Here is a 114958-nt window from a genome sequence, read left to right as displayed (position 1 = left end):
GTGCTGCCGATCAGGCTCGTGCGCAGGGCCCGGCCGACCACGGCGCCCGCCGCGAAGTTCCCCGCCAGGCCGGCCGCACCGAAGACCAGCAGCAGCGCGCCGATGAGGGACGGCCGGACGCCGGTCACCTCCTGCAGGTACGGGGCGACGTAGGTGAAGGCGAGGAAGTGACCGCTCATGACCAGCGCGGTGACGCCGACCGCGACGCGCAGCGCCCGGTGCCGCAGCACGTGCACCAGCGCGGTCAGGCTGCCGCTGCCCCGGGCGGGCAGGGCGGGCATGAACAGCAGGCTCGCCGCCAGGACGAGGAAGCCGAGGAGCCCGACGCAGACGAAGGCCACGTGCCAGCCGGCGGACTGGCCGATGGCGGTGCCCAGCGGGGTGCCCGCGACGGAGGCGAGGGAGATGCCGCCGAGGACGACGGAGGTCGCGCGGACGGCGTGCCGCTCCGGGACCAGCCGTACGGCGACCGCGACGGCGATGGACCAGAACACGCCGTGCGCCAGGGCCACGATGAGGCGCGCGGTGAGGAGCAGCGCGTAGCTGGAGACGACGGCCGCCATGAGGTTGCCGGCGATGTAGAAGGCCATCAGGGAGACGAGCAGCCACTTCCGGTCCAGGCGGCCGGTCAGCGCGGTCAGGGGCGCGGCGGTCACCGCTGCCAGCGCCGCGAAACCGGTGACCAGGAAGCCCGCGGTGCCCAAGGACACCGACGTACCGCCGGCGATGGACGGGAGTAACCCGATGGGCAGGGTCTCCGTGGTGACGAAGGAGAAGACCCCGAGGGCCAGTCCGACCACGGCCAGCCAGCCGCGCAGGGACGAGCCCGGTGGGGCGGGGGCGGTGGCGCCGTCCGGTACGGCTGCGCGGGTGGCCTCCGGGGTGGCCGCGGGGGTGGTCTCGGAGAGGGTCGAGCTGTGGGACATCGATGCTCCCGGGTTGATTGTCCGGCGGTGAAGGGTGGTGGGCTGTTCGCGGGCCGGGGACCTGCCGCCCGGAGGCGCGGAGAAACGTGCGGCGCATGAGCCGGATCGCTCGCTGAGGTCGCGAGGCTCGAAAAAGACGCTCGGAAAAGGTCCGCCGACGCATTCTCACCGGTTCTCGGCAGGCGGAGGAAGTGCTTCCCGCTCCTGGTGGTGGGACCACCAGTTACGCGACCGGGGCCGGGCAACCGGCACGTACGGGTTGCGCCCGTGGTGGTGCCCACAGCAACAGGATGAGTTGGCCCAGGCAATGCGGCTTCCCGCCGGGTAGCGTGCCATCAACGCATTCCTGCCGGGCGGTCATCCGCCCTACACGGCAGAGGAATTCCGGGCCCGCAGAAAACGCCGCCGGCCCGCCACTCGACTCACTCGACTCATTCGGCGCACTCGGCGCACTCGGCGCACTCGGCGCACTCAGCGCACTCAGCGCACTGCACACCAGCGCTCACCTCGTAATCCCCCCATCTCCCGAAGGAGCAGAAACGTGTCGACGGACAGCATGCGTGTGACGGAGCACGAAGCGGTGGGCGTGGTGCCGCGGCCGGCCGGCACGGCGGTGCAGGGCACGCCGGGTACGCCGGGTACGCCGGGTACGCCGGGTACGCCGGAAGCGGCTGGGGCGAGGGACGTGGCGGGGGTGACGGGGACGGCGGAGCTGACGGGGGCGGCGCGGCGTACCCGGGTGAACCGCCTCGACACGCTGACCGGACTGCGCTTCCCCGCCGCCTTCGTGGTGTTCCTGTACCACGCGTCGCTCCTGGCCTTCCTGGGTGTTCCCTGGCTCAGCAGCAGCTCGGCCGTGACCGCCTACTACGACGCCGTCGCCCATGCCGGCGCCCTCGGCGTCACCTTCTTCTTCGTGCTCAGCGGCTTCGTGCTGACCTGGTCGGCCCGGGACACCGACACCGCTCCGCGCTTCTGGCGGCGCCGCTTCCTCAAGATCGTCCCCAACTACGTCCTGGTGTGGGGGCTGGCCATGGTGGTGTTCGCCGCCCCCATCACGGACATGACGGTCGGACTGCTCAACCTCTTCATGATCCAGGTCTGGTACCCGGACTTCGCCATCAACTTCGGGGTGAACCCGGCCGGTTGGTCCCTGGGGGTCGAGGCGGTCTTCTACCTGCTCTTCCCGGTCCTGCTCCACTGGATCAAGAAGATCCCGGCGCACCGGCTGAACTTCTGGGTCGCGGGCGTGGCCGCCGGGATCATCGCGACGCCGCTGCTCTCGGAGCTGCTGGTCCCGGCCGGTACGGCGATGATGGACACGGAACCCGGCACCTCGGTCAACCAGTACTTCTTCTCCTACATCCTGCCGCTGCCCCGGGTGCTGGACTTCGCCCTCGGCATCCTGGTGGCCCGCTCGGTGATGGCGGGGCGCTGGCGCAACATCGGCATGGTGTGGTCCGGCGTGCTGCTCGTCGCCGGTTATGCGGTGGGCTACTTCACGCCGCCCATCTACTCGACGCGGGCGATCTGCGTCGTACCCGCCGCCCTGCTCATCGCCGCCGGCGCCATCGCGGACGACGAGGGCAGGTTCACGCTCTTCCGGAACCGTGTGATGGTCTGGCTCGGCGACATCTCGTTCGCCTTCTACCTGGTGCACTACACCGTGATGGTCGGGGTGTGGAAGCTGCTCGGCGGCATGTCGTACTCGGTTCTTGGGGCCGTCGGCCTGATGGTCCTGTGCATGGCCGCCGGGATCCTGGCCTCGTGGGCGCTGTACGCCCTGATCGAGAGGCCGGTCACCCGGCGCTGGTCGCACCCGAAGAAGAAGCGGGCGGCCGAGCGGCCCGCGACGGCCGGGGCCCTGCCGCTCGCCACCCGGGGCGCGGTCGACGGGTGAGCGGTGGCTGAACGCGCCGGGGCGCCGCCGGATCACATCCGGCGGCGCCCCGGCGCGTTCCGTACCGGAAACGATCGGCACGAAACGAAGGGGCCGCCTGCCCCCACCGGCTCCGGCCGGGTGGGGCGGGCGGCCCCCTGCACGGGGTAGCCGCCTTCTCGGGCGGCCCCCCCTTCACGGGAGGGCTCAGGCGGCGAGCCCGGCCGCGGCGCGCAGGCCCGCCGCGGTGGAGACGTAACCGAAGAGCGCGCCGCCGGGGTCCACGGCGGCCGACTCCGCGAGGCCGCCCAGGTGGACCGGGACGAACCCGGCGTCGTGGACGAGGGCCTCCGTCACCCGGCGGGCGTCGGAGTCGTCGGACGCGATGCCCATGCCCCAGAAGTGCCGTTGCCGCGTGCCGCGCGACCACAGCAGTTCGTCCGGGAAGTGCGTGAACGCGCGGGCGACGGGACTGCCCGGCAGCCGCCCGGCGGTCCAGCTGCCCTGTGTGAGGCCCGGGCGGTGCTGCGAGACGAAGAGGCCGTCCTCCGAGACGCCGATCGGGCTGGTGGCGTCGATCACGGTCTTTCCGGTCAGCAGGCCCTTCAGCCGGTCCAGCAGGTCGTCGAGGGCCGGGTGCGGGACGGACAGCAGCACGACGTCGCTCGCCTCGACCGCCTCGGCGTACGTGGCGGCCCGGGCCCGGTCTCCCAGCGGTTCGACGAAGGAGGAGAGCCGGCCCGGTTCCCGGGAGCCGAACGTCACGCTGTGCCCGGCCGCCACCCAGTGACGGCCGAGAGGGCGGCCGATGTTTCCCGCCCCGAGGATGCCGATGGTCAAGGGGAGCGTGTGCGCGGTCATGTGAACTCCTTGCGTGTGCCGGTGCGTTCGGGACATGGGCGTCGGCCGCCGGTCACTGCTGACCGACGGCCGACGGGGGGCGCTGTGGGCGCGGGCTCAGTGCACGGCGATGTCGGGCCAGACCAGAGCGGTCGAGCCCCAGGTGACCCCGCCGCCGAAGGCGCTCATCAGCACACGGTCGCCCGGTGTGATCAGGCCGCCGGAGACGGCGTCCGTGAGGGCCAGCGGGATGGAGGCGGCCGAGGTGTTGCCCACGCGGTCGAGGTTGACGACCGTCCGGTCCCTGGCCATCCCGAGCTGATCGGCCACGGCGTGCAGAATCCGTACGTTCGCCTGGTGTCCCACGAACCAGTCCACCGTTTCCGGGGCCCACCCGGAGCGGTCGAGCATGGCCCGGGAGGAAGCCGCCATCCGGGTGACGGCGTGCCGGAACACCTGCTTGCCCTGCATGCTGAAGTACGTGTCCGCGGGGCGCGCTCCGGGCGCGTCGCCGGCCTGGGTGGTCCGCTGCCGTGAACCGCCGCCCGGCACGATGATGAGGTCCTTCAGCGAGCCGTCGCTGCCGAGGTCGTACCCCAGCAGCGCACCCTGCTCGGTCGGGTCGCCGGCCCGCAGCACCACGGCTCCGGCACCGTCGCCGAAGATGACCGACGTGGTGCGGTCCTCCGGGTCGAGGATGGTCGAGTACGTCTCCGCCCCGATGACCAGCACGCGTTCGGCGGTGCCCGCGGCGATGGCGCCCGCGGCGGACGCCAGCGCGTAGACGAACCCGCTGCACACGGCGGCGATGTCGTAGGCCGCCACGTTGCCGACGCCCAGCCGGGAGGCGACTTCGGGCGCCGTCGCCGGGCACGGGTGGTCCGGGGTGGTCGTGGCGAGGACCACCAGGTCGACGTCGGCGGAGCCGGCCGACTTCAACGCCCGTTCGCCCGCGGCCACGGCGAGGTCGCCGGTGGCGGTCCCGGGGTCGGCCCAGTGGCGCCGGGTGATCCCGGTCCTCGTGCGGATCCACTCGTCCGTGGTGTCCAGGGTCCGCGAAAGCTCCTCGTTGGTCACGACGCGGGGCGGGACGAACGAGCCGAGGCCGGTGAGGACCGCTGCCCGTCCGGCACGCTGCGCGGAGGGGACCGGTCCGTGGGACAACGCGTAAGTCATGGGGCCTCCCTGATCGCCGGTGCGGGACGCCGCTACCGGGCATGGTGAGACGGGCCGCACTCCGCTGAGAGACAGGCGACGGACGCGGAACGGCGTCGCCGACGGGCGCCGCGGTACGCGGCCGCCGGGCGCGGCCCGGTACGGACGGCGCGGGCACCCGCGCCGTCTCGAAGACGTACGACGATTCTCCGGCGGTGGACGCGTCCCATCCAGAGCGCGCCGACGCTGTGGTTGCCGTCGGTGGTGGTGGAACCACCAGCCTGCCGGCCTTGCGGACGGCGACGGCGGCTGGTCGGCTTGGCCCGCTCCGTTCGGGCCCGCTTCATTCGGGCTCGCTTCATTCGGGCTCGCTCCGTTCGGCCGTCGCTACCGCCGGGCCGACGGGGGGCCCGCGACGCCCGGCGGCACGTACACCAGGAGGCGGTTGCTGGCGGCGTCGTCCAGGTCCATGGTGAACAGCACGAAGGAGCGCGGCCCGTCGTGGGGGCCGTCCAGTTCGACGGTCGTCGGCACGAAGTCCTCGACCTCGTGGCGGTCCCACAGCTCGGCGAACTCGGGGTCGCTCCGCGTCAGTTCGTCCGCGATCTGTTCGTACCTGGGGTCGTCGGCGCCGTACGAGGCCTGGAAGCGGAAGCGGGCGGCCATCTGGCGGGCCACCTGCGGCCGGTTCAGGTAGTGCCTGCCGTGGGATCCGGTGAACAGGCTGGTCAGGAAGTTGTGGTTGCCGTCTCGGGTCAGGTCCAGCAGGTCGACCGCCGGCTGGTTGGCCGCGAGGACGTCCCAGTAGCGGTCGATGACGCAGGAGGGGCCCAACGACTGTGTCTCGACCATGCGTTGGAACACGTCGGGGTCCGGGGGGCCGGGAGCGGTGAGCGGCAGCGGGGGGTTGGCGTCCGCGAGCCGGTACAGGTGCACCCGTTCGAGCTCGCTGAGCCGCAGGGCGGAGCTGATCGCGTCCAGGATCCCGTCCGAGACCCGGATCGGACGGCCCTGCTCCAGCCACGCGTACCAGGACGCGCTCACCCCGGCGAGGACCGCGACCTCCTCCCGGCGCAGCCCGACCCTGGCACGCCTGCCGGTTGTCGCCAGCCCCACGTCCTCGGGGGAGAGCCCCGCGCGGCGGCTACGCAGGAAGTGCGCTAACTGGGTGCGCCGCTTCTTCTTACTGTCGGGCCCGGTGGGCATGGCGTCCATACCGACCGAAGGTAGGTCACGCCGATACGCACTGTCAGCGGCGGGGGTCACACCACTGCGGCAGCGCGCGGCTCCGTACGCGGCTCAGTACGCGGCCTCGCCGAGCAGGCGCTCCAGCTCGGCGAAGAACAGCTCCTTGTGCTCCCGGTTGAAGAAGTGTCCCCCGGGGAGGGAGCGGAACGAGAAGCGTGCGCTCGTGTGCACGCGCCACGCCGCGGCGTCCTCGGCGGGGACCAACGGATCACCGCTGCCCAGCAGGACGTGGACCGGGCACGGCAGCGGCCGGTGCCCCTCGGCCGGATGCCGGTAGGTCCCGCACACCCGGAGGTCCTCGCGGAGCCGGTCGGCCACGGCTTTCATGCGCGCGGGGTTCTCGCGCAGCAGGCGACCCGCTCCACCGAGACCCAACAACAGCTCAAGGGACGCACTATCCGACAGTCCTACGGTGAGGCCGGGTGCAGCCCGTAGGTGCGGCGCACGGTGCGCCGCGGCCACGAAACAGGCGGGCGGGCGTCGCCCTGCGGCGATGTGCCGCTGCGCCACGCCGTAGGCGACCAGCGATCCCATGCTGTGGCCGTAGAAGGCGTAGGGCTCGTCGAGGGAAGGAGTCAGCTGCCGTGTCACCTCACGTACGAGGGCGTCCATCGTGCTGACGGCACCGGGGAGGCCGGCCGCGGGCGACGCTCTCGGGGGCATGGACACCGGGACCACCTCCACACCGCGACCGAGGCGTTGCCCCCAGCCGGAGAAGGTCCACGGGCTGCCACCCGCGTGGTGGAAGCAGAACAGGCGCAGGCGCGCCACCCGGGTCCTCGCCCGGGTGCCGACCGCTCCGCCCGGCGCCGTACCCGACGTCGTACCCGTCGTCGCACCCGGCGCCGTGCCGCCTGTCGTCGTGCTTCCCGTCGTCGTGCTTCCCGTCGTCGTGCCCGCCGCCGCGCGTGCGGGGATGTTCGCCGCTGTGTGGAACATGCCCGCCAGTGTGACGCCGAGTTCCGGCGCGAGGGAGTGTCTGTCGAACCGGGTGGTGCCACTACCACCGGTACGCCTCTCCCCCCTCTCAGCGAAATCTTCTGCGGAAGGAAAGAAGTCGATTCATGCAGACAACCGCATCTCCCCCGGTGTCCGGCCTTTTACGGCGAACGAGGCTGCGGCATTTCCTGCGCGCCCGCCGGGAGCAGATAACGCCGGAAGAAGTCGGCCTGGTGAACGTGGAACGCAGGCGCACGCCCGGACTGCGGCGCGAGGAGGTGGCGGCCCTGGCCGGGGTCGGGGTGTCCTGGTACACGTGGCTCGAGCAGGGGCGGGACATCAACGTCTCCGAGGGGATCGTGAACGCGGTCAGCAACGCCCTCCGGCTCGACGACTGCGAGCGCCAGTATTTCCACCGACTGGCCGGCCACAATCCACCGCAGCGCATGGAGGGTTACGGGTGGGACAGCGCGTACGGCCGCATGCACGCGCTCGTCGAGGGGTGGTCGCGCAATCCTGCCTACATCACCGACAGGTACGGGCGTATCGAACTCGCCAGCCGTACCGCGCGCTCCCTGTTCCACATCGACGAGCGCGACCACAACTGCGTGGTGAAGTTCTTCACCGAAACGTCCACGCGCGAGAAGTACCCGGACGCGGACGAGGTGGGGCGTGGACTGGTCGCCCAGTTCCGGGCCCAGTCGGCCTGCTTCCCGGAGGACCGGGAGTTCGGCCGGATGGCGGAGCGGCTGTGCGAGGCCAGCCCGCGGTTCGCCGCGCTGTGGGACTCCCATGAGGTCGTCGGCCCGCACCAGGGCCTGCGCAGGATCGCGCTTCCTCAGACCGGGGTGAAGGTCTTCGACCGGGTGGTGATGCGTGTGCCAGACCATCCGGAATCGCTCCTGACCCTGTACATCCCCCAGCCCCGGAAGGAACTCACCGAGCGGCCGGGCGAACTGGTCGGCGCGCACGCCGGCGCCGTCGCCGGCTGAGCCGTATCCCCGTAACCCTGTAAGCCGTACCCCGGTATCCCGGTACCCCGGTACCCCGGTATCCCGGTATCCCCGTGAGCCGTATCCCGTTCGCCGTGCCGGTGGTGTTCTCACCACCACGATCAGGAGACACTTCCTCCGCCCGTTCCCGGATTCCATGATGAATCCATGGAACGCGGAGGACTTCAAGCCTCCTGACCAATCGTTCCATTCTTTCCCGCAACGGCAGTCCGCCGTCTTTCAGGGTGCGGAAAACCCACCGAAAAGTCGGCGCCCATTGACCAACGGAGGAATGTGATGGACAGTTCGATCGCCGGCCGAGTGATCACGATCCTGGGTGAGCTGGAGGTGTCCACGGCGGATGTCACGCCGGACACCACGTTCGAGGCCATGGAAATCGACTCGCTGCTGCTCGAAGAGCTGGCACTGCGGCTGCAGATGTCCTTCGGTATCGAGATCGAGATGGGCGAGCTCGTCCCGGAGCAGACCGTCGCGGAAGCGGCCGCGGTCATCGCGTCCAAGGGTGTCGCCGTCGCCTGACGCATTCCGCACACGCCCCCACCCCCACCCCCTCCCCCCACGCAACCCGCACACCCCACACCCCAACACCCACCGTTTCCCTTATCGAAAGGAACACCGATGTCCTCCCCCCTGCTCGTCCTGAACGAAGTCGTCGTCGCCCCCGGCAAGGCGGACCAGGTCCTGGCCCACTGGAGCGAACTGAACAAGAAGGAGCCGGTGGTCGGCCGCGCGCTGTACCGCAGCACGGACGACGGCAACATCCTGGAGATCACCCCCATCGAGAACCTGTCGGAGCTGGGCGCCCTGAACGCCGTCTGGCAGAAGCTCTGGGAGGGCGTGTCGGACGACCTCGTCACGGACTTCCGGCGCCAGCTGCTGGAGTTCGTCGAGGCGCCCAAGGACAGCGCCGACCCGCTGCCGCAGACCCCGTACGTGCAGTTGCGCCACATCGAGGTCAAGCCCCGTGAGTACGCGGCGTACCGCGCGTGGCGGGAGAACACCATCTTCGACGTCGTCCGGCGCGCGGACCAGGTGGAGGCGTTCCTGGCGTACCACTCGCTGCTCAGCTCCGAGCCCGGCGTGATGTTCGTGTCCGGCTTCTCCTGCGAGCCGGCGGAGTACCAGTCGGTCTTCACGTCGCCGGAGTACCAGGAGATCGTCCAGCAGGCGGGCGACCGCTACATCGTGGGCGGCGAGAGCGGCCTCTACACGCGCGTCTACCAGCGCGTCGATGCCTGAGGCCCACGCGATGACCGACACCCGATCGATGCCCGGGGCGCGTACGGTGGCGCGCCCGGCCGGGCCCGCCACCCCGGGCCGCACGGAAGTCCACGAACTCGCCCTCACCACCCAGGGCCCGCTGTACCCGCCGAGCGAGGTCATGGACGGCGACGGCAACTTCGTGGTGGTGGGCATGATCAACCGGCCCACCCCTGCCGGAGGGGCCGTGCCGGAGTGGGGCGCGGCCGTGGTCTCGCCGGACAGCCCGGTTCCCGCGTTCGGCGGCCTCGCCCCCTACACGGTGCTGCGCGAACTGGACCCCGACCCCGACGGGCGGGACCGGGACGTCGTCCTCCACACGCTGCCGCTGCCCCTGCCGTGCAACAACTACCCGATGGTGTTCGCGCCGGAGCAGCGGCCCGACGCCGGCCGGGTCGAGCGGCCGAGCCACCCCTTCCACCAAGTGCCCATCCCGGACCTGCGCGCGGAGGACGGGCCCAAGGTCGTCGAGCCGGTGACCTTCGGCCGGTGGATGCGGGCGAGCGGGACCCTGGAGGTGGCCGTCACCCCCGACGGCCGCGCCGGGACCTTCGACTTCCGGTTCTCCTCGCTCGTGCCCGACAGCGTCTACACCGTGATGTCGCTGCGGGCGCGCGACCTGGATCCCGCGGGGCCGACCCGCCCGGGCCCGCTCGGTGTGCCGAACGTGTTCGTCACGGACGCGGACGGCTCGGCACGCTACTCCGCCACGCTGCCGGACCCGTTCCCGGACCCGGATCTTCCGGGGGCCAACCGCGTCATCAACGTGGTCGTGCTGTGGATGAGCTACCAGCGCAGCTACGGGGGCGCCATCGGCGAGTTCGGGCTCGGAGGGGACATCCACGCCCATCTGAAGCTGCGCGGCCCGTCCTTCCAGGACCTGCGGACCGTCGGGTCCCCCCAGCCCGAGAGCGCCTGAAAACCAGAGCGCCCGAGAGCGAACGAGAAAGACCGAGAAAGACCGAGAGAGACCGAGAGAGGCCCCCATGCCCATCATCTCCGTCACCACGTGGGACGGCCAGGACGACGCACAGTGCCGGGAACTCATGGAGGAGCTGACCCGGACCGTCAGGCGCGTCACGGGAGCGCCCCTGGACAAGATCACCGTCTACATCCAGGAAGTGCCCCGCAACCGCTGGGCGGAGGGCGGCGCCCTGGGCGACGACCCGAAGTTCCCGGAGCTGAGCCGGCGGACGACCGAGTGACGCATCGAGTGCCGCATCGGGTGACGCCCCGGGTGCCGCATCGGGTCACGCATCGGGTCACGCATCGAGTGCCGCGCCGAGCGACGCACTGAGCGCGCCCGGCGGACTCGTACGACGGTGGCCCCGTACGACGGCCGCCGAGGACACGCGCGTCAGGACATCCACACAGGAGTACGCGAAAGGTCGAGAGTCATGCCCCAAGAATCACCCCAGGACACCGGTCCCACGCCGGGGGCGCTGTTCCTCGTCGGCGACGTGTTCGCGGAGTTCGCCCACCACGACGGCGTGTTCACCGTCTCCCAGCTGGCCCGCCTGATCAGGAGCGGGACGTTCCCGGAAGGCCCCGACGAGGTCCGTGTGACCCTGGGCCAGGGCGTCTCCCTCTTCGACGTCCAGTTCATACGCGACACCCTCGCCCGACGCGGGGCCGCGGACCGGGTCGTCATCGACGACCGCGCGCTGCACACCCGCGCCGGGCGGGAGATCGCCCACAAGCACCGTCCGGAGAACGTGCTGATCTCCGAGCCGCGCCCGGTCGGCGCCGACTGGTACGAAGCCGACCTGCTGGTGGACGCCGCCAACGAGGTGATGTCCGACCACCTCACCGGGCAGCACATGCAGGGGATGCTGGCCACGGAGGCCGGGCGGCAGATGTTCATCGCGGTGGCCGAGCAGTTCTACCTGCCGGCCGAGGCGGTCGGCAGCAGGTACTTCGTCATCGACTCCTTCGCCACCCGCTACCGCAGCTTCCTCTTCCCGCTGCCCGCCGTGGTGCGGTGCCACGTCCTCGCCCACCGCGCCCCGCACCACACGCGTACGACGTTCCACTGCGAACTCTCCGTGAGCCAGGGCGCGTCGGAGACCGCCTGCATCGAGGTCCGGTTCACCGCCTTCGACACGCAGGTCTCCCACGCCAAGGAGACGCGGGCGGCGCAGCGCTCCCTGCAGGACGGCGTGGCACTGGCCACGGCGGCGGCCGCGGCCGCGAACCCGGCGCGGACGGAGGTCGGCGCGTCGTGACCGTGCCCCCGCCCTCCATCGTCTTCAGCGACGTCGACGAGACGCTCATCACGGTCAAGAGCATGTTCGACTTCCTCCACTACCAGCTGGTGCGCCGTCACGGCCTGACCGGCGAGCAGGAGTACGAGCGCGTCATGGAGGTGGTCCGCCGGCGGGCCGCCGAGGGAGTGCCGCGCGACGACATCAACCGCTTCTACTACCGTCAGTACGCGGACGAGTCCGTGGCGACGATCACGAGCCTGGCGGAGGACTGGTTCACCGAACGCGCGGTGTCCACGCGGGGCTTCTACATCGACACCACGCGGCGCGCCCTGCGCGACCACCGGGCCGCCGGCGCGACCCTCGTGCTGGTCTCCGGCTCGTTCCCGCCCCTCCTCGAACCCCTGGCACGGGAGGTGGGGGCCGACACGATCCTGTGCACGCGCCCGCTGACCGCGAACGGCCGGTACACCGGCGAGGTCGGCACCCCCGTCATCGGCGAGGGCAAACGCGCCGCGGTGCTGGACCACCTGGCCTCCCGCCCCGACGTCGACCCGCGGGACTGCTACGCGTACGGGGACCACGTGTCGGACCTGCCGATGCTGGAGCTGGTGGGGCACCCGGTGGTCGTCGGGGACGACGACGAGCTCCGCGCACGCCTGCCCCGGCGGTCCGGCTCCGAGATGACGCGTACCCGATGAACGAGCCCCGGTTCCACGTGCTGCTGGGGCCCGACGGCGCCGGCAAGTCGTCGGTCATGCGGCGTCTCGTGAGGACGCTGCCCGAGTGGCGGCTGGTGTCGACGGACAGCGCGTTCACCGCGCCCGAGCACACGCTGATCCCCCGGCTGCGGCGGGACGTGCAGGACCACCTGCTGCCGGGCCTCGGCACCGCGTACTCCGTGGACTTCCTCGCGAGCGTGCTGCAGACGGCCGTGGTCCACCTCAGGGACCAGGTGCGCGAGCGGGACCCGCGGGTGCCGGTGCTCATGGACTCGTACTACTACAAGATCCTGGCGAAGTGCCGGATGGCGGGCGTCCGGGACAGCCGGATGTACTCCTGGTGGCGTTCCTTCCCGCAGCCGAGCGGAGTCGTCTTCCTCGACGTCTCACCCCGGACGGCCTGGCACCGCCGGGGCGACGGGACGCGGCTCAACGCCCTGGAGTACGAGGGGGACTCCGGCGACTGGGCGGACTTCGAGCGCTACCAGCGGAACCTGCGCAAGCTGCTGCTGGAGGAGGTCCGCGACGTGCCGGTGACGATGCTGCGGGAGCAACCCGACGCCGGCCGGGCGGCCGAAGCCGTGCGGGAGGTGCTGACCGCGTGAACGTTCCCTCCGTCTGGCACACCCCGGGCCACACCGGCCGTTACCGCGAGCGGGTGTTCGCCGCGCGCGAGCGGCTGGCCGGTGAGCACGCCGACCTCCGCGGCGCGCAGCGGCGCGTCCTCGCGGATCTGCTGGACTTCAACGCCTCCACCGCGTTCGGCAGGGAGCACCGCTTCGGCCGCCTCCGGACGATCGACGACTTCCGGGCGGCCGTCGCGGTGCGCGACTACGCCGACCACGCGCCCCTGATCGAGCGGACGGCCGCCGGCGAGCGGAACCTGCTGTCGGCGGACGCCCCGGAGGTCTACTTCACCAGCAGCGGCAGCACCGGGGCGCGCAAGAAGGTCCCCGTCACCCCGCGCTTCATGAAGACGACGTTCATGCCGTTCTACTTCGCGGCGTGGGCACCCCTGATCGAGCACTTCCCCGAGGTGCTGGAGCGCCCCGACGCCGTCCTCAACCTCAAGCACGACCCGCTGAACGCCCCGCCCACCACCGCCGACGGCCGCCCCCATGTGGGCGCCAGCCAGGTGGACTTCGGCGCCCGGTTCGGCGAACCCCTCTCGGCCGAACCCGGCACGGGCGCCCCGTGGGCGGCGCTGCCCGTGCCCACCGAGCCCGGCGACCACCTGGAGCGGGCGTACCTGCGGCTCCGGCTGGCGGTGCAGAGCGATGTGCGCTGCCTGATCGGCATCAACCCGGCGATGATCGCCGCCGTCCCGTACCAGTTGAACCTGTGGTGGCCGCGGATCGTGAAGGAGGTGCGTGACGGCACGCTCGGCGGCGTGCCCCACGGTGTGCCGGACCCGGGCCGCGCCGCCGAACTCGAACGCCTCGCGGACTACTTCGGGACCGTGCGCCCCGCCCACGTGTGGCCCCGCCTGCGGGCGCTGTTCTGCTGGACGACCGGGGTGGCGTCCCTGTATCTCCCCGCGCTGCGCGAGGAGTTCGGCACGGCGGTCACGGTGCTGCCCGCGCCGGTGGCCGCCTCGGAGGGGCCGGTCGGCGTGGCGCTGGACCGGCACGCCTCCGCGGGCGGTCTCGTCGCGTCGGCCTCGGTGTACGAGTTCGTGCCCGCCGACCAGGACCTCGCCCCGGACTCCGCCACCCTGCTGCCGCACGAGCTGGAGGCCGGCCACGACTACCACGTGATCTTCAGCCATGTCGGCGGGCTGTACCGGTACGCGGTCGGTGACGTGGTCCGGGTCGTGGACCGGGTCGGCGGCGTACCGAGGGTCGAGTACGCGGGCCGGGGCGGCCGGTCCGACGCCGTGGGCGAGCGGCTGCGGGACGCCCAGGTGGTCAGGGCCCTGCACACGGCTCTGGGCTCCGGCGGCCTGGCGCTGCGCAACGTGGCATGCCGGGTCGAACCGGCGGCGGACGGCACCCCGCACGCCCCGCACTACGTCTTCGCGATCGCGCCCCGCTCCCCCTGGAACGCGACCGAGGCCGAGCGCTTCACCGCCGCCCTGGACGCCTCCCTGGCGGCTGAGTCCGCCGGGTACGCGCGGACGAGGGCGGCCGGGCGGCTGAACGCGCCCGCGGTGCGGCTGCTCGACGCCGAGGCGTTCGTCCGCGACTGGCACGGCACGGTCGGCACCGGTGTCCGCCCGACCCAGGTCAAGGACCGCCTCTTCCGGCAGGACGACGGCGCCTGGGACCGCCTGACCGGCCCGCCGGCCGGCTGACGTCCACTGGCTGACGTCCACCGGCGGGCGTCAGCCCGCCGGCGAGCGTACCGGCGTCCGTCCGGGCGTACCCCGAAGCGTCGTCCGCCCCCGCTCCCCCACCCCACTTCCCCCCTCCGAGGAGCCTGTCATGCCCGTGCTCGACCCCGCACTCGACCCGGCGCTCGACCCCGTCGAGCGGACCGCCCTGCTCACCGCGGCGTTGCGGGCCGCCGAGACCCGCCGCGAGGACCGGCTGTACGAGGATCCGTACGCCGCCGGACTCGTCGGGGACGCGGGCCCGGAGTTACTCGCCGAGATCCGGGCCGCGACCTTCCCGCCCGACCGGCCGCGCACCCTGCCCAGCACTCCCGACTACAACGCCATCCGTACGCGGTTCTTCGACGACCTGCTGCAGCGGGCGGCCCGGGAACCGGAGACCACGCAGATCGTGCTGGCCCCGGCGGGCATGGACTCGCGTGCGTACCGGCTGTCGTGGCCCGAGCACCTCCGCTACTTCGAGGTGGACCGGCAGGCGGTGCTCGACCTCAAGGCCGCGCGGCTCCGGGGCGTCGAGCCGCGCGTCGACCACCGTACGGTCGCCGTCGACCTCACCGCCGCCGACTGGGAGGACCGGCTCGTCGCGGCCGGGTACGACCCCTCCGTCCCCTCGACGTGGCTGCTGGAAGGGCTGCTGTACTACATCCCCGAGGCCGACGCCCACCGGATGCTGGAGCGGGTCGCCGCGGTCTCCGCGCCCGGCAGCCGCATCGCCGCGGACATCGTCAACGCGGCCGCCCTGCACCTGCCGCACATGCGGGGGCTGCTGGACGTCTTCGCGGGCTGGGGCTGCCCGTGGGTGTTCGGCACCGACGAGCCGGAGGCCCTGTTCGAGCGGTACGGGTTCGACGTCCGGGCCGTCCAGCCGGGCGAGCCCGAAGCCGACTACGGGCGGTGGCCCGACCCGGTGCCGCCGCGCGAGGTGGCGGACGTACGGCGGGTGTTCTTCGTGCACGGCAGGCGTCGCTGACGATGGCGACCATCGCGATCGCGGGCGGCGGCATCGCCGGCCTCGCCATGGCCCTCGCGCTCGGCGGGCGCGGCCACCGGGTGCGGGTCCTGGAGAAGAGCGGCCCCCCGCCGGACGGACCCGTCGTCGAGAGCGCGGAGTCGTGGCGGAGGCCCGCGGTTCCCCAGGCCGCCCACGACCACATCCTGAACGCGCTGGGCGTACGGATGCTGCGCCGCTACGCACCGGCCGTGCTCGACGCGGCGCTGGCGGAAGGCGCGCGGCTCCTCGACCTCACCGCCGCGGCGCCCGGTGCGGGCGCCGACGACCGCCGGCCGGGAGACGACGACCGGGAGCCGGGAGACGATGACCGGGAGCCGGGCGACGACGAGCTCGTCACGCTGGTCGTCCGCCGTCCCGTCCTGGACCTGGTGCTGCTCCGGGCCGCTCGGGCCGTGCCCGGCGTGACCATCAGTCACCGCACCACGGTCACCGGACTGCTGCTCGACCCGCCCCGACGGGGAGGACACCGGGTGACGGGCGTCGTGACGGGCGACGGCCGGACCATTCCGGCCGACGTGGTGGTGGACGCCTCCGGCCGCAGGTCCGCCTCCCGGTCGTGGCTCGCCGCGGCCGGCGTCCCGGTGCCGGACGACCTGACCGGCCCGAGCCGGTTGCACGCCTTCGGCCGCTTCTACCGGCTGCGGGACCGCGACGCCCCGCCGCCCGGCCCGCTGAACCGGGGCAACGCGGCCGGCGGCGTCTGGGGCCACTACTCCGCCGTCCTGCACCCCGCGGACAACGACGTCTTCGCCATCACCCTCGGCACGCTGCCCGGCGACCGCGCGATGACGGCCCTGCGCACGCCGGGGGCCTTCACCGCCGCCTGCCGCCTCTCGCCGTTCCTGGGCGCCTGGGTCGACGAGCGGGTGGCGCGGCCGCTCGGCCCGGTACGGGCCATCGGCATGCCGCCGAACATCCTGCGCGGCACGGCGACCGACCGGCGGCGTCCGGTCGCCGGGCTCCTCCAGGCCGGGGACGCCGCCTGCGTCACCGACCCGATGTTCGGCCGGGGCATGTCCCTGGCTCTCGCGCACGCCTTCCTGCTGACGGACATGCTGGAGGACCTGCTGGAGGAACACCCCGCACCGGACGACCGGTTGGGCCCGGCCGCCGCGGACCTCGCCGAACGGCTGCTGCGGCCTTGGTACGACCAGGGCGTGCACGACTCCTGGGCGCGCGTCCAGCGATGGCGCACCGAGGCGGGAGCGCCCGCGGGCCCCGCACCCGGCCGGCCCGCCGCGCCCGTGCCCGGGCGGCTGTGGGCGGCCGCGACGGCGGCGGCGGCCACCGACGGCACCGTATGGCGGGGGATGACCCGTATCCAGACGAGCCTGCACACCCCCGCGGAGGTCTTCGCCGACGAGCGGTTCCTGGCCCGTGTCCGGGCAGCGGGCGCCGCCTCCCCGCCACCGGCGCCGTACGGCCCGGCGCCGTACAGCTCGACGCCGTACGGCCCGACGCCGTACAGCCCGACGCCGCCGAGCCGCGCGGAACTCCGGCACGCCATCGCCGCCCGGGAAGGAGCATGACGGTGCCGCCTCACAAGAACGTCCTGCTGGCACCGGTCACGGTCACCCCCACCAAGCCGCTGACCCCCAGCCACCTCAAGGGGCTGCTGTGGACCGACGTGATGTTCCGGGCCACCGCACCGCTCGCCGAGGTGACCTACCGCTACAGCCCCACCACGTACCACGTCACCGAGCAGACGGTCGGCTTCTGGGAGTACCTGGACCGCGCCCACGGTGAGACCGACTACAGCCGGCTCTCCGAGGAGGACATCGGCGACCTCTACGTCCGCTACCGCTCCGAGGCACCCCACCAGAGCGCCGACGTCCTGCGGCCGTACCGGGACGCCGTCGAGCACAGTGGCTGGGTGCACCCCGCGAGCGCACGGATGCTGCGGCTGTGGGCCGGGCACTACGAGCGGCTGGGGATGCACGACCCCGGGCTCCGGGAGCACCAGCCGCCGGGCCTCGGGCTCGAGGAGACGATCGAGCGGCTCGCCGCCGTGGGCCTCGTCCTCGACCAGCGGGACTGCGGGGGCCCGGTCCACCTGGACCTCACCCGGTTCGGCATGCCGCTGCGCCGGATCGTCACGGCCGACGGCCGCCCCAACTACCTCGCCTGCGCGCTGCGCGAACTGCTGCCGCTCGTCCCCGCGTACGACGAGGTCGTCCTGCTGTACGACCGCGAACTCGACGCGGACTACCGGCTGCTGCACCGCGTGCTGAGCGATCTGGGCCCGGCGGTACGCCGCGTGCCGATCGGCCGGGTGCCGATCGACGGCAGGATCGCCTCGGCCCGGCACGGCGGCTGGCACGGCCACACGGCCGGCGCGCTGCTGCGGGCCGCGGGCGACGCCCTCGAGGGCCGGGCCGGGGGCGACGACCTCGGCGCGCTCCGCCTCGGTTTGCGCCTGTACTTCATCGCGCACCTCGGCCCGGGGCAGTCCCAGTCCTTCCGCCACGACCTGCTGCGCCACTGCCTCACCGTGGCCTCCCGGCTCCTGAACCACTCGGAAGCGACGCGTTCCCCCGGGGTGCGTTCCCCCGGCACGCGCGCGACCGGTGGGGGCGCGACCGGTGGGGGCGTGACCGGCGCGGACGAGCTGCTCGACGCGCTCGGCCGGCACCGGCGCGGCCACACCTATGTCGACCCCTACCGGCTGGCCTGCTCGCTCCTGGGCAAGGGCCGCCCGGCACCCGATCCCGCACTCCTCTCGGCGGTGTTCCTGTGACCGGCCCCCTCCACCACCCTCTGACGTCCGCGACCCTGCTCAAGTCGGCCGTGGACCGCGTACGCTCCGCCCGCCCGGAGCTCGCGGACCGCCTCGACCTGTCCGGTCCCCGGGCCTTGCGCGTCCTCCGGGACGGATTCCACGGCGACCGCGCCGCCGTCGCGAGCGACGAGGTGCTGGCCGTGGTCGTCGTCGGCCGCCTCGACCTGCCCGGGTGGGTACGCGAGACCTGCGCCTTCGCCCTCGCCCTGACTCCCTCGGCGGGGGACGCGTGGCGACGCTCCTTCACCCGCACCGTCCACCTGGCCGGCAACCCGTCCAACCTCCGCGAGAGGTTCGCCTTCGACCACATCGCCGGCGACGACTCGGTGGCGTGGGCCGGACCCGCGCCCGGCGCGGCGACGTCCACGCTGCGCCGGCTGCTCAAGACCTTCGAGTCGACGCACGAGCTGGCCGCCCGGCCGCCGGTCACCGTGAGCGTGCCCGGCCACCCGGGGTCGCGTCCCGCGGTCCACCGCGACCTGTACGTCGCCACCGCCGGGGTGACCGTCACCGACGCGCTCGTACACGTCAACCACCTGCTCGCCGAGGCCGTCCTGGACGGGCTGATCGGTCCCGGCGACCGCCTGACGCTGCGGTTCGTGCCGCGCCTGACCGGCGTGGGCGAACGGCTCGCCGCGTTGCGCGTCGACACCGACGTCCACCGCCCGGACGAACTCCGGGCGTACGCCGGACTGACCACGGAGACCTGAGATGCCCTCACCCAGCCCAGCCGCCACCACCACGACCCGCCCCCTCCACCCCGATCACCCCGAGCACCCCGTCCACCCGATCCGCCCCACCCGCCCCATCCGCCTCGGCGTCCACGGCTCCGTCCATCTGGCGTCGCGCATCGTGGCCGCCGCGGGCCACGCGCAGGCGCCGGTGGAGTACGTCCCGTACGACGTCGCCGCGCCCTTCGAGCCGCTGCGGGCCGGACGCATGGACATCATGATCGTCAAGTACGACCCGCTGCAGCCCGACATCGCCGTCAGCGCACCCGTCGGCTTCGACGCGCGGGCCGTCCTCGTGGGCGCCCACCACCCCCTGGCCGGCCGGGACTCCGTGTCGGTCGAGGAGGCCGCGGCGTACGAAGGCTTCGCCTGTCCCGGCGACTTCCCGCCCCACGTGTGGGACCTGGTGGTGCCGCCGCGAACGCCCCAGGGCCGTACGATCCGCCGCGTCCACTCCATGACGACGCTCGGCGCGCTGGCGGACCTGCTGCGGAGCACCCGCGCGATCCATGTGTCGTTCCTGTCCCTGGAAGCGGTCGTCCCGCCGGACATCCGCGTCGTCCCGGTGCACGACCTGCCGCCTTCGCCCGTGGCGTTCGCCTGGCTGCGGGGCGACGGACCACCCGAGCACGTACGGCGGTTCGTCACCGACGCGGAACGGGCGGCGGAACCGGCGACGGAACGCGAGACGGAGCGGGCGGCACGGCAGGCGTCACGGCAGGCATCGCCGGGACCGGCGGTGGAGCGGTGAGCGCCGTGCGGCGCGGCGCCGCGCTCCCGGTCGTCCTGCTCCACGCCCTGCCCCTCGACTCGTCCATGTGGGACGAGACGGCCCGGGCGCTGCGCGCCCGCGGCCATCAGGTCCTCGCCCCCGACCAGCGCGGTTTCGGCGCCTCACCGCCGACGGACGGGCCGCCCTCGCTCGACCGCGTGGCCGACGACCTGGCCCGGGAACTGGACCGGCGGGGCATCGGCGCCGCCGCCCTCGTCGGCTGCTCCATGGGCGGTTACGTGGCGATGGCCTTCCTGCGCCGCCATCCGCACCGCGTCCGCGCCCTGGCCCTGCTGGCGGCCCGGGCCACGGCCGACACCCCGGAGGCCGCGGCACAGCGCCGGCGGTTCGCCGGCCTGGTCCTCGACGACTCCGCGCGCGGCGGGCTCCTCGCGGCGACCACGCCCGCCCTGCTGGGCGCCACCACGCGCGCCGAGCGGCCCGGGCTCCTGGCGCGGGTGACCGACGGGGTGCGGGCGGCCCGGCCGCAGGCCGTCGCCTGGGCCCAACGGGCCATCGCGGCCCGCACCGACTCCACGGCCACCCTGAACGCGGCCGACGTGCCCGCCGCGGTCGTCATCGGCGCCGAGGACGAGCTGGTCTCCGTCGACGAGGCACGCCGGACGGCCATGGCACTGCCGCAGGGGCGGCTCGTCACTCTCCCCGGGGTCGGCCACCTCGCTCCCCTGGAAGCGCCGGAGGCGACCCTGGAGATCCTCACGGACCTGCTCGCCCACGCGGAGACCGCCGAGACCGCCGAAAGCGCCGAAAGCGCGGAGGCCGCGCAAGCCGCGCTAGCCGCGCAGGCGGCAAGGGCGGCGGCATGCTGACGGCGGACCACGCGGCGTGGGGATACACGACGTCCACCGGACTGGCGTTCACCCACGAGGAGATCGTGGACCCGCACTTCGACGCCTGTGCCGCGTACTACCGGGACGCCCTGCACGGCGTCGGCATCCGGCCCGGCTGGCACGTGCTGGACGCGGGCTGCGGCAGCGGCGCGTTCCTGCCCCTGATCGCGGAACTCGTCGGCGCGGAGGGCAGGATCTCGGCCCTCGACCTCGCCCGGGAGAGCGCGGAACTCGCCGCCGCACGCATGCGGGACCACCCCGCTCACGAGCGGCTGGACGTGCGGCAGGGCAGCGTCCTCGACCTGCCGTACGCGGACGGCACGTTCGACGCCGTCTGGTGCGCGAACACGACGCAGTACCTCGACGACGGGGAACTGGCGCGCGCCCTGGCGGAGCTGCGCCGGGTGACCAGGCCCGGAGGGCTGGTCGCCGTCAAGGACGTGGACGGCTCCCTGAGCACCGTACGCCCGGCCGACCCCTTCCTGATCACCGACTTCTTCCGCGCGTCCGCCGCCTCCCCGGGGTACGCCCGCCAGCTGCTCCGGGGCCGCGACCTGTACCGCCGGCTGCGCGCTGCCGGGCTGACGTCGGTACGGCAGCGCACGATCCTCATGGAGCACCACGCGCCCCTGACCCCCTCCGCCCTCCGGTTCTACGCGAACGCGTGCGCGCGCTTCGCCCGGCAGGCGACGCGCGAGGGCATCCCGGGCGACTGGGCGCCTTTCCTCGACCCCGACGATCCGGCCGGGCCGTTGCGCGCCCCGGACGGCTACATCAGCGAGGGCAACGTCATCGCGGTCGGAACGGCGTGAGCGGGGCCTCGGCCCCACCCACGGACCAGAAAAACGGGCAACGACGGACGACGAACCACGACGGACAGCAGCGAACAACGATGGATGGAGACACCATGAACGCATCACACGGGCAGGCCGAGATGTCGCGTCGCGCCACCCTCACCGGCGGCGCTCTCGTCGGGATCGGCCTCGCCGAGGGCTTGTTCACCGCGACACCGGCCGCTGCCGCGACACCGGCCGCGGCCCCGGCCTCGGCCGCATCCGCGACCGCCGCGGGCTCCGCCGCCACGGCGGCGTCCGACCCGAACTCCCGCTACGCGCGGGGCCTGGCCGTCCTGCGGGAGACGTCGGGCGAGCGCGGAGCGGCCGTGGTCGAGTCGCTGAAGGACATCGCCCCCGACCTCGGCCGCTTCGTCGTCGAGTTCGCCTACGGCGACATCTACACCCGGCCGGGGCTCGACCTGCGCGAGCGGGAGCTCGTGACGATCGGAGCGCTGACCGCCCAGGGGGACACCGCCCCCCAGCTGAACTTCCACATCGACGCGGCGCTGCACGTCGGCGTACGCCCCGCGGAGGTCATCGAGGCCCTGATCCACATCGTCCCCTTCATGGGGTTCCCCCGGGCGCTCAACGCGATCGGCGTCGCCAGGACGGTCTTCGCCGACCGGGGCGTCACCTTCGAGCCGCCGGTGATGAACGACGCGCGCAACCGCTACCGGCGCGGCGCCGACAAGCTCGTCGAGATCGACGGCCGCCACGGCCTGGAGGTCGTCGAGTCCCTCAAGGACATCGCCCCGGACCTGGGCCGGTTCATCGTCGAGTTCACGTTCGGCGACGTCTACCACCGCCCGTGGCTGTCGGCGAGGCGGCGCCAGCTGGTCACCGTCGCCGCCCTGACGGCCTTCGGTGACACCGCCCCCCAGCTGCGCGTGCACATCGGCGCCGCGCTGAACGTCGGCCTGAGCCCGGCGCAGGTCGTGGAGGCGCTGACGCACGTGGTGCCGTACGCCGGATTCCCCCGCGTGCTGAACGCCATCACGGTGGCCCGGGAGGTCTTCGAGAAGCGCGGCCCGTCGGCGCGGTGAACAGGCGGGCGCCCCGCCGTCCTCCGTGAAACGACCACCACCACCGAAGGGAACGCGGTCACCATGGGAACGGGCCCCACGGAAACGGACGTCACGGGAACGGACGTCACGGGAACGGACGTCACGGGAACGGACGTCACGGAAACGGACATCACGGTGGACTTCGGGGCGCTCGGTGAGGATTTCCTGCGGAATCCCCACCCGGTCTACGCCGGACTCCGCGCCCGGGGCCCGGTGCACCGGGTCCGGGTGCCCGAGGGCGCGGAGGCCTGGCTCGTCGTCGGCTACGAGGCGTGCCGGGCCGCCCTCACCGACCCCACCCTGTCCAAGTCCTGGCAGGACGCCTCGCCCGAACTGCCGCTGGCCAGGCTCTCCGCGGGCGAGAACCTGCTGAGTTCGAACCCGCCGGACCACACCCGGCTGCGGCGGCTCGTGGCGAGGGAGTTCACGCCCCGCCGCGTCGCGGCGCTCGCCCCGAGGGTACGGGCCGTAACCGGTGAGCTCCTCGACGCGATGCTCGCCCGGCCCTCCGGGGAGGCCGACCTCGTCGAGGCGCTCGCGTTCCCCCTGGCCATGGGCGTCATCTGTGAGCTCCTGGGTGTGCCCTCCCTCGACCGCGCCGCCTTCCGCGACTGGGCCGAACAGGCGCTGAGCAGCCCGGACCGCGGCACCAGGACGGCCGCCACGGCCGCGATGACCGACTACCTGGTCGGCATGGTGGACGCCATGCGCAGCCACCCCGGCGACGACCTGATGAGCGCCCTGATCCGTACGACGGACGAGGACGGCGGCCGCCTCTCCCCCGACGAACTCATCGGCATGGCCTGGCTGCTGCTCGTCACCGGCTTCGAGACCACCGTCAATCTCGTCTCCACGGGCGTCCTCGCCCTGCTGCGCCACCCCGGCCAACTCGCCGCGCTCCGCGCGGATCCCTCCCTCATGGACAACGCCGTCGAGGAGATGCTGCGTTACGACGGGCCGGTCGAGACCACCACCTACCGCTTCACCACCGCACCCGTCGAGATCGGCGGCGTGACGGTACCGGGAGGCGGCGAGTTGGTGCTGGTCGCGCTGGCCGACGCCGACCGGGACCCCGCGCGCTTCCCCGCTCCGGAGCGCTTCGACATCCGGCGCCCGGCGGGCGGCCATCTCGCCTTCGGTCACGGCATCCACTACTGCCTGGGAGCCCCGCTGGCCCGGCTGCAAGCCCGTACGGCCATCGGCGCGCTGCTGGAGCGCTGCCCCGCGCTGTCCCTGAACGCCGAGCCCGCGTCGCTGCCCTGGCGTGCGGGTCTCCTCATCCGGGGCCCCCGGCGCCTGCCCGTCCGCTGGCTTCCCGACGCCGGCGGCCCATGTGAAATCTTCACCTCCGGCTGGTGATCGTGGCACTGTCAGCGATCCCCCGGAACCCCGCAGAATCGTCGGTGAACGGAACGGACCGAGCTCCGACCGACGACGACAGAGGGAACGCACACCGCCATGAACAGCATGTCCGCCAGTGCGCGTACCGGTTCCACCGCATCCACCACGGCCCCCGCCCGCTCCTCGCGGCCGGGGCTCGTGATCGAACACCTCGATGCCCTGCCCGACACCTCGTACGTGCTCTTCACGGTCTGCAGCGCGACGCGGGCCACGGCCTCGGCGACCCCGCTCGTCGAACGGCTGGAGGCGTGAGCACTGCCGAACGCGAGCGGCCGACGGTGCCGCCCACGGCCGCACCCACGGCCCCGTCCACGGCCGCGCCCGCGACGCCGGCCGCCGCTGACGGCCCGCTGGTGGGCTTCAAGGCCCACCTGCGCCCGACGGTCGTACCCGGTGACGCCGCCTACCTGGTGTCCCGGCGCGGGGTGACCGCCCTGAACGGGAGCGAGGCCGAGGTCCTCGTACCGCTGCTCGACGGCACCCGCACCGTCGGGGCGGTCCGGCGGGAGGCGTCACGGGTCCTGGGCGCCCGGGACACCGAGGCGGCCCTCCGTGCCCTGGCCGACGCCGGGTTGATCCGCTGCACCGACCCGGCGGCTGGAGCGGCCGCCCAGGCGTCGGCCCCCCGCGGCACCGAGGCGGAGGCGTACTGGGACCTGGCCGGGCTGGACGGTGGCCTGGCCGCCGCCGAGCTGTCCCGGGCGTCCGTCGCGATCGAGGCCCTCCCGGGCCTGGACCCGGCGCCGGTGGCCGATGCCTGCCGCGCGTCCGGTGTCGCGGTCACCGCGGACCCGCGCACCGCCGGCCTGGTCCTCGTCCTGTGCGACGACTACCTGGCGCCGGAGCTGGCTTCCGTGGACGCCCGCCACCGCGCCGCCGGCCGGCCGTGGCTGCCGGTCAGGCTGTGCGGGACGGACCCCTGGGTCGGCCCGTTCTTCCAGCCGGGCCGCGACGGCTCCGGCCCGTGCTGGCACTGCCTGGCCGAACGGCTGCGCGGCCACCGCCACTCCGAGGTGCCGGTCCGGCGCGCGCTCGGCCTGGACGGTCCCGTGCCCCGGCCGCCCGCCGGACTGGCGGCCGGGACGGCCCTCGCCGTGCACCTCGCCGTCCTGGAGGCCGCGAAGTGGCTGGCCGGGCTGCGCGAGCCCGCGCAGGGGCACGTCCACACCTTCGACACGCTGCGGCTCCGCATCACCGGCCACCCGGTGAGCCGGCTCCCGCAGTGCGCGGCCTGCGGCGATCCCGGCCTGGTGGCCCGCCGGACGGAGGCGCCCTTCGTCCCCGCGTCGCGCCCCAAGGCCGCCGCGACCGGGGGCGGGGACCGCGCCCTGACCCCGGCGCAGGTGCTGCGGGCGTACGGGCACCTCGTGGGCCCGGTGACCGGCGTCGTCAAGGAGATCCGGAAGGCGTCCGGCACCCCCGACGTCACCCACGCCTACACCTCCGGGCACAACCTGGCCATGGAGTCCGCGTCCTTCGCCGGCCTCAGCTCCGGACTGCGGGCGCTCAGCGGCGGGAAGGGCGGCACCGACGAGGAGGCGCGCGCCGGCGCGCTGTGCGAGGCGGTCGAGCGCTACAGCGGTACGCGGCACGGCGACGAACCGACGGTCCGGGACTCCCTGCGCGGCCTGGGCGCGTCCGCCGTACACCCCAACGCCGTGCAGCTCTACGGCCGCCGCCAGTACGCGGAGCGGGAGCGGTGGAACGCGCGGCACTCCCGCTTCCACTACGTCTCCGCGCCGTTCGACGAGACGCGTCCCGTCGACTGGACCCCGGTGTGGTCGCTCACCGGGAACGTCCGGCGCCTGCTCCCCACGTCCCTGCTGTACTTCGCCCGGGGCGAGGTCCGCGACGGCCTGTGGGCCGACTCCAACGGCAACGCGGCGGGCAGCAGCCCCGAGGACGCGCTGGTGCAGGGCTTCCTGGAGCTGGTGGAGCGGGACGCGGTGGCCCTGTGGTGGTACAACCGCACCCGTCAGCCCGGGGTGGACCTCGCGGCCTTCGACGAGGAGTGGACCGATCGGTTCCGACACGGGCTGCGCCGGGAGAACCGGGAGGTGTGGGCGCTCGACCTCACCTCGGACCTGGGCATCCCGGTGATCGCGGCGCTGTCCCGGCGTACCGACAAGCCGGGCGAGGACGTGGTCTTCGGTTTCGGCGCGCACTTCGACCCGCGGGTGGCGCTGCGCCGGGCGCTGTCGGAGATGGGGCAGCTGCTGCCCGCGGTCCGCGACGTACGGCCGGACGGCACGGGTTACCGGATCACCGACGCGGAGCCGCTGTCCTGGTGGCGGGAGGCGACGCTCGCCAACCAGCCATACCTGGTGGCGGATCCGGGGGTGGCGCCCCGGGGACCGGACCACTGGCCGTCGGTCCGCAACGAGGACCTGCTCGACGACGTCCACCTGATCACGGAGCTGGTCCGGCGCAAGGGGATGGAGCTGCTGGTCCTGGACCAGACCCGGCCGGACCTGGGGCTGCCGGTGGTGAAGGTCGTCGTGCCGGGACTGCGCCACTTCTGGCCGCGGTTCGCGCCCGGCCGGCTGTTCGACGTGCCCGTGGAGCTGGGCCGGCTGGCCGAGCCCACACCGTACGAACGGCTCAACCCCATCCCCCTGTTCGTGTGAGCCATCGAACCTGAGCACCCCCCACGTTCCTCGCCTATGCTCGAAGGCGGTCGCAACACAGACACGCCGAGGGGGAATTGACATGCCGGGCCGCCTCACGCCCCCGACCGCAGCGTCGGAGGCGGTCCGGGTCGAGGGGATCCTGCGACGGAGCCGGGACTTACCCGCGCCCCGGATGGCCCAGGTCATCGTGCTCGTCGCCATCCTCTGCTACGTCGGCATCACCACCCTGAACATCCTCAGCGCCGGAGTCGAGGGCCCCGCCCTGGCAGCCGCCATGACCTGCCTGGGCGCCGTCTTCACGCTCCAGCTCCTGCACTGCCGGCCCGGCTCGCGGCGCGCCCCCCTCCCCCGCAGGATGCTGACCCTGGGCGTCCAGGCGGCCTTCACCTACCTGCCGCTGATCGCGCTCAAGTCGCAGTGGGGCGCGATGGCGGGGTTCCTCGCAGGCTCCCTGCTGCTGCTCCTTCCCCCGCGCCCGGGCTGGATCCTGTACGGGTGCGTGGGCCTCAGCATGCTGGTGCCCCCGCTCCTGGAGGGGCGGCCGGCGCTCGACAGCGTCTACCTGGCCCAGACCACCCTGCTCACCGGGCTCGTCACCTACGGGCTGACCCGGCTGTCGGAGCTGGTCCGCGTGCTGCACGAGAGCCGGGCCGAGCTCACCCGTGCCGCGGTCACCCGCGAACGCCTCCGCTTCGCGCGCGACCTGCACGACCTCCTGGGGTACAGCCTGTCCGCGATCCAGCTGAAGGGCGAGCTCATCTGCCGCCTGCTGCCGGCCCATCCGGACAAGGCCAAGAAGGAGATCCACGACGTGCTGGGCATCTCCCGGCAGTCGCTGGCCGACGTACGGCGGGTGGCCAGCGGGTACTGGCACATGTCGCTGGAGGAGGAGATCCTCTCGGCGCGGTCGGTGCTGAGCGCCGCCAAGATCGAAGCGGTGACCGACATCCGCGTGGAGGAGGTCAGCCCTCCCGTGGCCACGGTGCTGGCCACGGTGCTGAGGGAGGCCGTCACCAACGTGCTGCGCCACAGCCAGGCGGCGCGCTGCGAGATCACCGCCGTCGAGGAGGACGGCCTGGTGACCCTGTCGGTCACCAACGACGGCGTCACCGAGGGGTACCGCGACGGCTCACCGCACAGCGGCAGCGGCCTGGGCAACCTCGGCCTGCGCCTTCGGGCGGTGGGCGGGGAGCTGCGGGTCGAGCAGGAGTCCGGCCGGGTGTTCCGGCTGGTCGCACGGGTCCCCGCCGACGGGGACGTCGACCCCGACCCCGACCTCGACCCCGACGAGCCGGCGGAGGACGGACGGACCCGGCTGCTCGCGTGAACTGACGGTCCGCCAGCCCGGCCCGGCTCCGGTCCGGACCGGGTTGGTATATTCGAGGGAACCAGATCGACCCGCGTGGACGGGGGGCACCACGGTGATCAGGATCCTGTTAGCCGAAGACATGAACATGGTGCGCGGTGCACTCGTCGCCCTCCTCGAGCTGGAGGACGACCTGGAGGTCGTCAGCGAGCTGGAACGCGGGGACGAGATCCTCGCCGCCGCCCTCGACGTCCGGCCGGACATCGCGGTCATCGACATAGACCTCCCCGGGCTCGACGGCCTGAGCGCCGCCGTCCAGATCCACGAGCACCTCCCGGAATGCCGGACGCTGATGCTCACCAGCCTCGGCCGCCCCGGCACCCTGCGCCGCGCCCTGGCGGCCCAGGTCTCGGGCTACCTCCTCAAGGACGACTCCCCCAAGGAACTGGCCAGCGCCATCCGCCGCGTGGTGGCCGGGCAGCGGGTCATCGACCCCAAGCTGGCCGTGGCCGCGTGGAACGGCCTCGAGAACCCCCTGACCGACCGCGAGACCGAGGTGCTGCGCATCGCCGCCCAGGGCTCGGAGGCCGCCGAGATCGCCGGACAGCTGCATCTGTCCACCGGGACCGTACGGAACTACCTGACGACCGTCGTGATGAAGCTGAAGGCGCGCAACCGGGTCGACGCCATCCGCATCGCCCGCGAGGCGGGCTGGCTGGTCTAGGGCCTGCCGCCGTACGGGCCCTGCTCAGCCCGCCGCGGCGAGGACCAGCGGAAGCACCCGCTCGCAGCCGGCCCGGCGCAGCAGGCGGGCGGCGACGGCGAGGGTCCAGCCGGAATCGGTGTAGTCGTCCACGAGCACGACCGGCCCCGGAGAGCGCTGCAGGGCCTCGGCGAGCTCCTCGGAGACGGCGAAGGCACCGGAGAGCGCCCGCAGGCGCTGTGCGGAGTTGCTGCGGCGCACCGTGTGCTCGCCGCCCGGTCCGGTGTACGTCAGGGTGCCGAGGTACGGGAGGCGGCCGATGGCCGCGATGCCCTCGGCGAGGGAGCCGACCAGCCGCGGGCGGGTGAGGGACGGTACGGCCACGATCCCCACCGGCCGGGCGGTGGCGTCCGGGACGTTCGGCGCCCAGCCGCCCGGCGAGCGCGCCCAGTCGGCGAGGACGGCCACGGCGGCCCGCAGGACGTCGTCAGGGACCGGGCCGTCGGGCGCGTTCTCGGCGAGCAGCGGGCGCAGCCGGTTGCCCCAGCCGATGTCCGAGAGCCGCCCCAGGGCGCGCCCGGGGGAGCACTGCTCACCGGCCGGGATGCGCCCCTTGAGGTCGATGCCCAGGGCGGGCATCCCCGTCGGCCACATCCGGCGCGGCTCGATCTCCACGCCCGGACGCTCCAGCTCCTTCGCCGCCCCCGTCAGCGCCTCCGCCGAGACGGCGGAGTCCAGCCAGGAGCCCGCGCAGTTGTCGCAGCGGCCGCAGGGAGCCGCGTCCTCGTCGTCCAGCTGACGGCGCAGGAACTCCATCCGGCACGCGGACGTGCTGACGTAGTCGCGCATGGCCTGCTGCTCGGCCGCCCGCTGCCGCGCCACCCACGCGTACCGCTCCGTGTCGTACACCCACGGCTGCCCGGTGGCCTCCCAGCCGCCCTTGACCCGCTTGACGGCCCCGTCCACGTCGAGGACCTTGAGCATCGTCTCCAGCCGGGTGCGCCGCAGGTCCACCACCGCCTCCAGGGCCGGCACGGACAGCGGCCGCCCCGCCTCGGCGAGCGCCGCCAGGGTCTGGCGTACCTGCGCCTCGGGCGGGAAGGCCGTGTCGGCGAAGTAGCGCCAGATCGCCTGGTCCTCCTTGCCCGGCAGCATCAGCACATCGGCGTGCTCCACGCCGCGTCCGGCCCGGCCGACCTGCTGGTAGTACGCGATCGGTGAGGACGGCGCTCCGAGGTGGACGACGAAGCCCAGGTCCGGCTTGTCGAAGCCCATGCCGAGGGCGGAGGTGGCGACGAGCGCCTTGACCCGGTTCTCCTGGAGGTCGGTCTCGGCCTGCAGCCGGTCGGCGTTCTCCGTACGCCCGGTGTAGGGGGCCACCCGGAAGCCGCGCTGCCGCAGGAAGGCGGTGGCCTCCTCGGCCGCGGCGACGGTCAGGGTGTAGATGATCCCGGAGCCCGGCAGAGCGTCCAGGTGCTCGGCGAGCCAGGCCAGGCGGTGCGCGGCGTCGGGCAGCTGGACGACACCCAGCCGCAGGCTCTCCCGCTCCAGCGAGCCGCGCAGCACCAGGGCCTCCCCGGCGCCGGTGCCCAGCTGGTCCGCCACGTCGGCCGTCACGCGCGCGTTCGCGGTGGCGGTGGTGGCGAGCACCGGCACCCCGGGGGCGAGGTCGGCGAGCATGGCCCGCAGCCTGCGGTAGTCGGGCCGGAAGTCGTGGCCCCAGTCGGAAATGCAGTGCGCCTCGTCGACCACGAGCAGACCGGTCGAGGCCGCGAGCTTGGGCAGCACCTGCTCGCGGAAGTCCACGGAGTTGAGGCGCTCCGGGCTGACGAGGAGGACGTCGGTCTCGCCGCGCTCGACCTCCTCGTAGATGGCGCCCCACTCCTCCGGATTGGCCGAGTTGATCGTCCGCGCCCGGATGCCGGCCCGCGCCGCCGACTCGACCTGGTTGCGCATCAGCGCCAGCAGCGGCGAGACGATCACCGTCGGGCCGGAGCCGCGCCGGCGCAGCAGGGCGGTGGCCACGAAGTACACCGCCGACTTCCCCCAGCCGGTGCGCTGCACCACCAGCGCGCGCCGGCGCTCCCGCACCAGGGCGGCCACGGCCTGCCACTGGTCCTCCCGGAGCCGTGCCGACCCCTCCGAGGCGCCGACCAGCTCGGCGAGGATGGCATCGGCTTCGGCGCGGAGCTCCTGGGTGTCCATGCCTCCATGCAACCCGATGGCGAGGCCCGGCGGCCACTTCACGCTGCGTGACGAGTGACGGACACCCGGACACCGGGAGGGCGACGGAGGGGGTGTTTCCGCTGGTCCTGGCTGTTCGGCGGTGAACTGACGCGTCATCGGGGGATCAACTGGGCAGGATATGAGTGTCATACCGGCCCATACCAGACGGTGGTCTCAATTGCTCGTTGCCGCTTGACCGTTGCGCCCGCAAGAATTGGAATCCGCCCCCCGCACGGCTCGTCGCGGTTCGGAGGGGTCGCAGGGCTGTGCCGCGGTGCGCCCTCACTCACCCTGCCCGCACTGTGGGCGCGTATGCGAAGGGAGGACCGTGACCTTCGGATTCGCTCCGTCCGCTGCCACCTCGCTCACCGCCCCGGCCGACTCCCCCAGCCGCCTCGCCCGCATGCTCGAACCCGCCGAGTGGGCCGCTGCGGGTATTCCGCTGCTGCGCAACCCGCGCGAGGTCGTCAGCGGCCTGCACGCCCGCCACCGGCCGGTGCCGGCGACCGCCGTGGTCGCCGTCCTCGATCACGAGGAACGGCTCACCGCCAGCGCCTCGTTCACCCGCCGCCCGGTTCCCGCGGACGGCTGGGAGTTCCGCAACGCCCTCCTCGCGCACCTGCGCCGGGTCATCCCGCACGACCTGCGGCGCCGCACCCCGGTGCGGACGGCCGTCCTGCTCTACTGCCGCGAGGGCGACGAGCGCTGGACGGAGGAGGACGGCGCCTGGATGTGGGGCCTGCGGGACGCGTGCACGCTGCACGGCCTGCGCTGCGGCGCGTACATCACGCTCACCAGGAGTGGCTGGCACGTGCTGGGCGAGGGCCGCGGGGGCAGGCGCCCGCACTCCCAGTCGGCCCCTGGTGACCTCGCCGACAGCTCGGCTGACGAGGAGCACCCGATGCCGCGCACGGCCGGCGGCGCGGCGGAACCCCTGCGCCGTACGGCAGCGCGCTAGCCGTACCGGCGCCGCGCGGGTGCCGACACCCCGCGCATACCGGCACGCGCAGGTGGCGGCGCCGTGCGAGTGCCGGCCCCGGGCCTGCCGCCACGGGCAGGCCCTCGGCCGTGGGCGCCGCGTCCGCGTCCGCCGGGGCGGGACCACGCGGGCGCGGGGCCGTGGGCGTACGCCGGGGCGTCAGACCGCCGCGCCCAGCACGGAGTTGACGCGCTGCGGGTCGCCGCAGACGATCAGCAGCGCACCCGCGCGCTTCCGCGCGGCGGGCAGCGCCCGGGCGACGAGCTCGTCGTCGTCGCCGTTGACCGCGACGACCACCACGGGCCGCTCGGCGGCGCGCTCCACGGCGGCCGCGTCCGCGAAGAACACGTCGTCGCGGGCGTCGTGCTGGGCCCAGTAGGCGGCGTCGCCGAAGGACAGCTCGTGCGTCGCCCACGGGTGCGGCTCACCGGTCGTGAGCACCAGGATGTCGCCTGGCGCCCGCCCGGTCTCCAGCAGCAGGTCCACGGCCTCCTCGGCGGCGTCGAGCGCGCCGGCCGCCGGGGCGGGGATCAGCTGGATCTGCGGCTGCGCCGACGACGCGGAACGATTCTCCTGCCCGCTCACGGAGGAGGGGGACGGCGACGACGCGGCGGACGAGGACGCGGAGGTCGGACGCGGCACCGGAGGCGTGGGCCGGGCCGGGGCGGGACCCGGACGACCGGGTCGCGGTGAGGCCGCGGTACGCGGACCGGGTACGGGTCGGGGGGTCGGCGCGGGGCGGCCGGCGGCCGGAGTGGCGCGGGGACCCTGGGCACTCTCGTGAATCTGAGGCTCCTCGGGGATGAGAGGCATGAATGGATGTCTATCAAACGCCGGTGCGAGTGACACCGGCGGGTGGCGTATACACGCGCCCGCGCTGTTCGGCGGGGCGCCGTGGACGGTCGGTCAGAAGTCGAAGCCCAGCTGGCCCCCGCTTTCCAGGGCGGCGGTCTCCGCCGGGACACGGACCTTCTTGAGGTGCCGCCACTGCGGCAGCGCGTCCAGGTACGCCCAGGTCATGCGGTGGTGGGGCGTGGGCCCCCACTCCCGCAGGGCCGCCTTGTGGACCGGCGACGGATACCCGGCGTTGGCGGCGAACTCGAACGCCGCGTACCGCCCGGAGTCGGCCTCCAGTTCGGCCATCATCGCGTCCCGCCGCACCTTGGCGATCACCGAGGCCGCCGCGACCGCGACACAGGACTGGTCCCCCTTGATCACCGTACGGACCCGCCAGGGCTGCCCGAGGTAGTCGTGCTTGCCGTCCAGGATCACCGCGTCGGGCCGCACGGGCAGCCCGTCCAGGGCGCGTACGGCGGCGAGCCGCAGCGCCGCGGTCATCCCGAGCTCGTCGATCTCCTCCGGGGAGGCGTGACCGAGCGCGTACGAGGTGACCCACTTCTCCAGCTCCGCGGCCAGTTCGCCGCGGCGCTTGGGGGTGATGAGCTTGGAGTCGGTGAGGCCGACGGGGGGTCGTCGCAGGCCGGTGACGGCCGCGCAGACGGTGACGGGCCCGGCCCACGCCCCGCGTCCGACCTCGTCGACTCCGGCAATGATCTTGGCGCCGGTTGTCGCCCGGATCGAGCGCTCGACGGTGTGGGTGGGTGGTTCGTACGGCATGGCGCCAGATAGGTTACGCCGCCCGCCCCCGCCCGCAACACCCGGATTGCGATCAGACGATCCGCGGCTTCGGCGTCGGCCTCCAGCCGTTCACTGGCGCACACCTGCGACCGCCGCACCACCGTGGCCGGAATTCCTCGATTCCGCGGTGCGAGAGCTGCTGGACGAGGCGAGCGGAGGGGTGGAATCACGCCAGGGGGCGTGACGTCATCGACGCCCTCCGCGACGATGCTGTCGCATTCGTGAACCACTCACCACGCCGGCGCCACTTCTGCTCAACCGCCATGTGGAACGTACGGATCCGCCCCTCCGTACCCGCCTTCGCCGCCGGACTCCTCCTGGAAGCCGTCGCGCCAGGGCGTACAGAGGTAGCCCTCCGTCGAGACGCCGCGCTCGGCGAGGATGTCCCGGGCCCGCCGCTCGCTCCAACTGGTCGCGTACCAGGGGGTCCCCGGCCCTTCCAGTTCCGCCTCGATGTCGGCGAGCGCACAGGAGCGCAGGGGTTCGGGCAACCGGTCGAGGGCGGGTACGGCGTCCGCGGACAGCCCGTCCAGGTAGCCGATGTCGATCTGCTGCGTGCGCTCGTAGCGCCGGACGTTCTGCTCCGCCACCAGCGCGTCCGGCGACATCAGCCCGAAGGCGAGCACCCCCACGGCGGCGCTGGCGGCGACGGCGCGGGGCAGCGGCAGGCGACGCGCGCCGAGGACGCCCGCGGCCATGATCAGTACGATGACGACGCCCAGCCACAGCTCCATGGCGGCCACCGAGATCCTCAGCCGCGTCAGCCCGTACGCGTCGACGTAGAGGTCCATGCGGCGCAGGGCGGACGCGACCACGACGAGGGTGAGCAGGCACAGGGTGCCCAGCACGCCCCGGACCAGGGTGCGGTCGCGGGCGCCGCCGCGCGGTGCCCAGCGCAGCGCGAGCCCGATCACCGCGAGCGTGAGCAGGGTGGCCCACAACAGTTGCCAGAAGCCCTGGCGCGCGTACTCGGCGCGGGACAGGCCAGTCTCGTCGAACACCCTCTCGTACCCGCCGAGGAGGACGGCGAGCTGAACGGCGTTGAAGGCGGCGAACAGCAGATTGAGCACGATCAGCGGAAGTGCCCATTCCAGGCGGCCGTGCGGCCGGCCGGGACGGCCCTTCAGACGGTCCCAGCGCAGCGGCGCGGCGGCCGTCCGCGCGGCGGCGAGCGCCCCCAGGAGGCCGACCGCGAAGGAGAGGACCCGCAGGGGCACGTCGGCCACCGAGTCCACGTCCGGCATCAGCGCGCCGAGCAGATCGGCGAAGGCCGCGTCGGCTCCGGCGAACAACGCCCCGAAGACGACCAGGAGTCCCACCGCCACCGCGGTCGTCCGCAGCACGACCGCCGCGCGCCCCCGCGAACCGTCCACCATCTCGCGCAGCCCTCGCCCGGCCCAGCCGATGCCCGAGCCGACGGAGTCGAACAGCCCGATCGGCCCGAAGAGGACGGCCCGCCAGGTGCGGCCGCCGTGCAGCGCGAGGGAGGCGAGGCCCACGGCGCCGACGACGGCCAGGAAGGTGGGCCAGCCCGCGTCGTGCAGGGCGGGGACGGTGAGCAGGGCCAGGCCGCCGAGCCCCCAGACCAGCGTCCAGGGGCGGGCCCGGCGGCCGGCCGCCCGGGCGGCGGCGTACGCGGCGAGGGTGGCGGGTATCGCCACGAGGATCAGGTTGACGCCGAGCCCGTCGCCGAACAGCAGGGCGCTGAGCAGGCCCGTGGCGAGGACGCACCAGAGCGTGGCCGTCGGCACGGGCCCCGGCGCCTTGGGACGTATGCGGGTGAGCCAGGTCTCCGGCCGCGCCGCCGGGGGCCGCCGCCAGGGCTCGCTCCACGCACCGGGCGCGAACTGCGGTGCCGGGGCCTCCGCCCGCGCCCGGGGCGGAGGAGGCGGCGGCGAGGGTGAGGGCGACGGCGACGATGGCGATGCGGATGGCGTGTCTGTCACGGGGCCCCTCCCGGCCGGTCCGGCGCCGTCATGATCGACGCGACGGCGCGGCCGAAAGAGTAGCCCTGGAGGCGGCGCCCGCCACGGGCCGGTCTCGTGCTGTGGCAGGACCGTGACATACGTACGTACGCGTACGGGGGGGTGCGGCTCAGCGGGCCGGGCCCGTGGGCACCCAGCCCGGCAGCTCCTCCGTGCGCTCCAGCCACTGCGCGGGCGGCGCCCCGCCCTCCGCGGCGGCCACCACTCCCCCGGCGATGGCGCAGGTCGTGTCGACGTCGCCGCCCACCTGCGCGGTCGTCCAGAAGGCCCGTTCGAAGTCGCCCAGGGCGCGGGCCGCCGACCACAGCGCGAACGGCACCGTGTCGTGCGCGCTCGTACGCCGTCCGCATCCGAGCACCGCCGCGACGGTCCCGGGGTCGCCGTAGTCGAGCATGTCCCGGGCCCGGCGCAGGCCCGCGCCCACGGCGCTGCGCGGCACCAGCGCGACGACGCCGTCGAGGAGGTCCTCGGGCTTGGGCGGCCCGTCCGGAGCGGCGGCGAGGGCGGCGGCGGCTGCGACCGCCATGCAGCCCACCACGGCCTCGCGGTGCTGGTGCGTGGTGTACGAGGAGATCTCGGCCTGGTGCGTGGCCTGCTCCGGGTCGTCGGCGTACCAGGCGCCGAGCGGGGCGATGCGCATGGCGGCGCCGTTGCCCCACGAGCCCTGGCCCTTGAAGAGCCCGGCGGCGAGTTCCCGCCAGTCGCCGCCCTCCCGGATCAGCCGGAGCATGCGGCTGACGGCCCGGCCGTAGCCGCGGTCGACGTCGTGGTGCTCGGCGAAGGAGCGGGCGAGGGCGTCCTGGTCGATGCGGCCGTGCCCGGCGAGCACGGCCAGCACGGAGCAGGCCATCTCGGTGTCGTCGGTCCACTGCCAGGGGGCCGGCGGCAGCTCGCGCCGCTTCAGCAGGGGGTAGTGGGCGGGGACGAAGAACTGGGAGCCCAGGGCGTCTCCCACGGCCAGTCCGCGCAGGCTGGCGAGGGCGCGTTCGAAGCGCCGGTCGAGAGAGGAGTCAGCGGTCATCGCCCTGCCACTCTATCCGGTACGCCGTCACGCCCCGGGCGCACGCGAGCGCCGCGTACCGGCGCCGTCCCCGTCACACGGTCCAGGCGGCCTCCAGGTCGACGACGTCCCCGGTCAGCGCCGCCACGTCCGCCTCGATCTGCGCGCGCAGCGCGAGCCGCTCCACCCGCTCCGTGCGGTACTTGCCGTGCTCGGCCGCCGACCGCCACATCGACAGGACGAGGAACTCGTGGCCGGGCGCCTCCCCGAACAGCCCCCGCAGCATTCCGGGGGATCCGGCCATCGCCGGGTTCCACACCTTCTCCTGCATCAGCGCGAAGTGCTCGACCCGCTCCGCGCGGACCCTGCTGTGCGCGACCCGGACGACGTCGGCGTCCGTGAACCGCGGCTCGAACCCCGTCTTCACGTCGAAGCGGTAGTCGAACAGCTTCACCTGCATGCCCTTGTACGTGCCCGACTGCGCGGCCGCCAGCCGGTCGTACGAGCGCGCCATGAAGGAGTCGTAGAACGCACGGCTCTCCCAGAAGGCGAAGACGTGCGCGACGCCGGGCCGTGTCCGGCTCCATCCGCCGCCCTGCCCCCGGAATCCCGGCTCACCCAGCTGCCCCGCCCACTTCCGCTGTCCCCGCTCGAACCCACGACGGTCCACCACGGTGCAGCGAATCCACTTGACCAGCACCGCGCCATCGTACGGCGGGGCGCGGTGGCGTGGGTCACGCTCGGCGGACCCGGCCGACCCCGTTCGCGCCCGCCCCGGGCGACCGCTGTCCGCCGTCCGCCGGGGCGACGCGCGTGACACCATGTCAGCATGCCGAAGGGCCCGGGCAGCACGGGGCTTGGTCCGGGTCCGTACGAGAGAGGGGATTCCGGTGAACAGTGCCAACAAGGGAATCGACAAAGCCGAGATCACGCTCAAATGGGACCCGAGCCCCGCAGGCGCCCCCGACCGGGATCTCGACGTCATCGCCGCGGTCTACGGGGCGGACGATCCCTATGGCGAGCCGGCCTATCTGGTGCACTTCGGAAGCCGTTCCCCGGACGGCACCATCACGCTCCAGCGGGAAAGCCGCAACGGCCAGGGGTTCGGGGCCGACGAGGTGATGGTGCTGGAGCTGTACCGCCTCGCCGCGGCGTACGCGCGCGTGGTGGTCGGTGTGGCCATACAGCAGGGTGGCGGGCGGTGTGTGTTCGGCGATGTGGCCGGCACCCGGGTGGCGGTGCGGCAGGGCTACCAGGAGCTGGAGAGCCACGACTTCCGGGACGTACGGGAGGCGACCGCCGCGGTCGTCGCCGAGTTCGTGCGCGAGGACTCGGGCGGCTGGGAGTACCGCCGTGCGCTGCGCGGTTTCGACGCCGATCCGGAGTCCTTCACCGGACTGATGGGCGCCCGGCCGTCCTGACCCGCCGTCCTGACCCGGCCGTCCTGACGAAGCGGGAGGGAGGGGCACCGGCCCACGGCCGGCGCCCCTCCCTCCCTCAGGTCATGCCCTGGTTCAGCTGCAGCCGCTGGTGGAGCCGCAGCCCTCGCAGATGTAGCAGGAGCCGGCCCGCTGCATCTTCGTACCGCAGGAGAAGCAGAGCGGGGCGTCCGCGCTGATGCCCAGCTGCATCTCGACGAGCTCCGCCGAGGTGTGCGCCTGCTTCGGAGCCGGGACCTCCGCCTTCGTGGCGGTGGCGGCCACCGTCTTCGGCGCCTCCTGCTGGCGCGGGGCGGACTGGGCGAGGCCCTCGACGTCCACCTCGTCGTCCGCCGGCTCGTACGAGCCGGTCTCCAGGTGGCGCTGGCGCTCCTCGGCCGAGTGGATGCCGAGCGCCGAGCGGGTCTCGAAGGGCAGGAAGTCCAGCGCCAGGCGGCGGAAGATGTAGTCGACGATCGACTGCGCCATCCGCACGTCCGGGTCGTCCGTCATGCCGGCCGGCTCGAAGCGCATGTTGGTGAACTTCGAGACGTACGTCTCCAGCGGAACGCCGTACTGCAGACCCACCGAGACGGCGATGGAGAAGGCGTCCATCATGCCCGCGAGCGTCGAACCCTGCTTGGACATCTTCAGGAAGACCTCACCGAGACCGTCGTCCGGGTAGGAGTTGGCGGTCATGTAGCCCTCGGCGCCGCCCACCGTGAAGGAGGTGGTGATGCCGGGACGGCCCTTGGGGAGGCGCTTGCGGACCGGGCGGTACTCGACCACCTTCTCGACCGCGGCGCGGATCGTCTCCTCGGCCTTCTCGGTGACCTCGGTCTTCTCCTGCTCCTTCTTCTTGGCGGAGAGGGGCTGGCCGACCTTGCAGTTGTCGCGGTAGATCGCGAGCGCCTTGACGCCCATCTTCCACGCCTCGAAGTAGACCTCCTCGACGTCCTCGACGGTCGCCGTCTCCGGCAGGTTGACCGTCTTGGACAGGGCGCCGGAGATCCAGGGCTGGATCGCGGCCATCATCCGGACGTGGCCCATCGCGGAGATGGAGCGCTCGCCCATGGCGCAGTCGAAGACCTCGTAGTGCTCCTGCTTGAGGCCGGGGGCGTCGATCACATTGCCGTGCTCGGCGATGTGGGCGACGATCGCCTCGATCTGCTCCTCCTGGTAGCCCAGGCGGCGCAGGGCCTGCGGGACGGTGCCGTTGACGATCTGCATCGAGCCGCCGCCGACCAGCTTCTTGAACTTGACCAGGGCGAGGTCGGGCTCGAGGCCGGTGGTGTCGCAGGACATCGCCAGGCCGATGGTGCCGGTCGGGGCGATGACGGACGCCTGGGAGTTGCGGAAACCGTTCTTCTCGCCGAGGCGGAGGACGTCCTGCCAGGCCTCGGTCGCCGCGGCCCAGATCGGCGTGTCCAGGTCGTCCATGCGGACGGCCGTGGCGTTGGCGTCGGAGTGCTGCTTCATGACGCGCTTGTGCGGCTCGGCGTTGAGCGCGTAGCCGTCGTACGGGCCGACGACCGCGGCCAGCTCGGCGGAGCGGCGGTAGGAGGTGGCCGTCATCAGCGAGGTGATGGCACCGGCCAGCGCGCGGCCGCCGTCGGAGTCGTACGCGTGGCCCGTCGCCATCAGCAGGGCGCCGAGGTTGGCGTACCCGATGCCCAGCTGGCGGAAGGCGCGGGTGTTCTCGCCGATCTTCTGGGTCGGGAAGTCGGCGAAGCAGATGGAGATGTCCATCGCGGTGATGACGAGCTCGACGACCTTGGCGAAGCGCTCGGACTCGAAGGACTGGTTGCCCTTGCCGTCGTCCTTGAGGAACTTCATCAGGTTCAGCGAGGCCAGGTTGCACGAGGTGTTGTCCAGGTGCATGTACTCGCTGCAGGGGTTCGAGCCGTTGATCCGGCCGGACTCCGGGCAGGTGTGCCAGCGGTTGATCGTGTCGTCGTACTGGATGCCCGGGTCGGCGCAGGCCCAGGCGGCCTCGGCCATCTTGCGGAAGAGCGCCTTGGCGTCGACCTCCTCGATGACCTCGCCGGTCATGCGGGCGCGCAGGCCGAACTTGTCGCCGGACTCCACGGCCTTCATGAACGCGTCGTTCACGCGGACGGAGTTGTTGGCGTTCTGGTACTGGACGGACGTGATGTCGTCGCCGCCCAGGTCCATGTCGAAGCCCGCGTCGCGCAGGGCGCGGATCTTCTCCTCTTCCTTCACCTTGGTCTCGATGAAGTCCTCGATGTCGGGGTGGTCGACGTCGAGGATGACCATCTTGGCGGCGCGGCGGGTGGCGCCACCGGACTTGATCGTGCCGGCGGAGGCGTCGGCGCCGCGCATGAAGGAGACGGGGCCGGAGGCGTTGCCGCCGGAGGAGAGGAGCTCCTTGGAGGAGCGGATACGGGAGAGGTTCAGGCCGGCGCCGGAGCCGCCCTTGAAGATCATGCCCTCTTCCTTGTACCAGTCGAGGATCGACTCCATGGAGTCGTCGACGGACAGGATGAAGCAGGCGGAGACCTGCTGGGGCTGCGGCGTGCCGACGTTGAACCACACCGGGGAGTTGAAGCTGAAGATCTGGTGCAGGAGGGCGTAGGCGAGCTCGTGCTCGAAGATCTCGGCGTCGGCGGGCGTGGCGAAGTAGTTGTAGTCCTCACCGGCCTTCCGGTACGTCTTCACGATGCGGTCGATCAGCTGCTTGAGGCCGGTCTCGCGCTGCGGGGTGCCGACGGCTCCGCGGAAGTACTTGCTGGTGACGATGTTGACCGCGTTCACCGACCAGAAGTCGGGGAACTCGACGCCACGCTGCTCGAAATTGACCGAGCCGTCGCGCCAGTTGGTCATGACGACGTCACGACGCTCCCAGACCACCTCGTCGTACGGGTGCACGCCGGGGGTCGTGTGGATGCGCTCGATACGCAGGCCCTTGTTCACCTTGGCTCCCTTGGCGCGGGCGCCTCGTGCCGGGCCGCTCGTCGTCTCTGTCATGCCGCCTCCCATATGTGGGCAAAAACGCCCTGAAGTGCCCAGATCTTCCCGAGGCACAGTTTGTGTCTGGTGTCCCGAACGCCACGCACAGCGCTCGCGACAGGTCTTTTACCGATCACTGCCGACCACCGACGATCACTGGGGATCGCCGGACGGCTTCGATCAGTCGGCGGCGGTCGCGGGCACCGGGACCTCTGGGGTCACACCGGGCCCGCGCCCTTCCGCGGGTGGCCGCCCATCACGGAGCTCCGTGATGGCCGCCTCGAAGTCTTCGAGCGAGTCGAACGCCCGGTACACGGACGCGAAGCGCAGGTACGCGACGAGGTCGAGCTCCTGCAGCGGGCCGAGTATGGCCAGTCCGACGTCGTGAGTGGTCAGTTCCGCACTGCCCGTGGCGCGCACCGCCTCCTCGACCCGCTGGCCGAGCTGGGCGAGGGCGTCCTCCGTGACGGGCCGCCCCTGGCATGCCTTCCGTACGCCGTTGATGACCTTGGTACGGCTGAAGGGCTCGGTGACCCCACTGCGCTTGATCACCATCAGCGAGCACGTCTCCACCGTGGTGAAACGGCGGGAGCAGTCGGGGCACTGGCGGCGGCGCCGGATGGAGGTCCCGTCGTCGGTGGTGCGACTGTCGACGACACGGCTGTCGGGGTGCCTGCAGAAGGGGCAGTGCATGGCTCCCAACCCTCCTTCACAGCACGACTGAATAGCCTCGTCAGGCCCGTCGGGCCCCTCGAAGCAGCCATAAGCATAGGCGATCGCCCCACCCCCGGAAGACCGGGGGACCACAACACTTGGGCGGCCGAGGACATACAACCACTAGATCTAGGGTCTGGGCGGCCAAGCACCGCCAGCCGCGTGTCGCGGTTCGGACACGTTCCGCAGTAGTGCGAGGCCAGCGCGCCGCCGGGGTCGCCGGACCTGTTCGCGGGCATGGCTCGGGAGCCCCACGGGGGCGAGGACGAACGCGAAACGCCGGCGCGGCGGCCGAGGACGGCACACCCCCGCGGCGCACGGGGCGGGGCGGGGAGCGCGACGGCGGGGACGAGCCTACGGGACGGGCGCGGCGCCTCCGAAGCGGGGGCGGCGGATGACAGACTGGCCTCCGGCCACCCCCCGCCCCACCGGGCGACAGCGGCGGAGGCTACCGTAATGACCCGAATTGCCACCGCGCCCGAGGACTCCCCGGAAGTCCGGAAAGCGTCGCACATACACCTAGTCAGACGCACACGTAAGCCATTCCGCGATTTTTCACTCGAACGTGTGTTTGGCGCAACCTTTCGAAAGCCACTACCGTTGTCCGGCTAGGGAGAACATTCGAGAGGGGCCGACGTGACCACCACCGCAGACAGCGCCACCATCACCGCCCAAGAGCGCTCCCAGAGCCGACTTGAGCCGGTACACGCCATGAATGAAGCGACGACGAACGCGGAGGGCGCCAAGCCCCCCACGCGTTCCCTCCCCGGGCGACCTCCCGGCATCCGGGCGGACAGCTCGGGACTCACGGACCGGCAGCGCCGCGTCATCGAGGTGATCCGGGACTCCGTGCAGCGGCGCGGCTACCCGCCGTCCATGCGCGAGATCGGCCAGGCCGTCGGGCTCTCCAGCACCTCCTCCGTCGCCCACCAGCTGATGGCGCTGGAGCGCAAGGGATTCCTGCGCCGTGACCCCCACCGGCCGAGGGCGTACGAGGTCCGCGGCTCCGACCAGCCCAGCACCCAGCCGACGGACACGACCGGCAAGCCCGCCGCGTCCTACGTCCCGCTGGTCGGCCGGATCGCGGCCGGTGGCCCCATCCTGGCGGAGGAGTCGGTCGAGGACGTCTTCCCCCTGCCCCGCCAGCTCGTCGGCGACGGAGAGCTCTTCGTCCTGAAGGTCGTCGGCGACTCGATGATCGAGGCCGCCATCTGCGACGGCGACTGGGTGACCGTGCGCCGCCAGCCCGTCGCGGAGAACGGCGACATCGTGGCCGCCATGCTGGACGGCGAGGCCACCGTGAAGCGTTTCAAGCGCGAGGACGGCCACGTCTGGCTGCTCCCGCACAATGCGGCATACCAGCCGATCCCGGGCGACGAGGCTACGATCCTCGGCAAGGTGGTAGCGGTGCTGCGGCGGGTCTGACCCCTTCCCCGCCGACCCCTGACCGACCCCGGGACCCACTGCGCCAGTCCCGGGGTCCTCTCATGTCACCCGCCCGCCGGATCTACGCTTCCCGGGCCTTCGCCGCGTCCTTCGCCGCCGCGTCGATCGCGGCGAGCGAGCGGCGCACCTGGTTGCGGTCCGTCGTGTACCAGAAGTCGGGCAGGGAAGCCCGCAGATAGCTGCCGTACCGGGCGGTGGCCAGGCGCGGATCCAGGACGGCGACGACACCCCGGTCCCCCGTGGCCCGGACCAGGCGCCCCGCGCCCTGCGCCATCAGCAGGGCCGCGTGCGTCGCCGCGACGGCCATGAAGCCATTGCCCCCGGCCTCCTCCACCGCCTTCTGGCGCGCGCTCATCAGCGGGTCGTCCGGACGCGGGAACGGAATGCGGTCCATCACCACCAGCTGGCAGTTCGGACCCGGCACGTCGACGCCCTGCCACAGCGACAGCGTGCCGAACAGACACGTCTCGGCGTCACCCGCGAAGTTCTTGATCAGCTCGCCCAGGGTGTCCTCGCCCTGGAGCAGGATCGGCTTGTCCAGCCTCCCCCGCAGCTCCTCGGCGGCGGCCTGGGCGGCGCGCATGGACGAGAACAGGCCGAGCGTACGGCCGCCGGCCGCCTCGACCAGCTCGGCGAGCTCGTCCATCATGTCCGTACGGCTGCCCTCACGGCCCGGAGTGGCCAGGTGCCGGGCGACGTAGAGGATGCCCTGCTTCGGATAGTCGAACGGCGAGCCGACGTCGATGCCCTTCCAGACCGGGACGTCGTCGCCCTGGGTGCCCTCCGGGGCCAGGCCCAGCGAGGCCCCCACCCCGTTGAAGTCCCCGCCCAGCTTGAGCGTGGCGGAGGTGAGGACCACGGACCGGTCGGCGAACAGCTTCTCGCGCAGCAGCCCGGACACCGAGAGCGGAGCGACGCGCAGGGACGCGCCGAACCGGTCATGGCGCTCGTACCAGACGACGTCGTACTCGGAGCCCTGGGTGATCCGCTCGGCCACGTCGTGCACGGTCTCGACGGAGGCGAGCGCCTGCCTGCGCACCGCGTCCTCGTCCTGCACCGACTTGTCGCGCGTGGAGCCCAGCGCCGAGATCACGGTCCTGGCGGCGTCGCGCAGCGCCATCAGCGCGTACCCGAGGTCCTCCGGGATCTCCTCCAGGCGTCCCGGCAGGGCCAGCTCCATCAGCCGCTCGAAGCCCTCCGCGGCGGTCTGGAGCTGATCGGCGGCCTTCTCGTCGACCAGCTTGGCGGCCCGCCGCACCGCGCGGTTGACCTGGCCCGGGGTGAGCTCGCCGGTGGCGACGCCGGTGACCCGGGAGACCAGCTCATGGGCCTCGTCGACGATCAGCACATCGTGCTCCGGGAGCACCGGCGCGCCCTCGATCGCGTCGATGGCGAGCAGCGCGTGGTTGGTGACCACGACATCCGCGAGTTTGGCGCGCTCGCGCGCGGCCTCGGCGAAGCACTCGGCGCCGTACGCGCACTTCGACGCGGACAGGCACTCGCGGGACGACACGGACACCTGGGCCCAGGCGCGGTCCGAGACGCCGGGCGTCAGGTCGTCCCGGTCGCCGGTCTCCGTCTCGTCCGACCAGTCGCGCAGCCGGAGCAGGTCCTTGCCGAGCTTGCTGCTGGGCGCCGCGGTCTCAAAGGCGTCGAAGAGACCCTCTTCGTCGTCCTGCGGGACGCCCTCGTGGAGGCGGTGCAGGCACAGGTAGTTCGAGCGGCCCTTGAGCATCGCGAAGTCCGGGCGGCGGCGCAGCTGCGGGTGCAGCGCGTCGACCGTCCGGGGCAGGTCGCGCTCGACCAGCTGCCGCTGGAGGGCCAGGGTGGCGGTGGCGACGACCACGCGGTCCCCGTGCGCCAGGGCGGGCACCAGGTAGCCGAGGGACTTACCGGTGCCGGTGCCGGCCTGGACGAGCAGGTGGGAGCCGTCGTCGATGGCCTGGGCGACGGCCTCGGCCATGGTGACCTGGCCTGGCCGTTCCACGCCGCCGACGGCGGTGACGGCGGCGTGGAGGAGGTCGGGGAGGGATGGCTTCGTCATAGCCCGTCCACCCTACGGTGCGGCACTGACAATCCGATCACGGCGATCATGCCAGCGGGTTGGGGACGGTGCCGTGAATCGCCGCGTGCGGGCGCTGCGGGCGGTCGCGGTAACCGTCCAGATGCAGCCGGTTGCGGTTGAGACAGAGCCGCTCGATGCGCGGGGTGAAGAGGTCGAAGAGCTCGAACCGGTCCTTCAGCTCCGGGAAGCGGGCCTGGTAACGCAGGATCTCCGCCCGTACGAGTGACCAGAAGTCGTTCTCCGCGACGCCGAGTTGTTCCTCGCAGAGCGGTGCCAGGAAGCGGAACACGCCGACGAAGAGACCGGAGTGGATGAACTGGGTGAGGAACCCCGGCTCCTCGGTGAGGAGGATGGCCCGTACGTCGTCGGGCATGGTGTCGTGCTCCGGCAGGGGCCGGGCGCTGACGTTGATGTCGTCGACGAAGTCCTTGATCGCGAGCCGTACGGGCACGTCGTGGTCGTCGAAGACGACGATGGCGTTCTCGCCGTGCGGGGAGAACACCGTCCCGTAGCGGTGGAGGAAGTGCAGCAGCGGCGGCAGCAGCGCGGCGAAGAGGCGCTGCAGCCAGATCCCGGGCGCGAGTCCCGAGCGGGCCACCAGCTCGGCGGTGAAGGCGCGGCCGCCGGGGTCGGTGTACAGCAGGGAGGCCAGGGTGCGGGCGCGTTCGCCGGGCGGCAGCCGCAGGGGTTCGCGCCAGATCGCGCCGAGGAGCTCCTTGTACTGGTACGGGACCTCGGGCAGGTGGTCGTAGAGGGGGTGCTCGACGGTGACGGACGCGACCTCGCCCTGCAGGATCACGCCGCACTCGTCGCGCAGGAACGGGTCGTTGTCGCGCAGCGAGTGGACCCAGGCGGTGACGGCCGGGGCGGCGAGCGTCCGCGCGGTCGGCAGGCCGCGCCAGACGAGGGTGTTGAGGACGGAGAGCGGCAGTTTGACGGTGTGCCGCTCGGGGCGGCTGGTGTTGAGGAAGGTGCGGATGGACTGCTGCGGCAGCCGCAGGTCGTTGTCGGTGCCGAGGGGCACGATGAGGTCACGGGCGATGGCGGGGGCGTAGAGCGGGAGCAGCACCTCGTCCCACTGCCAGGGGTGGACCGGAAGGAGGAGGTACACGGCGGGGTCGAGGCCGCGGGCGCGGAGCGCTGCGGTGAAGGAGGCGTGGACATCCGGGTCGAGCTCGCGGGCGTAGAGCTGCTCGGGGGTGCCGAGTCCGGCGACGCCCCGGTAGGCGGCGAGCTCGGTGGAGACGGCGATCCACGGGAGCCGGGCCGGTCTGCGGGCTTCGGGCGCCCAGTGGGCCGCGTCGTCCGCGGAGAAGCCGATGCGGCCCTTGTTGAGGACGATCCACGGGTGGCCGGTCTGGTGGCCTTCGAGCTCCGCGTAGCCGAGCTCGGCGAGCCGGTCGGCGCCGAGCGCGGTGTGGTCGAGCCGGGTGTCGGCGGCGAGGGTGGTGGTCAGTTCCCGGAGGAGGTGGCCGAGGGTGGCGCCGTCGATGGCGAGCAGGCCGCGGGCCCGGACGAGGAAGGCGAGCGGATCCGTGAAGGGCTGCCCGTCGCAGGCGAGGGAGTCGGGGGCGACCCGCCAGCTGCCGTACGCGGTGCGGCGTGCGGTGAAGGTGAGCTGGGCGCCGTCGTCGAGCCGGAGGGTGTACGGGGCGCCCGCCGGTGCCCCGGCGGTGACGGGTGGCCCGTCGGGCGCGGGCTCGATGATCTCCTCGTAGGCGAACTCGCCGATCATCTTGGCGAGGAGGCGGCGCGAGGCGTGGTCCCACGCCTGCGCGGTCAGCTCGGGCGGGGTGACGGGCGGGCGGCTGGTCGGCGGCTGGGTGTGCTGTGCCGGGGCGGATGAATCCGCGGAGTCGGGGACGGCAGGGGACTTCGGCACGTGGACTCCTCGGGATGGGACCGATGCGGGTCGAACGGTGGACGTAAGGCGGGGGCGCGGAGAGGGGGAGCGTTCACAGGAGGTGTCTCAGGGCGCGGTCGCGGATCATGAGGGCGGCTCTCTTGTCCGGGAGGTCGACTTCCGCGCAGAAACGGAAGCCGGCGTTCATGAAGGCGGAGACGGACGGGGTGTTGCGCAGGTCGGGTTCCGCGACGACCCGGGTGCAGCCGGGACGGTGGTCGAGGACGAGGTCGGCGACGGCCCTCAGGAGCGTGGTGCCCAGGCCGCGGCCGCGGTCGGCGACGCCGCCGATGAGGAGGTGGACGCCGGTGTCGTGCGGGCGCGCGGGGTAGTGGCGGGCCAGCGGGTCGAGGTCGGCGCGGTAGAGCTCGAAGTAGCTCATCGGCACGTCGTCCAGGACGCCGAGGCAGGGCACGCTGCGGCCGTCGCCGTCGAGTTGGGCGCGCAGGTGGGCGGCGGTGACGGCGTCGGGGCCGGCGAGTTCCCAGAAGGCGGCCACCGCCGGGTCGTTCATCCAGCGGGTGATCAGCGGCAGGTCGCGCTGGATGCGTACGGGTACGAGCCGGAAGACGCCGACGGGCGTGGCGGCCGCGCCCCAGCCGGCGACCGCGTCGAGGAGATCTCCGTCGGCGAGGGTGTTCTGCGGCCCGCCGCCGAGCTGGTCCCCGGGGATCGGCCCCTCTCCTGCCAACAGGGCGATGAGCTCGTCGGGCAGCCGCATGTCCAGCGTGTCCTCCGTGCCCGTGCTCGCATCGGTGGGAGGCATGGGGCGCTCCTCTCTGCGGATGGGTGGTGCCGGTCGGGTCAGGGGTGGAGGGGGTTGGTGACGGTGACGTAGACGGACTGGGTGTCGACCGGCCCGACGAGTTCGTCCAGGCCGTGGAGCCGGGTGAGGAGGTTGGCCTTGCAGCGCAGGGTGGGGCTTTCGAGGAGCAGGCCCGGCAGCGGCGACCCGAGGGCGGTGGCGGTGGTGAGGAACTGACGGAAGGCGGCGAGGAGGAGGCGCTCGTCGGCGAGGCGCTGGGCGCCGAAGGCGCCGATCAGGCCGAGGACGTTGTTGATGCCGAGGTAGTAGGCGAAGCGCTCGTCGGTGACGGCGTCCGGGACGAAGGTGTCGCTCTCGGCGCCGATACCGGGCAACCGGCGCTCCAGGGCCGTGCGGTGGGACTCGCGGAAGTAGTAGCCCTGATTGTCGCGGTAGCGGCCGCCGGTGGGCCAGCCGTCGGCGTCGAGGACGACCAGGGTGTTCTGCTGGTGCGCCTCCAGGGCGACACCGGCCGTGCCGTCCAGCCAGAGCACCGGGCGTACGACGTGGTCGAGGTAGCGCAGGAACCACTCGGCGGCGACGGCTCCGGCGGGCCGGCCGGTGCGGGCGGCGAGGCGGGAGACGGTCACGGCGAGGCGGGAGCGCATGCGGGTGCTGCCGGGCCACGGGCGGGGAGCGGTGAGGCTCGCGATGCAGACGGCGTCGTCGCCGGGGCCGAAGGGGTTGTGGCGGATCATGACGTCCAGTCCGGGGACGGGCTCGCCGGAGGGGGCGTCGACCGCGAGCCAGGCCGGGTCCCGGACGATGTCGAATCCGGGGTGTGCCGCCCGCCACTGCTTGCCCAGTCCGGTGCGCAGCAGCCGGTGGACCTCGACGCCCCGGTGGAGCTCCTTGCGGAGGTTCTCCCGGCGGGAGTTGGTGATGCGCAGGCCCAGCGACAGCTTCAGCATGGCGGGGGCGCCCGGCTGGTGGACGGTGCGGATGGAGGAGGTGGGGTACCAGGGCGTGCCGTGCGGGCCCAGGTCGCGCAGCAGTCCGGCGGCCAGGAGCTCGGCGACCTGCGGGCGGTGGCGCAGGTCGCGGGCCTGCCAGGGGTGCACGGGCAGCGCGACGGTGCCGTCGGGGAGTCGCAGGCCCGCGGCGAGGCGGGCGGTGATCCGTTCCGCGGGCAGGGGGCGGCCCTGTTCGGTCCAGGCGGAGTCGGCGGCCAGGACGGAGCGGTCCACGGCCATCCAGTGCAGGGGGAAGGAGCCGTACGACTCGGGTGAGTAGAGCCGGGCCTCACCGTCGGAGAGCCCCTCGCGGCTCTTGGGCGTGGGGTGGAGCGGGTGGCCGAGCACCAGCGACTGCTCACCGGCGAGGAACGCGTCGGACGCGGATACGGGGGTGGGCCGGCGGCGCCGGTGCGCGATGAAGTCGGCGGTGCGGCGGGCCGAGTCGGCGACCCGGGCCACCAGGTCGGCGCCTTCGGGGCGGGCGGGCACGCGGTCCGGCTCGCGGGAGGGCGGGCGGTCCGCCTCGCGGTCCGGTTCGCCGCCCGGGGCACGGCCCGGGTCGCCGCCCGGGGCGGCACGGTGGGTTTCGCGGCTGAGCAGGGCGGCGACCGTGACGGCGTCGGCGGGTGGGGCGCTGCGCGGGGCGCCTTCGAGGGCGGGCGGTCCGAAGCGGTGCCAGCCGGTGGCCGACCAGTAGTGGACGGGTACGAGCAGGGCGGTGCCGCTGGCGTCGAGGGGGATGCGCAGGGTGGGCCCGGCGGGCGCGGCCAGGTTCTTCTCCCGTACCCAGCAGCGCAGCAGGTTCTCGGTGGTCGCCGCGTCCGCCGCGCGGTGCGCGTCGGGGTCGTCGAGGTGGTCCTCGGCCATCGCGGCGGTGGCGGTGCGCCGCTCGGCGTACGCACCCGGCTGCTGGCGCGGCACCGTCGTCGACTCGTCCGCGCGAGGCCCTCGGGGCAGGGGGCCGGGGCCGGGGGGCGGGGCGGTGGGGCGGCCCTCGGCGTCGGCTGCTTCGGGTGCGGGGGTGGGGTTCACGGAGGGTGCTTTCTGGTGAGGGTGTTCGGGGTCAGCGGGACGGTCCTGTGTCGTTCGGGAGGGGCTGGTGCCGGGTGCGTTCGGCGGCGGTGAGGGCGTCGGCGAAGCGGTCGAGGACCGCCGCGGCCTGCTCGTCGGTGAGGGTGAGCGGTGGCAGCAGGCGGACGACGGCGCTGTGGCGGCCGCCGAGTTCGACGATGAGGCCGCGGTCGAGGCAGGCGCGCTGGACCGCGGCCGCCAGGGCCGGGGCGGGCGGCGGAGCTCCGTCGTGAGGTCCTTCGGCGTCCGGGTCGACGAGTTCGACGCCGAGCATCAGGCCCCGGCCGCGTACGTCGCCGATGCAGGGGTGCAGGGCGGCCAGGCCCTGGAGCCGGCCGAGCATACGGGCGCCGAGGGTCGCGGCGCGCTCGGCGAGCCGGTTCTCGCGTACGAAGGTGAGGGTGGCGGCGCCGGCGGCCATGGCGAGCTGGTTGCCGCGGAACGTTCCCGCGTGGGCGCCGGGCTGCCAGACGTCGAGCGCCGACCTGTAGACGATGACCGCCAGGGGGAGGGAGCCGCCGATCGCCTTGGACATGACCATCACATCGGGGACGACACCGCTGTGGTCCACGGCCCAGAAGGCTCCGGTGCGGCCGACACCGGTCTGCACCTCGTCCGCGATGAGCGGGATGGCCCGGTCGGCGGTGATCCGCCGCATGCGGCGCAGCCAGTCGTCGGGGGCGGGGATGACGCCGCCTTCGCCCTGCACCGGTTCGAGGATCATTCCGGCCGGGTCGGGTACGCCGCTCTTCGGGTCGTCGAGGAGGCTCTCCGCCCAGCGGGCGGACAGCTCGGCGCCGCGTTCGCCGCCGACGCCGAAGGGGCAGCGGTAGTCGTGCGGGTAGGGCAGGCGGGTGACCCGTACGTCGGTGGCGCCGCCGGAGGCCTCCAGCGCGCCGGCCGTCATGCCGTGGTAGGCGCCGGTGAAGGCGAGGAGGCCGGTGCGTCCGGTGGCCGTGCGGACCAGTTTCAGCGCGGCCTCGACGGCGTCGGTGCCGGCCGGGCCGCAGAACTGGATCCGGGCGTCGTCGGCGAGTTGGCGGGGCAGCGTGGCGAACAGCTCGGTGGTGAAGGCGTCCTTGACCGGGGTGGCGAGGTCGAGGACGTGCAGCGGTGCGCCCGAGTCGATGACCTTCCTGATGGCCTCCAGGACCACCGGGTGGTTGTGCCCGAGCGCCAGCGTCCCGGCGCCGGAGAGGCAGTCCAGGTACCGCCGCCCGTCCGCCCCTTCGATCGTCAGGCCTCTGGCGCGTACGGGCACGATGGGCAGCGAGCGCGCGTAGGTGCGGGCCGCCGATTCGCGGAGCGACTGACGGCGCAGGATGCCTTCGTGCGCGGCGGGCGGCGCCACCGTGGTTGGTTCGGTCGCGGCCACGTTTCGGGTCCTCCCGGCTGGAGCGGTCATCTGTCCCCCGTCCGTACCAACGACGAGGCCCCGCCGGGATCACGGTCGTCTCCGGATCCGTGCGGTCGTGGGGAGTTGGAGCCGGTGGGGCGAAGCGGGCCGGGCGAAGCCGGCCGGGCGCGGGGGAACCGTGGACCTGCCGCGCACCGTCCCCACCGTCACCGGCATAGTGGGGGCCGCACTCCGGTGCCGTGGTGCAGAAGTTGTTCGAGACGTACCTGACGTACGTGGTTACGAAGTCCCAGGGGGATTCACGACATGCGACCCATTCGTCCGCTGCTCGCCGCAGCCTCCGTCGCCGCCGCGCTGGCGCTGACGGCCACCGCCTGCGGGCCGGGTGAGGACACCGCGGGCGGGGAGCCCACCGCTTCCGCCGGTCAGACCTCGGACGGGAAGATCACGATCCCGGACGAGCTGAAGGACCGGCTCAAGGAGCACGGGATCGATCTGGACAAGTGGAAGAACGGCGAGTGGAAGAACTGGGACAAGGACACGTGGCTGCGTGAGGCCAAGGACTACGTCAACCCGATCATCGAGGACCTGTGGGACCCGGACCGGATGCGGGAGGCGGAGGAGCCGGAGCGCCCGGTCGAGGAAGAGGACATCTCCGGTGACGAGGGTGTCACCGACCCGACGCCCGCGCCCGTCGAGGCGCAGCCGGTGAAGGCGCCGTACCACTCGGGCGTCCCGGAGGCGGGCAAGCTGCTGTTCGACGGTCCGCAGGGCCCGATGGTCTGCTCGGCGACCGTGGTGAAGGACCCGGCGAACCCCGGTAAGTCCAACCTCGTGTGGACGGCGGGTCACTGCGTCCACGCCGGCAAGAGCGGCGGCTGGTACCGGAACATCGCCTTCGTCCCGTCGTACAACGACGGCGGCAAGTCGACCGCCGAGCTGGAGAAGGCCTCGCGCGAAGAGGTCGCCCCCTACGGCGTGTGGTGGGGTGACTGGGCGCAGACCTCGGAGCAGTGGATCAACGAGGGCGCGTCGACCGGTGGCCAAGGCGCGCCGTACGACTTCGCGGTCATCCACGTGACGCCGGAGAAGGGCGGCAACGGCAAGTCGCTGGAGGAGACGGTCGGCGGGGCGCTGCCGGTGGACTTCAACGCCCCGGCCACGCAGAAGATCACGAGCATCACGGCGACCGGCTACCCGGCGGCGCCGCCGTTCGACGGCCAGAAGATGTTCCAGTGCGCGGACAAGCCCGGCCGGCTGTCCCTCAAGGCGGACCAGCCGACGATGCACCGCATCGGCTGCACCATGACCGGCGGTTCGTCCGGCGGCGGCTGGGTCGCGGAGGGCCGGGACGGCAAGCCCGCCCTGGTGTCCAACACCTCGATCGGCCCGGTGTCGGCGGGCTGGCTGGCCGGCCCTCGCCTCGGTGACGAGGCGAAGGGCGTGTTCGACGAGGTCAGCAAGAAGTTCGCGGGCCGCTAGGGAGTGTCCGCGACACCGGCGGCGGCCGGTGCGTGGTCTCGTGGAGAGTCCGTGCAGGTGGTGCCGGGTGGCGACGCGCCCCGGCACCACCTGCATAGAGTGAGGGGCACATCCTCACGCGGCGGTCCCGGAAGACCGCCCTGTGGCGTGACAAGTTCATGGCAATACACGCGGGTTCGCGGCGCGACGGCCGGATCCCGCGCTTTCATGGGGGAGTCGTTTCATGCGATCCATACGTCCACTGCTGGGCGCCACCGGCCTGGCCGCGGCCCTCGCGCTGACGGCCACGGCCTGCGGCCCCGCGGAGGAGAAGGCGGCCGACAAGCCGGCGGCCTCCAGCCCCGCCGGCGGGCAGGGCGGTCAAGGGGGCACCGAGCTTCCGAAGGACCTCGCCGACAAGCTCAAGGAGCACGGCGTCGACCCGGAGAAGTGGAAGAACGGCGAGTGGAAGAACTGGGACAAGGACACGTGGCTGCGTGAGGCCAAGGACTTCGTCAACCCGGTGATCGAGGGGCTGTGGAAGCCCGAGCGGATGCAGACCGCCAAGTCGCCGCAGAAGACCATGGCCGCCGGCGACCTCTCCGGCGACCAGGGCGTCACCGACCCGGAGCCGGCCCCGGTCCAGGCCGTGCCGGAGGAGAAGCCGTACCACAAGAACGCCGCCCCGGTCGGCAAGGTCTTCTTCGACTCCCCCGAGGGCTCGATGGTCTGCTCGGCCACCGTGGTCAAGGACCCGAAGAACCCCGGCAAGTCCAACCTGGTGTGGACCGCGGGCCACTGCGTCCACGCCGGCAAGAGCGGCGGCTGGTACCGCAACATCGCCTTCGTCCCCGCCTACAACGACCTGGGCAAGAGCCCGGCGCAGCTGGAGGGTGCGCAGCCGCAGCAGATCGCCCCGTACGGCGTGTACTGGGCGGACTGGGTGGCGACCTCCGGTGAGTGGATCTCGCAGGGCGGCCCCACCGGCGGCGGGGGCGCTCCGTACGACTACGCCGTGATGCACGTGAAGCCGGAGAACGGCACCAAGTCGCTGGAGGAGACGGTCGGTGTCGCCCTCGACATCGACTTCCAGGCCCCGCAGGCCGTCGGCATCCCGGCGATGGGCGCCTGGGGCTACCCGGCCGCCCCGCCGTACGACGGCGCGCTGATGCACAAGTGCGTGGACCGGCCGGGCCGTCTGACCCTCAGCCCCGGTACGCCGACGATGTGGCGGATCGGCTGCACCATGACCGGCGGTTCGTCCGGCGGCGGCTGGTTCCGCGAGGTCCCGGGCGAGGACCGCCTGGTGCTCGTGTCGAACACCTCCATCGGCCCGGTGACGGCCGGCTGGCTGGCCGGACCGCGCCTGGACGAGGGCGCGCGGGGCATCTACACGATGATGAGCGACAAGTTCGCGGGGCAGTGACCCGGACGGGGTGACCCGAACGCGGTGACGCGGACGGGGTGCCCCGGACGGAGCGACTCCGACAAGCGGACAGGCCGAAGGCCCGCCCCCTCACCTGGAGGGGGCGGGCCTTCGGTTCGTGCGGTACCGCGTCAGTGCGTCGCGGGGGTGAACCGGGCGAGCGCGCCGGCGAGCTCCTCGTGCACCCGCGCCTTGAGCAGCGTGCCCTCGGCGGTGTGCTCCTCGGACAGAACCTCGCCCTCGGCGTGCACCCGCGAGACCAGCCCGCCCTGCGTGTACGGCAGGAGGACCTCGATCTCGACCTCCGGCCGCGGCAGCTCCGCGTCGATCAGCGCGAGCAGCTCGTCGATGCCCTCGCCGGTCCGCGCGGAGACGGCGATGGAGTGCCGCTCGATGCGCAGCAACCGCTGCAGCTCGACCGGATCGGCGGCGTCCGCCTTGTTGATCACGACGATCTCGGGGATGTCGGTGGCGCCGACGTCCCGGATCACCTCGCGCACGGCCGCCAGCTGCTCCTCCGGCGCCGGGTGCGAGCCGTCCACCACGTGCAGGATCAGATCGGCGTCGCCGACCTCCTCCATGGTGGAGCGGAACGCCTCGACGAGGTGGTGCGGCAGGTGCCGGACGAATCCGACGGTGTCCGCCAGCGTGTACAGGCGGCCGCTCGGCGTCTCGGCCCGGCGCACGGTCGGGTCGAGGGTGGCGAACAGCGCGTTCTCCACCAGCACGCCCGCGCCCGTCAGACGGTTGAGCAGGGACGACTTGCCGGCGTTGGTGTATCCGGCGATCGCGACCGACGGCACCTTGTTGCGCCGCCGCTCCTGCCGCTTGATCTCGCGGCCGGTCTTCATCTCCGCGATCTCCCGGCGCATCTTCGCCATCTTCTCGCGGATCCGTCGGCGGTCCGTCTCGATCTTGGTCTCACCGGGACCACGGGTGGCCATGCCGCCGCCCGAGGAGCCGGAGCCACCGCCACCCATCTGCCGGGACAGCGACTGACCCCAGCCGCGCAGCCGCGGCAGCATGTACTGCATCTGCGCGAGCGAGACCTGGGCCTTGCCCTCGCGCGACTTGGCGTGCTGGGCGAAGATGTCGAGGATCAGGGCGGTCCGGTCGACCACCTTGACCTTGACGACGTCCTCGAGGTGGATCAGCTGGCCCGGGCTGAGCTCACCGTCGCAGACGACGGTGTCGGCCCCGGTCTCCAGCACGATGTCCCGCAGTTCGTTCGCCTTGCCCGAGCCGATGTACGTGGCCGGGTCCGGCTTGTCGCGGCGCTGGATCACCCCGTCGAGCACCAGCGCACCCGCCGTCTCGGCGAGCGCGGCCAGCTCCGCGAGGCTGTTCTCCGCGTCCTGCACGGTCCCCGAGGTCCACACGCCGACCAGCACCACGCGCTCCAGGCGCAGCTGCCGGTACTCGACCTCGGTGACGTCCTCGAGCTCGGTGGAGAGGCCCGCGACGCGCCGCAGGGCCGCGCGCTCATGGCGGTCGAACTGGTCGCCGTCGCGCTCCCCGTCGATCTCGTAGCTCCAGGCGACGTCCTCTTCCATCAGGGCATCGGCCCGAAGGCTCTCGGTGCGGGTGGTGTCCGCGAAGCTCTGTGCGTCCTGGGAAGGGGAAGAAGAGGAGGTCATTGGATCCTTACGTCGAAGAGATACTCGATTCGTCAGGCACAACGCGTGACTCCCCCGGATCATTCCCGGGGCGGGTCCCCGGCAACCCGGGGGCCCGGCAGCGCCGCCGACCCGACGATGGTCGCACGGTACCCCGGGCCCGTCACGCGAGTTTCAGCGCTTCTGCGAGGGCTGGGCCTTGACCGGGGCCTTGCTGCGCCAGTCCGGGTGCCCGGGCATGGGCGGGGTCTTCTCGCCGTACAGCCAGCCCTGCAGGAACGCGCTCAGGTCGCGGCCCGCGATGTCGGAGGCGAGGCGTACGAAGTCCTCCGTGCCGGCCGTCCCGTGGGCGTGGTCGGCCACCCAGCGCCGCTCCAGCTGCTCGAAGGCCTCCTTGCCGATCTCCTGGCGCAGCGCGTACAGGACCAGGGCCGAGCCGTCGTACACCACCGGCCGGAACAGGCTGATCTTGTGGCCCGGGGCCGGGGGCTTGGGCGCGGCCGGGGGGCCGCCCGCCACGCGCCAGCCATCGGAGGCGATGTACGCGTTCCGCATCCGCTCCTCCAGCGACTGCCGGGCGGTCTCCTCGGCGTACAGGGCCTCGTACCAGGTGGCGTGACCTTCGTTGAGCCACAGGTCGGACCACGTGCGGGGGGAGACGCTGTTGCCGAACCAGTGGTGGGCCAGCTCATGGACCATGATCGCGTCGACGTACCACTTCGGGTAGTCACCGTCCCGGAACAGTGAGCGCTCGAAGAGGGACAGCGTCTGGGTCTCCAGCGCGAAGCCGGTGTCGGCGTCGGCGACGAGCACGCCGTACGTCTCGAAGGGGTAGGGCCCGACCCGGCGCTCCATCCACTCCAGGTGCTGCGGCGTCTTCTGCAGCCACGGCTCCATGGCCTCCCGGTCGGCCACCGGGACGACGTCGCGCACGGGCAGCCCGTGCGGGCCGGTGCGTTCGACGACGGCGGAACGGCCGATGGAGACCTGCGCGAGCTCGGTCGCCATGGGCTGGGCGGTGCGGTAGAGCCAGGTCTGCGTGTCGCCCGTCCGCGCCCGTGCGACGCGGCGTCCGTTGGCGACGACGGTGAGTTCCGCGGGGGCGGTGACGCGGAAGGTGAAGTACGCCTTGTCGGCGGGGTGGTCGTTGCCGGGGAAGACCCGGTGGGCGGCGTCGGCCTGGTTGGCCATCGCCAGCCCGTCGCCGGTACGGACCCAGCCGCCCGCCTCCCGGGAGTCGCGCGGGTCGCTGGTGTGGGCGACGGTGATGGTCATCGGCGCGCCCGCCTCGACCGGCTGGACCGGCTCGACGACCAGGTCCTCGCCGCTGCTCTCGTACGCGGCGGGCAGGCCGTTGACGTGGACGCCGCGGACGGTGCCGTGGGTGAAGTCGAGGTTGACCTGCTCCAGCCGGGCCGTGGCCCGCGCGTCGATCTTGGTGAGGGCGTCCATCGGCTTGGTGTTGTCGCCCTGGTAGGTGAGGGCGATGTCGTACGCGAGGACGTCGTAGCCGGGGTTGCCGAGGTGCGGGAAGAGCGGGTCCCCGATGCCGAGCGGCTGGGGCGCGGGCACGGCGGCGGCGACCAGGCAGCCGGCCGACGCCGCGGCCAGCAGGGCCACGCGGACGCGTCGGGACGATCGCGCGAGCGCTCGCGGCGTGAATCGCGGTGTGATGAGAGGCATGGTGCAACCGCTACCAGCGCACCGCGCACGCGCCGTGACGGCGCGCGCCCCGCACGCCCCCGCGCACCCGAACGGCGTCGTACGCCGCCTTTCCGGGTCCTAGGCGCGGCTCACGTCGTACACGCCCGCCACGTCGCGCATCGCGCGCATCAGGGCGGGCAGCCGGGTCGCGTCGGGGAGCTGGAGGGTGTAGGTGTGCCGGACGCGCTGTTCGGTGGGGGGTTCGACGGTGGCGGAGACGATCGCGGCGCCCGCCGTGGCGATGACGTCGGTGAGGTCGGCGAGCAGCCGCGGCCGCCCGAACGACTCGGCGACGAGCGTGACGCGGCAGTCCGCGGTGTCGCCCCAGCTCACGGGCGTGGGCACGCGGCCGAGCGCCTCCATGCGGCGGACGGCCGGGCACTCGGCGCGGTGGACCGTGACGTTTCCGCCGCGTACCGAGAAGCCGGTGACCGCGTCGGGCGGTACGGGGGTGCAGCAGCGGGCGAGGCGGACGGGCGCGCCGGGGAGGCCGGCGACGACGGCCCGGGCCCCAGTCCCGGCCGGGGAGGCGGGGCCGGCCGGGCCGCGCTCCGCGGGAGGGGCGGCGGTGGGCGGCTGCTCCGACGCCGGCTCCGGCTTCGCGGCCTCCGGGTGCGCGGCGAGCCAGCGGGTGATGGCGATCCGCGCGGCCGGGGTGCTGGCGTGGTCGAGCCAGTCGGGTGAGGGCCCGGAGACCGCGTCCTGCGGGGGGTCCTGGGCGAGCAGCAGCTGCACGGTGTCCCCGTCGCCGAGGACGGTGCCGAGGGAGGCGAGGCGGCCGTTGACGCGGGCGCCGACGCAGGCGTGGGCGGCCTCGCCGTACTGGGCGTACGCGGCGTCCACGCAGGTCGCACCGCCCGGCAGCGCCAGGGTGCCGCCGTCGGGGCGGAAGACGGTGATCTCGCCGTCCTGGGCGAGGTCGGCGCGCAGCGAGGTCCAGAACGTGTCGGGGTCCGGGGTGGCCTGCTGCCACTCCAGGAGGCGGGAGAGCCACCCGGGCCGGGTCGGGTCGGCGCGCTCGCCGTCCTCCCCTTCCTCGCCGTGCTCGGCGCCGTCGGCCGTGGCACCCGCGGCGTACGGGTTGCCGAGGGCGACGACGCCCGCCTCGGCGACCTTGTGCATCTGGTGCGTACGGATCAGGACCTCGGCGACCGAGCCGTCGGGGGCGGCGACGGCGGTGTGCAGCGACTGGTACAGGTTGAACTTGGGCGCTGCGATGAAGTCCTTGAACTCGGAGATCACGGGCGTGAAGCAGGTGTGCAGTTCGCCGAGCACGCCGTAGCAGTCGGCGTCCTCCCCCACCAGGACCAGCAGGCGCCCGAAGTCCGTGCCGCGCAGCTCGCCGCGTTTGAGCCTGACCCGGTGCACGGAGACGAAGTGGCGGGGCCGGACGAGGACTTCGGCGGGGATGCCCGCCTCGCGCAGGACGGTCCTGACGTCGTCGGCGATGGCGGCGAGGGCGTCCCCGGCGGTGGCGTTCTCGGCGATGAGGGCGCGGGTCTGCTCGTACTCGGCGGGGTGGAGGATCGCGAAGACGAGGTCTTCCAGCTCGGTCTTGAGGGCCTGTACGCCGAGCCGTTCGGCGAGCGGGATGAGGACGTCTCGGGTGACGCGGGCGATCCGCGCCTGCTTCTCGGGGCGCATGACGCCGAGGGTGCGCATGTTGTGCAGCCGGTCGGCGAGTTTGATGGACATGACGCGGACGTCGTTGCCGGTGGCGACGAGCATCTTGCGGAAGGTCTCGGGCTCGGCGGCGGCGCCGTAGTCGACCTTCTCCAGTTTGGTGACGCCGTCGACGAGGTAGCAGACCTCGTCGCCGAACTGCTCCCGTACCTGGTCGAGGGTCAGGTCGGTGTCCTCGACGGTGTCGTGGAGGAGGGAGGCGGTCAAGGTCGTTGTCTCGGCGCCCAGTTCGGCAAGGATCAGCGTGACCGCGAGCGGGTGGGTGATGTACGGCTCGCCGCTCTTGCGGAACTGGCCGCGGTGCGAGGACTCGGCGAGGACGTACGCCCGGTGCAGCACGGCGAGGTCCGCGTCGGGGTGGTGCGCGCGGTGGGCCTCGGCGACATGGCTGATGGCGTCGGGCAGGCGGTCCCGGGCGCCTGGACCGAGCAGGGCGGCGCGGCCGAGCCTCCGGAGGTCGATCCTCGGGCGGCCGCGCCGGCGGCTGGGCGCGGGGTTGGTGGCCTCTGCGCTCATGGGGCACCTCCGGCGGGGTCTACCGGCGGTGGGCGGGCCGACATGCCCGCCGGGCCGGTGCTTGATGCTACCGAGCCCACCACGTCGAACCGACCGGCTCCCGCCCAGCGGGAACCGGATCACCCATTCGAGCGAAGCCTCAGGCGGTGACGTTCTCCGCGAGCCAGGCGGGGTCTACGCGGCCCTCGGCGACGATGACCGCGGGGCCGGTCATCTCGATCTCGCCGTCGGGGTGTTCCGTGATCGTGAGGGTGCCGCCGAGGACGTCCACGGTGTACGTGACCGGGGTCCCGGTCTCGGCCGGGTCGGCGCCGTCCCGGCGGGCCGCGGCGACCGCGACCGCGCACGCGCCGGTGCCGCAGGAGCGGGTCTCGGCGGCGCCGCGCTCGTGGACGCGCATGGCGACGTGGCGGGGGCCCCGGTCGGCGACGAACTCGATGTTGACCCCGTCGGGGTAGACCGCCGCGGGCTCGTACGGCGGCTCGGACCGCAGGTCTCCGGCGTGGGCCAGGTCCTCGACGAAGGCCACGGCGTGCGGGTTGCCCATGTTGACGTTCCGCGCGGGCCAGCTGCGGCCGTCGACGGTGACGGTGACGCCGTCCTCGGGCAGCCGGGCGCGGCCCATGGAGATGGTGACGTCGCCGTTCTTGGCGAGGTGGGCCCGCTTGACGCCGCCGCGGGTGGCGATGGCGATCTCCCCGGCGGTGACGTGGCCCGCGTGCTGCAGGTAGCGGGCGAAGACGCGGACGCCGTTGCCGCACATCTCGGCGACCGAGCCGTCGGCGTTGCGGTAGTCCATGAACCACTCGGCCTCACCGGCCATGTCCCGCGCCTCGGGGTGCGCGGCGGAGCGGACGACGTGCAGCACCCCGTCGCCCCCGATGCCCGCCCGCCGGTCGCAGAGCCGGGCGACCGCGGAGGCGGTCAGCTCGATGGCGTTGTCCGGGTCCGGCACGATCACGAAGTCGTTCTCGGTGCCGTGGCCCTTGAGGAAGGCGAGGGGCGTGGTCGTCATGCGGTCCATCGTACGAGGGGGTACGACACCGGCCCCGCCCGGCTTAACGGAGGCGGGCGACCCGCCAGACGGCCAGCGCCACGAGGACGGCGACGCCGGCCGCGTACAGCGCGATCACGCGCCAGTCGGGGCGCTCGCCGGAGCCGCGGGCGGGCAGGCCGGGCCAGGTGTAGCCGACCCGGCGGGCGGCCATCATGCCCCAGCCGGCGGCGCAGCCGCAGAGCAGCAGGCCCAGCATGGGGAGGACCGCGCCGCCGTCACCCGAGCCGAAGGCGAGGGGGAAGGCGAACATCAGCGAGCCGATCGCAGCGAGTCCCACGATGGGGGCGAGCTGCCAGATGCGCAGCCGCCGCTGCGGGCGCAGTTCGACCTCGACCTCGTCGGGGGTGATCTCCTGGGCGCCGTCCTCGTCGAGCTCGGGCCCGTCGGGGCTCAGGCCCGGCGCGCCGGAGGCCCCGGGGACCAGACCCTGGACCGCGCGGCCCTGGACCGCCTGATCCCGGGCTGCCCGGTCTCGGCCTGCCTGGTCTTCGCCCGGTGCCATGTCGTCCGGTGCTTCGTACTGTTCTCTGTCGCGAGGGCCGGCCTCCATCGCCACGCGCCCTCCCAACTCGGACTCCACTGGTCGATCGATGCTCGATGATGGCACGGTCCCGGGCACCGGAATGACGGGCAGGGCGTCCCGATGCCATCACGTGATCAGGCTGTAACCGCTCGTTCGACCAACGTCAGGGCTTGCCGCGGGAGTTCCGCGCGGTCCGCGGCCGCGCCGCTGAGCCAGTGCACGCGCGGGTCGCGGCGGAACCAGGAGTCCTGGCGCCGCGCGAAACGCTTGGTGGCGCGTACGGTCTCGGCCCGCGCCTCGTCCTCGGTGCACTCGCCCGCGAGCGCGGCGAGTACCTGCTGGTAACCGAGGGCGCGCGAGGCGGTGCGGCCCTCGCGCAGCCCGTGCGCCTCCAGTTCCCGCACCTCGTCGACGAGCCCGGCCTCCCACATGCGGTCCACGCGCACGGCGATCCGTTCGTCGAGCTCGGGGCGCGCGACGTCGACGCCGATCTGGACGGTCTCGTACACCGACTCGTGGCCGGGGAGGTTGGCGGTGAAGGGCTTGCCGGTGATCTCGATGACTTCGAGCGCCCTGACGATCCGGCGGCCGTTGCTGGGCAGGATGGCCCGGGCGGCGTCCGGGTCGGCGGCGGCGAGGCGGGCGTGCAGGGCGCCGGAGCCCCGCTCTTCGAGCTCGGCTTCGAGGCGGGCGCGGACGGCCGGGTCGGTGCCGGGGAACTCGAGGGCGTCGACGGCGCCGCGTACGTACAGCCCGGACCCGCCGACGAGGACGGGGACGCGGCCGTCGGCGAGCAGCCGGTCGATCTCCGCGCGGGCGAGCCGCTGGTACTCGGCGACGCTGGCGGTCTCGGTGACGTCCCAGACGTCGAGGAGGTGGTGCGGGATGCCGCCGCGCTCCTCGGGCGTCAGTTTGGCGGTGCCGATGTCCATCCCCCGGTAGAGCTGCATGGAATCGGCGTTGACGACTTCGCCGCCCAGCTGCTGGGCGAGGAAGACGCCCAGATCGGACTTTCCGGCCGCGGTGGGGCCGACGACGGCGATGACCCGCGGGGCGGGAGCTGCGCTTCTCACCGACCCAGTCTCGCAAACCTCGCGCACTGTCCCCGAACGAGTTACGTGACGGTCCGGGGTCGGCGTCGTTGCCTGTTGCGAGGTTCCGACCGCCGGTTTTCAGGACCGGCTCCACCGGGCGACGCAATGGGACGCTCCGGACTGCGCGGAATTTCGCCCACACGAGTACGCTATGGAGTAGATATGGGCGTTTTTGCATGGTTTCGCCGGAAGGGTAACGAGTCTGCCGCGGCATCGACCGAGGAGACGGCGACCGCTCCGGTGACCGCCGAGGCGGGCGGGGAGACGGCGGCAGCGGAGACCGAGGCGGCGGCCGAGGCCACCGAGGAGGCGGGCACGACCGGTGCGGCTCCGGCGGCCGAGGCCGCGGCCGGCGAAGGGGTGGAGATCCCGAAGCAGCAGTCGGCCGAGGAAGCGGCGGACAACGAAGCCGGTGAAGGCGCGCGTAAGTAGAGCCGGAGCGGGAAGCCGCGACACAGGAGCGGCATCACGGCCGACGGCGACTGACGAGGGACGGTGACCCATGGGCTTCCTGGATCAGATGAAGGCCAAGCTCGCCCCAGCCAAGGAGAAGGTCCAGGGCCTCGCGCAGCAGCACGAGGGAAAGATCGACCAGGGGCTGGAGAAGGCCGCGCGGATGGTCGACCACAGGACCAAGGGCAAGTACAGCGACAAGATCCAATCCGGTACGGGCAAGGCCAAGGACGCCCTCGGCCGGTTCGCCCACAAGGACGGGGGCGACGCCACGCCGCCACCGCCGCCACCGCCCGGTTCCACCTCCTGACCTCCTGCGCCTCGCGCACGGGCACGCAGTACGGCGGACGGCCACGGAGCACGACTCCGTGGCCTTCCGCCGTATGCGGTGGTCGGGGAGGTGCGCCGCGGTGGCCCGCCCGGTCCTAGGACCAGGCCGCGACGAAGTAGCCGACGCCGTACGGCGCGTCCTCGTGGAGCAGGCGGCCTTCCAGACCGGCGCCCTCCGCCGCGCCCGCCAGGACCTGCCAGGGGGCGCGCCCGGCCGCCTTCAGGTCGTACGCGAGGTGCGCGTCCAGCGCCGCGAGGGCTCCGGTGTCCGCCGCGCCGAGGGCCCGGGCGGCCGCCTCGTCGAAGCCGGCGGCGCGGTCGTCGAGATAGCCGGGCGCCTTGAGGGAGCGGCACGCGCTGCCGTCGCCCATCACGAGCAGGGCGACACGCTCGGCGCGGGCGGCGAGGTCGCGGCCCGCGTCGGCGCAGCGGGCGGGCGCGAGGCGCTCCCCCACCGCGAGGCCCTCGACGGGGGCGCCGGCCCAGTCGACCCGCGCCAGCAGCCAGGCCCCGACGGCGAGGGAGGCCGGCAGCCGCCGGTCCTCCGCGCCCGCGGCGTCGCCGGGCCCCAGGCGTACGGCGAGGTCGACGCCGAAGCCCCGGAAGTCACCCACGGCGCCGGCCGCGTACCGCTCCACGGCGTCGCCCGCGGCCGGGCCGACCACGAACAGCCGGTCCGGGCGGGCGGCCGCGAGCACCGCCAGCGCGTCGGAGCAGGCCGTGCGCGCGGCGTCGAGTTCGGGCGCGGCCCCGGCGGCGACGTCGGGGACCAGGAGCGGGGGGCAGGGGCAGACGGCCGCGGCGACAAGCATGATCCGCAGCGTAGCCGCTGCACCCCGCCGACAGCGGCGCAGGTCAGCGGGACACCCGGCCGCGGCGGCGGAACACCGGCCGCGGGTCGACGGCACCCGGCCGCGGATCGGCAGGACACCGGCCGCGGCTCAGCAGGCCCCCCGGCCGCGGCTCAAGCGGAACACCGGCCGCGGCTCAGCAGGCCCCCCGGCCGCGGCGACAGAACACCGGCTACGGCTCAGCGGGACACCCGGCCGCGGCTCAGCCGACCGCGCAGCCTCCGGTGACCGGCGGCAGGGGGGCCGGGGCGCCGATCTGGGGCAGGCCCAGCATCACGCCGGCCGGCTTGGCCGCCTCGGCGGCGTTGCGCTTCTCCCAGGCGTCGCCCGCGCGGGTGCGGCGTACGCGGGTCGTGGGGCCTTCGGCCAGCAGGTGGTGCGGGGCCGCGTAGGTGATCTCGACCGTCACCACGTCGCCCGGGCGCACCTCCTGGTCCGGCTTGCTGAAGTGCACCAGGCGGTTGTCGGGCGCGCGGCCCGACAGGCGGTGGGTGGTGTCGTCCTTGCGGCCCTCGCCCTCGGCGACCATGACCTCCAGGGTCCGGCCGACCTGCTTCTTGTTCTCCTCCCAGGAGATCTCCTCCTGGAGAGCGACCAGGCGCATGTAGCGGTCCTGCACGACCTCCTTGGGGATCTGCCCGTCCATGGTCGCCGCGGGGGTGCCGGGGCGCTTGGAGTACTGGAAGGTGAAGGCCTGCGCGAAGCGGGCCTCGCGTACCACGTGCAGGGTCTGCTCGAAGTCCTCCTCGGTCTCGCCGGGGAAGCCCACGATGATGTCGGTGGAGATCGCGGCGTGCGGGATGGCCTCCCGCACCTTGCTGATGATCCCCAGGAAGCGGTCCTGGCGGTACGAGCGGCGCATCGCCTTCAGGACGGTGTCCGAGCCGGACTGCAGCGGCATGTGGAGCTGCGGCATCACATTGGGGGTCTCGGCCATCGCCGCGATCACGTCGTCCGTGAAGTCGCGCGGGTGCGGGGAGGTGAAGCGGACGCGCTCCAGGCCCTCGATGTTCCCGCAGGCCCGCAGCAGCTTGGAGAAGGCCTCGCGGTCGCCGATGTCGGAGCCGTACGCGTTCACGTTCTGGCCGAGCAGGGTGATCTCGGAGACGCCCTCGGCGACCAGCGCCTCGATCTCGGCCAGGATGTCGCCGGGGCGGCGGTCCTTCTCCTTGCCGCGCAGCGCGGGGACGATGCAGAAGGTGCAGGTGTTGTTGCAGCCGACGGAGATGGACACCCAGGCGGCGTACGCCGACTCGCGCCGGGTCGGCAGCGTCGACGGGAACGCCTCCAGCGACTCGGCGATCTCGATCTGCGCCTCCTCCTGGATGCGGGCCCGCTCCAGGAGCACCGGCAGCTTGCCGATGTTGTGCGTACCGAAGACGACGTCGACCCACGGCGCCTTCTTCACGATGGTGTCGCGGTCCTTCTGGGCCAGACAGCCGCCGACGGCGATCTGCATGCCGGGCCGCTCCGTCTTCCGCGGGGCGAGCCGCCCGAGGTTGCCGTACAGCTTGTTGTCGGCGTTCTCCCGCACCGCGCAGGTGTTGAAGACGACGACGTCGGCGTCACCGTCGGAGCCCTCGGGCGCGCGGACGTAGCCCGCCTCCTCCAGCAGCCCGGAGAGGCGCTCGGAGTCGTGGACGTTCATCTGGCACCCGTAGGTGCGGATCTCATAGGTCTTGGACGCGCCCACGGCAAGGCTCCGGTCGATGCTGGTCATTCCTCCAGGGTAAGGGGGCGCCGGGCGAGCCCCGTCCCGAGCCGGTCGGGGAACGGACGGTGGGCGCTTCCGCCGTCCGAGTACAGGATCCCGGGCGATCGCCAACATGCCGGGGCGGTGCCGGGCGCGCACCCGGCGGGTGTGGAAAGTTGGCGCTTTCGAGAGCCCTCACGCGGGTGGTCCCACACGGCGGACGCAGAGGAGAACCATGTACGAATGGCTGCGGGAGACCATGACCGGCACGCTCCACCTGCCGGCCGACCTGATCCGGCCGGACGCCACGGTGGAGGAGGTCGGCCTCGACTCGCTCGCCGTGACGGAGCTGGTGCTCATCGCCCAGGACGAGCTCGGGATCAGCGTCGACGAGAGCCGGCTGCACGGCCTGAGGACGGTCGGGGACATCGCCGACTTCCTGCAGCGCCACACCCAGCCCGTCGCGGGCTGATGACCGGGCCGGCCGACGGGGTCGCCGCCTACCCGGCGGTGGACGAGGTCATTCGCGCCATGGAGGGCCCCGGCCAGGGGCACTACCTGCACATCGGTGCCGTACTGGAGCTGGACGGCCCCGTGCCGGAGCTCGCCGCCGTACGGGAGCACGTGCGGGGGCGCCTGCCGTTCCTGCCGCTGCTCGCCCTGTCCGTCGCCGGGGAATCCGGGGACTCCGGGGACGGAGGGCCGGACCTCGACCGGCACGTACGCGAACTGCGCGTGGAGCGGCGGGAGGCGGCGTACGACGCGCTGCTCAACGCCGCCGCGCCCTGTCCGCGGCGGCCCTGGGGGGTCTGGCTGGTGCACGGGTACGCGGAGAACCGGTTCCTGCTGTGCTACCGCGGGCACCACGGGCTGCACGACGGTGTGAGCCTGGCGTGGGTGATGCAGCGGCTCTTCCGTACGAAGCCGCCCGCCGGAGCGCTGCCCTCGGCGGGCGGTCCGTTCGCGCCGGCCCTCCCCGCGCGCGTGGGTGCCCACGCGCGCAACGCACTGGAGTCCGTACGGCTGTTCCTGCCGGCCTCTCGCCGGCCGCTGCTGGACGGGCCCCGGGAAGGGCGGCGGGTGCTGTCCGCCGTGACCGTGCCGGTGGGCCGGCTGCGGACGGCGGCCGCCGACCTCGGCTGCTCGGTCCTCGACATCCACCTCAGCGCCCTGTCGTACGCGGCACAGCGCGCGGACACCACCGGCTGGACCCGGGAGGGGCCGCGCGCACGCGGTATCGGTCTGCCCATCGCGCTGGGGCCGACGGGGTCCGCCACCACGGCGTGTCCCGCCTATCCGGGCAACCGCTTCTCCGTCGCCGTAGTGGACGTGCCGTGGGACGAGGCGGACTTGCGGCAGCGCGCGCGGCTGCTTTCCCGCCGTACCGCCCGCTACAAGGACCCCGCCCTCCGCTGGGCGAAGGGCGACGCGCTCGTACGGCTCGACGCGCGGCGCACGAAGAGCCTGTCGGAGCGGGTCTTCGCGCGCTGCGGGGTGCAGACCACGGTGCTCACGCAGACGGCCGACTTCGGGTTCGGCGGCTGCCGCGCCCTGAGCGTCACCGGGCTGAACTGCCTGCCCGCCCACTTCCCGTACCAGCCCGTGCTGACCACCTGGCGCTCCCAGGCCACCTGCGCGTTCACCGCCGACGCGGCCGTGCCGGCGGCGAGGGAGCTGGCGGAGTACTGGCGCGAGGCGCTGGACCGGCTGGCTCCGGAGGCGGCCGCCCCGGTGCCTTCGATCGGGAGGTAGTGCCCTGCGCGCCGATCCGCTGGGCGCTCTGGCCCGGCTCGTCCTCCGCTTCCCCGTCCGTACGCTCGTGCTGACCGTGTGCGCCCTGGTGGCGGCCGGGGTGGCCGGAGTGGGCGTGGGAGACCGGCTGTACCACGGCGGTACGACACCGCCCGGCGCGGAGTCGGCGCGGGCCGAGTACACGCTGTCCACGGCCTTCCGGAGCGGCGTGCCGACGGTCACGCTGGTGGCCACGGCGGCCGGGTCCGTGGACGACCCCGCGGCCCGCCGGGCCGGCACGCGGCTCGTGGCGCGGGCGCGCTCGCTGCCGAAGGTCGTGGCGGTGCGTTCGTACTGGACCGAGCGGCCGATCTCGCTGCGGGGCCGCGACGGGCGCTCGGCGCTGGTGCTGCTGCGGATCGCGACCAGCGAGGCCACCGCCCACCGGGACGTCGAGCCGCTGCTGCGCGAGCTCACCGGCCGCCACGGGCCGCTGGAGGTGGCCGCGACGGGGCCGACCCCGGTGGGGCTGGCCATCGAGCGGCAGAGCCGGATGGACCTCCAGCGCATGGAGCTGCTGGCGGCGCCGCTGACGGCCGCCGTGCTGGTGGTCGTCTTCGGGGGCGTCGTGGCCGCCGGGCTGGCCCTGCTGGTCGGTCTCGCCGCGGTGGTGGGCAGCGCGGCGGTGCTCAGCGGGCTCGCCGGCTTCACCACCGTCTCCGTGATCGCCCTGAACCTGACGACCGCGCTCGGTTTCGCCCTGGCGGTCGACTTCAGCCTCTTCATGCTGGCCCGCTACCGCGAGGAGCGGGAGCGGACGGCGAGCCTCCACGACGCGCTGCTGGAGACCGTGCGCACCACCGGCCGGACGGTGGTGTGCTCGGCCCTGACGGTGGTCGGCAGCATGGCGGCGCTGCTCGTCTTCCCGCTCGACATGCTCCGTTCCATCGCGTACGGAGGGATGGCCGTGGTGGCGCTCAGCGCGCTGCTGGCCCTCACCGCGCTGCCCGCCGCGCTGCTCCTGCTGGGGCCCCGCATCGACCGGCTGTCGCTGCGCCGCCGAGGCCGCCGCGCCGCGCGGGCGGCCGTCGCCGCACCGGAGAAGGGCCGCTGGTACCGGCTGGCCGACGGGGTGATGCGGCGGCCCGTTCCGGTCGTCGTCGTCCTGGGCACCCTGCTGGCGGCGCTGGTGCTGCCGTTCACCGAGGCCCGGTTCGGCACGTTCGACGACCGGGCGCTGCCGCAGGGTTCGCCGACGCGTGAGGCGACGGAGACGCTGCGGCGGGACTTCGACCACTACGCCGCCAACCCCGTGCAGGTGGTCCTGCCCGGCCTCGACGCGCACCGCGCGCGGGACGCCGCGGCGCTGGACGCGTACGCCCGCCGCCTGTCGCGGCTGGAGCACGTGAGCCGGGTGGAGGCGGTCACCGGCATCTACCACCACGGCCGGCTGCTCGGCCCCACGCACCCCCAGGTCGGGTACGCCTCCCCCGCCGGCTCCTGGGCCGCGGTCGTCACGGACGTCGGCCCGCACGCCGAGGAGGGCGCGGCGGTGGTGCGGGCGGTGCGGGAGGTCCCCGCGCCCGGGCCGGTCCTCGTGGGCGGTACGCAGGCGTGGCTCGCCGATCTGCAGGACAGCATCCGGGCGGGCCTGGTCCCGGCGCTGGTGCTGATCACCGTGGTCACCCTGGCGCTGCTGGCCTGGTGCACGCGGAGCGTCGTCCTGCCCCTGAAGGCGTTCCTGCTCAACGTCCTCAGTCTGAGCGCGGCCTTCGGGGTGATGGTGCTCGTCTTCCAGCAGGGCTTCCTGCGCGGCGTGCTGGGCGACTTCGCGGTGACGGGCGTGACCGACACCCTCGTGCCGATCCTGGTGCTGTGCGTGGCCTTCGGGCTGTCGATGGACTACGAGGTGCTGCTGCTGTCGCGTGCGGTGGAGGAGCACGCGGCGGGCGCCTCCACGCGGGAGGCCGTCGCGCGGGCCGTGCAGCGCACCGCCGGGTTGTTCACCGCCTCGGCCGTGGTCGTCATCGTCGTCATGGCGGCGCTGGCGGCCTCCGGGCTGCTGCTGCTGAAGGTGGTGGGCGTCAGCCTGGCCGTGGCGGTGTTCGTCGACGCCACCCTCATCCGGCTGCTGCTGGCGCCCGCGCTGATGGCGCTGCTCGGCAGCGCCAACTGGTGGCTGCCGTTCAGAAGGACACCGGCGGACGCGAAGCCCGAGCCGGAACCGGAGCTTGAGCCGGTGTAGCCGGTGTAGCCGGGGTGAGGGTGGTGGTGAGGTCCCCGCCCGTCCAGGACAGCGCGAGCCAGCCGTCCTCCGGGGAGCCCTCCAGGGCGACCACGCCCGTGTTGGGCAGCTCGTGCGCGGCGGCGAAGGGGACGGACACGTTGTGCGCCCGGGCGGCCGCCCACACGCGGATCGCCGACCCGTGGCCCACCAGCGCGGCGGTGGCGGCGCCCGAGGCGGCGGCCTCGGCGACGACGGCGTCGAAGCGGGCGAGGAACTCGGTTCCGTCCTCCCCGCCCGGCATGCGGGGCTCCGTCCGCCCGGCGGCCCAGGCGACGGCGACCGTGCGGTAGCGGGCGATCCCCTCGGCGTCGCGGCGGCCCTCCAGGACGCCGGCCTCGATCTCGCGGATGCCGTCCCGGACGCGCACCTCCAGCCCCCGCGCGGCGGCGAGCGGGTCGGCCGTCTGCCGGGCGCGCGTGAGGGTGGACGCGTACAGGACGTCGATGTCCTCGTCGGCCAGCGCGGCGGGCAGGGCGGCCGCCTGCCGCCGTCCCACCTCGTCCAGGGCGGCGCCCGGGGCCGCGGTGTCGAGGACGTGGGTCCGGTTGGCGTCGGTACGGCCGTGGCGGATCAGGAGCATGCGCATGGGCGGCGCCCTTCGAATCGGATCGTTGCGTCGTGCAGTCGGGTCGTGAAGTCGGCTGTTGAAGTCGGCTCTTGGGGGGCCGGGTCCTGGAGTCAGGTCTTGCTTCCGAGGAAGAGGTAGAAGGGCACGCGCGCCTTGAGGTACGGGACCCGGCCCAGCCGTTCGTCCAGCCGGACGGTGCCGAACCGCTCCCGGAGGTACGGGAGGTGGTCGGCGGAGAGGAAGACGTTGTTGTGGCTGAACCAGGCGGGCCACAGGTGCCGCCGCCACGCCGCGTGCCGTACCCCGCCGTCGGGCGGGTACTTGCGGGAGACGTAGAAGTCGCAGACCGCGATGGTGCCGCCCGGCCTGAGGAGGGAGCGGGCGTGGTCGACGGCCGCGAACCAGTCGGGCATCATCGTCAGCGCGTACGAGAACACGACGACGTCCACGGGCCCGTCCGGCGGCCGGTAGGCGGTGGCGCTCGCGTGGACGGTCTCCACGTTGCGCCAGCGGTTGCGGTGGATCCGTTCGCGCGCCACCTGCAGCATGGAGGCCGACACGTCCACGATCGTGATGCGCGCGCACGGCTCCCGGCGGTCGGTGTCGAGGTACTCGAGGTTGTTGCCCGTGCCGCCGCCGAAGTCGACCACGCGGCACCCGGGTTCGAGGGGCAGGGTCTCCATCAGGTCGCGGCGGCCGTGCAGCAGCCGGTTCTCGCGGAAGGCGTCGTAGAGGTGGGCGGTCGGCTGGTAGAGGGACTCCATGCGCTCGGCGGGCGTCGCGCCGTCGAGGCGTGGGAAGGCCATGTGGCGGACGATCCGCACATGGGAGCTGAGACGCAAAAAGCGCTCCCTTCGGGCGTCAGGCGTCAGGCGCCGGGCTTCACGGCAGGTCGGCGATGTGGAAGCTGCCGTACGTGTGGACGCGGTCCCGTTCGTGCAGCCGGGCGGCGAGTCCCGGGTGGCGGTCGAGCAGGTCGGGAAGGTGGTGCGTACGGCCCTCGTGGCGGACGCGCACCGGGTCCAGGTAGCGCGTGTGCAGGCCGGCACTGCGGTAGATCACGCGCGCGCCGGGCCGGGCCGCGTCGACGATGGCCTGCCACTCCTCCGCGAGCGCGGCCTGGTCGCACCAGCCCATCCAGTCCATGTGGTCCAGCAGGACGAACTTCGAGACCCCCGCCGCGGCCCCGGCCGGCGCCATGCCGGTCAGGCACGACGTGACCGTCGCCGTACGCACCTCCAGGCGGGGCAGGAGCTCGCGCAGCCGCCCGTAGTTGTGCGCCCGCAGGTACTCGGGGCAGCACGTGGGCGTGTAGGAACCGGTGATGTAGGTGCGCCAGAAGTAGTTGTCCGCGAGGGGCAGCCGGCCGAAGACCGCGTCGAAGCCGTCGTGGATGAGCTGTGCGGTGCCGCCGGGGTACTCCTCGATGATCTCGCGGCGCTGCTCCGGTGGTACGCCGACGAGGCTCAGCGCGAGCGGCTGCGCGGCCATGCGCGCCACGGTCCACAGCGGGCCCCGCAGCCGCGCTTCGTAGATCTCCCGCTGCTCGTCGACGGTCGGCGCCTCCAGCAGCGCGTCGAAGTGCCGCCCCACGCCCCGGAAGCGGCGCAGGAAGAGCATGAGGCACTTCGCCAGCAGGCCCGAGGTGCCGCGGTAGTAGAAGGAGCGGCGCCAGCCGCGGCCGGCGAAGGCGTCGATGTAGCCGTCCCAGAACCGGCGTGAGGGCGGCGACAGTCCGGCGCGCAGGGCGTCGCCGTACATCTCCCGCGCGCGGGGCGAACGGCCGGTGCCGAACAGTTCGAAGAACTCCGCGTGGTCCAGGCTCCGTACGGCGGCCGTCTTCAGCTCCAGCAGCGCGGTCTGGCGCGGGTTGACGTCGACCGCCGTGACCCGGCCGGCTCCGGCGAGCAGGTAGTCCAGGGCGTTGCAGCCGGCGCTGGTGATGACCAGGACGTGGTCGTCGGGCCCGAGGTCCAGTGCCGCGCGGTCGAGCGCCGGGTCCTCCCAGCACGCGTTGTACACGAGGTTGCGGTCGTGCAGCGCGGTGAACATCCGCCCGCTCAGCGCGCCGCCCGCGCGGGGCGCGGTCAGGGGAGGCCGGCGGGTCCCGGCGACGGGCGTCACGACGGCACCGGCAGATGAGTACGAGGCCATGGCACTCACCATGCGGGATGGAGGACGCCCGTCAGCGCAGAGGCACCGGGTTTCCCCCGCATGGCCGACCGCCGACGGTGACTCACTAGGCCGTGCGAGGGGCATGTCCTTCCTCGTCGGGCCGGTGCGTCCGCCGCACCGGCCGTCCTGGTGGACGATCGGGGCCCGCCGCACACGGGACGGGGGGACGGAACGGAGGGACAGGACCGCTATGGGAACGAAACCACGTCCGCGCGTGACACCGGCGGGGATCATGACCATCGCCGTGGCCGCGCTGGTCGTCGCCGGCTTCGTGGCGACGCGCGGCACGGGCGCCCGCAGGAGGCGTCGGCCGCATCCCCTGCTGCTCATTCCGACCGCGTAGGACGGCGTCCATGGCAACCACGAACCCCACCCGGTTCTACCGGCGCTCCGTCCTGCCGTACTACAAGCGGCTCGGCTCCCGCTGGGGCTACGCCATGCTCCTGGGGCGCACGCGGCACTTCGGGTGGTACGAGCCCGGCCAGTCGCCCTGGGGTTTCGCCGCCTCCATGCGGCGCATGGAGGTCACCACGGCCCGCGAGCTGGCGCTGCCCGCCGGCTCCCACGTCCTGGACGCGGGGTGCGGGGTCGGCGACGTGGCCCGGACCGTCGCGGCGGAGGGCGGGCTGCGGGTGACGGGCATCGACGGCATCGAGTCCGACGTCGCCCTCGCCCGCCGCCGTACCGCCGCCCGGGCCCCCGGGGAGGCGGCCCGCGCGACGCGGTTCCTGGTGGCCGACTACCACGCGCTGCCGTTCGCGGACGGCGCCTTCGACGGGCTCTACACCATGGAGTCCTTCGTCCACTCCGCCGATCCGCGCCGCGCGCTGGCGGAGTTCTTCCGCGTCGTACGGCCCGGGGGGCGGCTGGTGATGTCCGAGTACTCGCGGACCCCGAGCGCGGAGCTCACACCGCGGGCGGAGCGGGTCCTGACGGACGTCTGCGCGCTCGCGGCGATGCCGGGGATGATGATGCTGCCCCACGGCCGCCTGGAGGAGCTCCTGGGCGAGACGGGCTTCGCGGTCGAGTCCGTCACGGACGCCACCGCCCGCGTCCTGCCCATGCTGCGCGCCTTCTCCCTCCTCGGGAGGGTGCCGTACGCGGTGGCGCGCGGCGTGGGGCGCGGCCATGCGCTGGTGAACGCGATGAGCGGGGTCGAGCTGTACCGGCACCAGGAGACGTGGCGGTACCACATCACCACCGCCGTACGGCCCTGAGCGACCGCCGTACGGCCCTGAGCGCCCGCCCCCGGCCCGCCCGCGCGGAGGCGCCCTCCGTACGGGCGGGCCTGGCCATGACGGGAGCGGGCTGGCAGGATCGCGGCCATGGTCCAGGCCCTGTCCCGCATCAGCCGCCGCCGCGCCCTCGAAGGCGCGGCCGCGGCCCTCGTGGTGCTGGCGCTGTTCCTGTGGTGGTCGGCGCCGGACGAGACGGCGGCCCCGCGCGGCGAGGTCGCCTTCAGCACCGGCGTACCGAGCGGGGTCTACCAGCGCTACGGCGCGCTGCTGGAGGAGGCGCTCGCCCAGAACGTGCCGGAGGTGCGGATACGTCTGCTGACCAGTGAGGGCTCGCAGCAGAACCTGGTCCGGGTCGCGTCCGGGGAGGCGGACTTCACCATCGCGACGGCCGACGCGGTCGCCACGCACCTCCGCGACGGCCGGCCCGGCTCGAAGGGGCTGCGGGGCTGTGCGCGGCTGTACGACGACTACGTGCAGCTGGTGGTGCCGAAGTCGTCCACGGTGCGCTCGACGCGCGACCTGCGCGGGCTGCGGGTCGGGGTGGGGCAGCAGGGCTCGGGGGTGCGGCTGCTGGCCAACCGGATCCTCAAGGCGGCGGGGCTGGACCCGGAGCGGGACGTCGTGCCGATGTCCGCCGGCATCGACACCATGCCCGGCCTGCTGGAGACCGACCGGCTGGACGCCTTCTTCTGGTCCGGCGGCCTGCCGACCCACGCCGTACAGCGGCTGTCGGAGCGCTTCCCGGTCCGGCTCGTCCCGCTGGAGAAGGAGCTGGTGGACCGGATGCACGCGCAGGGCGGCACCAGCCGGTACTACCGCTCCGCCGTCATCCCCGCCGACGCCTACGCCCGGGTGCAGGCGGGCCGCCCGGTGGAGACCGTGGCCGTGGCGAACCTGCTGGTGACCACCGACCGTACGGATCCGGCGCTGGCGGAGGCGTTCACGCGTACGGTCATCCGCAGCCGGGACCGGATCGGGCGGGAGGTGCACCCGGCGCAGCTGGTGGACCTGCGTACGGCGATCTACACGGACCCGCTGCCGCTGCACGAGGGCGCGCGGCGCTACTACCTCTCCGTCAAGCCCTGACCACGGCCAGGGTCAGTGGGGGGCGCTGCGCGGCACGGTGACCGTGACGCGCAGACCGTGCGGCTCGTGATGGGCGTAGTCGATCGAGCCGCCGCCCGCCGCGAGCAGGGCGCGGGAGATGGACAGGCCGAGGCCGGAGCCCTTGACGTTCTGGTGGCGGTTGCTGCGCCAGAAGCGGTCGCCGATGCGGGCCAGCTCGTCGTCGGTCAGGCCCGGGCCGCGGTCGGTGACCACGACCGTGGAACGCTCCCCGTCGGCGGCGACGGTGACCGTGACCTCCTCTCCGGCCGGGGTGAACTTCAGTGCGTTGTCGATCACGGCGTCCAGGGCGCTGGACAGCGCGACCGGGTCGGCCCAGGCGGTCACGGCGGGCGTGGCCCCGGTCAGGTGGACGCCCTTCTCGTCGGCGAGCGCGCGCCAGGCGTCGAGCCGCTCGGCCGTCAGCGCGCCGATGTCGGTCAGCCGCAGGTCCGCGGAGGCGTGCTCGGCCAGCGCCAGGTCCAGCAGGTCGTCCAGGACCTGGGCCAGGCGCTTGCCCTCCGTGCGTACGGAGGCGATCTCCTCGTTGCCGGGGGGCAGTTCGAGGGCGAGCAGCTCGATGCGCAGCAGCAGGGCGGCGAGCGGGTTGCGCAGCTGGTGCGAGGCGTCGGCGACGAAGGCGCGCTGCTGCTCCAGGACCTCCTCGACGTTGTCGGCCATCTCGTTGAAGGAGCGGGCGAGGCGCCGCAGTTCGGGCGGGCCGCCGGCCGCGGCGACGCGCGAGTTCAGCCGCCCGGTCGCGATGTCGTGGGTGGCCGCGTCCAGGACGCGTACGGGCTTGAGCACCCACCCGGTGAGCCGGAACGCGGCGCCGACCGCCAGCAGCATGGCCGCCGACTCACCGGCCGCGATCAGCAGCCAGCCGTGCAGGATGCGCGAGCGCAGCGGCCCGGTCGGCGAGTCGGTGACCACGACGGCGACGACGTCCCCGTCCCGTACGACCGGCGAGGCGACCGCGAGGCGGGCGTTCGGCTGCCAGGGCAGGACCTGCGGCGGGTTGTGGCTGCGGCGGCCCAGCAGCGCCTCGCGGAAGGCGCGGCGGGGTTCGCCGTCCCCGGGGATGGTCCAGTTGTGGGGGGCGCGGGCCATGGCGGTGCCATCGCGGTAGAAGACGCCGGCGTGGATCCCGTACACCTCGTGGTAGCGGGCGAGCTCGCCCTCGAGGGTGGCCTTGCGTTCGTCGATGCCCGGTCCGCTCTCGGTGACGAACTGGGCGAGTGCGGCGAAGCGGGCGGTGTCGTCGATCCGGTCGACGACGACGGTCTGCTGGCGTGCGGCGGCGAGGCTGCCGGCGAGCGGGAAGCCGAGCGCGAGCAGCACGCCCGCCATGAGGACGATGAGGAGCGGAAGGAGGCGGGTGCGCACAGGGCGGGGGGGGTTACGCGGCCGGGGCGACCAGGCGGTAGCCGACGCCGCGCACGGTCTCGATGAGGGCGGGCATCCGCAGCTTGGCGCGCAGGGACGCCACGTGCACCTCCAGGGTGCGTCCGGTCCCCTCCCAGCTGGTGCGCCACACCTCGCTGATGATCTGCTCGCGGCGGAAGACGACGCCGGGGCGCTGCGCGAGGAGGGCGAGGAGGTCGAACTCCTTGCGGGTGAGCTGGATCACCGTGCCGTCCACGCTGACCCGGCGGGTGGGCACCTCGATGACGACCGGCCCGAGGTGCAGGGGCGGTGCCTCGCCGGGGACGCGGGCCGTGCCCTGTGGTCCGGGGCCTCCGGCGCCGTTCCCGCCGGCGTCCGTGCCCGCGCCCGCGCCCGCCGTGCCGTTGTCCGTGCCGGCGCCGCCGGTGCCCGTGGTGGCCGTACGGCGGCTGACGGCGTGGATGCGGGCGAGCAACTCGCCCGTGTCGTACGGCTTGACGACGTAGTCGTCGGCGCCGAGGTTCAGGCCGTGGATCCGGGAGCGTACGTCGGCGCGCGCGGTGACCATGATGACCGGGGCGGTGGTGAGCTTCCGGATCTTGCCGCAGACCTGGTAGCCGTCCTGGTCGGGCAGGCCGAGGTCGAGGAGCACGACGTCGAAGGGGCCGCGGGCGGTACCGGCGCCCGCGCCGCCGTTGCCCGGTGCGGCGGCGCCCGTGGCGAAGGCGGCGGCGGAGACGGGGGTGCCCGCCGCGGGGGTGCCGACCGTGGAGGTGCCTGCCGCGGCGGGCAGGACGGCCTGGAGGGCCTCCTCGCCGTTGCGGGCGTGCGTGACGTGGAAGCCGTGCTTCCTGAGGATGGCGGCGAGGGCCGCGGCGACGTGGTCGTCGTCCTCGACAAGCAGCAGTCTCATGGGCCCCCCTCCTGAAGGTGCGTACGCGTGGGTTACCAGGGCATGAACGCCGATGCCGGGCATGCCCGTCAAGAGCCTTCCGGCGGCACCGCGGTTTCCGTTACCCAGCCGTACTCAGGATGCCTGCCCCGCTCACCCTTGGTGTCCGGTCGCAGCCGGATCGTTATGCTCAATTTCAGCTCAGATGTAATGACGCTGGTCGCACCGCGTGCTTAATGTCCTCTCCAACCGAGGAGGACGGAGCAAGAAGCCGATGAGCGGAGTGTCAGTGACCAAGGGCGCGGAGGATGCCGCACCGACGGCGAGCGACCTGGTCGTGCTGAGCAACGTCAACAAGCACTTCGGCGCGCTGCATGTGCTCCAGGACATCGACCTGACCATCGCCCGTGGCGAGGTCGTGGTCGTCATCGGACCGTCCGGGTCCGGGAAGTCCACGCTGTGCCGCACCATCAACCGGCTGGAGACGATCGACTCCGGCACGATCACCATCGACGGCAAGCCGCTGCCCCAGGAGGGCAAGGAGCTGGCCCGGCTGCGCGCCGACGTCGGCATGGTCTTCCAGTCGTTCAACCTCTTCGCGCACAAGACCGTGCTGGAGAACGTCATGCTGGGCCAGGTCAAGGTCCGCAGGGCGGACAAGAGCCTGGCGGAGCGGAAGGCCCGGACGCTGCTCGACCGCGTGGGCGTCGGCTCGCAGGCCGACAAGTACCCCGCCCAGCTCTCCGGCGGACAGCAGCAACGCGTGGCGATCGCCCGGGCGTTGGCCATGGACCCGAAGGTCATGCTCTTCGACGAGCCGACCTCGGCGCTCGACCCCGAGATGATCAACGAAGTCCTCGAGGTGATGCAGCAGCTGGCGCGCGACGGGATGACGATGGTGGTCGTCACCCACGAGATGGGGTTCGCGCGCTCGGCCGCCAACCGCGTCGTCTTCATGGCGGACGGCCGGATCGTCGAGGAGGCGTCGCCGGAGCAGTTCTTCAGCAGTCCGCGCAGCGACCGGGCCAAGGACTTCCTGTCGAAGATCCTCCACCACTGAGGGCCAGGGCCAGGGCCACCGACGGCCGGGATCGCCGACGGCCGGGAGCACTGATGGCCGGGATCACTGATGGCCAGGATCTTCGTACGACACCTGGCGACCAACGAACCACGACTCAAGGGATGTTCACCATGAAGCTCCGCAAGACGGCGGCCGTGGCCGTCGCTGTGCTCGCGCTGACCGCGACCGCCTGCGGCGGCAAGGAGGGCTCCGCCGGCGACAAGCCGAGCGGTGTGCAGCCGGGCGCGTCGAACGCGCCGGCCCTGCCGAAGTACATCGTCGCCACGGACGTGAACCTCGACTCGCCGACCTTCAAGGCGGCCAAGGAGCGCGGCAAGCTGATCATCGGCTCCAAGGCCGACCAGCCGTACCTCGGCTTCGAGGACCAGGCGACGAAGCAGCGCTCCGGTTTCGACATCGAGATCGCCAAGATGATCGCCGCCGACCTGGGCTTCACCGAGAACCAGATCGAGTGGAAGACCGTCGACTCCAGCACCCGCGAGACGGCCATCTCCAAGGGCCAGGTCGACTACTACGTCGGTACGTACACGATCAACGACAAGCGCAAGGCGCTGGTCGGCTTCGCGGGCCCGTACTACAAGGCCGGCGCCGACCTCCTCGTGCGCAAGGACGAGACCTCGATCACCGGCCCGGAGACCGTCAAGGGCAAGAAGGTCTGCTCCATCAAGGGTTCCACCCCGCTGCAGGAGATCAAGAAGCCGCAGTACGGCGCCCAGGCCACCGAGCTCGCCAAGTACTCGGACTGCGTCCAGCAGCTGCTCACCAAGCAGGTCGACGCCCTCACGACGGACGACGCGATCCTCAAGGGCTACGCCGCGCAGAACCCGACCAAGCTGAAGGTCATCGGCAAGCCGTTCACCCAGGAGCCGTACGGCGTGGGTCTCAACAAGGACGACAAGGTCCTGCGCGAGGCGATCAACAAGTCGCTGGAGAACCGCGTCAAGGACGGCACGTACAAGAAGATCTACGAGGCGACCCTGGGCCTGTCCGGCTCCGCCTACACCGAGCCGCCGGCGATCGTCCGCTACTGAGCCGCTGATCGCCACAGCTCCGGCTGTGCCTGCTGTAGCGCCCCGTACGCGAGCGTGCCGGGCGCTACAGCCCTTGCTCACCCCCAGAGCTCACCCCCCAGAGCCGCAAAGACCGTTGACCGTAAGCCGCTGACCGCCGACGCGGAGACCTCATGAACGTACTGCTGGACTATTTCTCGGATTTCCGTGACGGCTTCATAGGAACCGTGTCGATCACCCTCGTCAGCTCGGTCATCGCGCTGGTGCTCGGCATCGTCATCGCCGGTTTCCGGGTCTCGCCCGTCCCGCCGCTGCGCCTGTTCGGCACCCTCTGGGTCACCCTGCTGCGGAACACGCCGCTGACGCTGCTGTTCCTGGTGACGACGTTCGTGGTGCCGGAGATCCTCTTCCCGGGTATGAGCCCCTTCGTCCTCGGCTCGATCGCCCTCGGCTGCTACACCTCCTCCTTCATCTGCGAGGCGGTCCGCTCCGGCATCAACACGGTGCCGCTGGGCCAGGCCGAGGCGGCCCGCTCCCTGGGCATGTCGTTCTCGCAGACACTGCGGCTGATCGTGCTGCCGCAGGCCACCCGGACCGTGCTGCCGCCGCTGAGCTCCATCTTCATCGCGCTCACCAAGAACTCGGCCATCGCGGGCGCCTTCAGCGTCACCGAGCTCTTCGGCTGGCAGAAGCTGGTGAGCGAAGAGGGCTACGACATCATCCCCATCTTCATCTGGGTCTCCCTCGCCTACCTGGTGGTCACGTTCTCCATCAGTGGGGTCTTCCGAGTCCTCGAGCGCCGCCTGGAGGTCGCCCGATGAGCGCCAGCGTTCTCTTCGACGCACCCGGCCCGAAGGCCGTCATCCGCAACCGCGTCTACGCCGTCATCGGCACCCTCGCCGTCGTGGGGCTGCTCGCCGTCACGATCGTGCGGCTGAGCGACAAGGGGCACCTCGCCCCCGAGATGTGGGACATCTTCAACTACGCGGGCATCCGGCAGAACATCGCCGACGCCATCCTCGCCACCCTCAAGGCGTTCGGCATCGCCGCCGTCGGCTCGCTGGTGCTCGGCGTGCTGCTGGCCGTCGCCCGGCTCTCCGACCACAAGCCGGTCCGGTGGCTGGCGACCGGCTTCATCGAGCTGTTCCGCTCCATCCCGCTGCTGATCACCATCTACGCCGTGTGGGTCGGTTTCCTGACCGACTACTCGATGTGGGCGCTGGCGGCCGGCCTGTCGATCTACAACGGCTGCGTCCAGGCCGAGGTGCTGCGCGCCGGCGTCAACGCCGTACCGAAGGGCCAGCGGGAGGCCGCGTACGCGCTCGGCATGAACAAGACGCAGGTCATGACGACCGTGCTGCTGCCGCAGGCCGTCCGGGCGATGCTGCCGACGATCATCAGCCAGCTGGTGGTGACCCTGAAGGACACCTCGCTCGGCTTCATCATCCTGTACCCCGAGCTGCTCCAGACGGCCCGGCTGATCGCCTCCAACACGCAGGTCAACGGCATGTACCCGTACGTGTCGACGATCGTGGTCGTCGGCGCGATCTACGTGGCGATGTGCCTGGCGCTGTCGGCGCTGGCCACCTGGATCGAGAAGCGCGGGCGCCGCGCCAAGACCGGCATCGGGGTGGCGTCGGCGGCCGAGCCCGCCTCCGCCGCGGCCACGAAGGTACTGAGCCAGGACGCCGGTCAGGCGGGCGGCAACGCGGTCACCATGGGGATGCCTCCGGGCGGGGGCGACGGCGCCGGTGGGGCCGGCTCCTCGTAGGGCTGGACCGTATGGCTGGTGAGGGCAGTGGCGTCCGCGTCGCTGCCCTCGTCGCTTGACGCAAGCACCGGCAGTGGGTTGCATACGTAGTGTGATCACCTCGCGCCCGGCTCCGGCCGCTTGTCCCGCCCTTTTCGATGTGTGTGCTGTTCTCGGTGCTCGTGGGGTCGCTGGTCCTGGAGTCACGCCGTGGACCCGGTGATCGTGGTCGGCGCGGGCCCGGTCGGGCTCGCGCTGTCTCTCGCGCTGGCCGCGCAGGGCGTCCCCTCCGTCGTCCTGGACGAGGGCCCCGGCGAGGACGAACCCCGCGCGGCCCGGACCGCCGTGCTGCGTCCGGACACGGCGGCGTTCGTCGAACGCCTCGGGTGCACGACCGTACGGGCCGAGGGGACCCGCTGGAGCGGGTGGCGGTCGATGCGGCGCAAGCAGGAGACGCGGCACGTGCTCTTCGCGGAAGGCGCGGAACCGTTCCCCCCGGAGGAGGACGGTGACCCGGTCCCGCCGCTGCACATGGCGCAGCACGCCCTCACGCGCGGGCTGCGGGCGGCCATCGCCGCGCTGCCCCGGCGGGGTCTGGTGCGGGTGGTCACGCACAGCCGGGTGGACGCGGTCGAGCAGGACGCCGACGGCGTCACCGTGCACACGCGCGGGCCCGAGTCGACCTGGTGGCGCGGCGGTTACCTGGTCGGCTGCGACGGAGCCCGCTCCACCGTGCGCAAGCTGCTTGGGGTGCGCTTCCCCGGGCGTACGGCGGTCGAACGGCACGCCGTCGCCACCCTGCGCGCCGAACTCCCCTGGGAGGGCGAGGGGCTGCTGCACCGTCAGCCGCCGTGGCGCGGCGCGGGCGAGGAGGTGACGGCGCGGCCGCTGCCCGGCGGCGCCTGGCGGCTGGACTGGCTGCTGCCGCCGCGTGGCGACCTGGTGACGCCCGACGCGCTGCTCGCGCGGATCCGCGAGACGCTGGACGGCTGGTGCGGCCAGGCCCCGCCGTACGACCTGATCGACACGGGCGTCTACACGCTGCACCACCGGCTCGCCAAGCGGTGGCGCGTGGAGCGGGCCTTCCTCGCCGGGGACGCGGCCCATCTGCTGGGCGCGCTCGGTACGCAGGCGCTGGACGAGGGGCTGCGGGACGCCGACAACCTGGCCTGGAAGCTGGCGATGGCCTGGCACCACGGCGCCTCGGAGGCGCTGCTCGACAGCTACCAGGCCGAGCGGCGCACGGCGGTCGCGGCGCGGCTGCGAGCCGCCGACCAGTCGCTGCCGGTGCTCCGGGGTGCCGGCGGGCTCCGGACGTACCTGCGGGGCGGCGGGCACGACGCGCTGCTGACGGACGGCCACGTGGGGCGCGGGCCGCTCGGTGCGCCCCCCGCGTACCCGCACTCCCCCCTCGCACCTCCGTACGCCGAGGGGCACACGGCCGTGGGCACACCGCTGGGCGCGCCGGTCGCCGATGTGCGGGTGACGGCGCCGGAGGACGGCACGACCGGGCGGCTGCGCGACCGGCTGGGGCGCGGGCGTCTGCTGGTGGTGCTGGTCGCGCCCGGGACGGGCGTGTGGGACCGGCGGCACTGGATGACCGCGGGGGTGATGCCCCGGCTCGCGGCGGCGGTGGAGGCGCTGCCGGTCGCCGGTGAGCTGCTGGTCACGGAGGCGTATCCGGGGGCCGCCGCGCACACCGTGCTGCTGGTGCGGCCCGACGGACACCTGGCGGCGGCGTTCGCCGGGGTGCGGCCGGAGGAACTGCGTGCGGCGGCCGACGCGCTGCGGGGCGGGGCGCCGGAGGCGGCACGGCGCGACCGGACGACCGCGGACGCGGACGCCGACGCCGACGTGGCGTTCAGCCGCGGTTGACGGTCGATTGACCGTCACGGGCGTCCATGGTGTACTCCGGATCATGAACGGCACCGTGGTACGCCTGTGGCGGAGGGTCCATATGGACCTGCTCCGCTACGCGGGCTGCGTGTGTCGTCCGTCCTGCTGAACTCGCCTCCCTTCCCTGCGTACCCGCGGTGGGTCCATCCCGCGCGTACGCGCCTTCGCGACTTCCAGGACGGTTTCCCGTGCCCCAGCATGTCTCCTCCCCGCATGTCTCCTCCCCGCACGTCTCCGTGCGCTTGGCCGGCCGTGCCGCCGATCCCGCGGCGCCGAACGCCGCCGAGCTGCTCGACTTCGCCCGCCGTACCGCCGCCGACGCCAAGTTGATCGCTTCACTTCCGCTCGATCCGGAGGGCCGCACCTGGGTGCGGCTGGACGGGCCGGGAGGCAGCGAGGCGTGGCTCATCGGGTGGCCGCCGGGCTCCGGCACGGGGTGGCACGACCACGCCGAGTCGATCGGCGCGTTCGCCACCGCACGCGGTGAACTCCGGGAGCAGTCGCTCTCCGTACGGCTGCCCGCGGGCGGCTGGCGGTCGCTGGAGCTGACGGATGACGTCGACCGCCGACGGGTGCTACCGGCGGGACGCGGGCGCGCCTTCGGGCGGCACCATGTGCACGAGGTGCTGAACGAGTCGGCGACCGAACACGCCATCTCGGTCCACGCGTACTATCCGCCGCTGCCGCTGATCCGCCGGTTCAGCCGGACCGGCGCGGTGCTGCGGCTGGAGCAGGTCGAGCGTCCGGAGGACTGGCAGTGAGTACGGGCACGGGTGCGGGAACGGGCACGGGTACGGGCGCGGGTGCGGCTTCGGCTTCCGTGCGGGTGGGCATCGACGAGCTGCTGGAACGGGTCCGGGCGCACCTGGCCCGCGTGGCGCCGCGGGTGACGCCGCGCGAGGCGTGGGCGGCGGCCGCGGCGGATGACGCGCTGCTGGTGGACATCCGGTACGCGGCGCTGCGCGAACGCGACGGGCTGATCCCCGGGGCGCTGGTCGTGGAGCGCAACGAACTGGAGTGGCGCCTGGACCCGCGGGGCAGTCATCGCGTGCCGCAGGCGGTGAGCCACGACCTGCGGATCGTGGTCGTGTGCAACGAGGGCTACGCCTCCTCGCTGGCGGCCGCATCCTTGCACCAGCTGGGCCTCCACCGCGCGACGGACCTGATCGGCGGCTTCCAGGCGTGGCGGGCGGAGAGCCTGCCGGTCGAGTCGGTCCCGGCGAACGGGCCGTGACCGCCCGGAAGCGGGCCCGCCGGGAAGGGCTTGGTCACGAAAAGACCGGCCGAGGAGGGGCCGGCCGGGGAGGGACCGGCCGGGCGTGGCCCGATCAGGCAGGGATCGGTCGGGCAGGGAGCAGTCACGCAGGGATCGGTCAGGAGGGGTCGAACGGCAGGTCGTCCGTGTCCTCGCCCTCCTCCTCCAGGGCCTGGCGCACCACGCGCAGCGCCATGCCCTCGGAGTAGCCCTTGCGGGCGAGCATGCCCGCGAGGCGGCGCAGGCGGCGGTCGCGGTCGAGGCCGCGGGTGGCGCGGAGCTTGCGCGCCACCAGCTCGCGGGCCGTGGCCTCCTCCTGCTCGGCGTCGAGCTGCCCGACCGCCTCGTCGATCAGCTCGGCGTCGACCCCCTTGGTACGCAGCTCCCGGGCGAGGGCGCGGCGGGCCAGGCCCCGGCCGTGGTGCCGGGACTCCACCCACGCGCCCGCGAAGGCCGCGTCGTCGATGAGGCCGACGTCCTCGAAGCGCGAGAGGACCTCGTCGGCGACCTCGTCCGGGATCTCGCGTTTGCGCAGCGCGTCCGCGAGCTGCTTGCGGGTGCGCGGGGTCCCGGTGAGCAGGCGCAGGCAGATCGCCCGCGCCCGCTCAGCCGGATCCTGGGGCGACAGCTCCTGCTCGGCCCTCGACGAGTCGGCGCTGTCACCCGGCCATTCGGTACGGCGGGCCATGGGCTAGGCCTTGGCCGCCGTGGCCTTGGTCGCCTTGGTGGCCTTCGCCGCCGGAGCGGGCACCGACTTCGCGGTGTCGTCCGGGGCGGCCGCGACCGCCGCGTCCGCCGCGTCCGCGCCCGGCTCGGTCGCCGGGGTCTCCGGGCGGACGCCGACGCCCAGCTTCTCCTTGATCTTCCGCTCGATCTCGTTGGCGAGGTCGGGGTTGTCCTTCAGGAAGTTCCGGGCGTTCTCCTTGCCCTGGCCGAGCTGGTCGCCCTCGTACGTGTACCAGGCGCCCGCCTTGCGGACGAAGCCGTGCTCCACGCCCATGTCGATCAGGCCGCCCTCGCGGCTGATGCCCTGTCCGTAGAGGATGTCGAACTCGGCCTGCTTGAAGGGCGGCGCGACCTTGTTCTTCACGACCTTGCAGCGGGTGCGGTTGCCGACCGCCTCCGTGCCGTCCTTGAGGGTCTCGATGCGGCGGATGTCGATGCGCACGGAGGCGTAGAACTTCAGCGCGCGGCCACCGGTCGTGGTCTCCGGCGAGCCGAACATCACACCGATCTTCTCGCGGAGCTGGTTGATGAAGATCGCCGTGGTCTTGGACTGGTTGAGCGCGCTGGTGATCTTCCGGAGCGCCTGGCTCATCAGGCGGGCCTGGAGACCGACGTGCGAGTCGCCCATCTCGCCCTCGATCTCGGCACGCGGGACGAGCGCCGCCACCGAGTCGATGACGATCAGGTCGAGCGCGCCGGAGCGGACGAGCATGTCCACGATCTCCAGGGCCTGCTCGCCGTTGTCGGGCTGGGACAGGATCAGGTTGTCGATGTCGACGCCGAGCTTCCTGGCGTACTCGGGGTCGAGGGCGTGCTCCGCGTCGACGAACGCGACCTGGCCGCCGGCCTTCTGCGCGTTGGCCACGGCGTGCAGGGTCAGGGTCGTCTTACCGGAGGACTCCGGGCCGTAGATCTCCACCACACGGCCGCGCGGCAGGCCGCCGACGCCGAGCGCCACGTCGAGCGCGGTCGAGCCGGTCGGGATGACCTCGATGGGCTCCCTCGACCGCTCGCCCATGCGCATCACAGCGCCCTTGCCGAATTGCCGTTCAATCTGTGCGAGAGCGGCGTCGAGCGCCTTCTCGCGGTCGGTACCTGCCATGGGTTCCACCCGGTTTGCTTGTGTCGATCGCTTCACGTCAAAGACGCTAACCCCTGCCACTGACAATGGGCCCCGCCATCCCTCCGGCCTGTGGATAACTCTGTGGACAACTCCGTGAACAGCGTCACGTACCCCCGGAATTCCGGGCCGGAACCCCATAAGAATGGATGTTCGATTTTAGTGTCAAGCGCGCCGCGCCGGACCCGGCTCAGGCACCGTCGCGCGGCGGAGCCTGGTCGGGGAGGCGGGGCGAGGCGGGCGGGTTCTCGTCGCCTGCCTGCTCCTTCTTGGCCCGCAGCGCCCGCTGCACCCTGGCCAGCACCAGCTCGCCATGGCGCCGGTGGCCGTGGACGCGCGGGTCCTCCGTCACGTCGTACCGCTTCACATAGGCCCCGAGGAACGCCTGGAGGGTGGCGACCGCCGGGATCGCGATGAGCGCCCCGACCGCGCCCAGCAGCGCCGTGCCGGCGACCACCGACCCGAAGGCGACCGCCGGGTGGATGTCGACGGTCCTGGCGGTGAGCTTGGGCTGCAGCACGTAGTTCTCGAACTGCTGGTACACCACCACGAACGCCAGCACCCACAGCGCGTACCAGGGGTTCTCGGTGAAGGCGATGAGCATCGGCAGGGCGCCCGCCAGGTACGTGCCGATGGTCGGGAGGAACTGCGACACCAGGCCCACCCACACCGCCAGCGCCGGCGCGTAGGGCACGCTCAGGAACTCCAGCAGGACGTAGTGCGCCAGACCGGAGATCAGGGCCATCAGGCCGCGCGAGTAGAGGTAGCCGCCCGTCTTGTCGACGGCGATCTCCCAGGCGCGCAGCACCTCGGCCTGCTTGGCCGGCGGGAGTACGGAGCACAGGGCCCGGCGCAGCCGGGGCCCGTCGGCCGCGAAGTAGAACGAGAACAGGAAGATAGTCAGCAGCTTGAACAGCCCGCCGAGCACGGTCGCGGAGACGTCCAGCACACCGCTGGCGCTGTTCTGGACGTACTTGCGCAGCCAGTCGGAGCGCAACAGGCTGTCCTGGACCTCGACCCGGGACAGCTCGGTGTGGAAGGTGTGGTTGCTCCAGTTGATCAGCGAGTCCAGGTAGCGGGGGAAGTCCTCGACGATCTCGATGATCTGCCCCGCCAGCATGGAGCCGAGGAGCACCACGAACCCGACGCCGACGGCCACGACCGCGAAGAACACCAGGAAGGTGGCGAGGCCGCGGCGCATGCCGCGGGCCGCCATCCGCCCGACCGCCGGCTCGACCGCCAGCGCCAGGAAGAAGGCGATCAGGATGTTGATCAGCAGGCCGATGAGCTGGTGGAAGGCCCAGCTGCCGAGCTGGAAGCAGGCGTAGAGGGCCAGGGCGAGCACCATCGCGCGTGGCAGCCAGCGGGGCATACGGCCGCCGGCCGGGGGTGGGGCGGACTCTTTCCCGGTCGGGGGCACGGTGGTCGTCGTCTCGTTCTCGTCAGTCGGGGCCACGGGGCAAGTCTCGCGTACGGCTCGGACAACCGGCGTATGCCCCGGGAATCCCCGGCGATGCGCGTCAGCGCTTGTCCGCGGGGACGCCCACCGCCTCGCAGACCGCCCGCCACACGTCCTTGGCCTCCCAGCCGGCCCGCAGCGCCTCGTGCACCGTACGACCGCCGAGTTCGGACATCACGTGGTCCCGCGCGAAGGACTCGGCGTACGCCGAACCGAAGTGGTCCGCCATGCGCTCCCAGAAAATCGTCAACCGCATGAACCCAGTATCCCGCTCCTGAGAGTGCAGCCCTGTCCGCACTGCTTGCCGAAAGCCCTTTCCGCCCTACCGTCGGAACATGGCTGGAACTCCCCTCGCTGGAACTCCCCTCGCCGGGGCCCCGCTCGCCGGAACCCCTCTCACGCGCGCCGAGCACTTCGTCTGGCTGACGGCCCGCGTGCTCGAACAGCGGCGCTTCGCGTACCACTTCCTCGGCGGCGGCGCCGACGCGGTCGAGGCCGCCCTCACCGCGTACCTCAACGAGGACGGCGGTTACGGGCACGCGCTGGAGCCGGATCTGCGCGGCCCCGTCAGCCAGCCCCTGCACACGGCGCACGCGCTGCGGGTGCTGGACTCCATCGGCCGGTGCGGCGGGATGCGCGTGGAGCGCGTGTGCCGCTACCTGACGGGGGTGTCCACGCATGACGGCGCGCTGCCCGCGCTGCACCCCTCCGTGCGGGGCTATCCGATCGCGCCGTTCCTGCCGGTCGTCGACGACCCGCCCAGCGACCTGCTGGCCACCGGGCCGGTGGTGGGGCTTCTGCACCGGAACCAGGTGTGGCACGCGTGGCTGTTCCGCGCCACGGACTTCTGCTGGGCCGCGGTCGAGGGGCTGGAGAAGTCGCACCCGTACGAGATCCAGGCCGCCGTCGCGTTCCTGGACGGCGTCCCGGACCGGGCCAGGGCGGAGGCGGCGGCGGACCGGCTGGGCCGGTCGGTGCGGGAGCAGCGGCTCGCGGTGCTGGACCCGGCGCGCGTCGGGGACTTCCCGCTCCCGCCGGGGTACGCGCCGGGCGAGCACCACTTCCCGCACGACTACGCGCGGGTGCCGGACTCCCTGGCCCGGCGCTGGTTCACGGACGAGGAGATGGCGCGCTCGCTGGACCACCTCGCCGCCGAGCAGCGGGAGGACGGGGGCTGGCCGATCCGCTGGCGCGAGTGGGCCCCGGGGACGGCCCTGGAATGGCGGCCGATCGTGACCATCGAGGCGCTGCGGACGCTGCGCGCGTACGGCCGCCCGATCGGCTGAACCGGCGCCGCCGGCCGCCGTACGGAGGGGCTGGCGCGGGGCCGACCGTACGGAGGAGCCGGCCGTACGGAGGGGCCGGCGTCAGCCGCCCAGGGCCCGTACCACCGCCGTCACCGCCACCGCGGCGGCGACCACCACCAGGAAGGGCGCGCGCAGGACCAGCGCGAGCGCCGCGGCCGCGAGGCCGGCACCGCGCGCGTCGACGACCAGGGAGCCGCCCGCGCTGAAGGTCTGCTGCGCGGTCAGGGCGGCCAGCAGGGCGACGGGCAGCAGCGCGGACAGCCGCTGGACGAGCGGCCTCTCCAGGGTCGCGGCCGGGACGAGGAGACCGGTCAGTTTCAGCAGGTAGCAGCCTGCGGCGGTGAGGCCGATGGCGATCCAGACGCTCAACGCTCCGCCCCCCGCCGTCCCGGGCGGTCGCCGAGCGCCCCGCGCCCCTGGAACCACAGCACGGCCGGTGCCGCGAGCGCCGCGACGAGCACCGGCACCCCCGCGGGCAGCAGGGGCAGGGACACGAGCCCCAGCACGACGGCGAGCCCGGCGACGGCCCGCTCGGTGGCCGTACGGAGCATGGGCGCGAGCAGGGCGAGGAAGACGGCCGGTCCTGCGGCGTCCAGACCCAGGGCGTTGGTGTCGCCGATGGCCTCGGCCCCCAGGGCGCCGAGGAACGTGGTGAGGTTCCACAGCACGTACAGGGTGAGCCCGGTGACGGTGAAGCCGATCCGCGCGGCACGGCGCGTGGGCTGGGCGAGGGAGACGGCGGCGGTCTCGTCGATGACCCAGTGGGCCCCGAGCGGGCGTACGAGGCGGGGCAGGGCGAGCAGCTGGGACAGGCGGAGCCCGTAGAAGGCGTTGCGGGTCCCCAGGAAGAAGGCGCCGGCCGCCGCGGTGAACGGGTTCCCGCCGGCCGCGAGCGCCCCCACGAGCGCGAACTGCGAGGCGCCGGTGAAGACCAGGAGGCTGAGCGCGCAGGTCTGCAGGAGGGTCAGCCCCGCGCCGGCCGACGTCACGCCGAAGGCGAAGCCGGACAGGCCGACGGCCAGCCCGACGCCGAGCGCGTCGCGGACGACGGCGCTGTCGGCCTTGCCCATGGGCGGTGCGGCTGTCGGCTGTACCGGTTCTCCGGTGTCTCTGGTGAGTGCTGTCTGTTCTGCCACGCCCGGGACGCTACGGGCGGGGGTCGTTCCCGGTCTTGTACGTTCTTGCGCGTTCGCGCTGGTAGGCGCCCGGTGGAACGCCGACGATGCGCGTGAAGTGCCGGTTCAGGTGCGGCTGGTCGGTGAAGCCGACCGCGACGGCGGCGGCCGCGGGCGCGGTGCCGGCCTCCAGGAGGTCACGGGCGGCACGCACGCGCGCGTTGGTGAGCCAGGTGTGCGGCGGCATGCCGTAGGCGGCCTTGAAGGCCCGCAGCAGGGCGAACGGGCTGGTGCCGAGTTCGCGCGCGAGCTGCTCCAGGGAGGGCGGCTCCGCCATCCGCGCCTGGAGGAGCTCCCGGGCCAGGGACGCCGTGCGGGCCCCGGCGGCGAGCGGCGCGCGGGCGGGCAGCGTCTGGCCGTGGCGGTGCAGCAGCCGGGCTATGGCGACGCGCAGGAGACTGTCGGCGGCCAGCGCGTTGCCCTCCTCGGCCGCCCGGTGCACGGCGCGGACGAGCCGGGCGGTGTCCTCGTCCTCGACGATGGTCTCGGCGAAGCCGGGCGTACCGCGCAGCGTGGTCTCCTCCGCCGCGATCCCGGCCACCAGGGCGGACGACGGGTAGAGGGTCGCGTACGACCAGCCTTCGGGTGCCCCGGCGTGCGCGGAGTGCGGCACCTCCGGGTTGATCATGACGACGGTGCCGGGGCGGGCGCGGATCGTGCCCTCCGGCATGACCACGTCCTCGGCCCCGCGGCGGACCGCACCGAGGACGAACCCCTCGTGGCTGTGGCGCGCGAAGGTGTGGCGTACGTAGCGCGCCCGGAGGAGGTCGAGCCCGGGCACTCCGGGGTAGTTCCAGTGCCTGGCCCACTCGCCGTCCCGGTCGCCGCCCCGCTCACCGTTCCGCTCGCTCGCCATGATTCCATTCTGCGCCCGTCCGCCCGCCTACCGCGTCCGTCCGTACGCCTCCTGCATCCGTCCGTAACGCCTCCGACCTGCGCGTCCATGGCGCGGACGGGCGTGCGGCCCCGCCGCCGGGCCGGATTGTCAGTGGCGGGGTGCACGATGGTGGACATGGCCAGGACTGCGCTCGACTCCTTCTCCCCCGCGACCCGCGCCTGGTTCACGGGGGCCTTCAGCGCGCCCACCGCCGCGCAGGAGGGCGCGTGGCGGGCGATCGGCGCGGGCTCGGACGTGCTGGTGGTGGCGCCGACCGGTTCCGGCAAGACCCTGGCCGCGTTCCTCGCCGCGCTGGACCGGCTCACCGCCACCCCGCCGCCCGCGGACGCCAAGAAGCGCTGCCGGGTGCTGTACGTGTCGCCGCTCAAGGCGCTCGCGGTCGACGTCGAGCGCAATCTGCGCAGTCCGCTGACCGGCATCCGCCAGGAGGCGGTCCGGCTGGGGCTGCCCGAGCCGGAGGTGCGGGTCGGCATCCGCTCCGGTGACACCCCGGCCGCCGAACGGCGCTCGCTGGCCACCCGGCCGCCGGACATCCTGATCACCACGCCCGAGTCGCTGTTCCTGATGCTCACCTCCGCGACCCGGGACGCCCTGTCCGGCGTCGAGACGGTGATCCTCGACGAGGTCCACGCCGTCGCCGGTACGAAGCGGGGCGCGCACCTGGCCCTGTCCCTGGAGCGGCTGGACGAGCTGCTGCCGCGGCCGGCGCGCCGCATCGGCCTGTCGGCGACGGTGCGCCCGGTGGACGAGGTGGCCCGCTATCTGTCCCCGCAGCGGAAGGTGGAGATCGTCCAGCCGCCTTCCGGCAAGGAGTTCGACCTCTCCGTCGTCGTCCCGGTCGAGGACCTCGGCGAGCTCGGGGGCTCCCCCGCCACGGACACGGACCAGGCCGAGCGGCCGTCGATCTGGCCGCACGTCGAGGAGCGGATCGCCGACCTCGTACAGGCGCACCGCTCGACGATCGTCTTCGCCAACTCGCGTCGGCTGGCCGAGCGCCTGTGCAACCGGCTCAACGAGATCGCCTACGAGCGCGCCACCGGAGAGGCCCTCCCCGAGGACCGGTCACCGGCCGAGCTGATGGCCCAGTCGGGCGCGGCGCGGGGCGCCCCGCCGCTGCTGGCCCGGGCGCACCACGGGTCGGTCTCCAAGGAGCAGCGTGCCCTGGTCGAGGAGGACCTCAAGGCGGGCCGCCTGCCCGCCGTGGTCGCCACCTCCAGCCTGGAGCTGGGCATCGACATGGGCGCGGTGGACCTGGTGGTCCAGGTCGAGTCGCCGCCGTCCGTCGCCTCGGGCCTCCAGCGCGTGGGCCGGGCCGGGCACCAGGTGGGCGCGGTGTCGACCGGTGTCGTCTTCCCGAAGTACCGCGGTGACCTGGTGCAGGCGGCCGTGGTCACCGAGCGGATGCGCAGCGGCTCCATCGAGTCGATGCGCGTCCCGTCCAACCCGCTGGACGTGCTGGCGCAGCAGGTGGTCGCCATGGTCGCCCTGGACACCTGGCAGTTCGACGACCTGCTCGCGGTGGTGCGGCGCGCGGCGCCCTTCGCGTCCCTCCCGGAGTCGGCGTTCACGGCCGTCCTGGACATGCTCGCCGGCCGCTATCCCTCCGACGCGTTCGCCGAGCTGCGCCCGCGCGTGGTGTGGGACCGGATCGCCGGCACCATCACGGGCCGGCCGGGGGCGCAGCGCCTCGCGGTCACCTCGGGCGGCACGATCCCCGACCGGGGCCTGTTCGGGGTGTTCCTGGCGGGCGCCGACCCGAAGAAGGGCGGCGGCCGGGTCGGGGAGCTCGACGAGGAGATGGTGTACGAGTCGCGCGTGGGCGACGTGTTCACGCTCGGCACCTCCTCGTGGCGGATCGAGGACATCACGCGCGACCGGGTGCTGGTCTCCCCCGCCCCGGGCGTGCCGGGGCGGCTGCCGTTCTGGAAGGGCGACCAGCTGGGCCGGCCCCTGGAGCTGGGCCGCGCGGTGGGGGCCTTCCTCCGCGAGGTCGGCTCGCTGGAGCCGGACGACGCCCGGCTGCGCCTGGTGGCGGCGGGCCTGGACGCGTGGGCTGCGGACAACCTCCTGGCGTACCTGGACGAGCAGCGCCGCGCCTGCGGTCACGTCCCGGACGACCGCACCATCCTGGTGGAGCGGTTCCGCGACGAGCTGGGCGACTGGCGGGTGGTGGTCCACTCGCCGTTCGGCGCCCAGGTGCACGCCCCCTGGGCCCTGGCTCTCGGCGCCCGCCTCTCCGAGCGGTACGGCATGGACGCCCAGGTGATGCACGCGGACGACGGCATCGTGCTGCGGCTGCCCGACGCCGACCTGATGGGCCTGGACCTGCTCGACCCGGACCCGGCATCCACGCCCGCGCCCGGTCTGGAGTACGACAGCGAGCAGGCCCCGGTCGGCGCCGCCGACGTCGTCTTCGACAAGGCCGACGTCGGCCAGGTCGTCACCGACCAGGTGGGCGGCTCCGCGCTCTTCGCCTCCCGGTTCCGCGAGTGCGCGGCCCGCGCCCTGCTGCTGCCGCGCCGCAACCCCGGCAAGCGCACCCCCCTGTGGCAGCAGCGCCAGCGCGCGGCCCAGCTGCTCCAGGTGGCGAGCGAGTTCGGCTCGTTCCCGATCGTGCTGGAGGCCGTCCGCGAGTGCCTCCAGGACGTCTTCGACGTGCCGGGCCTCCAGGAGCTGATGGGCGACATCGAGTCGCGCCGCGTCCGCCTGGTCGAGGTCACCACCCCCGAGCCGTCCCCCTTCGCCCGCTCGCTCCTCTTCGGGTACGTCGCCCAGTTCCTGTACGAGGGCGACTCCCCGCTCGCCGAGCGGCGGGCGGCCGCCCTGTCCCTGGACTCCCGGCTGCTGGCCGAGCTGCTGGGCCAGGCGGAGCTGCGGGAGCTGCTCGACGCGGACGTCCTGACCGAGCTGGAGCGCGAGCTGCAGTGGCTCGCCGAGGACCGCCGCGTCAAGGACGTGGAGGGCGCCGCCGACGCCCTGCGCGTGCTCGGCCCGCTCACCGACGCCGAGCTGGCGGAGCGCGGCGCCGACCCGGCGTGGGCGCAGGACCTCGCCAGGACGCGCAGGGCGATCCGCGTCCGTATCGCCGGGGCCGATCACTGGGCGGCCGTCGAGGACGCGGGCCGGCTGCGCGACGCCCTGGGCACCGCGCTGCCGGTCGGCGTCCCGGAGGCGTTCACCGAGCCCGTGAAGGACCCGCTCGGCGACCTCCTCGCCCGGTACGCCCGCACGCACGGCCCGTTCACGTCCTCGCAGGCCGCCGCACGCTTCGGTCTGGGCGTCGCCGTCACCGACGGCGCGCTGCACCGCCTGGCCGCGAGCGGGCGGGTCGTCCAGGGCGAGTTCCACCCTTCCGGCATCGGCCAGGAGTGGTGCGACGCCGCCGTTCTGCGCCGCCTGCGCCGCCGCTCCCTGGCCGCCCTCCGCCACGAGCTGGAGCCGGTCCCGCCGGCCGCCCTGGCGACCTTCCTGCCCCAGTGGCAGCACCTCGGGAGCAGCAGCCTGCGCGGGATCGACGGGCTGGTCCGCGCCATCGAGCAGTTGCAGGGCGCCCCGGTCCCCGCGTCCGCGCTCGAAAAACTGATCCTGCCCTCCCGCGTGGCGCACTACGCGCCCACCCTCCTCGACGAGCTCACCACCACGGGCGAGGTCCTGTGGGCCGGGGCCGGGGCGCTGCCCGGCAAGGACGGCTGGGTCTCGCTCTACCTCGCCGACGCCGCCCCGCTCCTCCTGCCCCCACCCCACCCCCTGGAGCTCACGGCCCTCCACGAGTCGATCCTCACGGCGCTCTCCGGCGGCTACGGCCTGTTCTTCCGCCAGATCGCCGACCAGGTCCGCGCCACCACCCATCCCGACACCACCGATCCGCAGCTCGCCGACGCCTTGTGGGACCTGGCCTGGTCCGGCCGGCTCACCAACGACACCCTCGCGCCGCTGCGCGCCCTTCTCGGCTCGGGCCGTACGGCGGGCGCCACCGCCCACCGTGCCAAGCGCACCGTCCCGCGCGGCCGGTACGGCACCCTCACCGCGGCCGCCCGCCCGACCGGCCGTGCCGCCTCCCGTTCCGGCCCGCCGACCGTGAGCGGCCGCTGGTCACTGCTGCCGCCCGCCGAGCCGGACCCGACGCACCGCGCCCACGCCCTGGCCCGCACCCTGCTGGACCGGCACGGCGTGGTCACGCGCGGCGCCGTGGCCGCCGAAGGCGTGGAGGGCGGCTTCTCGGCGACGTACCGCGTCCTCTCGGCGTTCGAGGACAGTGGGCAGGCGCGCCGCGGCTATGTCGTCGAGGGCCTGGGCGCCGCCCAGTTCGCGATGGACGGCGCGGTCGACCGCCTCCGCGCGGCGGCGACCGCGCGCGACCGCGCCGAGCCCGGCGCCGCCCCGCGCGCGGTGGTCCTCGCCGCCGCCGACCCGGCCAACGCGTACGGCGCCGCCCTGTCCTGGCCCGAGCCCCCGACGGGCGCCGGGCACAAGCCGGGCCGCAAGGCGGGCTCCCTCGTCGTGCTCGTCGACGGCGAGCTCGCGCTCTACATGGAGCGCGGCGGCAAGAGCCTGCTGTCCTGGTCCACCGAGCCGGAGGACCCGGTCCTGCGGGCGGCGGCCGAGGCGCTGGCCGAGGCCGCCCGCGCGGGCGCCCTGGGCACCGTCACCGTGGAGCGGATCAACGGCACGGCGGCCCTGACGTCGCCGCTGTCCCGCGCCCTGGAGGCGGCCGGTTTCCACGCGACCCCGCGAGGCCTGCGGCTGCGCGCGTAGCAGCCGCGAGCGCACCGGCCGCCGGCACTGGCCCATCATGGAGACATGCCCGAAGGAGACACCGTCTGGCTGACCGCCCGTCGCCTGCACACCGCCCTCGCGGGCAGGCTCCTGACGCGCTCCGACCTCCGCGTCCCCAAGCTGGCCACCGCCGACCTGACCGGCCGTGAGGTCCTCGGCGTCACTCCGCGCGGCAAGCACCTGCTCACCCGCATCGAGGGCGGGCTGACCCTGCACTCCCATCTCCGGATGGACGGCTCATGGCGCGTCTTCGCGGCCGACGAGCGCTGGCGCGGCGGCCCCGCCCACCAGATCCGGGCCATCCTCGCCACCACGGCCCACACCGCCGTCGGCTACCGCCTGCCCGTCCTAGACCTCATCCGTACCAGCGACGAACACACCGTCGTAGGCCACCTGGGCCCCGATCTCCTCGGCCCGGACTGGGACTTCGAGGAAGCCGTACGCCGTGTGTGCGCCGACCCGGCGCGGCCTCTCGGCGAGGCGCTGCTGGACCAGCGGAACCTCGCCGGCATCGGCAATGTCTTCAAGTGCGAGCTCGCCTTCCTCGCCCGCGTCACCCCCTGGCTCCCCGTCGGCGACCTGCCGCCCGGCGTGCCCGAACGGCTCGTCGCCACCGCCCACCGCCTGCTGGAGGAGAACAAGGAGCGCGTCGAGCGCCGCACCATGCCGGGTTCACGCCCCGACCAGAAGGTGTACGTCTACGGCCGCAGGCACCAGCCCTGTTACCGCTGCGGCGCCCCGATCCGCTGGGACGACCGGCACGAGCGGATCTCGTACTGGTGCCCCGGATGCCAGAAGGGCCCCGGCCCCGAGGCCGCCGCCGGCAGGTGACGCCTTCTCGGCGCCGGAGCGCGTCACGCGCGCGAACGGCCCCACCGCACCGTCCTGGTGAACCTCAAGGCCCTGGACCCCTTGGAGGCCCTGCGCGTCGGCGGTGACGCGGCGTGCACCGGCAGGAGACTGAGCCCCCATCCGCCGGCCGCCACGGCACCCTCCACGACGCCCGCCTGACCCGGCGCCAGGGCAAGTCGCAGCACCGCCCAGCACCACAGTCCGCCCAGCACCAGCGCCAGCGTCACCCGCCCGGCCGTCACCAGCCGCGCGCCCACCCGCCGTTCGGGTATTGGGCGCCCGGGGCCCCGTTGTCCAGCCACCTGCAGTCCGCCCGCCGGTAGTCCAGCCGCCGCCGACCGCCGTTCGGGTATCGGCCGCGAGACCCGTCGCCGTACCATGGCCGCCTCCTCCGGTCGACGCTAGACCGGCCGGTCAACCGGCGGGAGGGGCGTACCGGTGCGCGCCTCCCGCGCGCACCCGGCAGCCCTCACGCGCTCCTCGCGCTCCGCCGGCGCCGTACCGCCTGTAACGCCCGTACCGCCACGCGCGCGTAATCCGGCTCCGCGCCGCTTACACACTGTCCGCCTGGCGGCTCTCGGCCTGGAACATCCACCCGTGCTTCTCGAGATCGGCGGTCAGCGCGATCAGCAGGTCCTGCGTCACCGGGTCCGGCTCGTCGGTCGCGGCGATGCGCTCCCGCATCCGTCCGACCACGGTGACGAGCGCGTCCACCATGATCTTCACCGCGTCGTCGTCCTTGATCCAGCCCGTCGGTACGTTCCCGATGGCGCTGCTCGAAGCGACCGACGAGGCTCGCCCGTCCGGGTTCACGCCCAGCGTCGAGGCACGCTCCGCCACGATGTCGGCGTGCTGGCGCGCGGTGGCCACGACCTCGTCGAGCTGGAGGTGAATGGAGCGGAACCGCGGTCCGACAACGTTCCAGTGCACCTGCTTGGCCACCAGGGACAGGTCCACCACGTCCACCAGCGCCCCCTGCAGGGCTTCGCCGACCACCTTGAGGTCGGCGTCGGGCAGAGAGCTCTTCACGACAGTCATTCCGAATCCTCCGTTCGAGCGCGCGGCTGTAGGCCCACACGCCTTGTCCACCATGACACATATGACCTGAAACGGGCATTCGGAGTAAACGAAAGCCCCGGTCGGCACTCGGGTACCCGACCGGGGCTCAGCTCAAAACGCTAGCTCGCTCTCAACACGAGCGCGCGCTCAGGCGGCGACGACGTCCACCGCCTCGGCGGGCGCCTTGATGGTCACCCGCTCCGTCGGCACGCCCGCCACCGACGTCACGGACACAGAGTTGAGCATGGGACGCACTGGTGCCGGCACCGGCTCACTCGCCGCTGCCGATTCCGCCAGCTCCGCCAGCGAGAGCTCGTCGCTCACCTCTCGCATGAGCTCGGACATCCGTACGTCAAGCGCGTCGCAAATCGCGGAGAGCAGCTCGGAGGAAGCCTCCTTCTGCCCCCGCTCCACCTCGGAGAGATAGCCGAGCGAGACTCGGGCGGACGAGGAGACTTCGCGCAGAGTACGGCCCTGGCGTTGGCGCTGCCGACGCAGCACGTCACCCAGCAGGCGACGGAGCAGAATCATCGGTGGCTCCCTCCTCGGACCGCGTAGCCGCATCCTTCACGCCCCACCGTACCGCCTCGCGCTGCGGCCGTGCGGGGAGCGATGTCGTGTTCACTCAGGGCTGCAAACATCAATTCCCCCCGTTCTGTTCCGTATCCTGTGCCCGCGCATTCTCCGAGAGTTCGTTCGCGAGCAGCTCCAGCACGCTCCGTACACTCTCTTTACGGATTTCCGCACGGTCGCCGTTCAATCTCAGGGCGACGACTTTCCCCGCTCCGAGTGGCCCGTCGGGCGGTCCGCAAACCGCCACGAACACCGTGCCGACCGGCTGCCCGTCCTGCGGTTCGGGCCCCGCGACACCCGTCGTCGCGACCCCCCAGACGGCACCCAGCCGGGCCCGTACACCCGCCGCCATCTGCAGTGCCACGTCCGGGTCGACCGCCCCGCGCTCCGCCAGAAGGGTGCCGTCGACGCCCAGCAGCTCGCGCTTGAGCGCCGTCGCGTACGCCGTGACGGAGCCGCGGAAGGAGCGGGAGGCGCCCGGTACGGAGGTGAGCTCGGCGGCCACCAGGCCGCCGGTGAGGGACTCGGCCACGGCGAGCGTCTGGTTACGCTCCGCGAGCAGCGCCAGCGCCCGCGCCGCGAGGGCCGCCTCGTCCGCAGCCGCCGGCGTCGCGACGGCGGCCCCGGCCGGACCCGGCGAAGTCGCCGCGGCGCCCGCCGCCGAACCTGCCGAAGTCGTCGCGGGCGTCATCGGCCCGGCTCCGATCCGCTCTCCGCCCCCGCTCCCGCTCCCGAAACCGTTCCCGCGTCCCCGGAAGCCGTCCCCGCGCCACCCGGCGCCGCGTCTCCCGCAGCCGACCCGGCCGCCGTCCCCGCGTCCGGAGCCACCCCGGCCGCCGCCGCGGCGGCGGCCTGCCGGGCCGCCGCGCGCTCCGCCGCGAGGCCGCGGCGCCGCAGCACCACGGCCTGCCGCACGTAGTCGAGGCCGGTCACCACGGTCAGGACGACGGCCAGTGCCATCACCCACCACCGCAGCGTGGCCAGCGGCCCGGTGAGCATGAGCACGTACATCCCGACCGCCGTGCCCTGCGCCAGCGTCTTCATCTTGCCGCCGCGGCTCGCCGGGATGACGCCGTGCCGGATCACCCAGAAGCGCATCAGCGTGATGCCCAGCTCGCGGAAGAGGATGACGCCGGTCACCCACCACGGCAGGTCGCCCAGCGCCGACAGGCACAGCAGACCGGCCGCCATGATCGCCTTGTCGGCGATCGGGTCCGCGATCTTCCCGAAGTCCGTGACCAGGTTGTAGGCCCGGGCCAGGTGGCCGTCGAAGATGTCCGTGATCATGGCGACGGCGAACGCCGCCCATGCCCAGGCGCGCCAGGCCGGGTCGTACCCGCCGTCCTGGAGCATCAGCACCACGAACGCCGGTACGAGCACCAGCCGCACCATGGTCAGGATGTTCGCGATGTTCCAGAGGCTGGCCTGGTTGACGGCCGCAGCGCCCAGCTTGCCGCCGGGCGGCGTCGGCCTGCCCGTACCGCCCGCGGCGGATGCCGGGACTCCGGTCATCTGCCCGCCTCCTCGAAGAGACACTCGGCGATGAGGTCGACGCCCTCCGTGCCCACGACCTTCGCCGTGACCATGCGGCCGGGCACCAGCCCCTCGGTCGTCGTGAAGACGACCTGGCCGTCCGTCTCGGGCGCCTGGTGCGGACCCCGCCCCACGGCACCGTCACCGTCCGGCGAGGCGTCCACCGACTCGACCAGTACCTCCATGGTCTCGCCGATCCGCTCCTCCGCGCGCTGCGCGGTGAGCTCCTCCGCGAGCCGCGACAGATGGGCGAGCCGCTCGTCGACGACGTCCTGGTCGAGCTTGTCCTCGTACGTGGCGGCCTCGGTGCCGTCCTCGTCGGAGTATCCGAAGACGCCGATGGCGTCGAGGCGGGCGTGCGTGAGGAAGCGTTCCAGCTCCGCGAAGTCCTCCTCGGTCTCGCCGGGGAAGCCCACGATGAAGTTCGAGCGCACGCCGGCCTGCGGCGCCTTGGAGCGGATGGTGTCCAGCAGCTCCAGGAACCGGTCGGTGTCGCCGAAGCGGCGCATGGCGCGCAGCACGGCCGGCGCCGAGTGCTGGAAGGACAGGTCGAAGTACGGGGCGACCTTCTCGGTCGAGGTCAGCACGTCGATGAGCCCCGGGCGCATCTCGGCGGGCTGGAGGTAGCTGACGCGTACGCGCTCGATCCCGTCGACCGCCGCCAGCTCCGGCAGCAGGGTCTCCAGGAGGCGGATGTCGCCGAGGTCCTTGCCGTACGAGGTGTTGTTCTCGGAGACCAGCATGATCTCCTTCACGCCCTGCTCCGCCAGCCAGCGGGTCTCGCCGAGCACGTCGCTCGGCCGCCGCGAGACGAAGGAGCCGCGGAAGGAGGGGATGGCGCAGAACGAGCAGCGCCGGTCGCAGCCGGAGGCGAGCTTCACCGAGGCGACGGGGCTGGAGTCGAGGCGGCGCCGCAGCGGGGCGCGCGGCCCGGACGCGGGTGCGACGCCCTCGGGCAGGTCCTCGGGGGCGGCCGCGGGGGCCTCCGCGGCGCCGTGCCCGGGCAGGGCGACGTCGGCGGCGGCCTGCTGGCGCTCCACGGGGGACAGCGGCAGCAGCTTGCGCCGGTCGCGCGGGGTGTGGGCCTCGACGCTGCCACCGCTCAGGATGGTCTGGAGGCGCCCGGAGATGTCGGCGTAGTCGTCGAAGCCGAGCACGCCGTCGGCCTCGGGCAGCGCCTCGGCGAGCTCCTTGCCGTACCGCTCGGCCATGCAGCCGACCGCGACGACGGCCTGGGTCCTGCCGTGGTCCTTCAGATCGTTGGCTTCCAGCAGGGCGTCGACGGAGTCCTTCTTGGCGGCCTCGACGAACCCACACGTGTTGACGACCGCGACGTCCGCGTCGGCGGCGTCCTCGACGAGCTCCCAGCCGTCCGCTGCCAAGCGGCCTGCGAGCTCCTCCGAGTCCACCTCGTTACGGGCGCAGCCAAGAGTGACAAGGGCGACGGTACGGCGTTCGGGCATGGACTCAAGACTACTTCGTCCCAGCCATGCCCCCGCCGCTCAGGGGTCACCCGCCCGCGCCCGGGGCCCTCCGGTCAACGGAACCGGGGGTCACCGGTCCCCCGGGTCACCCGGTGATCACCGGGTGACCACCCGGCGGTCAGCCGACCTGGGGGTCACCCTTCGTGTACGACAGCCGCTCGACCTGCCCGGTCTCGAACTGGTCCTCGACCTTCTTCCCGTTCACGAACAGCTCGATCGCCCCGGCGTTGCCCAGGATGAGGTCGATCTTCTCGTCGTCCTGGAAGGTCTTGGAGTCGCCCTTGAGGAGGAGCCCGTCGAAGAGCAGCTTGCCGTCGCTCGCCTTCGCGGAGATCCAGCTCTTGTCGTCGGTCGCGGTGAGCTTGACCGTCACCTTGTCCTTGGGGACGGCCGCGATCGCGCTCTCGGACGGCGCGGGCGGCGGTACCGCCGGCTTGGGCGGCTGCGGCTTCGGGGTGGCCTTCTGCGCCGGGGCCGGTCCCTCGGCCACCTGCGTGCGGCGGGAGTCGCCGTCGTTCCCGTTGACCATGGTGAAGCCGACGAAACCGATCACGACGACGATGGCCGCGACCATGGCGGCGGTCCAGTTCGGGCGGCGGCGCTCCGGGCGGATGCGCTCGGCCTCGAAGAGCGGCGCCGCGGGCGTCGGCGACGGGCGGCCGCCGTGCTCCGCGTCGTACTGCTCCACCAGTCGAGCGGGATCGAGTCCCACGGCGCGCGCGAGCGTGCGGATGTGCCCTCGGGCGTACACGTGGCCGCCGCACCGCGAGAAGTCGTCCTCCTCGATGGCGTGCACGATGGGGATGCGCACGCGCGTAGAGGTGCTGACCTCTTCCACGGTCAGGCCCGCGTCGATCCGTGCCTGCTGGAGCGCACGGCCGATCGAGGGGCGGTCCTCCGCTTCCGTATCCGAGGGGACAGAAGCGTCGGAAACGGTCGAAGGGGGTGAAGGCCGGTCGTCTTCGGGGGAGTTGCCGATGGACACGAGGGCGCCTTTCGAGCGTGTAACCACCTGCTGGAGGTTCAGTCTATGGGTGGTACGAAAGGGTTAAGCAACCGGGCGGACGCACTTTGTACGCCATCGGAATGGCCGTGCGTCCGAGGGGCGGGGCGGGGGGCGGGACGGGCAGCAGACCCATTGTCCGCCCCTCCCTCCAACTTGACGTACGACGCGGGGAAACGGTTGCTCACGATCCCCTTACGAGTGAGACTCGGAGAAGCGTCGGAGGGCGCCCCGCGCCGATTCCCTTACGTCTCGGACTCCCCACGGATCACCGCGAGTACTCCATCCAGCTCATCCGGCTTGACGAGCACGTCGCGCGCCTTGGAGCCCTCGCTCGGGCCCACGATGTTGCGCGACTCCATCAGGTCCATCAGCCGGCCCGCCTTGGCGAAGCCGACGCGCAGCTTGCGCTGGAGCATGGAGGTGGAGCCGAACTGCGTGGTGACGACCAGTTCGGCGGCCTGGCACAGCAGGTCGAGGTCGTCGCCGATGTCCTCGTCGATCTCCTTCTTCTGCTTCGTACCGACCGTGACGTCGTCCCGGAAGACGGGTGCCATCTGCTCCTTGCAGTGCCGGACGACCGCCTGGACCTCGTCCTCGGTCACGAAGGCGCCCTGCATGCGGACCGGCTTGTTCGCGCCCATCGGCAGGAAGAGCCCGTCGCCCTTGCCGATGAGCTTCTCGGCCCCGGGCTGGTCGAGGATGACCCGGCTGTCGGCGAGCGAGGAGGTGGCGAAGGCGAGCCGTGACGGCACGTTGGCCTTGATGAGGCCGGTGACGACGTCCACCGAGGGCCGCTGGGTGGCGAGCACCAGGTGGATGCCGGCGGCGCGGGCCAGCTGGGTGATGCGGACGATGGCGTCCTCGACGTCCCGCGGCGCGACCATCATCAGGTCGGCGAGCTCGTCGACGATGACCAGCAGGTACGGGTACGGCTGGAGCTCGCGCTCGCTCCCCTCCGGCTGCTTGACCTTCCCGGCCCGTACGGCGGCGTTGAAGTCGTCGATGTGCCGGAAGCCGTACGCGGCCAGGTCGTCGTAGCGCAGGTCCATCTCGCGCACGACCCACTGGAGCGCCTCGGCCGCCCGCTTGGGGTTGGTGATGATGGGCGTGATGAGGTGCGGGATGCCCTCGTACGCCGTCAGTTCGACGCGCTTGGGGTCGACCAGCACCATCCGGACGTCCTCGGGGGTCGCCCTTATCATCACGGACGTGATCAGGCAGTTGATGCACGACGACTTGCCGGATCCGGTCGCTCCCGCGACGAGCACGTGCGGCATCGTCGCCAGGTTGGCCATCACGTAGCCGCCCTCGACGTCCTTGCCGAGCGCGACCAGCATCGGGTGGTCGTCCCCGGCGGCGTCCGCGAGCCGCAGCACGTCACCGACCTTGACCATCTCGCGGTCGGTGTTCGGGATCTCGATGCCGACGGCGGACTTGCCGGGGATCGGCGAGATGATCCGGACGTCGGGGCTGGCGACGGCGTACGCGATGTTCTTCGTCAGCGCCGTGATCCGCTCGACCTTCACCGCCGGGCCGAGCTCCACCTCGTACCGCGTGACCGTCGGGCCGCGGGTGAAGCCGGTGACGGCCGCGTCGACCTTGAACTCGGAGAAGACGTTCGTGAGCGAGGCGACGATCGCGTCGTTGGCGGCGCTGCGCGTCTTGCCGGGCCCGCCGCGCTCCAGCAGGTCGAGCGAGGGCAGGACGTACGTGATGTCCCCGGCGAGCTGCAGCTGCTCGGCGCGCGGCGGCAGGGACTCCGTCTCGTCGCGCACCGGCGCGGGCTTGGTCAGGTCCGGTACGAGGCCGCCGGGCGCCCCGGCGCCCCGCGCGGACGGTACGGACCCGGTGCCTCCGGCCCCGCCGGCTCCCCCGGCTGCCGCGGCCCCGGTGCGCGCCGTACGCCCGGAACCGCCGGAACGCCCGTCGGCCGTCCGCTCCCGGTCGGCCGCCACGTCCCGCGTCAGGTCGGCGACGACCGGCGAGGGCGGCATGCCGTTCAGCACGGCCCCGTCCAGCGCGGCGGCGGCCGCCGCGGCGATGTCGACCGCGTCCCTGGGCCGGTCGAAGTCGGGCTCGGGGGCGGCGGACGCCTGCTTGCGCGGCCGCCTGCGCCGGGTGAGCGCCTCCTCCTCGGCCTGCTCCGGGTCGTACGGGCCCGCGGCCCCGGCTCCGGCGGCCCGGCGCCGCGGCCGGGCGGGCAGCGCCTCGCGCCACTGGTCGTCGTACCGCTCGTCGTCCTCGCCCCACTCCGGCTCCTGCGGCGCGACGAGCCCGAGCCGGACGCCGAGGGCCCGCAGCCGCTGCGGGATGGCGTACACGGGCGTCGCCGTGACGACGAGCAGTCCGAAGACGGTGAGCAGCACCAGCATCGGTACGGCGAGGACCTCGCCCATCATGAAGACGAGCGGCTTGGACGCGCCCCAGCCGATCAGGCCGCCCGCGTCCCGCACCGCCTCGCTGCCCTGGTCCCGGCCCGGCGAGCCGCACGCGATGTGCACCTGCCCGAGGACGCCGACGACGAGGGCGGACAGGCCGATGACGATGCGCCCGTTCGCCTCGGGCTTCTCCGGGTGCAGGATCAGCCGGACGGCGATGGCGCCGATCAGCAGCGGTACGAGCAGGTCGAGTCGGCCGAACGTGCCGGTGACCAGCATCTCGACGAGGTCGCCGACCGGACCGCGCAGGCTGGCCCAGGTGCCGGCGGCGACGATCAGCGCGATGCCGAGGAGGAGCAGCGCCAGTCCGTCCTTGCGGTGCGCCGGGTCGAGTCCCTTGGCGCCACGTCCTATGCCGCGCAGCATCGCGCCGACGGCGTGGGCGAGCCCGAGCCAGAGGGCGCGTACGAGCCGGTACACACCCGCGGTGGGAGACGGCGCCGCCTTCGGTGCGCCCTTGGCGCCCCCTGCGGCCTTCCTCGCGCCGGCCGCCTTCTTGGCGGGCGCCTTCTTCGCGGGACCCTTCCGGGCGGCGGGCGCGGACTTCTTGGCGGGGGGCTTCGCGGGCGCCGCCTTCTTCGCGGCGCCGGCGACGCGAGCGGTGCCGCCCGCCGTACGGCCGGCGGCGCGCGGCTTCGCGGTGCCCGCCGTGCCTGGGGAACCCTTGCCGGACGTACGTGAGGCCATGGGGGTGAGGTTACCGGGGTGAAGCACCGTCGACACGTGTGCCTACAGCTTCACCCGTTCGTGTCGCCCGTACGGTCATCGGAAACTGACGGCCGCTCACCGAGGCGCGCTGCCCCGAAGGGGAGCTGGTGCGTCATCCCTGGGCGGGAAGGCTCGGCGAGCCGCCGCCGCTGCCCGGCTCCAGGGCGTCCAGCGCCCGGCGCAGCCCGGTGAGTTTGCGCTCCAGGTGCGCGGCGGTGGCGACGGCGGCGGCGTCCGCCGACTCGTCGTCGAGCTGCTTGGAGAGCGCCTCGGCCTGCTCCTCGACGGCGGCGAGCCGCGCGGACAGCTCGGCGAGCAGGCCGGCTGACTCGCGGGCCGCGCCGTCCTGGGCCCCCTGGCCGCCTTCGAGCTGGAGCCGCAGCAGCGCGGCTTGTTCGCGCAGCTGACAGTTCTTCATGTACAGCTCGACGAAGACGGAGACCTTGGCGCGCAGCACCCAGGGGTCGAACGGCTTGGAGATGTAGTCCACGGCGCCCGCCGCGTAACCCCGGAAGGTGTGGTGCGGGCCGTGGTTGATCGCGGTCAGGAAGATGATCGGGATGTCCCGTGTCCGTTCCCGACGCTTGATGTGCGCGGCGGTCTCGAAGCCGTCCATTCCCGGCATCTGGACGTCCAGGAGAATGACCGCGAAGTCGTCCGTCAGCAGCGCCTTGAGCGCTTCCTCCCCTGACGATGCCCGGACCAGCGTCTGATCGAGCGCAGAGAGGATGGCCTCCAGCGCCAGCAGATTCTCCGGTCGGTCATCGACCAGGAGGATCTTGGCCTTCTGCACCATGGCCCGTCCTCCTCGCCCCGGCAGTTGGCCGGGCGCCGCCCCAGGGGACGACTCCCTTGCGCCGTCCGTCCTTGTGCCGGTCATGGTAGCCGCACCCCGCCTGTCGCCACACCCTGTCACCGCGATGTCACTGTGCACGTAGCGGAAACGCGGTGGGAGACCAGAAGGTTCCCCGTACGCCGCCCTCTCACACGCTTTCGACCACAGTCAGTCAACAACTCGCCGTCATTCGTGCGGCCTCCGATCACTCTCCGCGCATCCACTGCTCCATAACCGAGAGAAGATGGTCCGGATCCACCGGCTTCGTAACGTAGTCGGAAGCACCGGACTCGATGGCCTTCTCCCGGTCGCCCTTCATCGCCTTCGCCGTCAGCGCGATGATCGGCAGCCCGGCGAACTGCGGCATCCGCCGGATCGCCGTCGTCGTCGCGTACCCGTCCATCTCGGGCATCATGATGTCCATCAGGACGACGGTCACGTCGTCGTGCTGCTCCAGGACCTCGATGCCCTCCCGGCCGTTCTCCGCGTACAGCACCGCCAGGCCGTGCTGCTCCAGCACGCTGGTGAGGGCGAAGACGTTGCGGATGTCGTCGTCGACGATCAGCACCTTCTCGCCGCTGAACTCGAAGCGGCGGCCCGGCTCGAACGCCTCCTGACCGGCGCCCGCCCACTCCGCGGCACCAGGGGCGCCGTTGGCTCCCGAGGCCGTGGACGCGCTCGTTCCGCCGGCGCCCGCCGGAGCCGGACCCTCCTGCGCCGACGGGTCCGACTGACCCGGCTGGCCGGGCAGCGCGGCCCGCTGGTCGGCCCGGCCCAGGGCCCTGCGCCGGTGCCGGAACAGCGCCCCGGAGCCACCGGCCCGCCCCTCGTCGGCCGACAGCCCACCGGCGCCTTCGGGGCCCATGCCGTCGAGCTCACCGGACTCCGCGCCCGGGACCTGGTGCCCGTAACCGTGCGGCGGCAGGCCGTTGGGGTGCAGCGGCAGGTACAGCGTGAAGGTCGAGCCGCGGCCCGGCTCGCTCGCCGCGTGGATCTCGCCGCCCAGCAGCCGCGCGATCTCCCGGCTGATCGACAGGCCCAGGCCCGTACCGCCGTACTTGCGGCTCGTCGTCCCGTCCGCCTGCTTGAACGCCTCGAAGATCACCCGCATCTTGCTGGCCGCGATGCCGATCCCGGTGTCGGTCACCGAGAACGCGATCAGGTCGGCGCCCGGCTCGGTCAGCGAACCCGACTCCAGCAGCTGCTCCCGGATCGACTGCGGCACGTCCGACTTGGCCGGGCGGATCACCAGCTCCACCGCCCCGCTGTCGGTGAACTTCACGGCGTTCGACAGCAGGTTGCGCAGCACCTGCAGCAGCCGCTGCTCGTCGGTGTGCAGCGTGGCGGGCAGCTCCGGCGAGACCCGTACGGAGAAGTCCAGGCCCTTCTCGGCGGTCAGCGGCCGGAAGGTGGCCTCGACGTAGTCGACGAGCTGGACCAGCGCGATACGGGTCGGGCTGACGTCCATCTTGCCCGCCTCGACCTTCGACAGGTCGAGGATGTCGTTGATCAGCTGCAGCAGGTCCGAACCGGCGCCGTGGATGGTCTCGGCGAACTCGACCTGCTTGGGCGACAGGTTCCCCTCGGCGTTGTCCGCGAGCAGCTTGGCGAGGATGAGCAGCGAGTTCAGCGGCGTACGCAGCTCGTGCGACATGTTCGCCAGGAACTCGGACTTGTAGCGCATGGAGACCGCGAGCTGCTCGGCCCGCTCCTCCAGCACCTGCCGCGCCTCCTCGATCTCGGTGTTCTTCACCTCGATGTCGCGGTTCTGCTGCGCCAGCAGCTCCGCCTTCTCCTCCAGCTCGGCGTTGGAGTCCTGCAGCGCCTTCTGCCGGCTCTCCAGCTCCGCCGAACGCTCGCGCAGCTGCTCCGTCAGCTCCTGCGACTGCTTCAGCAGCACCTCGGTCTTGGTGTTGACGCTGATGGTGTTGACGCTCGTCGCGATCATCTCGGCGAGCTGGTTGAGGAAGTCGCGCTGGATCTGGGTGAAGGGCTGGAACGACGCCAGCTCGATCACCCCGAGGACCTTCCCCTCGAAGACCACCGGCAGCACGATCACGTACGCCGGAGACGCCTCCCCGAGGCCCGAGGAGATCTTCAGGTAGCCCGGCGGCACGTTGACCTGGATCGTCCGCTTCTCCTCGGCCGCCGTGCCGATCAGCGTCTCGCCGGGCCGGAAGGTCGTGGGCATCGACCCGGCCGAGTAGCCGTAGCTGCCCCGCATGACGAGCTCGTACGAACCGTCCTCGTCGGCCCCGATCTCGTTGCCGCCGCCCGTGGGCATCGCCAGGAAGAACGCGCCGTGCTGCGCCGAGACGACCGGCGTCAGCTCGCTCATGATCAGCGAGGCCACGTCGTCGAGGTCGCGGCGGCCCTGCATGAGACCGGAGATACGGGCCAGGTTGCCCTTGAGCCAGTCCTGCTCCTCGTTGGCGAGGGTGGTGTCGCGCAGGTTGGCGATCATCGTGTTGATGTTGTCCTGGAGGACCTGGATCTCGCCCGCCGCGTCCACGTCGATCTTCAGGTTCAGGTCGCCGCGGGTCACCGCCGTGGCGACGGCCGCGATGGCGCGCACCTGCCGGGTGAGGTTCCCGGCCATCTCGTTCACCGACTCGGTCAGGTCGCGCCAGGTGCCGTCGACGTCCCGTACGCGCGCCTGGCCGCCGAGGATGCCCTCCGTGCCCACCTCGCGGGCCACCCGCGTGACCTCCTCGGCGAACGACGACAGCTGGTCGACCATCGTGTTGATGGTGTTCTTCAGCTCCAGGATCTCGCCGCGGGCGTCGATGTCGATCTTCTTGGTGAGGTCGCCCTTGGCGATGGCGGTGGTGACGGCGGCGATCTGGCGCACCTGGCCGGTCAGGTTGGACGCCATCGAGTTCACCGACTCGGTCAGGTCCTTCCACGTCCCCGAGACGCCCGGCACCCGGGCCTGGCCGCCCAGTTCGCCCTCCGTACCCACCTCGCGCGCCACCCGCGTCACCTCGTCCGCGAACGACGACAGCGTGGTCACCATCGTGTTGACGGTGTTCGCGAGCTCGGCGACCTCGCCGCGCGCCTCGACCGTCACCTTCTTGGTCAGATCGCCGTTGGCGACGGCCGACGACACCCGCGAGATGTTCCGCACCTGCGAGGTGAGGTTGTTGGCCATCACGTTGACGTTGTCGCTGAGGTCCTTCCAGATGCCGGTGACGCCCCGCACCCGGGCCTGACCGCCGAGGATGCCCTCCGTACCCACCTCGCGGGCCACCCGCGTGACCTCGTCCGCGAAGTTGGAGAGCTGGTCCACCATCGTGTTGACGGTCGTGACCAGGTCGAGGATCTCCCCGCGCGCGTCGACGGTGATCTTCTTCGACAGGTCGCCCTTCGCGACCGCCGTCGTCACCTCGGCGATGTTGCGCACCTGCGACGTCAGGTTGTTCGCCATCGAGTTGACGGACTGGGTCAGGTCCTTCCAGGTGCCGGAGACACCCTGCACCTCGGCCTGACCGCCCAGGATGCCCTCCGTGCCCACCTCGCGGGCCACCCGGGTCACCTGCTCCGCGAAGTTGGAGAGCTGGTCGACCATCGTGTTGAGGGTGTTCTTGAGCTCCAGGATCTCGCCGCGCGCGTCCACATCGATCTTCTGCGACAGGTCACCACGCGCCACCGCGGTCGCGACCTGCGCGATGTTACGGACCTGGGCGGTGAGGTTCCCGGCCATGCTGTTGACGGAGTCCGTGAGGTCGCGCCACACGCCCGCGACGCCCGGCACCTGCGCCTGTCCGCCGAGGCGGCCGTCGGTGCCCACCTCGCGGGCCACCCGGGTCACCTGCTCCGCGAACGCGGAGAGCTGGTCGACCATCGTGTTGATGGTGTTCTTCAGCTCCAGGATCTCGCCGCGCGCGTCCACGTCGATCTTCTGCGACAGGTCACCACGCGCCACGGCCGTCGTCACCTGCGCGATCTGCCGCACCTGCGACGTCAGGTTCCCGGCCATGAAGTTGACGGAGTCCGTGAGCTCCTTCCACGTCCCCGAGACGCCGTCGACGCGCGCCTGGCCGCCGAGCCGGCCCTCCGTGCCCACGTCCCGGGCCATCCGCGTCACCTGGTCGGCGAACGACGACAGCTGCGCCACCATCGTGTTGACGGTGTTCTTCAACTCCAGCATCTCGCCCGCGACATCGACGGTGACCTTCTGCGTCAGATCGCCGTTCGCCACCGCCGTCGTCACCTGCGCGATGTCCCGCACCTGACCGGTGAGGTTGCGGAACGCCGTGTTGACGGAGTCCGTCAGGTCCTTCCAGGTCCCGGCGGCCCCCGGCACATGGGCCTGACCGCCGAGCCGGCCCTCGACGCCCACCTCGCGGGCCACCCGGGTCACTTCGGAACCGAACGCCGACAGCTGGTCCACCATCGTGTTGACGGTGTTCTTCAACTCCAGCATCTCGCCGGCCACATCGACGGTGACCTTCTGCGACAGGTCGCCGTTCGCCACCGCCGTCGTCACCTGCGCGATGTCCCGTACCTGGGTGGTCAGATTGCGGAAGACGGTGTTGACGGAGTCCGTCAGGTCCTTCCACGTGCCCGCCGCGCCCGGCACCTGCGCCTGACCGCCGAGCAGCCCCTCGGCACCGACCTCGCTCGCCACCCGGGTCACCTCGTCGGCGAACGTCCGCAGCGTCTCGGTCATCTGGTTGATCGTGTCGGCGAGCTGCGCCACCTCACCGCGTGCGCTCACCGTCACCTTCTGCGACAGGTCACCGTTGGCGACGGCGGTCGTCACCTCGGCGATGCCCCGCACCTGCGAGGTCAGGTTCCCCGCCATCGTGTTGACGGAGTCGGTCAGGTCCTTCCACACACCGGCCACACCCGGCACCTCGGCCTGCCCGCCGAGCTCACCCTCCGTACCGACCTCACGCGCGACCCGCGTGACCTCGGACGAGAACGACGACAGCTGGTCCACCATCGTGTTCACGGTGTTCTTCAGCTGGAGCATCTCGCCGGCCACGTGCACGGTGACCTTCCGCGACAGATCGCCCTTGGCGACCGCCGTCGTCACCAGCGCGATGTCCCGCACCTGGGCCGTGAGCCGGTACGCCATGGTGTTCACCGAGTCCTGCAGGTCCTTCCAGGACCCGGACATCCCGCGCACCTGCGCCTGCCCGCCGAGCTTCCCCTCGGTGCCGACCTCCAGCGCGACCCGGGTCACCTCGTCGGTGAACGCCGACAGCTGGTCGACCAGGTTGTTGACCGTACGGGCGACCTTGAGGAACTCCCCGCGCAGCGGCCGCACGGTCCCGTCCAGCCCCTCCGAGCGCAGCTCCATCCGCTGCTCCAGGTCACCCTCGGCGACCGCGGAGAGCACCCGTCCGACCTCCGACACCGGCCGCGTCAGATCGTCCACCAGGGCGTTCGCCGCCTCGATGGCCTGCGCCCACGCGCCCTCGCTGGCCCCGACCTCCAGGCGCTCGGACAGCTTGCCCTCGCGCCCGACCATGCGCCGCACCCGCTGCAGCTCGCCGGTCAGATGCAGCTTCCGGTCGGCGACCTCGTTGAAGACGGCGGCGATCTCCGCCATCATGCCGTCGCCCGTCACCGTCAGGCGCTTGCGGAAGTTGCCGTCCCGCATCGACGCCAGTGCCGTGAGCAGCCGCTCCAGGGCGGCGGCGTCCACCTCGACCGTCCCACTGCTCCGGGACCGCCCGCCCTTCGTGCGCGTGCTGCCGCCCCGCGCCGTCACGCCAGACTCCACCGTGTCCCTCCCGCAGGGGTTGACCGTACCGCTCGGCAATACTGCCCGGGCGTTGCTCCTCCGGCTGTTACTGGGAGCCTTCCCAGTGTTTCACCACGACCGATCGAGGCCATAACAGTTCGGCAGCTTCGCATAACGTCCCCGCCCTCGGGGGACGGAAACGGTGGTGACCACCATCCGCCCGGACAGCGAAGGTAAGTAACCTGGCATGCGGCTGTCCAACCGCCCCGGTCCGCCCGGCGGGGGCGGTGCGGCACAGTAGGACCACCGGGCACCGGGGAGGGGCAGAGCCGCATCATGGCTGAGCCGGGCGTCGAGACGCGTACGAGGAGTTCTGTGATCACCGCTCGGGCGGCTGCCACCTTCGAACCTGTGGGGAGGTCCGTCGCAACCGCGCGGGCCTTCGTCCGGGACACCCTCCAGGGCTGGGGATACACCGATGTCGTGGACGACGCCGTCGTCCTGACCAGCGAACTCGTCACCAATGCGATCGTCCACGCCGGCACCGCCGCCGACGTCCTGTGCCTGCGCACGGAGCAGGGCATCCGCGTCGAGGTCGCCGACCGCTACCCGGAGCGCGAGGTCCCCCTCCAGGGCACCGGCCGCTACGACCTGAACCCGGACAGTGAGAACGGCCGCGGGCTGCTGCTGTGTGCCGCCCTCGCCTCCCGCTGGGGCGTCGATTACTCCCCCACCCAGAAGCAGGTCTGGTTCCAGCTGGACCTGCCCGAGCGGCCCGTGGGCACCCGCTCCGCCGGCCCGGCCCTCCCCACCGACCTGCTCCCGGTCGCGGACGAACGGGTCCGCGTCGCCGTCGTACAGATCGACCGCAAGGGCGCCATCGCCGCCTGGAACGAAGACGCCGAGCACCTCTTCGGGTACGCCGCCGACCAGGTCGTCGGCAAACCGCTCGGCGACCTCGCCGCCTGGCCCCACACCCCCGGCATCGGCACCGGCCTCGTTGAGGCCCTGCGGCTGTCCCGCTGGGAGGGCAGCTACGGAGTCCGCGGCGCCGACGGGCGCGTGATCCCCGTGTACGCCTCCCATCTGCGGGTCCGCGACACCCAGGGCGAGCCCTCCACCGTCTGCCTCCTCGTGCGCGACTACGAACGGGCCGTGCTCCAGTCGCCGCCCCGCACCCCCGTCGACTCCAACAACGAGGGCCGCAGCTCCGACCCCTTCGAGGTCTTCATCGGCTCCCCCGCCCCCGACGACCTCGACGGCCTGCTCCAGCGCACCGTGGAGCGCGCCCGCGACATGCTCGACGGCGACGCCGCCTTCCTGCTGCTGGCCACCGACGACGAGACCGAGCTGGAGGTACGCGCCACCACGGGCCTTCCCTCCGCCCGCCAGCGCTTCGCCCGCGTCCCCGTCGAGTCCGGTACCGGCCGCTACTCCTCGGCCCGCATGCCCGCCGTCCACGAGGACCTCGCCGCCGTCCCCGGCGCCGTACCGCTCCTCAACGGCACCGGCATGCGCTCGGTCGTCACCGTCCCGCTCAAGGTCGAGGGCCGCCTGACCGGCTCCCTGGGCGTCGCCGCCGAGGCCTCCGGCCGCTACTCGAACGAGGAGGCGCTGCGCCTCCAGTTCGCCGCCGACCGCATCGCCCTGGCCGTCGAGTCGGCCCGCCTCGGCGAGCTCGAACGCCTCCGCCGCGGCTCCCTCAGCTTCCTCGTCGAGGCCTCCGACCTACTCGCCGGCACCCTGGACCGGGACCAGACCCTGGCCCTGATGGCCCAGATGACCGTTCCGACCCTGGCCACCTGGTGCGCCGTCTACACGATCGCGGACCAGTCCTCGGACCCGTACCTCTCCTACGTCCTCCACGAGGACGAGGACCGCATCGACGGCCTCAAAGCCCTCCTCTCCAAGATCCCCCCGCCGGAGCCCGTCCCGTCGCCCGGCGCCCGCGTGTGGTCCGCCCCCTCCGAGGCCGCCCACCAGGCCGCCCTGCGCACCTCCATGCGCGAGATCGGTTACGGCTCCGCGCCCCTGTCCTCCGGCATCGGTACGACGCTGGCGACAGCCGCGGCGGTCGGCGGCGAGACGGTGGTCCTGCCCCTGGTCGCCCGCAACCGCGTGATCGGCATGCTCACTCTGGGCAAGCCCTCCGACGACCATTTCCGCCAGGAGATCCTGGAGCTCGCCGAGGACCTCTCCCGCCGGGCCGCCCTCGCCCTCGACAACGCCCGCCTGTACTCGGAGCGCACGGCGATCAGCCAGTCCCTCCAGCGCAGCCTGCTGCCCCCGGGCCTCCCCCAGGTGCCGGGCGTCGAGGTCGACGTCATCTACCGCGCGGCCGGCGAGGGCAACGAGGTCGGCGGCGACTTCTACGACCTCTTCCCGATCCGGGACAACGCGTACGGCTTCGCCATCGGCGACGTCTGCGGTACGGGCCCGGAGGCCGCGGCCGTCACGGGCCTGGCCCGCCACGCCCTGCGCCTGCTGGCCCGCGAGGGCTTCGGCGGCCCGGCGGTCCTGGAGCGCCTGAACGCCGCGATCCTCGACGAGGGCGCCCGCAGTCGCTTCCTGACGCTGCTCTACGGCGAGCTGTGGCCCCAGGAGGACGGCAGCGCCCTCCTCAAGGTCGTCTGCGCCGGCCACCCCCTCCCGCTGCGCCTGCGCCAGGACGGCACCGTCGAACCGGCCGCCGACCCGCAGCCGCTCCTCGGCGTCATGGAGGACCTGGAGCTGTACGAGCAGACCGTCACGCTCGACCCGGGCGACGTCCTGCTGTGCGTGACGGACGGTGTCACCGAGCGCCGCGAGGGCTCCCGCATGCTCGGCGACGACGGCCTGATGGACGTCCTCCGCACCTGTACGGGCCTGACGGCCGGCGCGGTCACCGCCCGCGTGATGCGCGCGGTCGAACGCTTCGCCGCGGAACCGGCCTCCGACGACATGGCGATCCTCGCGATGCGCGTCCCGGAGCCGCACACGGACTGACCCGTGGCGGCAACGCCGAACACGAAGAAGGCCCCCCGCCACATGGCGGGGGGCCTTCTCTGTTCAGAGCCCCCAAACGGAATCGAACCGTTGACCTTCTCCTTACCATGGAGACGCTCTGCCGACTGAGCTATAGGGGCCGGCTTGTCGCTTCGGGGTTTTCCCCGCCGCAACGAGAGAAAGCATACCCCGAACGAGCGGATTCGCATAACCGGCCTGAGGCACGCGAGTCGCCAACTGCCCGAGGCGGCAACCGTCCTGACGCACTCTCGGACGACCCCTTGGACGGGCTCAGAACGCAGAAAAGCCCCGCACCAAAAGGTGCGGGGCTTTCCCCAAAAATTGTTCGGCGGCGTCCTACTCTCCCACAGGGTCCCCCCTGCAGTACCATCGGCGCTGAAAGGCTTAGCTTC

At 72.9% G+C, this 114958-nt stretch carries 95 protein-coding genes, 1 tRNA gene and 1 rRNA gene (1 of these 97 cut by a window edge); 47 read left to right on the top strand and 50 right to left on the bottom strand.

Annotated features, from left to right (window positions below; genetic code table 11):
• Positions 1 to 926, bottom strand: partial view of an MFS transporter gene (locus AC07FJ_RS29000; RefSeq protein ID WP_479052213.1) — the 5' portion only. Its footprint begins 361 nt before the window's first position; 926 of the gene's 1287 nt are visible here — the first part of the coding sequence; the start codon lies at positions 924 to 926; its stop codon lies beyond the left edge, outside the window.
• 541 nt (positions 927 to 1467) lie between these two features.
• Between AC07FJ_RS29000 and AC07FJ_RS28995 the strand changes: the two genes are divergently transcribed.
• Positions 1468 to 2826, top strand: a complete 1359-nt coding sequence (locus AC07FJ_RS28995) for an acyltransferase family protein (RefSeq protein ID WP_479052212.1) — start codon at positions 1468 to 1470, stop codon at positions 2824 to 2826.
• A 186-nt stretch (positions 2827 to 3012) separates the two neighbouring features.
• Here AC07FJ_RS28995 and AC07FJ_RS28990 read toward each other — a convergent pair whose 3' ends face one another.
• The 4 genes from AC07FJ_RS28990 to AC07FJ_RS28975 all read right to left on the bottom strand — a co-directional run bounded on the left by AC07FJ_RS28990 (position 3013) and on the right by AC07FJ_RS28975 (position 6987).
• Positions 3013 to 3666, bottom strand: coding sequence for an NADPH-dependent F420 reductase (locus AC07FJ_RS28990; RefSeq protein ID WP_479052211.1), 654 nt, complete (start codon positions 3664 to 3666; stop codon positions 3013 to 3015).
• 96 nt (positions 3667 to 3762) lie between these two features.
• The gene (locus AC07FJ_RS28985) at positions 3763 to 4821 is read right to left on the bottom strand and encodes a beta-ketoacyl-ACP synthase III (RefSeq protein ID WP_479052210.1); all 1059 of its coding nucleotides are present in this window, start codon (positions 4819 to 4821) and stop codon (positions 3763 to 3765) included.
• 366 nt (positions 4822 to 5187) lie between these two features.
• A complete protein-coding gene (locus AC07FJ_RS28980) occupies positions 5188 to 6015 on the bottom strand; it encodes a helix-turn-helix transcriptional regulator (protein ID WP_479052209.1) in 828 nt (275 codons plus the stop codon).
• 84 nt (positions 6016 to 6099) lie between these two features.
• On the bottom strand, positions 6100 to 6987 hold the full coding sequence (locus tag AC07FJ_RS28975; RefSeq protein ID WP_479052208.1) for a thioesterase II family protein: 888 nt from the start codon (positions 6985 to 6987) through the stop codon (positions 6100 to 6102).
• Between the two features lie 125 nt (positions 6988 to 7112).
• On the opposite strand from AC07FJ_RS28975, the gene AC07FJ_RS28970 reads away from it, so the two are divergent.
• The 22 genes from AC07FJ_RS28970 (at position 7113) to AC07FJ_RS28865 (ending at position 28624) form a co-directional block, all read left to right on the top strand.
• Complete coding sequence (locus tag AC07FJ_RS28970) at positions 7113 to 7979, top strand: helix-turn-helix transcriptional regulator (protein ID WP_479052207.1); 867 nt, start codon at positions 7113 to 7115, stop codon at positions 7977 to 7979.
• Between the two features lie 297 nt (positions 7980 to 8276).
• Positions 8277 to 8519 carry a phosphopantetheine-binding protein gene (locus tag AC07FJ_RS28965; protein WP_479052206.1) on the top strand — a complete coding sequence of 81 codons (243 nt, stop codon included), beginning with the start codon at positions 8277 to 8279 and terminating at the stop codon, positions 8517 to 8519.
• Between the two features lie 99 nt (positions 8520 to 8618).
• Positions 8619 to 9239 (top strand): hypothetical protein, encoded by a 621-nt coding sequence (locus tag AC07FJ_RS28960; RefSeq protein ID WP_479052205.1) that lies wholly within the window; start codon positions 8619 to 8621, stop codon positions 9237 to 9239.
• A gap of 10 nt (positions 9240 to 9249) precedes the next feature.
• A complete protein-coding gene (locus AC07FJ_RS28955) occupies positions 9250 to 10179 on the top strand; it encodes a hypothetical protein (RefSeq protein ID WP_479052204.1) in 930 nt (309 codons plus the stop codon).
• Between the two features lie 67 nt (positions 10180 to 10246).
• Positions 10247 to 10465 carry a tautomerase family protein gene (locus AC07FJ_RS28950; protein WP_479052203.1) on the top strand — a complete coding sequence of 73 codons (219 nt, stop codon included), beginning with the start codon at positions 10247 to 10249 and terminating at the stop codon, positions 10463 to 10465.
• A 192-nt stretch (positions 10466 to 10657) separates the two neighbouring features.
• Positions 10658 to 11485, top strand: a complete 828-nt coding sequence (locus AC07FJ_RS28945) for an AfsA-related hotdog domain-containing protein (RefSeq protein ID WP_479052202.1) — start codon at positions 10658 to 10660, stop codon at positions 11483 to 11485.
• Complete coding sequence (locus AC07FJ_RS28940; RefSeq protein WP_479052201.1) at positions 11482 to 12165, top strand: HAD family hydrolase; 684 nt, start codon at positions 11482 to 11484, stop codon at positions 12163 to 12165. Before AC07FJ_RS28945 ends, AC07FJ_RS28940 begins: the two co-directional genes overlap by 4 nt.
• A complete protein-coding gene (locus AC07FJ_RS28935) occupies positions 12162 to 12791 on the top strand; it encodes a nucleoside/nucleotide kinase family protein (RefSeq protein ID WP_479052200.1) in 630 nt (209 codons plus the stop codon). The genes AC07FJ_RS28940 and AC07FJ_RS28935 overlap by 4 nt, the downstream gene beginning before the upstream one ends.
• Positions 12788 to 14479, top strand: coding sequence for a GH3 family acyl-acid amido synthetase (locus AC07FJ_RS28930; protein ID WP_479052199.1), 1692 nt, complete (start codon positions 12788 to 12790; stop codon positions 14477 to 14479). Before AC07FJ_RS28935 ends, AC07FJ_RS28930 begins: the two co-directional genes overlap by 4 nt.
• Before the next feature lie 130 nt (positions 14480 to 14609).
• Positions 14610 to 15488, top strand: a complete 879-nt coding sequence (locus AC07FJ_RS28925) for an SAM-dependent methyltransferase (protein WP_479052198.1) — start codon at positions 14610 to 14612, stop codon at positions 15486 to 15488.
• Positions 15489 to 15490: 2 nt separating this feature from the next.
• On the top strand, positions 15491 to 17059 hold the full coding sequence (locus AC07FJ_RS28920; RefSeq protein WP_479052197.1) for an NAD(P)/FAD-dependent oxidoreductase: 1569 nt from the start codon (positions 15491 to 15493) through the stop codon (positions 17057 to 17059).
• A complete protein-coding gene (locus tag AC07FJ_RS28915) occupies positions 17056 to 18267 on the top strand; it encodes a hypothetical protein (RefSeq protein WP_479052196.1) in 1212 nt (403 codons plus the stop codon). Before AC07FJ_RS28920 ends, AC07FJ_RS28915 begins: the two co-directional genes overlap by 4 nt.
• Entirely contained in the window at positions 18264 to 19019 is a 756-nt protein-coding gene (locus tag AC07FJ_RS28910) for a DUF6182 family protein (protein ID WP_479052195.1), read from the top strand. Before AC07FJ_RS28915 ends, AC07FJ_RS28910 begins: the two co-directional genes overlap by 4 nt.
• 1 nt (position 19020) lies before the next feature.
• Positions 19021 to 19791, top strand: coding sequence for a LysR substrate-binding domain-containing protein (locus AC07FJ_RS28905; protein ID WP_479052194.1), 771 nt, complete (start codon positions 19021 to 19023; stop codon positions 19789 to 19791).
• Entirely contained in the window at positions 19788 to 20642 is an 855-nt protein-coding gene (locus AC07FJ_RS28900; protein ID WP_479052193.1) for an alpha/beta fold hydrolase, read from the top strand. The genes AC07FJ_RS28905 and AC07FJ_RS28900 overlap by 4 nt, the downstream gene beginning before the upstream one ends.
• Complete coding sequence (locus AC07FJ_RS28895; RefSeq protein ID WP_479052192.1) at positions 20636 to 21475, top strand: methyltransferase domain-containing protein; 840 nt, start codon at positions 20636 to 20638, stop codon at positions 21473 to 21475. Before AC07FJ_RS28900 ends, AC07FJ_RS28895 begins: the two co-directional genes overlap by 7 nt.
• 95 nt (positions 21476 to 21570) lie before the next feature.
• Positions 21571 to 22542, top strand: coding sequence for a carboxymuconolactone decarboxylase family protein (locus tag AC07FJ_RS28890; protein WP_479052191.1), 972 nt, complete (start codon positions 21571 to 21573; stop codon positions 22540 to 22542).
• Between the two features lie 63 nt (positions 22543 to 22605).
• Positions 22606 to 23922 (top strand): cytochrome P450 family protein, encoded by a 1317-nt coding sequence (locus tag AC07FJ_RS28885; RefSeq protein WP_479052190.1) that lies wholly within the window; start codon positions 22606 to 22608, stop codon positions 23920 to 23922.
• A gap of 99 nt (positions 23923 to 24021) precedes the next feature.
• Positions 24022 to 24216: a hypothetical protein gene (locus AC07FJ_RS28880; RefSeq protein ID WP_479052189.1), complete on the top strand. Its 195-nt coding sequence runs from the start codon at positions 24022 to 24024 to the stop codon at positions 24214 to 24216.
• Between the two features lie 101 nt (positions 24217 to 24317).
• Positions 24318 to 26591: a TOMM precursor leader peptide-binding protein gene (locus tag AC07FJ_RS28875; RefSeq protein ID WP_479052286.1), complete on the top strand. Its 2274-nt coding sequence runs from the start codon at positions 24318 to 24320 to the stop codon at positions 26589 to 26591.
• A 175-nt stretch (positions 26592 to 26766) separates the two neighbouring features.
• Positions 26767 to 27921, top strand: coding sequence for a sensor histidine kinase (locus AC07FJ_RS28870; protein WP_479052188.1), 1155 nt, complete (start codon positions 26767 to 26769; stop codon positions 27919 to 27921).
• Between the two features lie 94 nt (positions 27922 to 28015).
• Positions 28016 to 28624: a response regulator transcription factor gene (locus tag AC07FJ_RS28865; protein ID WP_479052187.1), complete on the top strand. Its 609-nt coding sequence runs from the start codon at positions 28016 to 28018 to the stop codon at positions 28622 to 28624.
• A 24-nt stretch (positions 28625 to 28648) separates the two neighbouring features.
• Here AC07FJ_RS28865 and AC07FJ_RS28860 read toward each other — a convergent pair whose 3' ends face one another.
• Positions 28649 to 30808: a RecQ family ATP-dependent DNA helicase gene (locus AC07FJ_RS28860; RefSeq protein WP_479052186.1), complete on the bottom strand. Its 2160-nt coding sequence runs from the start codon at positions 30806 to 30808 to the stop codon at positions 28649 to 28651.
• Between the two features lie 349 nt (positions 30809 to 31157).
• Here AC07FJ_RS28860 and AC07FJ_RS28855 point away from each other — a divergent pair, with 349 nt between their 5' ends.
• Positions 31158 to 31787: a hypothetical protein gene (locus tag AC07FJ_RS28855; protein ID WP_479052185.1), complete on the top strand. Its 630-nt coding sequence runs from the start codon at positions 31158 to 31160 to the stop codon at positions 31785 to 31787.
• Positions 31788 to 31967: 180 nt separating this feature from the next.
• On the opposite strand, the gene AC07FJ_RS28850 is transcribed toward AC07FJ_RS28855, so the two are convergent.
• The 5 genes from AC07FJ_RS28850 to AC07FJ_RS28830 all read right to left on the bottom strand — a co-directional run bounded on the left by AC07FJ_RS28850 (position 31968) and on the right by AC07FJ_RS28830 (position 37131).
• Positions 31968 to 32621, bottom strand: a complete 654-nt coding sequence (locus AC07FJ_RS28850) for a hypothetical protein (RefSeq protein ID WP_479052184.1) — start codon at positions 32619 to 32621, stop codon at positions 31968 to 31970.
• A gap of 93 nt (positions 32622 to 32714) precedes the next feature.
• Entirely contained in the window at positions 32715 to 33425 is a 711-nt protein-coding gene (locus AC07FJ_RS28845; protein WP_479052183.1) for a ribonuclease HII, read from the bottom strand.
• 275 nt (positions 33426 to 33700) lie between these two features.
• On the bottom strand, positions 33701 to 35392 hold the full coding sequence (locus AC07FJ_RS28840; RefSeq protein ID WP_479052182.1) for a DUF4153 domain-containing protein: 1692 nt from the start codon (positions 35390 to 35392) through the stop codon (positions 33701 to 33703).
• 148 nt (positions 35393 to 35540) lie between these two features.
• Positions 35541 to 36452 carry an ADP-ribosylglycohydrolase family protein gene (locus AC07FJ_RS28835; protein WP_479052181.1) on the bottom strand — a complete coding sequence of 304 codons (912 nt, stop codon included), beginning with the start codon at positions 36450 to 36452 and terminating at the stop codon, positions 35541 to 35543.
• Positions 36453 to 36525: 73 nt separating this feature from the next.
• Positions 36526 to 37131 (bottom strand): YdbC family protein, encoded by a 606-nt coding sequence (locus AC07FJ_RS28830; protein WP_361426994.1) that lies wholly within the window; start codon positions 37129 to 37131, stop codon positions 36526 to 36528.
• 190 nt (positions 37132 to 37321) lie between these two features.
• On the opposite strand from AC07FJ_RS28830, the gene AC07FJ_RS28825 reads away from it, so the two are divergent.
• A complete protein-coding gene (locus AC07FJ_RS28825; protein ID WP_479052180.1) occupies positions 37322 to 37852 on the top strand; it encodes a TerD family protein in 531 nt (176 codons plus the stop codon).
• 93 nt (positions 37853 to 37945) lie between these two features.
• Here the strand turns inward: AC07FJ_RS28825 and AC07FJ_RS28820 are convergent, their stop codons facing one another.
• A complete protein-coding gene (locus tag AC07FJ_RS28820; RefSeq protein ID WP_479052179.1) occupies positions 37946 to 40837 on the bottom strand; it encodes a vitamin B12-dependent ribonucleotide reductase in 2892 nt (963 codons plus the stop codon).
• A gap of 162 nt (positions 40838 to 40999) precedes the next feature.
• A complete protein-coding gene (gene nrdR, locus AC07FJ_RS28815) occupies positions 41000 to 41512 on the bottom strand; it encodes a transcriptional regulator NrdR (RefSeq protein ID WP_361426985.1) in 513 nt (170 codons plus the stop codon).
• A 657-nt stretch (positions 41513 to 42169) separates the two neighbouring features.
• Between nrdR and lexA the strand changes: the two genes are divergently transcribed.
• Positions 42170 to 42958 carry a transcriptional repressor LexA gene (lexA, locus tag AC07FJ_RS28810; RefSeq protein WP_361426982.1) on the top strand — a complete coding sequence of 263 codons (789 nt, stop codon included), beginning with the start codon at positions 42170 to 42172 and terminating at the stop codon, positions 42956 to 42958.
• Positions 42959 to 43040: 82 nt separating this feature from the next.
• Here lexA and AC07FJ_RS28805 read toward each other — a convergent pair whose 3' ends face one another.
• The 5 genes from AC07FJ_RS28805 to AC07FJ_RS28785 all read right to left on the bottom strand — a co-directional run bounded on the left by AC07FJ_RS28805 (position 43041) and on the right by AC07FJ_RS28785 (position 51154).
• Positions 43041 to 45023 carry an ATP-dependent DNA helicase gene (locus AC07FJ_RS28805; protein WP_361426979.1) on the bottom strand — a complete coding sequence of 661 codons (1983 nt, stop codon included), beginning with the start codon at positions 45021 to 45023 and terminating at the stop codon, positions 43041 to 43043.
• A 46-nt stretch (positions 45024 to 45069) separates the two neighbouring features.
• Positions 45070 to 46926 (bottom strand): IucA/IucC family protein, encoded by a 1857-nt coding sequence (locus AC07FJ_RS28800; protein ID WP_479052178.1) that lies wholly within the window; start codon positions 46924 to 46926, stop codon positions 45070 to 45072.
• Positions 46927 to 46999: 73 nt separating this feature from the next.
• A complete protein-coding gene (locus tag AC07FJ_RS28795) occupies positions 47000 to 47713 on the bottom strand; it encodes a GNAT family N-acetyltransferase (RefSeq protein ID WP_479052177.1) in 714 nt (237 codons plus the stop codon).
• A gap of 38 nt (positions 47714 to 47751) precedes the next feature.
• Positions 47752 to 49740 (bottom strand): IucA/IucC family protein, encoded by a 1989-nt coding sequence (locus tag AC07FJ_RS28790; protein ID WP_479052176.1) that lies wholly within the window; start codon positions 49738 to 49740, stop codon positions 47752 to 47754.
• 31 nt (positions 49741 to 49771) lie between these two features.
• Positions 49772 to 51154, bottom strand: coding sequence for a diaminobutyrate--2-oxoglutarate transaminase family protein (locus AC07FJ_RS28785; RefSeq protein WP_479052175.1), 1383 nt, complete (start codon positions 51152 to 51154; stop codon positions 49772 to 49774).
• A gap of 288 nt (positions 51155 to 51442) precedes the next feature.
• On the opposite strand from AC07FJ_RS28785, the gene AC07FJ_RS28780 reads away from it, so the two are divergent.
• Together AC07FJ_RS28780 and AC07FJ_RS28775 are read left to right on the top strand one after the other, a co-directional pair.
• Entirely contained in the window at positions 51443 to 52618 is a 1176-nt protein-coding gene (locus AC07FJ_RS28780) for a trypsin-like serine peptidase (RefSeq protein ID WP_479052174.1), read from the top strand.
• 223 nt (positions 52619 to 52841) lie between these two features.
• A complete protein-coding gene (locus AC07FJ_RS28775) occupies positions 52842 to 54023 on the top strand; it encodes a trypsin-like serine peptidase (RefSeq protein ID WP_479052173.1) in 1182 nt (393 codons plus the stop codon).
• Between the two features lie 131 nt (positions 54024 to 54154).
• Here AC07FJ_RS28775 and hflX read toward each other — a convergent pair whose 3' ends face one another.
• The 6 genes from hflX to miaA form a co-directional block, all read right to left on the bottom strand.
• Entirely contained in the window at positions 54155 to 55660 is a 1506-nt protein-coding gene (gene hflX, locus AC07FJ_RS28770) for a GTPase HflX (protein WP_479052172.1), read from the bottom strand.
• Between the two features lie 153 nt (positions 55661 to 55813).
• Positions 55814 to 57322: a M1 family metallopeptidase gene (locus tag AC07FJ_RS28765; protein ID WP_479052171.1), complete on the bottom strand. Its 1509-nt coding sequence runs from the start codon at positions 57320 to 57322 to the stop codon at positions 55814 to 55816.
• A 99-nt stretch (positions 57323 to 57421) separates the two neighbouring features.
• A complete protein-coding gene (locus AC07FJ_RS28760; protein WP_479052170.1) occupies positions 57422 to 59542 on the bottom strand; it encodes a RelA/SpoT family protein in 2121 nt (706 codons plus the stop codon).
• 139 nt (positions 59543 to 59681) lie between these two features.
• Positions 59682 to 60557, bottom strand: a complete 876-nt coding sequence (gene dapF / locus AC07FJ_RS28755; protein ID WP_479052169.1) for a diaminopimelate epimerase — start codon at positions 60555 to 60557, stop codon at positions 59682 to 59684.
• A 43-nt stretch (positions 60558 to 60600) separates the two neighbouring features.
• Positions 60601 to 61149, bottom strand: coding sequence for a hypothetical protein (locus AC07FJ_RS28750; protein WP_479052285.1), 549 nt, complete (start codon positions 61147 to 61149; stop codon positions 60601 to 60603).
• Between the two features lie 107 nt (positions 61150 to 61256).
• On the bottom strand, positions 61257 to 62195 hold the full coding sequence (gene miaA / locus AC07FJ_RS28745; protein ID WP_479052168.1) for a tRNA (adenosine(37)-N6)-dimethylallyltransferase MiaA: 939 nt from the start codon (positions 62193 to 62195) through the stop codon (positions 61257 to 61259).
• 183 nt (positions 62196 to 62378) lie between these two features.
• On the opposite strand from miaA, the gene AC07FJ_RS28740 reads away from it, so the two are divergent.
• The gene (locus AC07FJ_RS28740) at positions 62379 to 62648 is read left to right on the top strand and encodes a hypothetical protein (RefSeq protein WP_479052167.1); all 270 of its coding nucleotides are present in this window, start codon (positions 62379 to 62381) and stop codon (positions 62646 to 62648) included.
• Between the two features lie 70 nt (positions 62649 to 62718).
• A complete protein-coding gene (locus AC07FJ_RS28735; RefSeq protein ID WP_361426943.1) occupies positions 62719 to 62979 on the top strand; it encodes an antitoxin in 261 nt (86 codons plus the stop codon).
• A 115-nt stretch (positions 62980 to 63094) separates the two neighbouring features.
• On the opposite strand, the gene AC07FJ_RS28730 is transcribed toward AC07FJ_RS28735, so the two are convergent.
• Both AC07FJ_RS28730 and miaB read right to left on the bottom strand, forming a co-directional pair.
• Entirely contained in the window at positions 63095 to 63811 is a 717-nt protein-coding gene (locus AC07FJ_RS28730; RefSeq protein ID WP_479052166.1) for a class III extradiol dioxygenase subunit B-like domain-containing protein, read from the bottom strand.
• Between the two features lie 241 nt (positions 63812 to 64052).
• Positions 64053 to 65570: a tRNA (N6-isopentenyl adenosine(37)-C2)-methylthiotransferase MiaB gene (miaB, locus tag AC07FJ_RS28725; RefSeq protein ID WP_479052165.1), complete on the bottom strand. Its 1518-nt coding sequence runs from the start codon at positions 65568 to 65570 to the stop codon at positions 64053 to 64055.
• Between the two features lie 208 nt (positions 65571 to 65778).
• Here miaB and AC07FJ_RS28720 point away from each other — a divergent pair, with 208 nt between their 5' ends.
• From AC07FJ_RS28720 to AC07FJ_RS28710, 3 genes are all read left to right on the top strand, one after another.
• Positions 65779 to 66015 (top strand): acyl carrier protein, encoded by a 237-nt coding sequence (locus AC07FJ_RS28720; RefSeq protein ID WP_479052164.1) that lies wholly within the window; start codon positions 65779 to 65781, stop codon positions 66013 to 66015.
• Positions 66015 to 67295 (top strand): wax ester/triacylglycerol synthase domain-containing protein, encoded by a 1281-nt coding sequence (locus AC07FJ_RS28715; RefSeq protein WP_479052163.1) that lies wholly within the window; start codon positions 66015 to 66017, stop codon positions 67293 to 67295. Before AC07FJ_RS28720 ends, AC07FJ_RS28715 begins: the two co-directional genes overlap by 1 nt.
• Positions 67296 to 67362: 67 nt before the next feature.
• Entirely contained in the window at positions 67363 to 69519 is a 2157-nt protein-coding gene (locus AC07FJ_RS28710) for an MMPL family transporter (RefSeq protein ID WP_479052162.1), read from the top strand.
• On the opposite strand, the gene AC07FJ_RS28705 is transcribed toward AC07FJ_RS28710, so the two are convergent.
• From AC07FJ_RS28705 to AC07FJ_RS28695, 3 genes are all read right to left on the bottom strand, one after another.
• On the bottom strand, positions 69461 to 70147 hold the full coding sequence (locus AC07FJ_RS28705; protein ID WP_479052161.1) for a histidine phosphatase family protein: 687 nt from the start codon (positions 70145 to 70147) through the stop codon (positions 69461 to 69463). The two genes, AC07FJ_RS28710 and AC07FJ_RS28705, sit on opposite strands and share 59 nt — an antisense overlap.
• A 92-nt stretch (positions 70148 to 70239) precedes the next feature.
• Positions 70240 to 70935: a class I SAM-dependent methyltransferase gene (locus AC07FJ_RS28700; protein ID WP_479052160.1), complete on the bottom strand. Its 696-nt coding sequence runs from the start codon at positions 70933 to 70935 to the stop codon at positions 70240 to 70242.
• Positions 70936 to 71011: 76 nt separating this feature from the next.
• Positions 71012 to 72283, bottom strand: a complete 1272-nt coding sequence (locus AC07FJ_RS28695; RefSeq protein ID WP_479052159.1) for a BtaA family protein — start codon at positions 72281 to 72283, stop codon at positions 71012 to 71014.
• Between the two features lie 374 nt (positions 72284 to 72657).
• Here AC07FJ_RS28695 and AC07FJ_RS28690 point away from each other — a divergent pair, with 374 nt between their 5' ends.
• Together AC07FJ_RS28690 and AC07FJ_RS28685 are read left to right on the top strand one after the other, a co-directional pair.
• Positions 72658 to 73521: a class I SAM-dependent methyltransferase gene (locus AC07FJ_RS28690; RefSeq protein ID WP_479052158.1), complete on the top strand. Its 864-nt coding sequence runs from the start codon at positions 72658 to 72660 to the stop codon at positions 73519 to 73521.
• A gap of 108 nt (positions 73522 to 73629) precedes the next feature.
• Positions 73630 to 74628 carry a TAXI family TRAP transporter solute-binding subunit gene (locus AC07FJ_RS28685; RefSeq protein ID WP_479052157.1) on the top strand — a complete coding sequence of 333 codons (999 nt, stop codon included), beginning with the start codon at positions 73630 to 73632 and terminating at the stop codon, positions 74626 to 74628.
• 12 nt (positions 74629 to 74640) lie between these two features.
• Here the strand turns inward: AC07FJ_RS28685 and AC07FJ_RS28680 are convergent, their stop codons facing one another.
• Positions 74641 to 76032: a sensor histidine kinase gene (locus tag AC07FJ_RS28680; protein ID WP_479052156.1), complete on the bottom strand. Its 1392-nt coding sequence runs from the start codon at positions 76030 to 76032 to the stop codon at positions 74641 to 74643.
• 13 nt (positions 76033 to 76045) lie between these two features.
• On the bottom strand, positions 76046 to 76945 hold the full coding sequence (locus tag AC07FJ_RS28675) for a response regulator transcription factor (protein ID WP_479052155.1): 900 nt from the start codon (positions 76943 to 76945) through the stop codon (positions 76046 to 76048).
• 253 nt (positions 76946 to 77198) lie between these two features.
• Between AC07FJ_RS28675 and AC07FJ_RS28670 the strand changes: the two genes are divergently transcribed.
• From AC07FJ_RS28670 to AC07FJ_RS28635, 8 genes are all read left to right on the top strand, one after another.
• Positions 77199 to 77984 carry an amino acid ABC transporter ATP-binding protein gene (locus AC07FJ_RS28670; RefSeq protein WP_361426904.1) on the top strand — a complete coding sequence of 262 codons (786 nt, stop codon included), beginning with the start codon at positions 77199 to 77201 and terminating at the stop codon, positions 77982 to 77984.
• 131 nt (positions 77985 to 78115) lie between these two features.
• A complete protein-coding gene (locus AC07FJ_RS28665; RefSeq protein WP_468296037.1) occupies positions 78116 to 79036 on the top strand; it encodes a glutamate ABC transporter substrate-binding protein in 921 nt (306 codons plus the stop codon).
• A gap of 152 nt (positions 79037 to 79188) precedes the next feature.
• On the top strand, positions 79189 to 79836 hold the full coding sequence (locus AC07FJ_RS28660; RefSeq protein ID WP_479052154.1) for an amino acid ABC transporter permease: 648 nt from the start codon (positions 79189 to 79191) through the stop codon (positions 79834 to 79836).
• Positions 79833 to 80786 (top strand): amino acid ABC transporter permease, encoded by a 954-nt coding sequence (locus tag AC07FJ_RS28655; protein WP_479052153.1) that lies wholly within the window; start codon positions 79833 to 79835, stop codon positions 80784 to 80786. Before AC07FJ_RS28660 ends, AC07FJ_RS28655 begins: the two co-directional genes overlap by 4 nt.
• A 189-nt stretch (positions 80787 to 80975) precedes the next feature.
• On the top strand, positions 80976 to 82640 hold the full coding sequence (locus AC07FJ_RS28650; RefSeq protein ID WP_479052152.1) for an FAD-dependent monooxygenase: 1665 nt from the start codon (positions 80976 to 80978) through the stop codon (positions 82638 to 82640).
• Positions 82641 to 82683: 43 nt separating this feature from the next.
• Entirely contained in the window at positions 82684 to 82770 is an 87-nt protein-coding gene (locus AC07FJ_RS28645) for a putative leader peptide (RefSeq protein WP_355356953.1), read from the top strand.
• 127 nt (positions 82771 to 82897) lie between these two features.
• Positions 82898 to 83422, top strand: a complete 525-nt coding sequence (locus AC07FJ_RS28640) for a cupin domain-containing protein (protein ID WP_479052284.1) — start codon at positions 82898 to 82900, stop codon at positions 83420 to 83422.
• A 59-nt stretch (positions 83423 to 83481) separates the two neighbouring features.
• Positions 83482 to 83895, top strand: a complete 414-nt coding sequence (locus AC07FJ_RS28635) for a rhodanese-like domain-containing protein (RefSeq protein ID WP_479052283.1) — start codon at positions 83482 to 83484, stop codon at positions 83893 to 83895.
• 139 nt (positions 83896 to 84034) lie between these two features.
• On the opposite strand, the gene recX is transcribed toward AC07FJ_RS28635, so the two are convergent.
• The 4 genes from recX to AC07FJ_RS28615 form a co-directional block, all read right to left on the bottom strand.
• Positions 84035 to 84604, bottom strand: coding sequence for a recombination regulator RecX (gene recX, locus AC07FJ_RS28630; protein WP_479052151.1), 570 nt, complete (start codon positions 84602 to 84604; stop codon positions 84035 to 84037).
• Positions 84605 to 84607: 3 nt separating this feature from the next.
• Positions 84608 to 85744 (bottom strand): recombinase RecA, encoded by a 1137-nt coding sequence (gene recA / locus AC07FJ_RS28625; RefSeq protein ID WP_479052150.1) that lies wholly within the window; start codon positions 85742 to 85744, stop codon positions 84608 to 84610.
• A 208-nt stretch (positions 85745 to 85952) separates the two neighbouring features.
• Positions 85953 to 87134, bottom strand: a complete 1182-nt coding sequence (locus tag AC07FJ_RS28620; protein WP_479052282.1) for an AI-2E family transporter — start codon at positions 87132 to 87134, stop codon at positions 85953 to 85955.
• Between the two features lie 148 nt (positions 87135 to 87282).
• Positions 87283 to 87477: a DUF3046 domain-containing protein gene (locus tag AC07FJ_RS28615; protein WP_355356707.1), complete on the bottom strand. Its 195-nt coding sequence runs from the start codon at positions 87475 to 87477 to the stop codon at positions 87283 to 87285.
• Positions 87478 to 87556: 79 nt separating this feature from the next.
• Here AC07FJ_RS28615 and AC07FJ_RS28610 point away from each other — a divergent pair, with 79 nt between their 5' ends.
• On the top strand, positions 87557 to 88507 hold the full coding sequence (locus tag AC07FJ_RS28610; RefSeq protein ID WP_479052149.1) for a hypothetical protein: 951 nt from the start codon (positions 87557 to 87559) through the stop codon (positions 88505 to 88507).
• Between the two features lie 81 nt (positions 88508 to 88588).
• Here AC07FJ_RS28610 and AC07FJ_RS28605 read toward each other — a convergent pair whose 3' ends face one another.
• Genes AC07FJ_RS28605 through AC07FJ_RS28595 form a run of 3 tightly spaced genes read right to left on the bottom strand, consistent with a single transcriptional unit; the run spans position 88589 to position 90559 of the window.
• Positions 88589 to 88897: an AzlD domain-containing protein gene (locus AC07FJ_RS28605; RefSeq protein ID WP_479052148.1), complete on the bottom strand. Its 309-nt coding sequence runs from the start codon at positions 88895 to 88897 to the stop codon at positions 88589 to 88591.
• Positions 88894 to 89664 carry an AzlC family ABC transporter permease gene (locus tag AC07FJ_RS28600; RefSeq protein WP_479052147.1) on the bottom strand — a complete coding sequence of 257 codons (771 nt, stop codon included), beginning with the start codon at positions 89662 to 89664 and terminating at the stop codon, positions 88894 to 88896. The genes AC07FJ_RS28605 and AC07FJ_RS28600 overlap by 4 nt, the downstream gene beginning before the upstream one ends.
• A 10-nt stretch (positions 89665 to 89674) precedes the next feature.
• Positions 89675 to 90559: an AraC family transcriptional regulator gene (locus AC07FJ_RS28595; protein WP_468296004.1), complete on the bottom strand. Its 885-nt coding sequence runs from the start codon at positions 90557 to 90559 to the stop codon at positions 89675 to 89677.
• Positions 90560 to 90715: 156 nt separating this feature from the next.
• Here AC07FJ_RS28595 and AC07FJ_RS28590 point away from each other — a divergent pair, with 156 nt between their 5' ends.
• Positions 90716 to 95356 carry an ATP-dependent helicase gene (locus AC07FJ_RS28590; protein WP_479052146.1) on the top strand — a complete coding sequence of 1547 codons (4641 nt, stop codon included), beginning with the start codon at positions 90716 to 90718 and terminating at the stop codon, positions 95354 to 95356.
• Positions 95357 to 95401: 45 nt separating this feature from the next.
• Entirely contained in the window at positions 95402 to 96208 is an 807-nt protein-coding gene (locus AC07FJ_RS28585; RefSeq protein WP_479052145.1) for an Fpg/Nei family DNA glycosylase, read from the top strand.
• A 23-nt stretch (positions 96209 to 96231) separates the two neighbouring features.
• Here the strand turns inward: AC07FJ_RS28585 and AC07FJ_RS28580 are convergent, their stop codons facing one another.
• From AC07FJ_RS28580 to AC07FJ_RS28535, 10 genes are all read right to left on the bottom strand, one after another.
• Positions 96232 to 96474 carry a hypothetical protein gene (locus AC07FJ_RS28580; protein WP_479052281.1) on the bottom strand — a complete coding sequence of 81 codons (243 nt, stop codon included), beginning with the start codon at positions 96472 to 96474 and terminating at the stop codon, positions 96232 to 96234.
• Between the two features lie 307 nt (positions 96475 to 96781).
• Positions 96782 to 97267: a Dps family protein gene (locus tag AC07FJ_RS28575; protein WP_361426864.1), complete on the bottom strand. Its 486-nt coding sequence runs from the start codon at positions 97265 to 97267 to the stop codon at positions 96782 to 96784.
• Between the two features lie 168 nt (positions 97268 to 97435).
• Positions 97436 to 97819, bottom strand: coding sequence for a helix-turn-helix domain-containing protein (locus tag AC07FJ_RS28570; protein WP_019889909.1), 384 nt, complete (start codon positions 97817 to 97819; stop codon positions 97436 to 97438).
• A gap of 109 nt (positions 97820 to 97928) precedes the next feature.
• Complete coding sequence (locus AC07FJ_RS28565) at positions 97929 to 98552, bottom strand: CinA family protein (RefSeq protein ID WP_479052144.1); 624 nt, start codon at positions 98550 to 98552, stop codon at positions 97929 to 97931.
• Entirely contained in the window at positions 98549 to 99373 is an 825-nt protein-coding gene (gene pgsA, locus AC07FJ_RS28560) for a CDP-diacylglycerol--glycerol-3-phosphate 3-phosphatidyltransferase (RefSeq protein WP_479052143.1), read from the bottom strand. The genes AC07FJ_RS28565 and pgsA overlap by 4 nt, the downstream gene beginning before the upstream one ends.
• Complete coding sequence (gene rimO, locus AC07FJ_RS28555; RefSeq protein ID WP_479052142.1) at positions 99370 to 100857, bottom strand: 30S ribosomal protein S12 methylthiotransferase RimO; 1488 nt, start codon at positions 100855 to 100857, stop codon at positions 99370 to 99372. The genes pgsA and rimO overlap by 4 nt, the downstream gene beginning before the upstream one ends.
• A 139-nt stretch (positions 100858 to 100996) precedes the next feature.
• Positions 100997 to 101863 carry a helix-turn-helix domain-containing protein gene (locus AC07FJ_RS28550; protein ID WP_361429864.1) on the bottom strand — a complete coding sequence of 289 codons (867 nt, stop codon included), beginning with the start codon at positions 101861 to 101863 and terminating at the stop codon, positions 100997 to 100999.
• Between the two features lie 263 nt (positions 101864 to 102126).
• Positions 102127 to 105009, bottom strand: coding sequence for a DNA translocase FtsK (locus AC07FJ_RS28545; RefSeq protein ID WP_479052141.1), 2883 nt, complete (start codon positions 105007 to 105009; stop codon positions 102127 to 102129).
• 133 nt (positions 105010 to 105142) lie between these two features.
• Positions 105143 to 105826 (bottom strand): response regulator, encoded by a 684-nt coding sequence (locus tag AC07FJ_RS28540; protein ID WP_355356686.1) that lies wholly within the window; start codon positions 105824 to 105826, stop codon positions 105143 to 105145.
• A gap of 244 nt (positions 105827 to 106070) precedes the next feature.
• Positions 106071 to 111599, bottom strand: coding sequence for a HAMP domain-containing protein (locus AC07FJ_RS28535; protein WP_479052140.1), 5529 nt, complete (start codon positions 111597 to 111599; stop codon positions 106071 to 106073).
• A 297-nt stretch (positions 111600 to 111896) separates the two neighbouring features.
• Here AC07FJ_RS28535 and AC07FJ_RS28530 point away from each other — a divergent pair, with 297 nt between their 5' ends.
• Positions 111897 to 114545 (top strand): SpoIIE family protein phosphatase, encoded by a 2649-nt coding sequence (locus AC07FJ_RS28530; RefSeq protein WP_479052139.1) that lies wholly within the window; start codon positions 111897 to 111899, stop codon positions 114543 to 114545.
• A gap of 67 nt (positions 114546 to 114612) precedes the next feature.
• On the opposite strand, the gene AC07FJ_RS28525 is transcribed toward AC07FJ_RS28530, so the two are convergent.
• Together AC07FJ_RS28525 and rrf are read right to left on the bottom strand one after the other, a co-directional pair.
• Positions 114613 to 114685 (bottom strand) — tRNA-Thr (locus AC07FJ_RS28525).
• 204 nt (positions 114686 to 114889) lie between these two features.
• Positions 114890 to 114958: ribosomal RNA gene (rrf, locus tag AC07FJ_RS28520) — 5S ribosomal RNA — on the bottom strand; the annotation flags it as partial.

It is taken from the genome of Streptomyces sp. NPDC045998 (assembly GCF_056430285.1).
The sequence above is the reverse complement of the archived record's forward strand: the minus strand, read 5'-3'. Positions and strand labels throughout refer to the sequence as shown.

What these genes read in the sequence shown, in the direction of transcription:
- AC07FJ_RS28775 (WP_479052173.1), top strand. Translation starts at nt 52,842, where the DNA reads ATGCGATCCATACGTCCACTGCTGGGCGCCACCGGCCTGGCCGCGGCC.
- AC07FJ_RS28820 (WP_479052179.1), bottom strand. Translation starts at nt 40,837, where the DNA reads ATGACAGAGACGACGAGCGGCCCGGCACGAGGCGCCCGCGCCAAGGGA.
- AC07FJ_RS28845 (WP_479052183.1), bottom strand. Translation starts at nt 33,425, where the DNA reads ATGCCGTACGAACCACCCACCCACACCGTCGAGCGCTCGATCCGGGCG.
- AC07FJ_RS28590 (WP_479052146.1), top strand. Translation starts at nt 90,716, where the DNA reads ATGGCCAGGACTGCGCTCGACTCCTTCTCCCCCGCGACCCGCGCCTGG.
- AC07FJ_RS28950 (WP_479052203.1), top strand. Translation starts at nt 10,247, where the DNA reads ATGCCCATCATCTCCGTCACCACGTGGGACGGCCAGGACGACGCACAG.
- AC07FJ_RS28945 (WP_479052202.1), top strand. Translation starts at nt 10,658, where the DNA reads ATGCCCCAAGAATCACCCCAGGACACCGGTCCCACGCCGGGGGCGCTG.
- AC07FJ_RS28870 (WP_479052188.1), top strand. Translation starts at nt 26,767, where the DNA reads ATGGCCCAGGTCATCGTGCTCGTCGCCATCCTCTGCTACGTCGGCATC.
- AC07FJ_RS28685 (WP_479052157.1), top strand. Translation starts at nt 73,630, where the DNA reads ATGGTCCAGGCCCTGTCCCGCATCAGCCGCCGCCGCGCCCTCGAAGGC.
- AC07FJ_RS28670 (WP_361426904.1), top strand. Translation starts at nt 77,199, where the DNA reads ATGAGCGGAGTGTCAGTGACCAAGGGCGCGGAGGATGCCGCACCGACG.
- AC07FJ_RS28615 (WP_355356707.1), bottom strand. Translation starts at nt 87,477, where the DNA reads ATGCGGTTGACGATTTTCTGGGAGCGCATGGCGGACCACTTCGGTTCG.
- AC07FJ_RS28965 (WP_479052206.1), top strand. Translation starts at nt 8,277, where the DNA reads ATGGACAGTTCGATCGCCGGCCGAGTGATCACGATCCTGGGTGAGCTG.
- AC07FJ_RS28880 (WP_479052189.1), top strand. Translation starts at nt 24,022, where the DNA reads ATGAACAGCATGTCCGCCAGTGCGCGTACCGGTTCCACCGCATCCACC.
- AC07FJ_RS28835 (WP_479052181.1), bottom strand. Translation starts at nt 36,452, where the DNA reads ATGACCGCTGACTCCTCTCTCGACCGGCGCTTCGAACGCGCCCTCGCC.
- AC07FJ_RS28735 (WP_361426943.1), top strand. Translation starts at nt 62,719, where the DNA reads ATGGGCTTCCTGGATCAGATGAAGGCCAAGCTCGCCCCAGCCAAGGAG.
- AC07FJ_RS28530 (WP_479052139.1), top strand. Translation starts at nt 111,897, where the DNA reads ATGGCTGAGCCGGGCGTCGAGACGCGTACGAGGAGTTCTGTGATCACC.
- miaB (WP_479052165.1), bottom strand. Translation starts at nt 65,570, where the DNA reads ATGACCAGCATCGACCGGAGCCTTGCCGTGGGCGCGTCCAAGACCTAT.
- AC07FJ_RS28980 (WP_479052209.1), bottom strand. Translation starts at nt 6,015, where the DNA reads ATGGACGCCATGCCCACCGGGCCCGACAGTAAGAAGAAGCGGCGCACC.
- AC07FJ_RS28970 (WP_479052207.1), top strand. Translation starts at nt 7,113, where the DNA reads ATGCAGACAACCGCATCTCCCCCGGTGTCCGGCCTTTTACGGCGAACG.
- AC07FJ_RS28885 (WP_479052190.1), top strand. Translation starts at nt 22,606, where the DNA reads ATGGGAACGGGCCCCACGGAAACGGACGTCACGGGAACGGACGTCACG.
- AC07FJ_RS28915 (WP_479052196.1), top strand. Translation starts at nt 17,056, where the DNA reads ATGACGGTGCCGCCTCACAAGAACGTCCTGCTGGCACCGGTCACGGTC.
- AC07FJ_RS28690 (WP_479052158.1), top strand. Translation starts at nt 72,658, where the DNA reads ATGGCAACCACGAACCCCACCCGGTTCTACCGGCGCTCCGTCCTGCCG.
- AC07FJ_RS28955 (WP_479052204.1), top strand. Translation starts at nt 9,250, where the DNA reads ATGACCGACACCCGATCGATGCCCGGGGCGCGTACGGTGGCGCGCCCG.
- rimO (WP_479052142.1), bottom strand. Translation starts at nt 100,857, where the DNA reads ATGCCCGAACGCCGTACCGTCGCCCTTGTCACTCTTGGCTGCGCCCGT.
- AC07FJ_RS28575 (WP_361426864.1), bottom strand. Translation starts at nt 97,267, where the DNA reads ATGACTGTCGTGAAGAGCTCTCTGCCCGACGCCGACCTCAAGGTGGTC.
- AC07FJ_RS28620 (WP_479052282.1), bottom strand. Translation starts at nt 87,134, where the DNA reads ATGCCCCGCTGGCTGCCACGCGCGATGGTGCTCGCCCTGGCCCTCTAC.
- AC07FJ_RS28805 (WP_361426979.1), bottom strand. Translation starts at nt 45,023, where the DNA reads ATGACGAAGCCATCCCTCCCCGACCTCCTCCACGCCGCCGTCACCGCC.
- AC07FJ_RS28665 (WP_468296037.1), top strand. Translation starts at nt 78,116, where the DNA reads ATGAAGCTCCGCAAGACGGCGGCCGTGGCCGTCGCTGTGCTCGCGCTG.
- AC07FJ_RS28990 (WP_479052211.1), bottom strand. Translation starts at nt 3,666, where the DNA reads ATGACCGCGCACACGCTCCCCTTGACCATCGGCATCCTCGGGGCGGGA.
- AC07FJ_RS28960 (WP_479052205.1), top strand. Translation starts at nt 8,619, where the DNA reads ATGTCCTCCCCCCTGCTCGTCCTGAACGAAGTCGTCGTCGCCCCCGGC.
- AC07FJ_RS28700 (WP_479052160.1), bottom strand. Translation starts at nt 70,935, where the DNA reads ATGGCCTTCCCACGCCTCGACGGCGCGACGCCCGCCGAGCGCATGGAG.
- AC07FJ_RS28750 (WP_479052285.1), bottom strand. Translation starts at nt 61,149, where the DNA reads ATGGAGGCCGGCCCTCGCGACAGAGAACAGTACGAAGCACCGGACGAC.
- AC07FJ_RS28565 (WP_479052144.1), bottom strand. Translation starts at nt 98,552, where the DNA reads ATGACGCCCGCGACGACTTCGGCAGGTTCGGCGGCGGGCGCCGCGGCG.
- AC07FJ_RS28935 (WP_479052200.1), top strand. Translation starts at nt 12,162, where the DNA reads ATGAACGAGCCCCGGTTCCACGTGCTGCTGGGGCCCGACGGCGCCGGC.
- AC07FJ_RS28675 (WP_479052155.1), bottom strand. Translation starts at nt 76,945, where the DNA reads ATGAGACTGCTGCTTGTCGAGGACGACGACCACGTCGCCGCGGCCCTC.
- recX (WP_479052151.1), bottom strand. Translation starts at nt 84,604, where the DNA reads ATGGCCCGCCGTACCGAATGGCCGGGTGACAGCGCCGACTCGTCGAGG.
- AC07FJ_RS28570 (WP_019889909.1), bottom strand. Translation starts at nt 97,819, where the DNA reads ATGATTCTGCTCCGTCGCCTGCTGGGTGACGTGCTGCGTCGGCAGCGC.
- AC07FJ_RS28715 (WP_479052163.1), top strand. Translation starts at nt 66,015, where the DNA reads ATGACCGGGCCGGCCGACGGGGTCGCCGCCTACCCGGCGGTGGACGAG.
- AC07FJ_RS28730 (WP_479052166.1), bottom strand. Translation starts at nt 63,811, where the DNA reads ATGCTTGTCGCCGCGGCCGTCTGCCCCTGCCCCCCGCTCCTGGTCCCC.
- AC07FJ_RS28645 (WP_355356953.1), top strand. Translation starts at nt 82,684, where the DNA reads ATGAACGGCACCGTGGTACGCCTGTGGCGGAGGGTCCATATGGACCTG.
- AC07FJ_RS28610 (WP_479052149.1), top strand. Translation starts at nt 87,557, where the DNA reads ATGGCTGGAACTCCCCTCGCTGGAACTCCCCTCGCCGGGGCCCCGCTC.
- AC07FJ_RS28860 (WP_479052186.1), bottom strand. Translation starts at nt 30,808, where the DNA reads ATGGACACCCAGGAGCTCCGCGCCGAAGCCGATGCCATCCTCGCCGAG.
- AC07FJ_RS28925 (WP_479052198.1), top strand. Translation starts at nt 14,610, where the DNA reads ATGCCCGTGCTCGACCCCGCACTCGACCCGGCGCTCGACCCCGTCGAG.
- AC07FJ_RS28975 (WP_479052208.1), bottom strand. Translation starts at nt 6,987, where the DNA reads ATGTTCCACACAGCGGCGAACATCCCCGCACGCGCGGCGGCGGGCACG.
- AC07FJ_RS28585 (WP_479052145.1), top strand. Translation starts at nt 95,402, where the DNA reads ATGCCCGAAGGAGACACCGTCTGGCTGACCGCCCGTCGCCTGCACACC.
- AC07FJ_RS28850 (WP_479052184.1), bottom strand. Translation starts at nt 32,621, where the DNA reads ATGCCTCTCATCCCCGAGGAGCCTCAGATTCACGAGAGTGCCCAGGGT.
- AC07FJ_RS28740 (WP_479052167.1), top strand. Translation starts at nt 62,379, where the DNA reads ATGGGCGTTTTTGCATGGTTTCGCCGGAAGGGTAACGAGTCTGCCGCG.
- AC07FJ_RS28660 (WP_479052154.1), top strand. Translation starts at nt 79,189, where the DNA reads ATGAACGTACTGCTGGACTATTTCTCGGATTTCCGTGACGGCTTCATA.
- AC07FJ_RS28920 (WP_479052197.1), top strand. Translation starts at nt 15,491, where the DNA reads ATGGCGACCATCGCGATCGCGGGCGGCGGCATCGCCGGCCTCGCCATG.
- AC07FJ_RS28595 (WP_468296004.1), bottom strand. Translation starts at nt 90,559, where the DNA reads ATGGCGAGCGAGCGGAACGGTGAGCGGGGCGGCGACCGGGACGGCGAG.
- dapF (WP_479052169.1), bottom strand. Translation starts at nt 60,557, where the DNA reads ATGACGACCACGCCCCTCGCCTTCCTCAAGGGCCACGGCACCGAGAAC.
- pgsA (WP_479052143.1), bottom strand. Translation starts at nt 99,373, where the DNA reads ATGACCGGAGTCCCGGCATCCGCCGCGGGCGGTACGGGCAGGCCGACG.
- AC07FJ_RS28795 (WP_479052177.1), bottom strand. Translation starts at nt 47,713, where the DNA reads ATGCCTCCCACCGATGCGAGCACGGGCACGGAGGACACGCTGGACATG.
- recA (WP_479052150.1), bottom strand. Translation starts at nt 85,744, where the DNA reads ATGGCAGGTACCGACCGCGAGAAGGCGCTCGACGCCGCTCTCGCACAG.
- AC07FJ_RS28765 (WP_479052171.1), bottom strand. Translation starts at nt 57,322, where the DNA reads ATGCCTCTCATCACACCGCGATTCACGCCGCGAGCGCTCGCGCGATCG.
- nrdR (WP_361426985.1), bottom strand. Translation starts at nt 41,512, where the DNA reads ATGCACTGCCCCTTCTGCAGGCACCCCGACAGCCGTGTCGTCGACAGT.
- AC07FJ_RS28985 (WP_479052210.1), bottom strand. Translation starts at nt 4,821, where the DNA reads ATGACTTACGCGTTGTCCCACGGACCGGTCCCCTCCGCGCAGCGTGCC.
- AC07FJ_RS28705 (WP_479052161.1), bottom strand. Translation starts at nt 70,147, where the DNA reads ATGCGCATGCTCCTGATCCGCCACGGCCGTACCGACGCCAACCGGACC.
- AC07FJ_RS28890 (WP_479052191.1), top strand. Translation starts at nt 21,571, where the DNA reads ATGAACGCATCACACGGGCAGGCCGAGATGTCGCGTCGCGCCACCCTC.
- AC07FJ_RS28905 (WP_479052194.1), top strand. Translation starts at nt 19,021, where the DNA reads ATGCCCTCACCCAGCCCAGCCGCCACCACCACGACCCGCCCCCTCCAC.
- AC07FJ_RS28540 (WP_355356686.1), bottom strand. Translation starts at nt 105,826, where the DNA reads ATGGTGCAGAAGGCCAAGATCCTCCTGGTCGATGACCGACCGGAGAAT.
- AC07FJ_RS28895 (WP_479052192.1), top strand. Translation starts at nt 20,636, where the DNA reads ATGCTGACGGCGGACCACGCGGCGTGGGGATACACGACGTCCACCGGA.
- AC07FJ_RS28720 (WP_479052164.1), top strand. Translation starts at nt 65,779, where the DNA reads ATGTACGAATGGCTGCGGGAGACCATGACCGGCACGCTCCACCTGCCG.
- AC07FJ_RS28655 (WP_479052153.1), top strand. Translation starts at nt 79,833, where the DNA reads ATGAGCGCCAGCGTTCTCTTCGACGCACCCGGCCCGAAGGCCGTCATC.
- AC07FJ_RS28760 (WP_479052170.1), bottom strand. Translation starts at nt 59,542, where the DNA reads ATGAGCGCAGAGGCCACCAACCCCGCGCCCAGCCGCCGGCGCGGCCGC.
- AC07FJ_RS28545 (WP_479052141.1), bottom strand. Translation starts at nt 105,009, where the DNA reads ATGGCCTCACGTACGTCCGGCAAGGGTTCCCCAGGCACGGCGGGCACC.
- hflX (WP_479052172.1), bottom strand. Translation starts at nt 55,660, where the DNA reads ATGACCTCCTCTTCTTCCCCTTCCCAGGACGCACAGAGCTTCGCGGAC.
- AC07FJ_RS28695 (WP_479052159.1), bottom strand. Translation starts at nt 72,283, where the DNA reads ATGGCCTCGTACTCATCTGCCGGTGCCGTCGTGACGCCCGTCGCCGGG.
- AC07FJ_RS28780 (WP_479052174.1), top strand. Translation starts at nt 51,443, where the DNA reads ATGCGACCCATTCGTCCGCTGCTCGCCGCAGCCTCCGTCGCCGCCGCG.